This window comes from Pseudomonas sp. AP19 (assembly GCF_001728855.1).
In the GTDB taxonomy this organism is placed as follows: Bacteria; Pseudomonadota; Gammaproteobacteria; order Pseudomonadales; family Pseudomonadaceae; genus Aquipseudomonas; species Aquipseudomonas fluorescens.
In genome coordinates, this window is sequence record NZ_LXJP01000016.1 from 1 (window position 1) to 112,380 (window position 112,380).

112 protein-coding genes, 2 tRNA genes and 3 pseudogenes (1 of these 117 only partly in view) are annotated in these 112,380 nt (G+C 60.5%); 55 read left to right on the plus strand and 62 right to left on the minus strand.

What is annotated here, in order from left to right:
• The first annotated feature begins 180 nt into the window (after positions 1-180).
• The 3 genes from A7D21_RS13460 to A7D21_RS13470 are packed head-to-tail and all read left to right on the plus strand — an operon-like array spanning position 181 to position 3,746.
• Complete coding sequence (locus tag A7D21_RS13460; RefSeq protein WP_053254200.1) at positions 181-840, plus strand: paraquat-inducible protein A; 660 nt, start codon at positions 181-183, stop codon at positions 838-840.
• Entirely contained in the window at positions 827-1,450 is a 624-nt protein-coding gene (locus A7D21_RS13465) for a paraquat-inducible protein A (RefSeq protein ID WP_053254201.1), read from the plus strand. Before A7D21_RS13460 ends, A7D21_RS13465 begins: the two co-directional genes overlap by 14 nt.
• Positions 1,443-3,746, plus strand: a complete 2,304-nt coding sequence (locus tag A7D21_RS13470; protein WP_053254202.1) for a PqiB family protein — start codon at positions 1,443-1,445, stop codon at positions 3,744-3,746. Before A7D21_RS13465 ends, A7D21_RS13470 begins: the two co-directional genes overlap by 8 nt.
• Positions 3,747-3,920: 174 nt before the next feature.
• On the opposite strand, the gene mksF is transcribed toward A7D21_RS13470, so the two are convergent.
• The 3 genes from mksF to mksB are packed head-to-tail and all read right to left on the minus strand — an operon-like array spanning position 3,921 to position 8,747.
• Positions 3,921-6,761 carry an Mks condensin complex protein MksF gene (gene mksF / locus A7D21_RS13475; protein ID WP_069551921.1) on the minus strand — a complete coding sequence of 947 codons (2,841 nt, stop codon included), beginning with the start codon at positions 6,759-6,761 and terminating at the stop codon, positions 3,921-3,923.
• Positions 6,758-7,465, minus strand: coding sequence for an Mks condensin complex protein MksE (gene mksE / locus A7D21_RS13480; RefSeq protein WP_053254204.1), 708 nt, complete (start codon positions 7,463-7,465; stop codon positions 6,758-6,760). Before mksE ends, mksF begins: the two co-directional genes overlap by 4 nt.
• On the minus strand, positions 7,455-8,747 hold the full coding sequence (mksB, locus tag A7D21_RS13485; protein ID WP_053254205.1) for an Mks condensin complex protein MksB: 1,293 nt from the start codon (positions 8,745-8,747) through the stop codon (positions 7,455-7,457). Before mksB ends, mksE begins: the two co-directional genes overlap by 11 nt.
• A gap of 187 nt (positions 8,748-8,934) precedes the next feature.
• On the opposite strand from mksB, the gene A7D21_RS13490 reads away from it, so the two are divergent.
• Positions 8,935-9,678: an energy transducer TonB gene (locus A7D21_RS13490; RefSeq protein WP_069551922.1), complete on the plus strand. Its 744-nt coding sequence runs from the start codon at positions 8,935-8,937 to the stop codon at positions 9,676-9,678.
• Positions 9,671-10,123 (plus strand): ribosomal protein S18-alanine N-acetyltransferase, encoded by a 453-nt coding sequence (rimI, locus tag A7D21_RS13495; RefSeq protein ID WP_003188286.1) that lies wholly within the window; start codon positions 9,671-9,673, stop codon positions 10,121-10,123. Before A7D21_RS13490 ends, rimI begins: the two co-directional genes overlap by 8 nt.
• 117 nt (positions 10,124-10,240) lie before the next feature.
• Here rimI and A7D21_RS13500 read toward each other — a convergent pair whose 3' ends face one another.
• A complete protein-coding gene (locus A7D21_RS13500; RefSeq protein WP_069551923.1) occupies positions 10,241-10,645 on the minus strand; it encodes a serine kinase/phosphatase in 405 nt (134 codons plus the stop codon).
• A 153-nt stretch (positions 10,646-10,798) separates the two neighbouring features.
• Between A7D21_RS13500 and can the strand changes: the two genes are divergently transcribed.
• The gene (can, locus tag A7D21_RS13505; protein WP_053254208.1) at positions 10,799-11,443 is read left to right on the plus strand and encodes a carbonate dehydratase; all 645 of its coding nucleotides are present in this window, start codon (positions 10,799-10,801) and stop codon (positions 11,441-11,443) included.
• On the opposite strand, the gene A7D21_RS13510 is transcribed toward can, so the two are convergent.
• The 4 genes from A7D21_RS13510 to A7D21_RS13525 all read right to left on the minus strand — a co-directional run bounded on the left by A7D21_RS13510 (position 11,440) and on the right by A7D21_RS13525 (position 16,784).
• Positions 11,440-11,964, minus strand: coding sequence for a hypothetical protein (locus A7D21_RS13510; RefSeq protein ID WP_053254209.1), 525 nt, complete (start codon positions 11,962-11,964; stop codon positions 11,440-11,442). The genes can and A7D21_RS13510 overlap by 4 nt on opposite strands.
• A 146-nt stretch (positions 11,965-12,110) precedes the next feature.
• A complete protein-coding gene (locus A7D21_RS13515) occupies positions 12,111-13,280 on the minus strand; it encodes a hypothetical protein (protein WP_053254210.1) in 1,170 nt (389 codons plus the stop codon).
• A gap of 122 nt (positions 13,281-13,402) precedes the next feature.
• Complete coding sequence (gene acpA / locus A7D21_RS13520) at positions 13,403-15,103, minus strand: acid phosphatase (protein ID WP_053254211.1); 1,701 nt, start codon at positions 15,101-15,103, stop codon at positions 13,403-13,405.
• A 262-nt stretch (positions 15,104-15,365) separates the two neighbouring features.
• Positions 15,366-16,784: a short-chain fatty acid transporter gene (locus tag A7D21_RS13525; RefSeq protein WP_053254212.1), complete on the minus strand. Its 1,419-nt coding sequence runs from the start codon at positions 16,782-16,784 to the stop codon at positions 15,366-15,368.
• A gap of 186 nt (positions 16,785-16,970) precedes the next feature.
• Between A7D21_RS13525 and A7D21_RS13530 the strand changes: the two genes are divergently transcribed.
• Positions 16,971-18,260, plus strand: a complete 1,290-nt coding sequence (locus A7D21_RS13530) for an MFS transporter (RefSeq protein WP_069551924.1) — start codon at positions 16,971-16,973, stop codon at positions 18,258-18,260.
• 3 nt (positions 18,261-18,263) lie between these two features.
• Here the strand turns inward: A7D21_RS13530 and A7D21_RS13535 are convergent, their stop codons facing one another.
• Positions 18,264-19,634, minus strand: coding sequence for a gluconate:H+ symporter (locus A7D21_RS13535; protein ID WP_069551925.1), 1,371 nt, complete (start codon positions 19,632-19,634; stop codon positions 18,264-18,266).
• 216 nt (positions 19,635-19,850) lie between these two features.
• Here A7D21_RS13535 and A7D21_RS13540 point away from each other — a divergent pair, with 216 nt between their 5' ends.
• From A7D21_RS13540 to A7D21_RS13555, 4 genes are all read left to right on the plus strand, one after another.
• The gene (locus A7D21_RS13540; RefSeq protein WP_069551926.1) at positions 19,851-20,756 is read left to right on the plus strand and encodes a cation diffusion facilitator family transporter; all 906 of its coding nucleotides are present in this window, start codon (positions 19,851-19,853) and stop codon (positions 20,754-20,756) included.
• Between the two features lie 109 nt (positions 20,757-20,865).
• The gene (locus A7D21_RS13545) at positions 20,866-22,086 is read left to right on the plus strand and encodes a TolC family protein (protein WP_069551927.1); all 1,221 of its coding nucleotides are present in this window, start codon (positions 20,866-20,868) and stop codon (positions 22,084-22,086) included.
• 18 nt (positions 22,087-22,104) lie between these two features.
• Positions 22,105-23,211 (plus strand): efflux RND transporter periplasmic adaptor subunit, encoded by a 1,107-nt coding sequence (locus tag A7D21_RS13550; RefSeq protein ID WP_069551928.1) that lies wholly within the window; start codon positions 22,105-22,107, stop codon positions 23,209-23,211.
• 18 nt (positions 23,212-23,229) lie between these two features.
• Positions 23,230-26,385: a CusA/CzcA family heavy metal efflux RND transporter gene (locus A7D21_RS13555; RefSeq protein ID WP_069551929.1), complete on the plus strand. Its 3,156-nt coding sequence runs from the start codon at positions 23,230-23,232 to the stop codon at positions 26,383-26,385.
• Here A7D21_RS13555 and A7D21_RS34335 read toward each other — a convergent pair.
• From A7D21_RS34335 to A7D21_RS13575, 3 genes are all read right to left on the minus strand, one after another.
• The gene (locus A7D21_RS34335) at positions 26,300-27,736 is read right to left on the minus strand and encodes a heavy metal sensor histidine kinase (RefSeq protein WP_083272191.1); all 1,437 of its coding nucleotides are present in this window, start codon (positions 27,734-27,736) and stop codon (positions 26,300-26,302) included. The two genes, A7D21_RS13555 and A7D21_RS34335, sit on opposite strands and share 86 nt — an antisense overlap.
• Positions 27,733-28,407, minus strand: coding sequence for a response regulator transcription factor PcoR (locus A7D21_RS13570; RefSeq protein WP_053254221.1), 675 nt, complete (start codon positions 28,405-28,407; stop codon positions 27,733-27,735). The genes A7D21_RS34335 and A7D21_RS13570 overlap by 4 nt, the downstream gene beginning before the upstream one ends.
• Before the next feature lie 344 nt (positions 28,408-28,751).
• On the minus strand, positions 28,752-30,071 hold the full coding sequence (locus A7D21_RS13575; protein ID WP_069551931.1) for an OprD family porin: 1,320 nt from the start codon (positions 30,069-30,071) through the stop codon (positions 28,752-28,754).
• A 227-nt stretch (positions 30,072-30,298) separates the two neighbouring features.
• Between A7D21_RS13575 and A7D21_RS13580 the strand changes: the two genes are divergently transcribed.
• From A7D21_RS13580 to A7D21_RS13590, 4 genes and pseudogenes are all read left to right on the plus strand, one after another.
• The gene (locus A7D21_RS13580) at positions 30,299-30,631 is read left to right on the plus strand and encodes a DUF2790 domain-containing protein (RefSeq protein WP_053254223.1); all 333 of its coding nucleotides are present in this window, start codon (positions 30,299-30,301) and stop codon (positions 30,629-30,631) included.
• A 195-nt stretch (positions 30,632-30,826) separates the two neighbouring features.
• Positions 30,827-31,513: pseudogene (locus tag A7D21_RS36620) on the plus strand (PAS domain-containing protein); the annotation flags it as partial.
• A 108-nt stretch (positions 31,514-31,621) separates the two neighbouring features.
• A pseudogene (locus A7D21_RS36625) lies at positions 31,622-32,053 on the plus strand (methyl-accepting chemotaxis protein); the annotation flags it as partial.
• A gap of 59 nt (positions 32,054-32,112) precedes the next feature.
• On the plus strand, positions 32,113-32,688 hold the full coding sequence (locus A7D21_RS13590) for a flavin reductase family protein (RefSeq protein WP_053254225.1): 576 nt from the start codon (positions 32,113-32,115) through the stop codon (positions 32,686-32,688).
• A 50-nt stretch (positions 32,689-32,738) separates the two neighbouring features.
• Here the strand turns inward: A7D21_RS13590 and A7D21_RS13595 are convergent, their stop codons facing one another.
• Complete coding sequence (locus A7D21_RS13595) at positions 32,739-33,548, minus strand: AraC family transcriptional regulator (RefSeq protein ID WP_069551933.1); 810 nt, start codon at positions 33,546-33,548, stop codon at positions 32,739-32,741.
• Between the two features lie 205 nt (positions 33,549-33,753).
• On the opposite strand from A7D21_RS13595, the gene A7D21_RS13600 reads away from it, so the two are divergent.
• From A7D21_RS13600 to ddlA, 4 genes are read left to right on the plus strand one after another with little or no spacing between them, the layout of a single operon-like run.
• Complete coding sequence (locus A7D21_RS13600) at positions 33,754-34,317, plus strand: DUF2975 domain-containing protein (protein WP_053254227.1); 564 nt, start codon at positions 33,754-33,756, stop codon at positions 34,315-34,317.
• A 7-nt stretch (positions 34,318-34,324) separates the two neighbouring features.
• Entirely contained in the window at positions 34,325-34,549 is a 225-nt protein-coding gene (locus A7D21_RS13605; protein WP_053254228.1) for a helix-turn-helix transcriptional regulator, read from the plus strand.
• Between the two features lie 24 nt (positions 34,550-34,573).
• Complete coding sequence (locus tag A7D21_RS13610; protein ID WP_053254229.1) at positions 34,574-35,212, plus strand: LysE family transporter; 639 nt, start codon at positions 34,574-34,576, stop codon at positions 35,210-35,212.
• 44 nt (positions 35,213-35,256) lie between these two features.
• Positions 35,257-36,351 (plus strand): D-alanine--D-alanine ligase, encoded by a 1,095-nt coding sequence (gene ddlA / locus A7D21_RS13615; RefSeq protein ID WP_069551934.1) that lies wholly within the window; start codon positions 35,257-35,259, stop codon positions 36,349-36,351.
• Between the two features lie 22 nt (positions 36,352-36,373).
• Here ddlA and pgeF (A7D21_RS13620) read toward each other — a convergent pair whose 3' ends face one another.
• The 8 genes from pgeF (A7D21_RS13620) to A7D21_RS13655 all read right to left on the minus strand — a co-directional run bounded on the left by pgeF (A7D21_RS13620) (position 36,374) and on the right by A7D21_RS13655 (position 42,894).
• Entirely contained in the window at positions 36,374-37,096 is a 723-nt protein-coding gene (gene pgeF, locus A7D21_RS13620) for a peptidoglycan editing factor PgeF (protein WP_069551935.1), read from the minus strand.
• Between the two features lie 25 nt (positions 37,097-37,121).
• Entirely contained in the window at positions 37,122-38,951 is a 1,830-nt protein-coding gene (ggt, locus tag A7D21_RS13625) for a gamma-glutamyltransferase (RefSeq protein WP_069551936.1), read from the minus strand.
• A 37-nt stretch (positions 38,952-38,988) separates the two neighbouring features.
• Positions 38,989-39,768 (minus strand): PhzF family phenazine biosynthesis protein, encoded by a 780-nt coding sequence (locus A7D21_RS13630; RefSeq protein ID WP_053254233.1) that lies wholly within the window; start codon positions 39,766-39,768, stop codon positions 38,989-38,991.
• 120 nt (positions 39,769-39,888) lie between these two features.
• Positions 39,889-40,722 carry an EamA family transporter gene (locus A7D21_RS13635; protein ID WP_069551937.1) on the minus strand — a complete coding sequence of 278 codons (834 nt, stop codon included), beginning with the start codon at positions 40,720-40,722 and terminating at the stop codon, positions 39,889-39,891.
• Positions 40,719-41,285 (minus strand): GNAT family N-acetyltransferase, encoded by a 567-nt coding sequence (locus A7D21_RS13640; RefSeq protein WP_053254235.1) that lies wholly within the window; start codon positions 41,283-41,285, stop codon positions 40,719-40,721. The genes A7D21_RS13635 and A7D21_RS13640 overlap by 4 nt, the downstream gene beginning before the upstream one ends.
• A gap of 94 nt (positions 41,286-41,379) precedes the next feature.
• A tRNA-Met gene (locus A7D21_RS13645) sits at positions 41,380-41,456 on the minus strand.
• Positions 41,457-41,570: 114 nt separating this feature from the next.
• Complete coding sequence (locus tag A7D21_RS13650; protein WP_073637335.1) at positions 41,571-41,828, minus strand: hypothetical protein; 258 nt, start codon at positions 41,826-41,828, stop codon at positions 41,571-41,573.
• A gap of 514 nt (positions 41,829-42,342) precedes the next feature.
• On the minus strand, positions 42,343-42,894 hold the full coding sequence (locus A7D21_RS13655) for an RNA polymerase sigma factor (protein ID WP_069551938.1): 552 nt from the start codon (positions 42,892-42,894) through the stop codon (positions 42,343-42,345).
• Positions 42,895-43,156: 262 nt separating this feature from the next.
• Here A7D21_RS13655 and sctW point away from each other — a divergent pair, with 262 nt between their 5' ends.
• Genes sctW through sctU form a run of 11 tightly spaced genes read left to right on the plus strand, consistent with a single transcriptional unit; the run spans position 43,157 to position 53,321 of the window.
• Positions 43,157-44,230 carry a type III secretion system gatekeeper subunit SctW gene (gene sctW, locus A7D21_RS13660; RefSeq protein WP_069551939.1) on the plus strand — a complete coding sequence of 358 codons (1,074 nt, stop codon included), beginning with the start codon at positions 43,157-43,159 and terminating at the stop codon, positions 44,228-44,230.
• Positions 44,227-46,320: a type III secretion system export apparatus subunit SctV gene (sctV, locus tag A7D21_RS13665; protein ID WP_069551940.1), complete on the plus strand. Its 2,094-nt coding sequence runs from the start codon at positions 44,227-44,229 to the stop codon at positions 46,318-46,320. The genes sctW and sctV overlap by 4 nt, the downstream gene beginning before the upstream one ends.
• Positions 46,321-46,357: 37 nt before the next feature.
• The gene (locus A7D21_RS13670; RefSeq protein ID WP_069551958.1) at positions 46,358-47,257 is read left to right on the plus strand and encodes an FHA domain-containing protein; all 900 of its coding nucleotides are present in this window, start codon (positions 46,358-46,360) and stop codon (positions 47,255-47,257) included.
• Positions 47,254-48,612, plus strand: a complete 1,359-nt coding sequence (locus tag A7D21_RS13675; protein ID WP_053254239.1) for a FliI/YscN family ATPase — start codon at positions 47,254-47,256, stop codon at positions 48,610-48,612. The genes A7D21_RS13670 and A7D21_RS13675 overlap by 4 nt, the downstream gene beginning before the upstream one ends.
• On the plus strand, positions 48,599-49,042 hold the full coding sequence (locus tag A7D21_RS13680; RefSeq protein ID WP_053254240.1) for a YscO family type III secretion system apparatus protein: 444 nt from the start codon (positions 48,599-48,601) through the stop codon (positions 49,040-49,042). Before A7D21_RS13675 ends, A7D21_RS13680 begins: the two co-directional genes overlap by 14 nt.
• On the plus strand, positions 49,039-49,497 hold the full coding sequence (locus A7D21_RS13685; RefSeq protein WP_053254241.1) for a type III secretion system HrpP C-terminal domain-containing protein: 459 nt from the start codon (positions 49,039-49,041) through the stop codon (positions 49,495-49,497). Before A7D21_RS13680 ends, A7D21_RS13685 begins: the two co-directional genes overlap by 4 nt.
• Complete coding sequence (locus tag A7D21_RS13690; protein WP_069551941.1) at positions 49,494-50,507, plus strand: FliM/FliN family flagellar motor switch protein; 1,014 nt, start codon at positions 49,494-49,496, stop codon at positions 50,505-50,507. The genes A7D21_RS13685 and A7D21_RS13690 overlap by 4 nt, the downstream gene beginning before the upstream one ends.
• Positions 50,504-51,157, plus strand: a complete 654-nt coding sequence (gene sctR / locus A7D21_RS13695) for a type III secretion system export apparatus subunit SctR (protein WP_053254243.1) — start codon at positions 50,504-50,506, stop codon at positions 51,155-51,157. Before A7D21_RS13690 ends, sctR begins: the two co-directional genes overlap by 4 nt.
• A 7-nt stretch (positions 51,158-51,164) precedes the next feature.
• Positions 51,165-51,428, plus strand: coding sequence for a type III secretion system export apparatus subunit SctS (sctS, locus tag A7D21_RS13700; RefSeq protein ID WP_053254244.1), 264 nt, complete (start codon positions 51,165-51,167; stop codon positions 51,426-51,428).
• A 10-nt stretch (positions 51,429-51,438) separates the two neighbouring features.
• Positions 51,439-52,227, plus strand: a complete 789-nt coding sequence (sctT, locus tag A7D21_RS13705) for a type III secretion system export apparatus subunit SctT (protein ID WP_053254245.1) — start codon at positions 51,439-51,441, stop codon at positions 52,225-52,227.
• A complete protein-coding gene (sctU, locus tag A7D21_RS13710; protein ID WP_069551942.1) occupies positions 52,224-53,321 on the plus strand; it encodes a type III secretion system export apparatus subunit SctU in 1,098 nt (365 codons plus the stop codon). The genes sctT and sctU overlap by 4 nt, the downstream gene beginning before the upstream one ends.
• Here sctU and A7D21_RS13715 read toward each other — a convergent pair whose 3' ends face one another.
• The 19 genes from A7D21_RS13715 to A7D21_RS13805 form a co-directional block, all read right to left on the minus strand.
• The gene (locus tag A7D21_RS13715) at positions 53,322-53,693 is read right to left on the minus strand and encodes a hypothetical protein (RefSeq protein ID WP_053254247.1); all 372 of its coding nucleotides are present in this window, start codon (positions 53,691-53,693) and stop codon (positions 53,322-53,324) included.
• A complete protein-coding gene (gene hrpT, locus A7D21_RS13720) occupies positions 53,690-53,893 on the minus strand; it encodes an HrpT family type III secretion system protein (protein ID WP_053254248.1) in 204 nt (67 codons plus the stop codon). Before hrpT ends, A7D21_RS13715 begins: the two co-directional genes overlap by 4 nt.
• Complete coding sequence (sctC, locus tag A7D21_RS13725; RefSeq protein WP_069551943.1) at positions 53,890-56,031, minus strand: type III secretion system outer membrane ring subunit SctC; 2,142 nt, start codon at positions 56,029-56,031, stop codon at positions 53,890-53,892. The genes hrpT and sctC overlap by 4 nt, the downstream gene beginning before the upstream one ends.
• 14 nt (positions 56,032-56,045) lie before the next feature.
• Entirely contained in the window at positions 56,046-56,444 is a 399-nt protein-coding gene (locus A7D21_RS13730; RefSeq protein ID WP_053254250.1) for a hypothetical protein, read from the minus strand.
• Between the two features lies 1 nt (position 56,445).
• Positions 56,446-56,661 (minus strand): hypothetical protein, encoded by a 216-nt coding sequence (locus A7D21_RS13735; protein ID WP_053254251.1) that lies wholly within the window; start codon positions 56,659-56,661, stop codon positions 56,446-56,448.
• A gap of 96 nt (positions 56,662-56,757) precedes the next feature.
• A complete protein-coding gene (sctL, locus tag A7D21_RS13740; protein WP_069551944.1) occupies positions 56,758-57,357 on the minus strand; it encodes a type III secretion system stator protein SctL in 600 nt (199 codons plus the stop codon).
• Between the two features lie 16 nt (positions 57,358-57,373).
• Positions 57,374-57,931, minus strand: coding sequence for a type III secretion protein (locus A7D21_RS13745; protein ID WP_232005446.1), 558 nt, complete (start codon positions 57,929-57,931; stop codon positions 57,374-57,376).
• On the minus strand, positions 57,906-58,688 hold the full coding sequence (sctJ, locus tag A7D21_RS13750) for a type III secretion system inner membrane ring lipoprotein SctJ (protein ID WP_069551945.1): 783 nt from the start codon (positions 58,686-58,688) through the stop codon (positions 57,906-57,908). Before sctJ ends, A7D21_RS13745 begins: the two co-directional genes overlap by 26 nt.
• A 6-nt stretch (positions 58,689-58,694) precedes the next feature.
• Entirely contained in the window at positions 58,695-59,063 is a 369-nt protein-coding gene (locus tag A7D21_RS36210) for a hypothetical protein (protein WP_232005447.1), read from the minus strand.
• Between the two features lie 62 nt (positions 59,064-59,125).
• The gene (locus A7D21_RS13760; protein ID WP_053254254.1) at positions 59,126-59,311 is read right to left on the minus strand and encodes a hypothetical protein; all 186 of its coding nucleotides are present in this window, start codon (positions 59,309-59,311) and stop codon (positions 59,126-59,128) included.
• Between the two features lie 178 nt (positions 59,312-59,489).
• Positions 59,490-60,413, minus strand: a complete 924-nt coding sequence (locus tag A7D21_RS13765) for a sigma 54-interacting transcriptional regulator (protein WP_053254255.1) — start codon at positions 60,411-60,413, stop codon at positions 59,490-59,492.
• 338 nt (positions 60,414-60,751) lie between these two features.
• Entirely contained in the window at positions 60,752-61,852 is a 1,101-nt protein-coding gene (gene ychF, locus A7D21_RS13770) for a redox-regulated ATPase YchF (protein WP_053254256.1), read from the minus strand.
• Positions 61,853-61,873: 21 nt separating this feature from the next.
• Positions 61,874-62,458, minus strand: coding sequence for an aminoacyl-tRNA hydrolase (pth, locus tag A7D21_RS13775; RefSeq protein ID WP_053254257.1), 585 nt, complete (start codon positions 62,456-62,458; stop codon positions 61,874-61,876).
• A gap of 167 nt (positions 62,459-62,625) precedes the next feature.
• Positions 62,626-63,225, minus strand: a complete 600-nt coding sequence (locus A7D21_RS13780; RefSeq protein ID WP_053254258.1) for a 50S ribosomal protein L25/general stress protein Ctc — start codon at positions 63,223-63,225, stop codon at positions 62,626-62,628.
• 138 nt (positions 63,226-63,363) lie between these two features.
• On the minus strand, positions 63,364-64,305 hold the full coding sequence (locus A7D21_RS13785) for a ribose-phosphate pyrophosphokinase (protein WP_003208392.1): 942 nt from the start codon (positions 64,303-64,305) through the stop codon (positions 63,364-63,366).
• Between the two features lie 46 nt (positions 64,306-64,351).
• Positions 64,352-64,426: transfer RNA gene (locus tag A7D21_RS13790), tRNA-Gln, on the minus strand.
• 37 nt (positions 64,427-64,463) lie between these two features.
• A complete protein-coding gene (gene ispE / locus A7D21_RS13795; RefSeq protein WP_207201168.1) occupies positions 64,464-65,267 on the minus strand; it encodes a 4-(cytidine 5'-diphospho)-2-C-methyl-D-erythritol kinase in 804 nt (267 codons plus the stop codon).
• A gap of 49 nt (positions 65,268-65,316) precedes the next feature.
• On the minus strand, positions 65,317-65,934 hold the full coding sequence (gene lolB, locus A7D21_RS13800) for a lipoprotein insertase outer membrane protein LolB (RefSeq protein ID WP_053254260.1): 618 nt from the start codon (positions 65,932-65,934) through the stop codon (positions 65,317-65,319).
• A 4-nt stretch (positions 65,935-65,938) separates the two neighbouring features.
• Positions 65,939-67,663, minus strand: coding sequence for a tetratricopeptide repeat protein (locus A7D21_RS13805; RefSeq protein ID WP_069551946.1), 1,725 nt, complete (start codon positions 67,661-67,663; stop codon positions 65,939-65,941).
• 182 nt (positions 67,664-67,845) lie between these two features.
• On the opposite strand from A7D21_RS13805, the gene hemA reads away from it, so the two are divergent.
• From hemA to A7D21_RS13835, 6 genes are all read left to right on the plus strand, one after another.
• Positions 67,846-69,135, plus strand: a complete 1,290-nt coding sequence (gene hemA, locus A7D21_RS13810) for a glutamyl-tRNA reductase (RefSeq protein ID WP_053254262.1) — start codon at positions 67,846-67,848, stop codon at positions 69,133-69,135.
• On the plus strand, positions 69,132-70,214 hold the full coding sequence (gene prfA / locus A7D21_RS13815) for a peptide chain release factor 1 (RefSeq protein WP_053254263.1): 1,083 nt from the start codon (positions 69,132-69,134) through the stop codon (positions 70,212-70,214). Before hemA ends, prfA begins: the two co-directional genes overlap by 4 nt.
• Complete coding sequence (gene prmC / locus A7D21_RS13820; protein WP_069551947.1) at positions 70,215-71,045, plus strand: peptide chain release factor N(5)-glutamine methyltransferase; 831 nt, start codon at positions 70,215-70,217, stop codon at positions 71,043-71,045.
• On the plus strand, positions 71,039-71,794 hold the full coding sequence (locus A7D21_RS13825) for a molybdopterin-synthase adenylyltransferase MoeB (protein WP_053254265.1): 756 nt from the start codon (positions 71,039-71,041) through the stop codon (positions 71,792-71,794). Before prmC ends, A7D21_RS13825 begins: the two co-directional genes overlap by 7 nt.
• Positions 71,787-72,581 carry a glutamate racemase gene (gene murI / locus A7D21_RS13830; RefSeq protein ID WP_053254266.1) on the plus strand — a complete coding sequence of 265 codons (795 nt, stop codon included), beginning with the start codon at positions 71,787-71,789 and terminating at the stop codon, positions 72,579-72,581. The genes A7D21_RS13825 and murI overlap by 8 nt, the downstream gene beginning before the upstream one ends.
• 111 nt (positions 72,582-72,692) lie before the next feature.
• Positions 72,693-73,211, plus strand: coding sequence for an acyloxyacyl hydrolase (locus A7D21_RS13835; RefSeq protein ID WP_069551948.1), 519 nt, complete (start codon positions 72,693-72,695; stop codon positions 73,209-73,211).
• A 136-nt stretch (positions 73,212-73,347) separates the two neighbouring features.
• On the opposite strand, the gene A7D21_RS13840 is transcribed toward A7D21_RS13835, so the two are convergent.
• From A7D21_RS13840 to A7D21_RS13895, 12 genes and pseudogenes are all read right to left on the minus strand, one after another.
• On the minus strand, positions 73,348-73,653 hold the full coding sequence (locus A7D21_RS13840; protein WP_016977069.1) for a YkgJ family cysteine cluster protein: 306 nt from the start codon (positions 73,651-73,653) through the stop codon (positions 73,348-73,350).
• A gap of 54 nt (positions 73,654-73,707) precedes the next feature.
• Positions 73,708-74,199, minus strand: coding sequence for a DUF2878 domain-containing protein (locus A7D21_RS13845; RefSeq protein ID WP_053254268.1), 492 nt, complete (start codon positions 74,197-74,199; stop codon positions 73,708-73,710).
• Positions 74,192-75,463 carry a cyclopropane-fatty-acyl-phospholipid synthase family protein gene (locus A7D21_RS13850; protein WP_053254269.1) on the minus strand — a complete coding sequence of 424 codons (1,272 nt, stop codon included), beginning with the start codon at positions 75,461-75,463 and terminating at the stop codon, positions 74,192-74,194. The genes A7D21_RS13845 and A7D21_RS13850 overlap by 8 nt, the downstream gene beginning before the upstream one ends.
• Positions 75,450-76,259, minus strand: a complete 810-nt coding sequence (locus tag A7D21_RS13855; protein WP_053254270.1) for a DUF1365 domain-containing protein — start codon at positions 76,257-76,259, stop codon at positions 75,450-75,452. The genes A7D21_RS13850 and A7D21_RS13855 overlap by 14 nt, the downstream gene beginning before the upstream one ends.
• Positions 76,256-77,503 carry an NAD(P)/FAD-dependent oxidoreductase gene (locus A7D21_RS13860; RefSeq protein WP_069551949.1) on the minus strand — a complete coding sequence of 416 codons (1,248 nt, stop codon included), beginning with the start codon at positions 77,501-77,503 and terminating at the stop codon, positions 76,256-76,258. Before A7D21_RS13860 ends, A7D21_RS13855 begins: the two co-directional genes overlap by 4 nt.
• Positions 77,500-78,282 (minus strand): SDR family oxidoreductase, encoded by a 783-nt coding sequence (locus A7D21_RS13865; protein ID WP_053254272.1) that lies wholly within the window; start codon positions 78,280-78,282, stop codon positions 77,500-77,502. Before A7D21_RS13865 ends, A7D21_RS13860 begins: the two co-directional genes overlap by 4 nt.
• A complete protein-coding gene (locus A7D21_RS13870) occupies positions 78,279-78,701 on the minus strand; it encodes a nuclear transport factor 2 family protein (RefSeq protein ID WP_053254273.1) in 423 nt (140 codons plus the stop codon). Before A7D21_RS13870 ends, A7D21_RS13865 begins: the two co-directional genes overlap by 4 nt.
• On the minus strand, positions 78,694-80,139 hold the full coding sequence (gene phrB / locus A7D21_RS13875) for a deoxyribodipyrimidine photo-lyase (RefSeq protein WP_069551950.1): 1,446 nt from the start codon (positions 80,137-80,139) through the stop codon (positions 78,694-78,696). Before phrB ends, A7D21_RS13870 begins: the two co-directional genes overlap by 8 nt.
• Positions 80,140-81,069, minus strand: a complete 930-nt coding sequence (locus A7D21_RS13880; RefSeq protein WP_053254275.1) for a MerR family transcriptional regulator — start codon at positions 81,067-81,069, stop codon at positions 80,140-80,142.
• Between the two features lie 17 nt (positions 81,070-81,086).
• The gene (locus A7D21_RS13885) at positions 81,087-82,046 is read right to left on the minus strand and encodes a DUF523 and DUF1722 domain-containing protein (protein WP_053254276.1); all 960 of its coding nucleotides are present in this window, start codon (positions 82,044-82,046) and stop codon (positions 81,087-81,089) included.
• Between the two features lie 112 nt (positions 82,047-82,158).
• Positions 82,159-82,374 carry a TIGR02450 family Trp-rich protein gene (locus A7D21_RS13890; RefSeq protein ID WP_053254277.1) on the minus strand — a complete coding sequence of 72 codons (216 nt, stop codon included), beginning with the start codon at positions 82,372-82,374 and terminating at the stop codon, positions 82,159-82,161.
• Positions 82,371-83,358 (minus strand): annotated as a pseudogene (locus A7D21_RS13895) (NAD(P)/FAD-dependent oxidoreductase). Before A7D21_RS13895 ends, A7D21_RS13890 begins: the two are co-directional and overlap by 4 nt.
• A 210-nt stretch (positions 83,359-83,568) precedes the next feature.
• On the opposite strand from A7D21_RS13895, the gene A7D21_RS13900 reads away from it, so the two are divergent.
• Both A7D21_RS13900 and hemH read left to right on the plus strand, forming a co-directional pair.
• Positions 83,569-84,468 (plus strand): TIGR01777 family oxidoreductase, encoded by a 900-nt coding sequence (locus A7D21_RS13900; RefSeq protein ID WP_053254279.1) that lies wholly within the window; start codon positions 83,569-83,571, stop codon positions 84,466-84,468.
• A 14-nt stretch (positions 84,469-84,482) separates the two neighbouring features.
• Positions 84,483-85,508, plus strand: a complete 1,026-nt coding sequence (gene hemH, locus A7D21_RS13905; RefSeq protein WP_053254280.1) for a ferrochelatase — start codon at positions 84,483-84,485, stop codon at positions 85,506-85,508.
• Between the two features lie 72 nt (positions 85,509-85,580).
• On the opposite strand, the gene A7D21_RS13910 is transcribed toward hemH, so the two are convergent.
• The 3 genes from A7D21_RS13910 to algW form a co-directional block, all read right to left on the minus strand.
• Complete coding sequence (locus tag A7D21_RS13910) at positions 85,581-86,300, minus strand: DUF4198 domain-containing protein (RefSeq protein ID WP_069551951.1); 720 nt, start codon at positions 86,298-86,300, stop codon at positions 85,581-85,583.
• Positions 86,301-86,312: 12 nt separating this feature from the next.
• Complete coding sequence (locus A7D21_RS13915) at positions 86,313-88,409, minus strand: TonB-dependent siderophore receptor (RefSeq protein WP_069551952.1); 2,097 nt, start codon at positions 88,407-88,409, stop codon at positions 86,313-86,315.
• A gap of 108 nt (positions 88,410-88,517) precedes the next feature.
• Positions 88,518-89,672 carry a Do family serine endopeptidase AlgW gene (gene algW, locus A7D21_RS13920; RefSeq protein WP_053254283.1) on the minus strand — a complete coding sequence of 385 codons (1,155 nt, stop codon included), beginning with the start codon at positions 89,670-89,672 and terminating at the stop codon, positions 88,518-88,520.
• A 102-nt stretch (positions 89,673-89,774) separates the two neighbouring features.
• Here algW and A7D21_RS13925 point away from each other — a divergent pair, with 102 nt between their 5' ends.
• The 3 genes from A7D21_RS13925 to cysN all read left to right on the plus strand — a co-directional run bounded on the left by A7D21_RS13925 (position 89,775) and on the right by cysN (position 93,572).
• Positions 89,775-90,533, plus strand: a complete 759-nt coding sequence (locus A7D21_RS13925; RefSeq protein WP_053254284.1) for a Nif3-like dinuclear metal center hexameric protein — start codon at positions 89,775-89,777, stop codon at positions 90,531-90,533.
• A 209-nt stretch (positions 90,534-90,742) separates the two neighbouring features.
• Complete coding sequence (cysD, locus tag A7D21_RS13930) at positions 90,743-91,660, plus strand: sulfate adenylyltransferase subunit CysD (protein ID WP_012722132.1); 918 nt, start codon at positions 90,743-90,745, stop codon at positions 91,658-91,660.
• Positions 91,661-91,673: 13 nt separating this feature from the next.
• A complete protein-coding gene (gene cysN, locus A7D21_RS13935) occupies positions 91,674-93,572 on the plus strand; it encodes a sulfate adenylyltransferase subunit CysN (protein ID WP_069551953.1) in 1,899 nt (632 codons plus the stop codon).
• 176 nt (positions 93,573-93,748) lie between these two features.
• Here cysN and A7D21_RS13940 read toward each other — a convergent pair whose 3' ends face one another.
• From A7D21_RS13940 to A7D21_RS13950, 3 genes are all read right to left on the minus strand, one after another.
• On the minus strand, positions 93,749-94,648 hold the full coding sequence (locus tag A7D21_RS13940) for an acyltransferase (protein ID WP_053254286.1): 900 nt from the start codon (positions 94,646-94,648) through the stop codon (positions 93,749-93,751).
• On the minus strand, positions 94,649-96,748 hold the full coding sequence (pta, locus tag A7D21_RS13945) for a phosphate acetyltransferase (protein WP_053254287.1): 2,100 nt from the start codon (positions 96,746-96,748) through the stop codon (positions 94,649-94,651).
• A 79-nt stretch (positions 96,749-96,827) separates the two neighbouring features.
• A complete protein-coding gene (locus A7D21_RS13950) occupies positions 96,828-97,118 on the minus strand; it encodes a DUF3565 domain-containing protein (RefSeq protein ID WP_069551954.1) in 291 nt (96 codons plus the stop codon).
• Here A7D21_RS13950 and A7D21_RS13955 point away from each other — a divergent pair.
• Positions 97,117-97,602 carry a peptidylprolyl isomerase gene (locus A7D21_RS13955; protein WP_003188398.1) on the plus strand — a complete coding sequence of 162 codons (486 nt, stop codon included), beginning with the start codon at positions 97,117-97,119 and terminating at the stop codon, positions 97,600-97,602. The two genes, A7D21_RS13950 and A7D21_RS13955, sit on opposite strands and share 2 nt — an antisense overlap.
• A gap of 172 nt (positions 97,603-97,774) precedes the next feature.
• Here the strand turns inward: A7D21_RS13955 and rpsT are convergent, their stop codons facing one another.
• Entirely contained in the window at positions 97,775-98,053 is a 279-nt protein-coding gene (gene rpsT / locus A7D21_RS13960; RefSeq protein ID WP_003171647.1) for a 30S ribosomal protein S20, read from the minus strand.
• A gap of 253 nt (positions 98,054-98,306) precedes the next feature.
• Here rpsT and murJ point away from each other — a divergent pair, with 253 nt between their 5' ends.
• The 6 genes from murJ to ispH all read left to right on the plus strand — a co-directional run bounded on the left by murJ (position 98,307) and on the right by ispH (position 105,815).
• On the plus strand, positions 98,307-99,845 hold the full coding sequence (gene murJ, locus A7D21_RS13965; protein ID WP_069551955.1) for a murein biosynthesis integral membrane protein MurJ: 1,539 nt from the start codon (positions 98,307-98,309) through the stop codon (positions 99,843-99,845).
• Positions 99,846-99,964: 119 nt separating this feature from the next.
• Complete coding sequence (gene ribF / locus A7D21_RS13970; RefSeq protein WP_053254290.1) at positions 99,965-100,903, plus strand: bifunctional riboflavin kinase/FAD synthetase; 939 nt, start codon at positions 99,965-99,967, stop codon at positions 100,901-100,903.
• A gap of 14 nt (positions 100,904-100,917) precedes the next feature.
• Positions 100,918-103,749 carry an isoleucine--tRNA ligase gene (ileS, locus tag A7D21_RS13975; RefSeq protein ID WP_069551956.1) on the plus strand — a complete coding sequence of 944 codons (2,832 nt, stop codon included), beginning with the start codon at positions 100,918-100,920 and terminating at the stop codon, positions 103,747-103,749.
• On the plus strand, positions 103,742-104,254 hold the full coding sequence (lspA, locus tag A7D21_RS13980) for a signal peptidase II (protein WP_053254292.1): 513 nt from the start codon (positions 103,742-103,744) through the stop codon (positions 104,252-104,254). Before ileS ends, lspA begins: the two co-directional genes overlap by 8 nt.
• A gap of 7 nt (positions 104,255-104,261) precedes the next feature.
• Positions 104,262-104,699 (plus strand): FKBP-type peptidyl-prolyl cis-trans isomerase, encoded by a 438-nt coding sequence (fkpB, locus tag A7D21_RS13985; protein ID WP_169875912.1) that lies wholly within the window; start codon positions 104,262-104,264, stop codon positions 104,697-104,699.
• A 168-nt stretch (positions 104,700-104,867) separates the two neighbouring features.
• Complete coding sequence (gene ispH, locus A7D21_RS13990) at positions 104,868-105,815, plus strand: 4-hydroxy-3-methylbut-2-enyl diphosphate reductase (RefSeq protein ID WP_053254294.1); 948 nt, start codon at positions 104,868-104,870, stop codon at positions 105,813-105,815.
• Here the strand turns inward: ispH and A7D21_RS13995 are convergent.
• Positions 105,769-106,350, minus strand: a complete 582-nt coding sequence (locus tag A7D21_RS13995) for a GspH/FimT family protein (RefSeq protein ID WP_053254295.1) — start codon at positions 106,348-106,350, stop codon at positions 105,769-105,771. The genes ispH and A7D21_RS13995 overlap by 47 nt on opposite strands.
• Positions 106,351-106,555: 205 nt before the next feature.
• Between A7D21_RS13995 and pilV the strand changes: the two genes are divergently transcribed.
• The 5 genes from pilV (at position 106,556) to thiO (ending at position 109,868) form a co-directional block, all read left to right on the plus strand.
• A complete protein-coding gene (gene pilV, locus A7D21_RS14000; RefSeq protein WP_053254296.1) occupies positions 106,556-107,041 on the plus strand; it encodes a type IV pilus modification protein PilV in 486 nt (161 codons plus the stop codon).
• The gene (locus A7D21_RS14005) at positions 107,038-107,745 is read left to right on the plus strand and encodes a PilW family protein (protein WP_069551957.1); all 708 of its coding nucleotides are present in this window, start codon (positions 107,038-107,040) and stop codon (positions 107,743-107,745) included. The genes pilV and A7D21_RS14005 overlap by 4 nt, the downstream gene beginning before the upstream one ends.
• Before the next feature lie 7 nt (positions 107,746-107,752).
• On the plus strand, positions 107,753-108,283 hold the full coding sequence (locus A7D21_RS14010; RefSeq protein WP_053254298.1) for a PilX N-terminal domain-containing pilus assembly protein: 531 nt from the start codon (positions 107,753-107,755) through the stop codon (positions 108,281-108,283).
• A gap of 11 nt (positions 108,284-108,294) precedes the next feature.
• Entirely contained in the window at positions 108,295-108,696 is a 402-nt protein-coding gene (locus A7D21_RS14015; RefSeq protein WP_053254299.1) for a type IV pilin protein, read from the plus strand.
• Between the two features lie 62 nt (positions 108,697-108,758).
• Positions 108,759-109,868 carry a glycine oxidase ThiO gene (thiO, locus tag A7D21_RS14020; protein ID WP_053255337.1) on the plus strand — a complete coding sequence of 370 codons (1,110 nt, stop codon included), beginning with the start codon at positions 108,759-108,761 and terminating at the stop codon, positions 109,866-109,868.
• On the opposite strand, the gene A7D21_RS14025 is transcribed toward thiO, so the two are convergent.
• Together A7D21_RS14025 and A7D21_RS14030 are read right to left on the minus strand one after the other, a co-directional pair.
• A complete protein-coding gene (locus tag A7D21_RS14025) occupies positions 109,855-110,088 on the minus strand; it encodes a PP0621 family protein (protein ID WP_053254300.1) in 234 nt (77 codons plus the stop codon). The two genes, thiO and A7D21_RS14025, sit on opposite strands and share 14 nt — an antisense overlap.
• 125 nt (positions 110,089-110,213) lie before the next feature.
• Complete coding sequence (locus tag A7D21_RS14030; protein WP_053254301.1) at positions 110,214-111,239, minus strand: outer membrane protein assembly factor BamD; 1,026 nt, start codon at positions 111,237-111,239, stop codon at positions 110,214-110,216.
• Positions 111,240-111,388: 149 nt separating this feature from the next.
• Between A7D21_RS14030 and rluD the strand changes: the two genes are divergently transcribed.
• Together rluD and pgeF (A7D21_RS14040) are read left to right on the plus strand one after the other, a co-directional pair.
• Positions 111,389-112,351: a 23S rRNA pseudouridine(1911/1915/1917) synthase RluD gene (gene rluD, locus A7D21_RS14035; protein ID WP_053254302.1), complete on the plus strand. Its 963-nt coding sequence runs from the start codon at positions 111,389-111,391 to the stop codon at positions 112,349-112,351.
• A protein-coding gene (pgeF, locus tag A7D21_RS14040; RefSeq protein WP_053254303.1) for a peptidoglycan editing factor PgeF crosses the window boundary here: on the plus strand, positions 112,348-112,380 show its 5' portion. The gene runs 693 nt beyond the window's last position; only the first 33 of its 726 coding nucleotides appear in the window; it begins with the start codon at positions 112,348-112,350; the stop codon falls past the right edge of the window. Before rluD ends, pgeF (A7D21_RS14040) begins: the two co-directional genes overlap by 4 nt.

Genomic DNA, 112,380 nt, shown 5'->3' on the forward strand with positions numbered 1-112,380 from the left:
GTGCAAAGGGCTATAGGCATCCACAATGTGCTGACCTGTACGCACGCTGCCTCACCTGCACCATCGCCCCGCGTGTTTTTCGATAGGTCGCTCAATCCTGCCCGACAAATTTGCACAGTTATTTCTGAACCAGACCATTAGAATAGGCACCTAACCTTTTTTAGAATCCGAGCCCTATTTATGCCCGATCCGGTTGATACCCCCGAGGTGTCGGATTTACCACTGGATGATCTGGTGGCATGCCATGAGTGTGACTTGCTGATGCGCAAGCCAACGCTCGCCCTGGGCGAAAAGGCTCAATGCCCACGCTGCGGCTACGAGCTCTACGCTCATCGCCACAACGTCGTTGAACGAAGCCTCGCCTTGGTAATAGCCGCGTTGTTGCTGTACATCCCCGCGAACTTTTTACCGATCATGCAGCTCAATCTACTTGGGCAATCGTCAGAGGACACCGTGTGGAGTGGCGTCGTCGGCCTGTTCGATACCGGTATGCAAGGTGTGGCGGCTGTCGTGTTCCTGTGCAGCATGGGCATTCCCCTGCTCAAGTTGCTCTGCCAATTAGCGGTGCTACTTAGCATTCGCTGGAAGATTGGGCGCAGTTATGGGCTGTTGCTCTATCGCATTTACCATCACTTGAAGGATTGGGGAATGTTGGAGGTCTACTTGATGGGGGTACTTGTCGCGATCGTTAAGCTCGCCGACATGGCCTCTATCACGATTGGCCTGGGGCTGATCTGCTTCGTCAGTCTATTAATCGTTCAGGTTCTGCTTGAGGTGGTGATGTCGCCCCACCAGATCTGGCAGGCATTGGCAGGAGAGGATGATCATGCGGGCGATTGATGCAGGCATTCTGATTTGTACCGAATGCCACGAGTTGAACAAGCAAGAGGCCGACACCGATGAGCAGCTCTGCACGCGTTGCGGTGCACTGATCCATGCCCGTCGCCCTAACAGCCTCATGCGTACCTGGGCGTTACTGATCACTGCGGCGATCTTGTATATTCCCGCTAATTTGTTGCCAATCATGACCGTCAACTCCCTTGGCCAGGGCGACCCCAGTACCATCATGGCGGGGGTGATTCAGTTGGTGCAGCACGGTATGTTTCCCATCGCTGCCGTGGTGTTTATCGCCAGCATCCTGGTACCGACATTCAAACTGGTAGGCATTGGCCTGTTGCTGTTCTCGGTGCAGCGCCACCAACCGCTGTCCGCGCAGCAACGCATCATTATGTACCGCTTTATCGAATTCATTGGCCGCTGGTCCATGCTGGATATCTTCGTGATCGCCATCCTGGTAGCGGTTGTTAACTTTGGGCGACTTGCCAGTGTCGAGGCCAATCTTGGCGCTGCAGCATTCGCCAGTGTGGTGATCTTGACGATGCTTGCCGCAGTAACTTTTGATCCCCGACTGATTTGGGACAACACGGAGTCGGACGACGACCATGAGTGATTTGCCAAAAGCTAAAACCCGCCCAGCTTCCAATTGGTCGGCCATCTGGGTGTTGCCATTGGTTGCGCTGATCATTGGCGGCTGGTTGGGGTGGCGCGCCTATTCCCAGCAAGGCATTGAGATCCAGGTCCGCTTTGAAAGCGGCGAGGGCATCCAGGTCAACAAGACCGAAGTGGTCTACAAAGGCATGACCGTGGGCAAGGTAAAGACGCTGGCTCTGGACGACGAGGGTAGCAATCGCGGTGTGATCGCCACCATTGAGATGAACAAGGATGTCGAGCAATACCTTAAGACCAACACCCGTTTCTGGCTGGTCAAACCCAGCGTCAGCCTCGCCGGCATCACGGGCCTGGAAACCCTGGTCTCGGGTAACTACATTGCCGCCAGCCCTGGCGACGGTGAGCCCACCCGCAAATTCAAGGCGCTCTCCGAAGAGCCGCCTTTGTCAGACGCCAAGCCCGGCCTCCACCTGACCATCAAGGCCGATCGCCTGGGTTCGCTCAACCGTGGCAGTCCGGTGTTCTACAAGCAGATCCAGGTCGGTCAGGTCAAAAGCTACCTGCTGTCCGAAGACCAGAGCACTGTCGAGATCAAGGTCTACATTGAGCCGACCTACGCCAATCTGGTGCGCAAACACACACGTTTCTGGAACGCCAGCGGCATCAGCATCGACGCGAACCTCTCCGGCGTTAAAGTGCGCAGCGAATCCCTCTCCAGCATCGTCGCCGGCGGTATCGCGTTCGCCACACCCGAGAATCGCAAGGACAGCCCACCCACCGACCCGAGCTTGCCCTTCCGCCTCTACGAAGACTTCGACGCTGCTGCAGCCGGCATCAAGGTCAAGGTTAAACTCACTGACTTCGAGGGCCTGCAAGCCGGGCGTACTCCGGTCATGTACAAAGGCATCCAGGTCGGTAGCCTGAAAACCCTGAAGATTGACCCGGACCTCTCCAGTGCCAACGCCGAGCTGACCCTCGATCCGCTCGCCGAAGATTATCTGGTACAGGACACCCAGTTCTGGGTGGTCAAGCCGTCCATCTCCCTGGCGGGTATCACGGGCCTGGAAGCCTTGGTCAAAGGTAACTACATCGCCATTCGCCCCGGCGATAAAGGCAGCGCGCCACAACGCGAGTTCGTCGCGCGTGCCAAAGCGCCGCCGTTGGACCTGCGTTCCCCAGGCCTGCACATGGTGCTGTTCACGGACAACCTCGGCTCCCTGGATGTCGGCAGCCCGATCCTCTACAAGCAGGTCAAAGTGGGTTCGGTGCAGAGCTACCAGTTCTCGCGCAAGAACAAACAACTGGTGATCGGCGTCCACATCGAGAAGGAATACGAGAACCTGGTCAACGGCTCGACGCGTTTCTGGAATGCCAGCGGCGTCACGCTGACCGGCGGCCTCACCGGCGGCATCCAGGTTAAGAGTGAATCCCTCGCCAGCCTGATGGCCGGTGGTATCGCCTTCGAAACGCCGGAACCGAATGTGCCGCTGAAAAAACGCATCCCGCGTTTCCGTCTGTTTGCTGATCGTGAAGCGGCCAATCAACATGGCACCCTCGTGACCATCAAGGTCGATCGCGCCGACGGTTTGCGCCCGGGCACGCCCGTGCGTTTCAAAGGCCTGGATGTGGGCAAGATCGAGCACGTCGACCTAAGCGCCGACATGCAATCCGTGCTGCTCAGCGCGCGTATTACCCAAGTGGCCGATCGGATCGCGCGCGCAGGCAGCCAGTTCTGGGTGGTCAAGCCTGAACTGGGCCTGATGAAAACCTCGAACCTGGAAACCCTGGTGACCGGCCAATACATCGAAGTGCTGCCCGCCGCGAAAAACCTGGGGCCGCAAAAAAGCTTCGTCGCATTGGACAAGCCGCCGGAGGCTGTTCACCAAGAGGCAGGCCTGAGCCTGGTACTCAGCGCTGCACGCCGTGGCTCGTTGAAAGAGGGCGTCCCGGTCACTTACCGCGAAGTCACTGTCGGCAAAGTCACCGGCTATGAGCTGGGCCAGACCGCCGACCGGGTGCTGATTCACATCCTGATCGAGCCCAAATACGCGCCGCTGGTGCGTGGTGGCAGTCGCTTCTGGAACACCAGCGGTTTTGGACTCGACTTCGGCCTGTTCAAAGGGGCGACGGTTCGCACCGAATCCCTGGAAACCCTCGTCGCCGGCGGCATCGCCTTCGCAACGCCAGACGGCGAGCGCATGGGCAATGCCGCACGCCCACAGCAAACCTTTCCGTTGTTCGACAAGTTCGAAGATGAATGGCTGACTTGGGCGCCTAAAATTCCGCTCGGCAAATAAACCGAGGCGCGGCCTTCGCGAGCAACACCGCTCCCACATTCGACTGCGTTCCTACAGGATAAACGCGGTCAAAAGTGGGAGCGGGCTTGCTCGCGAAGAGGCCCTTAAAAAACACCGCAAAAAAAAGGCCGCGATCCATAAGATCGCGGCCTTTTTGCATTTCAGTGCCGTGGATTAAACCTCATCCAGCTCCGGCTCATCCGCCAGCACATTCACCGTTGCCTTGACCGCATCGTGACGACGGATGTACTTCCAGTCCGCCTCATCGATGTAGATGCCATTCGGTCCGCTGCCACCTTCCAGGTCGATCGCCACCTGGGCGGACACCTGCGGTTTCACACTGGCCAGGATTGGCACAAAGCCCAGCTGCAAACTGGTTTCGAGCAGCGCTGCCTGGTTCTTCTCATCGATGTCTGCCGCTTCATCGAGGTAGTACGGCAAGCGCACACGGCCGGCCTGGTCACGGTCCATCAAGTGCAGCAACAAATACATGTTGGTCAGGGCCTTGATGGTCATGGTCGTGCCGTTCGACGCCGCGCCATCGATATCGGTGTGAATCACTGGCTGGCCGTTCACCTTGGTGATCTCGAACGCCAGCTCGAACAGGTCCTTGAGGCCCAACTGGTTATGGTTGGCTGCCACCAGGCGCGCGAGGTATTCCTTGGCCTCTTCGTTCTTGTTGTCCTGCTCAGCGCTCTGGCTGAGGTCGAACACCGACAAGGTCTCGCCTTCTTCATATTGACCGGCACTGTGGATGATCTGGTCGATATGCTTGAGGGCTTCCTTGTTCGGCGCAAGCACGATGCGAAAGCTCTGCAGGTTGGAGACCTGGCGCTTGTTGATCTCGCGGTTGAACAACGCCAGTTGGTGCTCAAGGCTGTCGTAGTCGCTGCGGATATTGCGCAGGGTCCGCGCGATATCGGTGACCGCCGCACGGCGCGCCTTGCCCAGCGTCAGGGCTTCATCGGTACGGTGCGCATAGGCGTTGATCAGTAGCTGCAGGCGACGCTCCACGTCGTCTTCGCTGTCAAACTTGGCCACACCCTTGAGGCGCACCTGGGCGTAAAGCGCTTCGATCTGGCCGTCGGCGCGCAGCAAACCTTGCCAGCTGTCCTGATAGTCATTGAGCAACGGCAGCAAGTTATCCATGGAGTCGTCGACCGGGTCCATGAACGGCGTGCCGAACGGCAAGTCCGCCGGCAGTAACTGACGGCGGCGCAGCGCGTCATCCAGCGTGCGCTGTTTGGCTTCCATATCGCCGATCTGACGCCCGACCAATTGCAGCTTGGCCGACAGCTGCTGGACGCGCTCGGTAAACGCATCGCTGGAGCGCTTGAGCTCATCCTGCGCCGCTTCCATCTGCGCCAGGTGTTCCAGTTTCTCGCCTTCCTCGGCGCTCAGGGTTTGCGCGCGACGGAAATCTTCCAAGGCCTTCTGCGCATCCAGCACTTGCTGGTACAGCGCTTCGGTCTGCGTCTTGCTCGCCGCTCGGTCGGAGGCGACGGCCTGTTGCGTCTTGAGCTGCTTGAGTTCTTTTTCCAGGCGTTCTTTCTGGTCACGCAACGCCGCGCGATCCGCCAGCGCCTGCAATGCAGGTGGTTCGATGTGGGAAATGTCGATAGACAGCCCCGGCACTTCGAAACGCTCGCCTTTGAAGCCGTCGAGGATCTGCTCCAGGGATTTGACCCACTGGCCGTCCTCATCCAGCGTGATGCCGTGTTCGCCCAATGGCAGGCTGAACAACGAACTGTTGAACAGACGCATCAGACGCTCGACGTCCTGCTGTGAGAATTCTTCACGCAGTTTGGCGTAGCTGTTGTTGTCCGCGTGATCGAGTTGCTGCTTGACCGACTTCAGGCGTTTTTCCAGGTCGCGCAAACGCTCGTCCAGATCCTCGGCGCTGAACTGCCGCGACTGCGCCAGGGCGCCAGCGAGTTCATCGTGGGCATCTTTGGCCGCCAGCAATTGCTGCTCCAGCACCTTGACGTCATCCACCAGTGCAAAGCGATGCTTGAGTACCGACAGCTCGCCCAACCAACGCTGGATGCCGCTGATTTCCCGCTCCAGGCGCATCAGCTCCTGCGTGCCGCCACGCTGATCGTTTTGCAGCGCGTCCTGCTCGTTGCGGTAGTGCTCGGCCTGGATCGTCAGTTCTTCCTTGCGCGCACTGGCGTAGTCCGACCACGTGCCGAGCAGCGAGTCCAGCAGCGGCGACAGGCGATGCAATTTGCCGCGCAGAATGTCGCGCTGTTTGACGCCATTGGCGAGCGCTTCAACCAACGGCCCGGCGGCCACCAGCGAGTTGTAATCCTGCTCCATGCGTCGTACATCGCGGAAGGCTTCTTCGCACGCGGCGATGTAATCGACACTGCCGGAACGCAAGCTGTGTTCGAAAGCATCCAGGAACAGCTGCTTGAGCTTGGCCGCGGTGATTTCGCGCATGTGCAACAGGTTGATAAACAGCGCGCGGAAGGTCTTCAAGCTCTGCTCGCTGGTGGAGCGCAGCGGAATCAGGGTCAGGTCGAGCGGCACCGACGTGTGGCCACCCACCAATAAACGGCGCAGTTCATCCGGCTTGAGTTCGTAGGCTTTCAGGCCTTCGCGTTCAAGGTTGGTGAACAACTCTTTCTGGCGCAGGCACGTGTCGTTTTTCTGGTAGTGGGCCAGGTCAAGCTTGCCGGCGTAGGCAAAGAACTGGTGACCGAAACCACCGCCCGGGCCGCGCCCGACCACGCCGATCACGTGGGGGCCGTGGGGCAGCGAGACTTCCACGAGGATGTAGCTGGTGTCAGTGGCAAAGTAGAAGCGCCGCGATTGCTCCAGGGTGTACTTGCCAAAACTCATGTCCGACATGCGCGCCAGAATCGGAAACTGCAGGGCGTTGATCGAAGCGGATTTACCCAGGTTATTCGCGCCGTATACCGACAGCGGCTCTTCCAGCGGGAACAACCCCAAGCTGTAGCCGGCGGTGTTCAATAGGGCGAAGCGGCGGATGCCGTAGCGTTCCTTACTCATGCGTCGGTCTCCTGTTCTTCGGCAATGGCACGTGCCAGGGCGTCTTCTTCGCTTTCGTCCGAGAAGTCACTCAAGTCGAGGGGGTCATCGGTCTTCAACAGTTTTTCGTCGCTGTCTTCATCGATGATCACCGGCGCCGGCAATGGCAACACGCTGTGCACGCTGGCGGCGAGGTCGCGGTCCTGCTGCACCGACAGGCACACATCGAGGAAGCGGTGCATCGGCGGCAGGAAGCGATAGATACCGTTGTCCTCGCTGGCGAAACCCAGCTGGGTCATGCGGCGCATGATTTTTTCTTCGAGCTCTTCCTGGGTTTGCACTTCGGCCTGAATAAACAGGTCGCGGTACTTCTCCAGCAACGATGGCAACTCATCGCGGCCCAGGCTGCCGCCGTCGAGCACGGCGATCGGGTCGCGGCCCTGGTCGGCCAGGTGCTCGACGATGATGAAGGTAAACAACGCCAGGCGCTGGGCGGTCTTGTTCACCTGCGCGCTGGCAATGGCGGAGTCCGGCACGAAGTAGTAGAAACCGCGCGTATCGCAGACCAGTTCGAAGCCCAGTGCCTTGAACAGCGTGCGGTACTGGTCCTGGAAGTTCGACAGCTGTGCGTACAGCTCCGGGTCACGGCGGCTGACGTGGTAACCCTTGAACAGCTCGCGAAAGATCGGCGCCAGCTGGGACAGTTCGGAGAGATCAAGATGCATGCGAAGTCCTTACAGAAGCGGTGCTCGCAGAGGTGTCGGCGGCGTCAGGCGTGGCCGGGAGCAGGGCGAATGAGCGCAGGCTGACCTGGTGCTCGTGTGTGTGGTAATCGCGGCGTTCCAGGCGTTCGCGCTTGAAACGTTTCTCGCGTGAGAGTCGCGAGAACCAGTACAGCAATTCGTCGGTGGCCCCGTCCGGCTCCTGCTCCAGCAGCCAGGTCATCAGGTCCGGCATCGGCAGCGCGTCTTCGCAGCGTTCGAGCATTTCCTTGACCGTGCGCGGTGCACGCTGGGCTTCGCCCTTGTGGGATTTGTGCGCCTTGGGGAACCGCGCTGGTTTAGGCTCGAAATTCGCCAGGGCATACACATACGCTTCGACCTGACTGGCGCTGCCAAGGAAGGTGCTTTGCGGCCGAGTGAACATCGGCATCGCTGCCTGTGGCACCGCGTCCAGGCCTTTACGGCGGATGGCCGACAGCGCCAACGCCGCGCCACGGGTCACGGCGTTGTGCCGACGTGCTTCTTCACGCAGCGGCAGCAGCAGTTCGCGGGCATGACGCAAGGTCAGCTGGGCGCTGGTCTGCATTTCGAGGATGCGCGCGTGGGTGCGCAGCAGCATGTCATCGTCCACCAGGTGGCCAAGGCGCTGTTGCTCGGTCAGCATGCGCAACAGCACGTTTTCGACCTTGCGCACGCCTTGCTCGAAGGCGCCGTCGGCGTTCACCAGTTGGATCATTGGTTCGACATATTCGTCCCAGGTTGCCAAGACCTCGGCATAACGCTGGCGCAACGGGATCTGGCGGTCGCTGGTCTTGGCGCGGTCGGCCACGGCAGCGAGGGCCTGTTCGTCGTTGGCGAGTTTTTTCAGCACATCGCGTACGCGCATATCCAGCAGGCGCAGTTGACGGGCCAGGTCGTGGCCGTCGCGGATGTCGAAGGCGTCCTGGATGTAGCCGGCCAGGCGCTCAAGGTGGCGCAGGTAGGCTTCGATTTCCAGGCACAGGCCAAGCCGGTGCTCCTTGCGAAGATAAGCCAGGAAGTCGTGGATCTGTGCATTGAGCTCGAAACGGTTCGGGCTCTTGGCCACAGGCACCAGGATATCCAGGCGAATCCACACGTCCAGCAGGCTGGTGATGTCCTGGGGCGTGCTGTCCAGTTGTTGGGCGGCCAGTTGTGCGCGCAGCTCGCCAAGGCTCAAGGTGCCTTGGTCAAAGTGTTCGCACAGTGGCTCAAGTAAGGCCCAGTGTTCGGCGAGGGCGCGCAGGACGCGCTTGGGTTCGATCATGGGAATGGCCGGCTGGTTGGCGATTAAAAGTCGCGATTGTACTGCATCAGGCGCGGGATTTATCCACAGCCGGTCAGTGCGCAGTGGGCGATTGTTAGCGAACAGCGGTAGAATCCCCGCTCTTTACTTATCCACAAGTGGCCGAGCTGTGCTTATCGAGTCCCGACGTCGCGCTTACTTGACCGCCATGCAGGTGGTCAACTGGCTGCCCCGCACCGAACTGCCATTTGCCGCCCCATCGCGGCCCGAGCTGCTGCAGGCGCCTGAGCCCTATGAGGCGTTCGAGGTTTCAGGCGAGGAGGCGGCCGCGCCGGTGGCGGTGGTCAAGCCGGTACCCGAGGCGCGTCCTGTGGTCGAACGGGCGAAGGTCGAAGTACCGCGCCCGTCACCGGTCGCCAAACCCGTGGTGGCCGAAGAGGCCACGCCGGTGGTCAAGGCCCCGGTGGTGCCGCCGCCACGCTTTGCCCTGCAATTGCTGCGGGCGGGGCGTTGCCTGCTGTTGGTGGAATTGCCCACCGGCGAACGCTTCCAGACCCGCGACCCGGCCTACATGCTGCTAAAAGACATGCTGCGCGCCGCCGGCCTGCCCGACAGCCCACAAATCGTCGGCGACCCGGTGCGCTGGCCATTGTTGGTGCGCGGCACCATGGACCAGGGCCCGGAAGCCGCGCGGGATTTTGTGCAAGGTTTTGTGTCGGCGCGCCTGGAAGACGAACCCTGCGTGTGCCTGTGGTTGATCGGCCTGCCCGCTGTGCGTTTTGCCGGCGAAGCGAATGCCGAAGCCTGGTACCGCGAACTGCAGGTCGAAGGTCTGGGCTCGGTATGGGCCCTGCCGGGCCTGGAATTATTAATGGAAGAGCCACAGCGTAAGGCTGATGTCTGGCAAGCCATGCGCCGGCTGATGGCGCGCTGGAAAACAACCGATGAGTGAGGCTTTATCCTTCCGCCCGATGACCGAGGCCGACCTCGACGCGGTGCTGAAAATCGAATACGCGGCGTTCAGCCATCCCTGGACTCGCGGGATTTTTCTCGACGGGCTGGGCAAATACCAGATCTGGCTGATGTTCGAGGGCGAGCAGCAAGTGGGCCACGGTGTGGTGCAAATCATCCTTGATGAAGCGCATTTGCTGAATATCACCGTCAAGCCGGAAAACCAGGGCCGTGGTTTGGGCCTGGCGCTGCTGGAACATTTGATGTCCCGCGCGTATGCCGCCAACGCCCGGGAATGCTTCCTGGAAGTACGTGACAGCAACACCGGCGCGTTCCGTCTGTATGAGCGCTACGGTTTCAACGAGATCGGCCGTCGACGCGATTACTACCCCGCCGTGGGCGGGCGCGAAGACGCAGTCGTGATGGCCTGCACCTTAGTCGATTGAACACCTAACCCATGTGAGAGCCGGGCTTGCCCGCGATAGCCGTGTTGGATTCACTGCCGCCATCGCAGGCAAGCCAGCACCCAAGGGGCCCCATTTCACAATGAGGCCTGTGGTGTGTCAGCGGTTGCCGTCTACCGGGTCGAGATCAGCCAACTCGGCTTCATCCAACCCATTGCCGCCGCCGATCTCGTCTTCATCGACGATGCTCAGATCGTAATCCGCCGGGCTGTCTTCACCTTCCTCCCGCGCATCCCGGGCGCCGTCCTCATGAATCAGCGTTTCCGGGCTCATGTCATCATCGGTGGGTTCGTGGTCCTCCGTCGAAGCGCCGGTCATTCCGGCTTCGCGAACCCGCTCGTCGGGCATCAGGTGCTCACGCTCACCCGCTGGGAGTTCGTCGCCGATTTCCGCCGTCGGCTCTTCCTCGTCAAAATTCAGCTCGCGTATCGAGCCCATGCGGTCTTCATTGTCATCAATCGGTTCCGGCTGTGTAGCGCCGTAGGGACGTCGTGAATCTGTCATGGCCAATCCTCATGCTGTGGGGCTTATAGTGTGTGGACAGGCACGGCTCCCCAAAGATTCAAGCTAATTAACACCGGTCTATTCTTGAACCGGGCGTGACCCGGACGGGCGGTCGTCTGTCAAAGCTGCGCATCATTCCTGAGGCTTTCCCTGATGAACGAACTACAAGACCTGCTTGATAACAACGAACGCTGGGCGGATGCGATCAAACAGGAAGATCCCGAATTCTTCGCCAAGCTCGCCCGCCAGCAAACCCCGGAATACCTGTGGATCGGCTGCTCCGACGCCCGCGTGCCGGCCAACGAAATCGTCGGCATGCTGCCCGGTGATCTGTTTGTGCACCGCAACGTGGCCAACGTGGTATTGCACACCGACCTCAATTGCCTGTCGGTGATCCAGTACGCGGTCGACGTGCTCAAGGTCAAACATATCCTCGTGACTGGCCACTACGGCTGCGGCGGCGTGCGTGCGTCCATGCAGGACCGCCAGTTCGGCCTGATCGACGGCTGGCTGCGCACCATTCGTGACCTCTACTACGAAAACCGCGAGCTGTTGGCACAGTTACCCACTGAAGAAGAGCGCGTCGACCGCCTTTGCGAGCTGAACGTGATTCAACAGGTGGCCAATGTGGGTCATACCAGCATTGTGCAAAACGCCTGGCACCGTGGGCAGAGCCTCTCGATCCATGGCTGTATCTATGGCATCAAGGACGGTCGTTGGAAGAGCCTGAACACCACGATCAGTGGTTTCGAGCAACTGCCACCGCAATATCGCTTGCGGCCAGTGGGCGAGGTCTAAGGCCGTTTGCGCTGCCGCCACTGGGTCATGAAGGCCTGACCGTCGGCGTTCAAGGGTTCTGCACTGCCGGTGATCCACCCCCGGCAGTTCAGCTCGCCGCATTGGCAAGCGAACTGCCGGAACAGCGTGTCCTCGGTATTGGCGTAGTCCGTCGTCAGCAGGTCGCCTGCAGCGATGGCTTGCACCGTCCAGACTTCCAGGTACGTGGCATCGAAAAACACATTCGGGTTGCACGAGTGCGAGAGCAGGCCGCTGAACCACGGGTCATACAAGTGAATGCGTGATGACAGTTGCAGGGTATGCAAGCGGCGTTCGCTCAGGGCGTAGCCGGAAACTCTGGCAATGCGCGTGCGGCTGTCAAAGGCAACGCACGCCTTGATGCTGGCACCCGGCCCAGTTGCGTCCTGTACCACCTGGAAGTGGGCGTTCGAGGGGTAACCGTGTTCAACGAGCACTGTCTTGAACGGGTAAAGGCCGTCACTCACAGCGGTTTTAGCCTGATCCATGGCTTGAGTCTTCATAACTCTCCTGGGTTGGGCTGCATCGACCTGCGAAGGGGGCTGACTACCAGTCTTGCAGCGGATGGGTGCGGCCCAAGATTCGCTGAAGTTGGATCCGATTTCTACTGTCAAATCTGACAGTAGAAATCGGTTATAGCGTGCTCGGCTTACAGCGCCGGGGCTAGGACAGCCGGGGTTGGAGTGGCGTCCTTCAGTTGTTTCAACTGAGCCTTGATGACGGGTGTGGCGCACTTGGCGTTGGCTTGCTCGGGGGGCAGATTGCGCACCGAGGTGTAGAACAACTCACAGGTCTGTTCCTTGCGCGTGACCTGCCAGGTATTCATGCACGCCTTGAGCAGTACATTCGCATCGCTGGCGGGTTTCTGCCCCATGCCGGCTTGCCAGCACGCGGCGCTCAGGTCCTGCCCCATCACCTTCAAGCCGGCCTCATCGGCTTTCTGTTCATTACCGTCGTAAGTTGCCGGATCTGCTGCGTACCAGATGTAACTCGGGTGGTTGGCGCCCAGTACCGACACGGTCTTGCCCGCTGTCGGGCTGATCTGCGCCAGGCCCAGCACACCCACAGTCTGGCCATATTGTTGCTTGATCCAATTACGCACCGGCGCGCCGAACGCCACCATTGGCAACGAGCCATTGGCGCGCAGGCTCAACTCCCTGACCATGCGTGTCTGGTAATCGGCGAAGTAGCCGTAAACGTTTTCGAGGTCCTTGCCCGCATTAGAGGGCGCGGCGATCGGCGCGATATCGATGATGGTCTGATAGGCCGGTGTTTCGGTGGCGGGGATGCCATTGTCGGTGAGCAACGTGGCCCAGCGGTCGGTGGTCGCCGATTCCAGGTAATCCTGGGCCTGGGTCAGCGAATAGTCCGGCGGGAAGTGCAGCAGTTCGATGCTCTTGCGATTTTCCAGGGCCATGCCCAGCGGCAGGAACAGGTACCAGTTGTAAGCCCACTTGCCGTCGCTGTTGAGCTTGCTGGCGCCTTGGTAGGCCAGGTCGGCGGTGTTGAGCAGCGTGGTCAGTGGCTGGCCATAGTGGTCGGGCACGCCGCTGAACGTGGCTGAGACCTGGCCGTCATGGGTTTTTACACTGACCTTGGCGCGGCTATAACCGTCGCGCAGCAGGCTTTGGTTCAGATAGTGCTCGGCGGTCTGCTCCAGCGTCCATGGCCGAAAGCAGATCACGTTGCAGTTATTGGGGAACGCAAACAACTGGGTGACCCGCTGCGTGCTGCCCAATGGTACTTCGATGTCGGCCTGTACGACCGCACTGGCGAGCAGTGCGGCCAGGGTGAAGGACAGCCTGGTCGGTTTAAACATAGTTGTTTCCTTGTCAGCGAAAGCCCGTCTGCGCGGGGTGAAAGCCCACTTGCACACAGTAGCGGTTGACCAGGAAAACCGCGTGCTAAATCGCTGGGCATGTCGCTATTGGATAAGAAAACCTACACCTTGAACTGCAAGGCGTTGCTCAGATCGCCCATGGGCTTCTGGCCGCGCGCAATCATGGCGTCGTCGCGCAGCTTGAGGCCGTCCAGTTTTTCCAGCTGGAACACGCGGGTGATCAAGCGCAGGATCGACGCGGTGTCGTACACCGTATGGTCGACTGTGCCTTTGCGCGCAAACGGCGAAATAACCAACGCCGGGATACGCGTGCCCGGGCCCCAGCGGTCGCCTTTGGGCGGTGCAACGTGGTCCCACCAGCCGCCGTTCTCATCGACGGTGATAATCACCACCATGTTTTTCCACTGCGGGCTCTCCTGCAACACTTTCAGGGCACGGGTGATATGGCGGTCGCCGGAGGCCACGTCGGCGTAACCGGCGTGCATGTTGAGGTTGCCCTGCGGTTTGTAGAAGCTCACCGCCGGCAGTGTCCCCGCCTGGGCATCCGCCAGGAAGTGATTGGTGCTCGGTTCATCGCCCAGGCCACCGTCGCGCAGGCGTTTCTTGCGCTCCAGCGGATTTTCCGGACCTTGCTGCTTGAAGTAGTTGAACGGCTGGTGGTGATACTGAAAGCTGGGGATCTTGGGAATCGCCGCCGAATCCTTGTGCTCGTCGATCGTCGCCTGCCAGGCACCGCCGTACCAGGCCCAATCGACGTTCTTCTTCGACAGCTTGTCGCCGATGTGTTCGTGAGACTGCGGCACCAGCACGCTGGGCAGGTCGGGTTTGGCGTAGTCCGGGCGCTCCGGGTCGCGGATCCAGGTGGGCCAGTACGGAGGCGCCATGGTGTTTACCGCATAGCCGTCCGGCGTCAGTGCGCTGGGCCCGAACTGCGGCGGGCCGGTCATGGCGCTGGCCGGTGACTTGTCCAACGGCTTGAGGCGCGTGTCGGTTGGGTCGTCGCTCTGCAGCGTGGCGATCTGCGATTTAGCCACCGAGTTGGCGGCATCCGGGTAAAACGGCACTTGAGCACTGATCAAGTATTGGTGGTTGAGGTACGAACCACCAAAGGCACCCTGGAAGAAGTTGTCGCACAACACGAACTCCCTGGCGACGTCCCACAAGCGCAGCGAGTAACGCGTTTGCGGGTAATAGCCAAACGTCAGCGCACCGGAGTCGGCCCAGGCGACAAACAGGTCGTTCTTGCCGCCATTGATCTGCATCTGGTTCTGATAGAACACATGCCACAGGTCGCGGGTGACCAAGCCCAACGGCAGGTCTTCGCCGTTCGGCCCCTTCAATGCGTAGGGCGCGTTGGGCAAGTGTTCCTGATATTGGGTGGCGTTGGGGTAAAGCACGCCGTCAATCGTCTGCGGCCCCAACTGAGTGACGCCGCCCCATACCTGCGGCAGCGTCTCCAGCAGGCTGCCGTCGCGGTCGCGCTGCTGATAGTCGGCGGGCTTGAGAGCGGACAGTGGGCTTTGCACACCGGGGAAGTCGGCAAACAGATTGTTGAAACTGCGGTTTTCGCCGTAGATGACCACCACATTCTTCACGTTATCGTGCAGGGCCTTGTCCAGCTCAGCTGGCGACAGTTCGCGGGTGACTACCGGCCCAGGCGGTTCAGCGGGCCCACCGCAGGCGCTCAGGGTCGCCCCGGCGCCCAGTACGGCAACCCCTCCTAAAAAGCGTCGACGGCTTGAATCGGGGAGCGTATCGGCGGCATTTTGGGTGGCTTTCGGGTCTTCGGTTTCTTCGGTCATCCGAGGCATCTCACGGCTGTTTTTGGTTTATTTGTTGCTGGATGTTTCGTTGAAAAGGCATCAAATATGGCAAAGCTTAAACGCTTCAGTCTATAAGGCGAGGCCTTAGGGCATAAGGGTTCTGATGATGACTATCGGGTTTCGTAACGTGGCCGCGCTGCAATGCACCCTGTGCCCCGTGATCGATTGACGGTCGATCAAGGGGCCAGAGGCGGTGCCGGGCCTGAGGGCGAAGCTTAAGCAGGCAATGTGACAGAAGCGTTTACGGCATCACGGGAGGCAGGTATTTGAGCGTGGTGCCCAGCGCCCAAAGCAGGAACAACACCAACGGCGTGTGCACCAGCAGTTGCACAAACGAGAAACCAATCAGGTCTCGTGCCTTCAGCCCCAACACGCCGAGCAACGGCAGCATGTAGAACGGGTTGATCAAGTTCGGCAGCGCCTCGGCAGCGTTGTAGATCTGTACCGCCCAGCCCAAGTGGTATTGCAGCTCATTGGCCACTTGCATCACGTAAGGCGCTTCGATGATCCACTTGCCGCCCCCCGATGGAATAAAGAAACCCAGCACCGCCGAGTACACGCCCATCAACAACGCATAGGTGTCGTGAGAGGCGATGGAGGTAAAGAAGGTCGAGATATGGTGCGCCAGGGTCTGGCCGTCGCCGCCCTTGACCACGGTCATCAATGCAGCGATCGAGCCATACAGCGGAAACTGGATCAGCACGCCGGTGGTGGTCGGCACGGCACGCGCCACTGCATCGAGGAAACTGCGCGGGCGCCAGTGCAGCAGTGCGCCAACCATGATGAACAGGAAGTTATAGGTGTTCAGCCCTGAAATGGCGCTGATCGCCGGCTTGGTCGAAAACTCATGGAATAACCAACCTGCCGCCAGCAATGCAAGCAGAATGGTCAGCAGCGGGCTGTGCTCCAACCATTCGCCCGGACGGCTTGGCGCTTGAATCTTGGGCAGGTTGAAGGCCGGGTCGACGCCGCAGGCTTTGGCATCACGGGCGCTGTTCGGCCCAGGCGCGGTGGCGTAGGCGATGATCAGCGAAACCACGATCAACGCCAGCAACATCACCCCGGATTGCCACAGAAAGATCGTCTCAGTGAACGGAATCACCCCGGTAATCGACAGAATCGACGGCGGCAAGCTGGCGGGGTTGGCCTGTAGTTGCGCGGCCGACGACGACAGCCCCAACGCCCACACCGCGCCCAGGCCCAGGTAGGCGGCGGCCCCGGCTGCGCGGTAATCCATGCGCAAATCCGTGCGGCGGGCGAGCGCGCGCACCAGCAAGCCGCCGAACACCAGGGACAAGCCCCAGTTGAGCAGGGAGGCGACCATCGAGATCAACGCCACCCACGCCACAGCCGAGCGGCCGTTTTTCGGGATGCGCGCCAGGCGGTCAATCAGCTTCACCGCCGGTGGCGAGCTGGCCACCACATAACCGCCGATCACCACAAACGCCATCTGCATGGTGAACGGGATCAGGCTCCAGAACCCATCACCGAAGGCTTTGGCGGCCTCGGTCGGCGCGGCGCCCATGCCCAGGGTCGCCACGGCGACGATAATCACGGCGAGGGCGGCAAACACCCAGGAGTCAGGAAACCAGCGTTCGGCGAAGTTGGAGCAACGCAGGGCAAATCGGGCATAGCGGCTTTCTTCGATAGCATCGGCCACGAGTCTTTCCTCTTGTATTTATTATGGGTTTTGGCAGTTTTACGGCATGTTCCTCTACGCCCATTGATTTGGGAATGTAGTTATCTTCATTGATCCATGAGTAAAACAAATATATCTGTCGCGATTGCCATCATTGGGCTCAGCTCATAACCTGCACGCCATTTTGTTTGTCTGCCGAGCCTCCACATGACTGCCACCTTTTCCCCACAGGCGCAGCGTTTTTCCCGCTCCGACTACAAAACCCTGGGCCTGGCCGCCCTCGGTGGCGCCCTGGAAATCTACGACTTCATTATTTTCGTGTTCTTTGCGCTGACCCTCAGCCAGCTGTTTTTCCCACCCGAAATGCCCGAGTGGCTGCGCCTGCTGCAAAGCTTCGGCATCTTTGTCACCGGCTACCTGGCGCGCCCGCTGGGCGGCATCCTGATGGCGCACTTTGCCGACCACCTGGGGCGCAAACGCGTGTTCAGCCTGAGCATCCTGATGATGGCGCTGCCCTGCCTGCTGATCGGGATCATGCCGACTTACGCACAAATCGGTTATTTCGCGCCGCTGATCCTGCTGGCGCTGCGCGTGCTGCAAGGCGCTGCGGTGGGCGGCGAAGTGCCCAGCGCCTGGACCTTCGTCGCCGAGCACGCGCCGCGCCAGCACCGTGGATATGCCTTGGGCTTCCTGCAAGCCGGCCTGACTTTCGGTTACTTGCTCGGCGCACTCACCGCGACCGTGCTGGCGCAACTCTTCACCGCCGCCGAAATCCTCGATTACGCCTGGCGCTTCCCGTTCCTGCTCGGCGGCGTGTTCGGTGTGATTGGTGTGTGGTTGCGCCGCTGGCTCAACGAAACCCCGGTGTTCCTCGAAATGCAGGCCCGCCGCCAGGCCGCCGCCGAACTGCCTCTGCGCACCGTGCTGCGCGACCATCGCGCGGTGTTGCTGCCGGCAATGCTCCTCACCTGCGTGCTCACCTCGGCCGTGGTGGTGCTGGTGGTCATCACCCCGACCATGATGCAAAAAACCTTCGGCATGAGCCCCAGCCACACCTTCGCCTTGAGCGCGCTGGGCATTGTTTTTCTGAATATCGGTTGTGTACTGGCCGGCCTGCTGGTGGACCGCATCGGCGCCTGGCGCACGGTGCTGGTCTATAGCCTGTTGCTGCCGGTGGGCATTGCGGTTCTGTATGCCAGCCTGATCAGCGGCGGCGTGTGGCTGGGGGCGGCGTACGCTGTGGCGGGCTTGAGTTGCGGGGTAGTGGGCGCAGTGCCGTCGGTGATGGTCGGCCTGTTTCCGGCGCCGGTGCGGGTGTCCGGGATTTCCTTTACCTACAACATTGCCTACGCGCTGTGGGCGAGTACCACACCGCTGTTGTTGATTGCATTGATGCCGACGAGCCCGTGGATTTGCGTGGGCTATTGCGTAGTGATGGGCGCGGTCGGGGTGGTGAGTGTGGCGCTGTTCGGCAAGCGCCACACCTTGGCGACCTGAGGGTCAGGTCAGGAAGTGCCAGAGCAATAGCGTACCGACCAGCCCGACCACCGAAACAATCGTCTGCAACACCGACCACACCCAGATCGTCTGTTTGAGTTGCAAGCCGAAGTACTCACGCACCATCCAGAACCCGGCGTCGTTGACGTGGCAGAAGAACACCGAGCCGGCGCCAATCGCCAATGCCACCAATGAACTCTGCGTCGCCGCCAGCCCGGCCATCATCGGCGCGAGGATGCCCGCGGTTGTGGTGGTGGCGACCGTTGCCGAACCGGTGGCCTGGCGCAGGGCCACGGCAATCAACCAGGCCAGCAGCAGATACGGCATGTGCGCGCCTTCGGCGACCTTGCTGATGGTCTGGCTGACGCCGGCATCCAGCAGGGTTTGCTTGAGGCCGCCGCCAGCGCCGATGGTCAGCAGCAACACGGCGATCGGCGCGAGGGCTTTGCGCAGGGTGTTGCCAACGTCGGCACGCGGCATACCGGCGGCCCAGCCGAGGCAGACCACCGCGGCGATCACCGCCAGGCCGAGCGCGATCAGCGGTTCACCGAGAAACTTCAAGGTCAGTGCCAGCGGGTTTTCCGGCGACATGGCGACCTTGGCCAAGGTGCTGCCGAGCATCAAAATCACCGGCAGCAAAATGATCAGCAGCGACACCCCGAAACTCGGCTGGCGCGGCGCCTTGGGCGGTGCGCTGAACAGCGCGCCGATGTCCGCCGGTTCATCCACGTGCATGCGCTTGGACAGCCAGTTGCCATAGAGCGGGCCGGCCAGGATCACCGCCGGTACTGCCAGGCAGAAGCCCAGCAACATGGTCAGGCCGAGGTCGGCGTGCAACGCGCTCACCGCAATCAGCGGTCCCGGATGCGGCGGCATCAGGGCGTGCAGGGTGGTCATGCCGGCCAGTGCAGGGATGGCGATTTTCAGCAGGGGCTGGTTCGAACGTTTGGCCATCACAAAGATGATCGGCACCATCATCACCAGGCCGACTTCGAAGAACAGCGGCAAGCCGATCACCATGGCCACCAGCGCCATTACCCAGGGCAATGATTTGCCTTTGCCCAGCCCGAGCAGGGTGGTGGCGATACGGTCGGCCGCGCCGGATTCCGCCATCAGCGCACCGAGCATCGAGCCCAGCGCGATGATGATCCCGGCTTCACCAAGAATCGCCCCGGCGCCTTTGCTGAACGCTTTGGCGACTTCCTCAGGCGGCAATCCGGCGCCGACGCCGGCGATGAATGTGCCGATCAAAATTGACAGGAACGGCGGCAGCTTGGTCGCGCTGATCAACACAATAATGCTGGCGATGGCCAGCAGGACACAGAACATGAGGCGGGTGTCGTGGACCATCCACGCGGCAGTCGATAACTCCAAAACGGGACTCCTTATCGAACAGGTTGGCTAATATGTTTCTTTTTGTTTCCTGCTCGAAAAGCATACCCGATAGAACTGTGCCAGAGCGTTCATGTGCGATTTTGGTGCGCGTCATCTAACGGCGGGCTGTCGCGCAGATGACATATTTGCAACCCATGCGCGAAGATTTGGCCTATAGCTCTATGATCAACGGACCCCACCCTTTGAGGACATTTCATGAGCGCAGGACATAACCACGGCCAGGTACGCGCCGGCCACGAGCGTCTTCTATGGATCGCCCTCGGGCTGACCGGCAGCTTCATGATTGCCGAGGTGATCGGCGCGTTTATCACCGGCAGCCTGGCGCTGTTGTCCGACGCCGCGCACATGATGACCGACGCCCTGGCCCTGGCGATTTCCCTGGTGGCCATCCAGGTTGCCAAACGCCCTGCCGACCGCAAGCGCACCTTTGGTTATGCGCGTTTCGAGATTCTGGCGGCGGCTTTCAATGCGCTGCTGCTGTTCGGCGTGGCGTTTTACATCCTGTATGAGGCCTATCAACGGCTACAGGCGCCGGCTGAAATCCAGTCCACCGGCATGCTGGTCATTGCGGTGCTGGGGCTGATCGTCAACCTGATTTCCATGCGCCTGCTCAGTGCCGCCAGCGGCGAAAGCCTCAATGTGAAGGGCGCTTACCTCGAAGTCTGGAGCGACATGCTCGGCTCTATCGGCGTGATCATCGCGGCCGTGGTGATCCTGTTCACCGGTTGGGGTTGGATCGACTCCGTGGTGGCGGCGGCGATTGGTTTCTGGGTGTTGCCGCGCACCTGGACGCTGCTCAAGGAAAGCATGAACGTGCTGCTGCAAGGTGTGCCGGACGGGGTTGATATCGATCAGGTCGAGCAGGCCATTCGCAAGGTGCCCGGGGTCAAGGACATACACGACCTGCATATCTGGGCCCTGACCAGCGGCAAGAATGTGCTGAGCACTCACTTGGTGGCGGACTCGACGCTCGGCACCGAGCAGCAGATCCTCACACTGGTGACTGAAGTGCTGCACGAACAATTCGATATTTCCCACGTCACCTTGCAGGTTGAAGGCGAAGGGTTTCATCACGACGACCATGACGACCTGCACGCCTGATCCTCGCTAACGGATTTGTAATGTTCTGCCCACCGCCCTGATAAGTACTGAAGGCTACATTGCCCCCGCTGGGAAACCTCAGCGACTTCATGGGCGTGGAACTTTCGTTATGGCAATTTCGGTTAAAACACTGTTGGGGGCGACTGCGTTGTGGCTGGCCGCCAGTGCGGTCCAGGCGCAAACCCTCACGCTTGATAGAGCCCTGCAAACCGCGTTTGCCAACAACCCTGACCTGGCCGCCGCGCAATGGGAAATCGACATCGCCCAGGGCGGTCGCCAACAGGCGGGCTTGATGCCCAACCCGGTGGCCTCCTGGGATGCTGAAGACACCCGCCGCAACACGCGCACCACCACGATCAAACTCAGCCAGACCCTGGAGCTGGGCGGCAAGCGCGGTGCGCGGATTGACCTGGCAACCCGCGCCCAGGACGCTGCCGCACTGACCCTGGAGCAGCGTCGCAACGACCTGCGCGCCGATGTGATCGACAGCTATTATGGCGCCCTACGGGCCCAGGAGCGCCTCGACCTGGCGCAACGCTCTGTGGCCCTGGCCGAGCGCGGCCTGGTGGTCGCCAACGGCCGTGTCAGGGCCGGCAAGTCGTCACCGGTCGAAGCGACCCGCGCGCAGGTGCAGGTCTCGCAGATTCGCCTGGAAATGGACCGTGCGCAGATCGGCCTGAGCGACGCCTATCGCCGCCTCGCAGCCATTACCGGCAGCGCCGCGCCGGACTTCCAGGCGGTTGCGACGCAAAGCCAATCTGCGCCGCCATTACCGGCCTTCACACCGTTGCTGGCGCGCCTTGAGCAAACCACGCAGCTGCGCCTGGCTGAGCTGCACATTCAGCAAAACGAAGCCAGCGTAGGCCTGGAAAAAGCCCAGCGGATTCCCGACCTCGACGTGTCGATCGGCAGCCAGTACGACGCCGGCGTGCGCGAGCGGGTCAACCTGGTGGGCGTGTCGATGCCGATCCCGCTGTTCAACCGCAACCAGGGCAACGTGCTCGCCGCCAGCCGCCGCGCCGACCAGGCCCGTGACTTGCGCAACGCCACTGAGTTGCGCCTGCGCACCGAAACCCGCCAGGCCCTGGACCTGTGGCAAACCGCGAATACCGAAGTGCGCGCCTTCAACCAACAGATCCTGCCCGCCGCCCAAAGCGCGGTGGACAGCGCCACCCGGGGTTTCGAGATGGGCAAGTTCAACTTCCTCGACGTGCTCGACGCTCAGCGCACCTTGATCGCCGCCCGCACCCAGTACCTCACGGCGACTGCCCAGGCCACCGACGCCTGGGTACGCATCGAACGGATTTACGGCGACCTCGCCCGGTTTTGATTTTTTCTGGAGTTTTTTATGAAGCATAAACACGGTGTGGCGCTGGCCGTCGCCTTGGGCCTGATGCTGTCTGGGTTTGCAAACGCCGAAGAAGAGGAGGGCACACTTGAACTCACTGAGCAGCAGATCCAGGCCGCCGGTATTCAACTCGCCCAGGCCCAGCCACGCGCTATCAGCAGCCTGCTGACGCTGCCGGGAGAAGTGCGTTTTGATGAGGATCGCACCTCGCACATTGTCCCGCGCGCGGCCGGTGTGGTGGAGGCGGTGCAGGTCAACCTCGGCCAGTCGGTTAAGAAGGGCGAGCTGTTGGCGGTGATCGCCAGCCAGCAAATTTCCGACCAGCGCAGTGAGCTGGCAGCCAGTGAGCGGCGGGTCGAACTGGCGCGCACCACCTTCCAGCGCGAGCGCCAATTGTGGCAGGACCAAATCTCCGCCGAGCAGGATTACCTGCTGGCGCGCCAGGCCTTGCAGGAAGCTGAGATCGCCCTGAACAACGCCCGCCAGAAAATGACCGCCCTCAGTGGCAGCGCCGTCCTGGTCGGCGGCAATCGCTATGAACTGCGTGCTCCCTTCGCCGGCATGGTGGTGGAAAAGCACCTGGGAGTCGGCGAGGTCGTCAGCGAAACCAGCAACGCATTTACCCTCTCGGACCTGTCGCAGGTATGGGTCACCTTCGGTGTCTTTCCCAAAGACTTGAACAAGGTGCGCGTGGGTAAACCGGTGAAGGTCAGCTCTACGGAAATGGGCACCGACGTGCTCGGCACCGTGGCCTACGTCGGCAACTTGCTCGGCGAGCAGACGCGTACCGCCACCGTGCGCGTGAACGTGCCCAACCCCGACGCCGCCTGGCGCCCCGGGCTGTTTGTCACCGTGCAATTGGCCACTGACACCTACCAGGCCAAGGTCACCGTGCCTCAAACCGCGATTCAGACCATCGAGGACAAACCCTCGGTGTTCGTGCGCACGCCGGACGGTTTCATCACCCGCCACCTTGAGCTGGGCGTGAGTGAAAACGGCTACGTCGAGGTGCGCCAGGGCCTCGACGCCGGGGCACAGGTGGCGACGGCCGGCAGCTTCATCCTCAAGTCCGAACTGGGTAAAGGCTCGGCCGAGCACGCCCATTGATCCTGCGAGTGATTCCCCATGTTTGAGCGCCTTATCCAATTTGCCATCGAGCAGCGCATCATCGTGCTGCTGGCCGTGCTGTTGATGGCCGGTGTCGGCATCGCCAGCTATCAGAAATTGCCCATCGACGCGGTACCCGACATCACCAATGTGCAGGTGCAGATCAACTCGGCGGCGGCCGGGTTTTCGCCGCTGGAAACCGAACAGCGCATTACCTTTCCCATCGAAACCGCCATGGCCGGGTTGCCGGGTCTGCAGCAGACGCGGTCGCTGTCGCGCTCCGGTTTGTCCCAGGTGACGGTGATTTTCAAAGACGGTACCGACCTGTTCTTCGCCCGCCAATTGGTCAATGAGCGCCTGCAGGTCGCCCGTGGACAATTGCCTACCGGCATCGACACCGCCATGGGGCCGATTTCCACCGGCCTCGGGGAAATTTTCCTGTGGACCGTCGAGGCCGAGGACGGCGCACTCAAAGAGGACGGCACGCCCTACACGCCGACCGACCTGCGCGTGATCCAGGACTGGATCATCAAGCCGCAACTGCGCAACGTGCCGGGTGTGGCCGAGATCAACACCATCGGCGGCTTTGCCAAGGAATATCAGATTGCCCCGGACCCCAAGCGCCTCGCGGCCTACAACCTGACGTTGAGTGATTTGGTCACGGCCCTTGAACGCAATAACGCCAACGTCGGCGCGGGTTACATCGAGCGCAGCGGCGAGCAACTGCTGATCCGCGCACCGGGGCAAGTGGCGTCGATTGATGACATCGCCAATATCGTGATCACCACTTCCGATGGCACGCCGATCCGCGTGCGCAATGTGGCGCAGGTCGACATCGGCCGTGAGCTGCGCACCGGCGCGGCCACCGAAAACGGCCGTGAAGTGGTGCTGGGCACGGTATTCATGTTGATCGGTGAAAACAGCCGTACCGTGTCCCAGGCGGTGGCGAAAAAACTCGCAGAGATCAACCGTTCGCTACCGGCAGGCGTGGTTGCCGTGACCGTGTACGACCGCACCAACCTGGTGGAAAAAGCCATCGCCACCGTGAAGAAAAACCTCTTCGAAGGTGCGCTGCTGGTGGTTGCGGTGTTGTTCCTGTTCCTGGGCAACATCCGCGCGGCGTTGATCACCGCAATGGTGATTCCCCTGGCGATGTTGTTCACCTTTACCGGGATGTTTACCAACAAAGTCAGCGCCAACCTGATGAGTCTTGGCGCACTGGACTTCGGCATTATCGTCGACGGCGCGGTGGTGATCGTCGAGAACGCCATCCGCCGCCTGGCACATGCGCAACAGCGCCACGGCCGTTTGTTGACCCGCAGCGAGCGGTTGCACGAAGTGTTCGCGGCGGCCAAAGAGGCGCGGCGGGCGCTGATCTTCGGGCAACTGATCATCATGGTGGTTTACCTGCCGATCTTCGCCCTCACGGGTGTGGCCGGGAAGATGTTCCACCCGATGGCCTTCACCGTGGTGATCGCGCTGCTGGGTGCGATGATTCTGTCGGTGACGTTCGTGCCGGCCGCGATTGCGCTGTTCGTCACCGGCAAGGTCAAGGAAGAAGAAAACCTGGTGATGCGCACGGCGCGGCGGGTCTATGCGCCGGTGCTGCACTGGGTAATGGCACGCCGTCCATGGGTGTTTGGCTTGGCGGTGTTGACCATCGTCGCCTCTGGGGCGCTGGCCAGCCGCATGGGCAGTGAATTCATTCCCAGCCTCAGCGAAGGCGACTTCGCCCAACAGGCCCTGCGCGTGCCGGGCACCAGCCTGACGCAATCGGTGCAGATGCAGCAGCAGCTTGAGAACACATTGCTGGCCCAGGTGCCGGAAATCGAGCGGGTTTTTGCGCGCACCGGCACCGCAGAAATCGCCTCAGACCCGATGCCGCCGAATATTTCCGACAGCTACGTAATGCTTAAACCGAAGGCACAGTGGCCCGATCCAAACAAATCCCGCGAGACGCTGATTGCCGACATCCAGCGCGCCAGTGCGATTGTGCCGGGCAGTGCGTATGAACTGTCGCAACCGATCCAGCTGCGCTTCAACGAGCTGATTTCCGGGGTGCGTAGTGATGTGGCAGTGAAGGTGTTTGGTGACGACATGGCGGTGCTCAACAAGACCGCCGCGGAAATCGCCGAGACCCTGCAAAAGCTCGAAGGCGCCTCGGAAGTCAAGGTCGAGCAGACCTCCGGCTTGCCGGTGCTGACCATCAATATCGACCGCGAGAAGGCCGCGCGTTTCGGCCTGAATGTGGGCGATGTGCAGGACACCATTGCGGTCGCCGTGGGCGGGCGTCAGGCCGGTACGTTGTACGAAGGTGATCGCCGCTTTGACATGGTCGTGCGTTTGTCCGACGCACTACGCACCGATATCGACGGGCTGTCACGGCTGCTGATTCCGGTGCCGGCGCTGGCCGGCAGTGCGGCTGGGCAGTTGGGCTTTATTGCCTTGTCCCAGGTCGCCAGCCTGGACCTGGTGCTCGGTCCCAACCAGGTCAGCCGCGAGAACGGCAAGCGCCTGGTGATCGTCAGCGCCAACGTGCGCGGGCGGGATATCGGTTCGTTTGTCGAAGAGGCCGAGGCAGCCATCAACACACAGGTGAAAGTCCCCGCCGGTTACTGGACCACCTGGGGCGGCCAGTTCGAACAGTTGAAGGAAGCGTCCGAGCGTTTGCGCATCGTGGTGCCAGTGGCGTTGCTGTTGGTGTTCGGGCTGTTGTTCATGATGTTCAACAACCTCAAGGACGGCCTGTTGGTGTTTACCGGGATTCCTTTCGCATTGACGGGTGGGATCATGGCGCTGTGGCTGCGCGATATTCCATTGTCGATTTCGGCGGGGGTGGGCTTTATCGCCTTGTCCGGTGTCGCGGTGCTCAACGGGCTGGTGATGATTGCCTTCATCCGCAACCTGCGTGAGGAAGGGCGCGCGTTATCGGTGGCGGTCAACGAGGGCGCGCTGACCCGATTGCGCCCGGTATTAATGACCGCGCTGGTGGCGTCCCTGGGGTTTATCCCGATGGCCCTGGCCACCGGCACCGGCGCCGAAGTGCAGCGCCCGTTGGCGACGGTGGTGATTGGCGGGATTATTTCTTCTACGTTGCTGACCTTGCTGGTGCTGCCGGCGCTTTATCAGTGGGCGCATCGCAAGGAAGAGGAAACACCAGGCGAAACACGGTGAAACCACCGGGCAGGCTGCGCACTTCAGCCTGCCCCTGGTGCAGGGTCATGATCGAGCGCACGATGGCCAGGCCCAGGCCGGTGCCACCCTCGGTGCGAGCGCGGCTGCTGTCGACACGGTAGAAGCGTTCGAACAGGTGCGGCAGGTGGCGCGCTTCGATGCCGGGGCCAGGGTTGCTGACCGACACCGACGCCGTGCTCCCGTAGGCTTCCACCAGCAGCGAAATATGCGAGCCCGCCGGGCTGTGGCGGATGGCATTGGACAGCAGGTTCGACAGGGCGCGCTGGATCATCAGGCGATCGCCGTGCACCTGAGCATCGCCGCTGAGGGTCAGGGTCAGTTGTTTGTCTTCGGCACTGAGGGCGAACAAGTCCATCACCCGCGCCGTTTCAGCCGCCAGCGACACCGCCGCGAACGAAGCGCGTGCCGCCGGGTGGCTGACCTGGGCCAGAAACAGCATGTCGGAGACGATACGCGCCAGGCGCTCCAGCTCTTCGGTGTTGGATTCGAGCACGGCTTTGTATTCGTCAGGCGGGCGCTGGCGCGACAGCGTCAACTGGGCTTTGCCCATCAGGTTGGTCAGGGGCGCGCGCAATTCGTGGGCAAGGTCATCGGAGAATTGCGACAGTTGCTGCACCCCAGCGTCCAGGCGATTGAGCATCACATTAAAGCCTTGCGCCAACTCGCCCAGCTCTTGGGGCAGGTTATCGACGGAAAGGCGATGGGTGAGGTCCTGAGTGGTGACTTTGGCCGCCACATGGCTGAACTGTTTCAACGGCGCCAGGCCGCGCTGCACCAGCCACCAGGCACCCATGCCGATCAGCAGCAGCAGCATGGGCAAGGCGATCACCGTGGCGCGCAGATAGGCACTGAGCAGCGCTTGATCGTCGGTGCGGTCCAGGGACAGCAGCACGCGTACACGTTCGCCGCTGGCCAGGCGCATCAGGCTGGAGGCACTGAGCACCTGGTTGCCATAACTGTCGGTCCAGTTGAGGTAACCGAGGGTTTCCCGTGGGGTGAAGTCAGTGAGCAAAGGCGTCTGAGGCTTGGCCCCGGTGCTCAGCAGCACGCTTTCGTCGGGGGCGGTGCCGACGATGGTCAGGTAGAAGTTGTCATGGCCGATCACCAGGTCCATCAGTGAATGCGGGCGGGCGCGAATGGTGTTCAGGTCCATGCCCTGGGCCACGCTGTGCTGGATCTGTTCCATCTTGCTTTCCAGGCCCTTGCGCGCCAGCTTTTCCAGTTCGTGGGTCAGGGCCAGGTACGCCAGGGTTGCCAGCAACAGCACCAGGCCCGCGCCCATTACACTGACCGTCAGCCCCAGGCGCATCGACAAACTGCCGGTTTTCATCCGCGCGCCTCCAGCACATAACCCACGCCGCGAATGGTGTGGATCAGCTTGACCTCGCTCTGGTCATCGACCTTGGCCCGCAGGCGGCTGATGGAGACTTCCACCACATTGGTGTCGCAGTCGAAATTCATGTCCCACACCAGCGAAATGATTTGCGTGCGGGTCAGCACTTCGCCGGTTTGGCGCATCAACACCTGCAGCAGGGCGAACTCTTTGGTGGTCAGGTCGATCCGTCGGGAGCCGCGATACGCGCGATGGCGGCGCGGGTCCAGCTCCAGGTCCTGCACGCTGAAGACTTCCGGTTGCGGGATATGCTCACTGCGGCGCAGCAGGGTGCGGACCCGCGCGAGCAATTCGGGAAACTCGAAAGGCTTGACCAGGTAATCATCGGCGCCCATGTCCAGGCCTTTGATCTTGTCGGCCAGCCGGCCACGCGCGGTCAGCATCATCACCCGTTGCGTGCCGTTGCGGCGCAATTGCTCGAGCACTTCCCAGCCATCCTTGCCCGGCAGGTTGACGTCAAGAATGACCAACTCATAGGCGTGCTGCCCGGCCAGGTGCAGGCCGTCGATGCCATTGGACGCGCAATCGACCACATAGCCACTTTCACTCAGGCCTTGCTGCAAATAGTCAGCGGTTTTTTGCTCGTCCTCAACCACAAGGATACGCATAGAAAATTTACCTTTTACTGAAGGAGAAGAGGTCCATTTCCCTATGGAGGCAGGTGTCTTGAGAGTAGGGAAATTCTGAAGTCTGAAGTAGCTTCAGGGTCAACTGCGACCATTGGTCGCGACTCAGCCAGCGGGCAAAAAAAACGCCCCAGCGGGGCGTTAAAAATTCATCTCTTTCCAAAGGAGCTACACAAAAGCTTCAGAGATGAATGTGCTCGGTGCAACGAAGTTGAAGCGAGTATAGGAAGTTCAACTTAACGAGAAGCTGAACGCAATGTTACAGTTTTGATAGTTATCTATTTGTGAGCAGATGTTAGTTAATGGCGAACGAATGTAAACGCAGGTCAAAGTGCTACTAGCGGGTATTCGGCAATCAAGCGCACTTCCTCCAGATCTGATTCGAAAGCGCTGGAGCGCACGGTGGCCTGGCGTAACCGCAATGACAAATCCTTCAGGCTGCCACTTTGCACCACGTACCTGGCCTCGACGTCCCGCTCCCAGCGACGCTGATCCGTCAGCGGATTGCCCGCCGCATCGCGGCGCATGTACACCGCGTTGGCATGGCTGTAATCGGCGCCGGTGCCTTTGCCGTAGCGGGTCATGAACGACAGGCCGGGAATGCCGAACGCCTGCATGTCGAGGTCGTAGCGCAGCATCCACGAGCGCTCCTTGGGCGAGTTGAAGTCGCTGTACTGGATCGAGTTGTTGAGGAAGATCGAGTCCGATTGGCGCAGGTAATCGAAGTCGTCGTCGCCGTTGTTGCGCTGGTGCGACACGGCCACGCTGTGGGCGCCGGCCCTCACCCCGAGCCTGGCGCTCCAGATGTTGTTATCGAATTCGCCCAGCAGCTTTTTACCCTCGTCGACGGCTTTGTAATAGTTGACGTCGCCGAACAAAGAGACGGTGTCGGTCAGCGGGTAAGTGGCGGCACTGCCCACGTAATACTGATCCCAGGCGTCTTTCAGGCGGCTGCTGTAGAGGCTGACACTGAGGTGTTTATTGACGGTGTAGTCGCCGCCGACGTAACCGATCCAGGGGGCATCGACCTTGCCCGCGTAGAACGTCGCAAAGCCTTTGTTCATGCCACTTTCACTTGGCTGGCTCATGCCGCTCAGGCGCCCGCCCTGCAGGTTCAGGCCTTCAAGGCTGGTGTTTTGCGCGGTGACACCGCGAAAGCTTTGCGGCAACAGGCGTGAGTCGCCGGCGGCCACCACCGGCGTGGCGGGGAACACGTCACCGGCCTTGAAGACCGTGTCGAGCACGCGCACTTTCGCGGCGCCGCCGAATTTGCTGTAGCCGCTTTCGGGGTGGTTATTGCTGTCCACCGGCAGCATGCCGAACGAACCCTTGCCGCCGCTGCGGCCGGTGCCGGAGTCGAGTTTCAGGCCGTACATGGCAAACGCATCCAGGCCAAACCCCACGGTGCCTTGGGTAAAGCCGGATTCGAACTTGCCGATCAAGCCCTGCGCCCAGGCTTCGGAATAACCGTTGCCGGTGGGGCTGGACTGGCCCTTGCGGTCGTCGCGGTTGAAGTAAAAATTGCGCGCCAGCACGTTCACGCTGCTGCCTTCGATAAAACCTTCAGGCTTGTCCTCCACCGCCACGGCTGCCAGGGGCAGTGCGGCCAGCAATGAAAAGGGAAGGGTGTAGTAAGCAATAGTCATGTTTCGCTCCTCGGTGTTGGCAGTGTTCAGCTTCTTATAGGCAGTGGGCGTTCTTATTGATCTGGCCCGGGCTGATAGTTGCAAACAGCGGATAACGACTTCATTGCGTGAACATTACAATCCTGGAAAGTCACGGCTACCTAACAAATAAGTAATGGTTTGGTGAACCTCGCGTCAGGGTTGCTTCATTACGCTTGTCACTGAACTTCTTAGACGAGGAACCCGTAATGAACTTTTATAAAATTGGCCTGGGTGTATTCACTGCAATCCTGTCGTTCAGTGCAGTGGCCGAAGGCGGTGGTGATCGCACCTTTGCCCTGATGATGGAACGCAATGAGAAAGCCATGGCGGCTTACGCCGCAAAAAAGGGGCTGCCGGCACCCGAGGTACAGGCCTACCGCTATGGTATGACGCTGGACATCGCCAACGTGGTCAACGTCACCCCACCGATCCGTTCGTGCAATCCGGTGCCGTCGCGCATGACCTATGAAGACTCCAGCGGCAAGCTCAATACCCTTGAATACCAAGTGATGGGCATCTGCCGGAATAATGGTGGTTAATCGCGCCAGAAAAACAGGTGGGCGAAGGGCTAAAAAGCACTTCAGAAAATCCCGGCAGCGCCGATGCAGGTCAGATTCATCTCCTCAAATGATCATCGGTGCCCCATGTTCAACACCCGTTTGAAGCAGGAGCTGTCAGCTCTTCGCGAAGAGTTGTCGAGCTTGCAACAGGTCAAGGAGAGCCTGGAAAGTGAAATGCTGTGCCTGACGCTGGATGCCGAAGGCCGGGTGGAGTGGGCAAATGCCAACTTCCTGCAGGAACTGGCGTACCAGGCCACCAACATCTTGGGGCGCCACATTGATGATCTGGTGCCGGCACACGTGCGCCAGGACGAATTCCAGCTGCGTTTCAAGCATGCCCTGCTGCGTGGCGAACACTTCGCTGGCACCGTGCGGCTGATGCGCGGCAATGGCAAGGAGGCGTGGTTGCGCTCGATCCTGCAACCCGTGCGCAGCTCGGATGGGCGTATCAAGCATTATTCGATTTACTCAAGCGACCTCACCCGCACCATCGAGGCCTCGCGCGAGCATGAAAACCTGATCACCGCGCTGGTGCGTTCCACCGCGGTCATCGAGTTCGACCTCGGTGGGCATGTGCTGACGGCCAATGACCGGTTCCTCGGCGGCATGGGTTACAGCCTGGCGCAGATTCAGGGCAAGCATCACCGGATGTTCTGCGAACCGGAGGAATACAACAGCGCCGAGTACCAGAACTTCTGGAAACGTTTGAATGCCGGTGAGTTTGTCGCGGCGCGTTTCAAGCGCGTCGACAGCCATGGGCGTGTGGTCTGGCTGGAAGCTACCTATAACCCGGTGTTGGATGCCAATGATCGCCTGTACAAAGTGGTCAAGTTCGCCACGGTGATTACCGACCAGGTCAACCAGGAACAGGCCGTGGCCGAGGCCGCCAATATTGCCTACAGCACCTCGCTGCAAACCGACAACAGTGCCCAGCGTGGCACCACGGTGGTGACGCAGGCGGTGGATGTGATGCGAGATTTGGCCAGGCACATGCAGCAGGCCGGTGATGGCATTGAGGCGCTCAACGCCCAGTCGCAAGTGATCGGCAGCATCGTCAAGACCATCAGCGGCATTGCCGAACAGACCAACCTGCTGGCGCTCAATGCGGCCATCGAAGCGGCACGCGCGGGTGAGCAGGGCCGTGGTTTTGCGGTGGTTGCCGATGAGGTTCGCCAATTGGCGTCGCGCACCAGCAAGGCCACCGAGGAAATTGTCGGTGTGGTGCGTCAGAACCAGGACATGGCTCGCGATGCGGTGTCGCTGATGACCGAGGGGCGTCTGCAGGCCGAGCAAGGTCTGGCGCTGGCGTCTGAGGCCGGCACCGTGATTGTGGAAATCCAGGATGGCGCGCAAAAGGTGGTGAGCGCGGTCGGGCAGTTCGCCAATCAGCTGTCGAGCTGACCGTCGGGCTTGTGCTTGAGGTATCGTAGGTTTTTTCTTGCTTGAAGAGCCGACCCTCCATGAGCCCTACTCACCGTCGTCCTGTTCCGCTGTCCAAGGCCTATCGCTTGCTCAACCACGGGCCGACCGTGTTGGTGAGCGCGGCCCACGACGGCCGACGCAATATCATGGCCGCTGCCTGGGCCATGCCCCTGGACTTTGAACCGCCGAAAGTCGCGGTGGTGCTCGACAAAGCCACCTGGACCCGGTCATTGCTGGAAGGCGCCGGCACCTTTGTACTTCAGGTGCCCTGCGTGGCGCAGGCCGATCTGGTGCAGACGGTCGGCAACACCACGGGCGCCGACACGGACAAATTCGCCGCCTACGGCCTGCAAACCTTCCACGGTGAACACACCGATGCGCCGCTGCTGGAGGGCTGCGTAGCGTGGTTGGAATGTCGCCTGTTGCCCGAGCCTCACACCCAGCAGACCTACGATTTATTCCTCGGCGAAGTGGTCGCGGCGTATGCCGACGAACGCGTGTTCAGCGAAGGGCACTGGCACTTCGAAGGGCATGACGCATTGCGCACCTTGCACCATATCGCGGGCGGCAATTTCCTGAGCATCGGCGAGCCGGTTGTCGGGCGCCAGCTGTAAGCCTTGCCTTCCTGCGCCCGCTGATTAACTGCGCACTTGCGCGCCGTTAATCAGCGCCCGAGCATCTTTACCCATCGCGACGGTGGCATGCCGTAGGTGCTGCGAAATTGCCGCGTCATGTGGCTCTGGTCGGTGAAACCGGCGGTCAGTGCTGCATCCACCAACGATTGGCCCTGAGCCAGCAGGCTGCGCACCAAGTCCAACCGTCGCATGGTCAGGTAGCGGTAGGGGCTGGTGCCGAACAGCACGCGAAAATCGCGCGACAATGCCCAGCGGTCACGGCCGCAGTGGTCGGCCATTTCATCCAGGGTGATGCTGCGGCCCAAGGCGCTGTGGATAAATTCCCGGGCACGCTCGGCGGCCACGTAATCGAAGGATTTACGACTGACGATCACGCCCGACGCAGCGCTCAGCGCCTGGGCCAGGTCGTACAGCGCGTCCTGTTCCTGCATCGGGTCAATCGGGCAGTCCAGGCTTTGCAGCAACACTTCGCTGGCGCGGAACAGCCTTGGGTCAGTTGACAGTCCGTTGTGGATAAACGGTAACGGCCGGCCGCCGAGGATCTGCTGGATCAGCGCCGGCTCCACATAAATCATGCGGTACTTGAAGCCTTCTACACTGCTGGCGCGGCCGTCATGGGTTTCGTCGGGGTGAATCACCATGGTCGTACCGGGCAGGCTGTGGGTCATGCAGCCGCGATAATGAAAACTTTGCACGCCAAACAACGTGCGCCCGATGGCGTAGGTGTCATGGCGATGCGGGTCGAACGCGAAGCCGGCAAAGTACGCCTCGATACGGTCCAGGCCGCTGGCGTGCGGGGCGCGGTGCAACCAGTCGAGTGCGGAGGTGGGGTGGCCCATGGTGGCTTGTCACAAATTGAGGTGGAAACACGGTAACCCAGTCTGGCGTGGGTTGTCTGGCGGGGTCTTGAACGATTGTGCGTGCTGGCGGTAGCGCTGGGGCAGTGTGTTTTTTAGCCAACACACTGCAATTCATTAAAAAATGATTGTTTTACGATAATTTATCTATTATTTTTGCGTCCTCTTTCACCCATTGAGGTTGCTTATGAATACCCAACGTCTGGCCCAGCTCAGTCAGCGCATGTCGCTGCTTACCCTTCTGCTGATTGTCGTCATGCTGGTGCTCAATACCTGTGTATGGCTGTTCCCGGTACTGAGTTCTTCTGCCGATGGCCTGGGGTTTGGCTTTGCCTTGAGTGACCGTCTGATCCAGGCGCGCGCCGTGCAAGTCGCGCTGCTGCCCTGGTGGCAAATTCTGGGCGCTATTGTGCTTTCCAGCATCCCGCTGCTGGCCCTTGGTGGGGGCTTGAACCATCTTCGTCTATTGTTCCAGAACTACGCCCGTGGCGAGTATTTCTCCCGTGCGGCGGCGCAGCACTTGGGCAAGGTGGGGCGGGCGGTAGCGGTGTGGGTGCTGCTGGACTTTTTATGCGAGCCGTTGCTCAGTGTCTGGGTCACGATGAATGAGCCGGTCGGTCAGCGGTTTATCACGCTGAGTGTCACCGCGCCGAGCTTCGTCGCCTTGTTTCTGGCTGCCTGTATTGCGGTAATCGCGCGTATCCTGTGGCAAGCCAGTGAAGTGGATTCTGAAAACCGCACTTTTGTTTGAGATCGACATGCCCATTGTGATTGAACTGGACGTTATGCTTGCCCGGCGCAAGGTCAAATCCAAAGACCTGGCCGCCGCTATCGGGATTACCGAACAGAACCTGTCGTTGCTCAAACAAGGCAAGGTCAAGGGGATACGGCTGGGTACGCTGGATGCGATCTGCACCTACCTGGACTGTCAGCCCGGCGACCTGTTGGTGCACACACCGGAGCCGGCGGCCGAGCCGGCTTAACTCCATGGGAAGAGGGATCGTCCAATGCAACTGCTCGACTTACCGTATGCCACGCCGTTACTGGCGCTGGGGCTGCTGTGGACGGTCGCGGTGGTGACGCCGGGGCCGAACTTTTTCAACACCGCCCAACTGGCGGCAAGTTGCTCGCGTCGGCATGGCGTGGTGGCCTCGGCCGGGGTGGCGACGGGCACGGTGATATGGGGGCTGGCGGGCGGCTTGGGCATCAAGTCGCTGTTCACCGCCGCGCCCATGCTCTATCTGGCGTTCAAGCTTATCGGCGGCTGTTACCTGATCTATCTGGGGCTGAAACTGTTCAAGCGTTCGGCGCCCTCGATGAGCCAGACGCTATTGCCTGCCGAACCCCGGCGCTCGCTGTTTTCCGCCTGGCGCTTCGGCTTGCTGGGCAACTTGTCCAACCCCAAGGCCGCGTTGTTTGTCACCACGGCCTTCGCCTCGACCATGCCTCCCTCACCATCGCCCACGTTGTTGGCCCTGGCGGTAATCACCATGGCCACGTTGTCATTCAGCTGGTACACCAGCGTGGCCCTGGTGTTTTCCAGTGAGCGAATGGCCAACGCCTATGGCCGTTCGCGCAAGTGGCTCGACCGGTTTGCCGGTGGTTGCTATGTGCTGTTTGGCGCACATCTGGTAGCGAATCGCTGACGGCTCATGGTAAGAAGCCTTACTTTCAACAGTGAGGCCGAGTCATGAGCAAGGTGCGGGTAGGTATTATTTTTGGTGGCCGTTCGGCCGAGCACGAGGTCTCGCTGCAATCGGCGCGCAATATTGTCGATGCACTGGACCGCTCGCGTTTCGAGCCCATCCTGATCGGCATCGACAAGGCCGGCCACTGGCACCTCAACGACACCTCAAACTTCCTGATCAACCAGGAAAACCCGGCCTTGATCGCCCTGAACCAATCCAATCGTGAACTGGCGGTGGTGCCCGGCAAGGCCAGTCAGCAAGTGGTGGAAACGTCCGGTCAGGGGTTGCTGGAACACATCGACGTGATCTTTCCGATCGTCCACGGCACCCTTGGCGAAGACGGCTGCCTGCAAGGCCTGTTGCGCATGGCCGACCTGCCGTTTGTGGGCTCCGACGTACTCGGCTCGGCGGTGTGCATGGACAAGGACATCAGCAAACGCCTGCTGCGTGATGCCGGCATTGCCGTCACCCCGTTCATTACCCTGACCCGTCGCAACGCGGCGCGCACGTCCTTTGATACGGCCGTGAGCACGCTCGGTTTGCCGATGTTCGTCAAACCCGCCAACCAGGGTTCTTCGGTCGGTGTGAGTAAAGTCGGCAACGAAGCGCAGTACCACGCCGCCGTCGAACTGGCCTTGGGTTTCGATGAAAAAGTGCTGGTGGAGTCCGCCGTCCAGGGCCGCGAAATCGAATGCGCCGTGCTGGGCAATGACAACCCGATCGCCAGCGGCTGCGGCGAGATCGTGGTGAGCAACGGGTTTTATTCCTACGACAGCAAATACATCGACGGCCAGGCCGCCCAAGTGGTGGTGCCGGCCGATATCAGCCCTGAAGCCAGCGAGCGCATTCGCCACCTGGCCATCGAAGCGTTTGAGGTATTGGGCTGCGCCGGGTTGGCGCGGGTCGACGTGTTTCTCACCGGCGCAGGTGAAGTGCTGATCAACGAAATCAACTCACTGCCCGGCTTCACCCGCATCAGCATGTACCCCAAGCTGTGGCAGGCGGCGGGGATGAGTTACAGCGACTTGGTGAGCCGGTTGATCGAGTTGGCGCTGGAACGGCACGCGGGGCGTAAGGGGTTGAAGATCAGCCGGTGAGTGTTCAAGGGCCGCGTGTGCTTCAGGGGCTACGAGCGATCCACGAATAGATCAACGTCTTTGCCTCTTGCGGGTGATGAGTTCGGCGGCGGTAGCTGGCGAAGGTGGGGGAGCTGCAATAAGTGCACACCTCACTGACGTCGATCTGCTCACGCTTAACCCCTGCCGCCTGCAACAGCATCACCCCATAGCCGCTCAAGTCAAACCAGGCACTGCCCGCCTGCCTCGCGTAGGGCGGCGCAATCTGCGGGGCCAGCAACGGCGCCGGTTGCTCGACGTGCCACGGTGCCTGAGCGGCATGCCACACGTGAGCCTGGTCCGCCTGAAACTGCGCAATAAACCCCGCGCTCACTTCATAACAGCAGGGCTTGATCGATGGCCCGATAGCCACCTGCAACTGCTCCACAGCAAAACCTTGCGCGGCAAACTGCTGGACGGCATTGGCGATAATCCCGCCTTGCAACCCCTTCCAGCCACCATGCACGGCCGCCACCATCGCGCCGTCTGTGGTCGTCATCAGAATGGGCAGGCAATCAGCGGTAATCACGGCGATCGGCTGCTGCTCGCGCGTGAACACGCCATCCGCCTCGACGGTATTGGCCACCTGACCCGCCTGCCATTCAATCACCGACGCACTGTGCACCTGCTTGCAGATGAACACGTCATCCGGGCGCAGGGGCTCATTGATCGAACAAAAACCGTGTTCGACGCCGGGGATGGCGTCGAGATTATCTGCCTGGTGCACCGCGTGCGCTCCTTTGAATAAAGACTCAGTCGCCGACCGCTTCGCCTTCACGCCGCGGGTCTGCGCCGCCGCTGAGCGACAGCTTGCCGTGGGCATCCCGCGTACGAACGATGGCCTGGATACCGCTGGTCATATCGATCTCGCTCAACGCATGGCCCTTGTCCTTGAGTGCCTGTTTCAATGCCGGGCTGAACAGACCTTGCTCCAGTTCTGTCGCACCGTTGCGGCTACCGAAGTTAGGCAGGCTGATGGCGGCTTGCGGGTCGAGGTTCCAATCGAGCATTGCCACCAGGGATTTGCTCACGTACTCGATGATCTGCGAGCCACCCGGTGAACCCACCGTGGCCAGCAACTCGCCGCTCTTGCGGTCGAACACCAAAGTGGGCGCCATGGCCGAGCGTGGGCGCTTGCCGGGCTCGACGCGGTTGGCCACCGGTTGGCCGTTTTCTTCGGGGATGAACGAGAAGTCGGTCATCTGGTTGTTCAGCAAGAAGCCCTGGACCATCACGTGGGCGCCGAACGCCGCTTCCACCGTGGTGGTCATCGACACGGCGCCGCCCTGGTCATCCACCGCGACCACTTGCGAAGTGGAGATGCGCAGCGGCGAGCGGTCCGGCGCGTAGGCCACCTGGATGCCCGCAGGCTGGCCCGGTTTAGCGATGCCCATGCTGCGTGCGCCGATCAGCGCGGCGCGTTTGGCCAGGTAGTCGGGAGCGACGAGGCCGGCGACCGGCACCGCTTCGAAGTCGCTGTCGGCCACGTACAGCCCGCGGTCGGCGAAGGCCAGGCGGCCCGCTTCGGCGATCAGATGCACGGCTTCTGGCGTGGGCTCAAGGCCGGCAGGCGAGGCACTCTTGACCGGTTTCATGGGGGCGATGGCCTGGCGTGGGTCGCGGGCTTCCACGGCCTGCAGCGTGCCGAGGATCTGCGCCACCGCAATCCCGCCTGACGACGGCGGTGGCATGCCGCACACCTGATATTGCTTGTAGTCGGTGCACAGCGGCGTGCGTTCCTTGGTGGTGTAAGCCTTGAGGTCCGCTTGCGACAGGCTGCCCGCATTGCGGTTGCCCTGAACCTTGCGCGCGATCTCGTCGGCAATCGGCCCGTGGTACAGCGCGTCCGGTCCTTCCTTGGCGATACGTTTGAACACGGCGGCCAGCGCTGGGTTCTTGAGCAGCGTGCCGGTGGCTTTAGGCGTGCCATCGGCATTCAGAAAATAGGCCGCCATGTCGGGTGATTGCGGGATGAAACGGTCGGCGGCGATCAACGCGTGCAAGCGTGGAGAAATCGCGAAGCCTTGCTCCGACAGACGAATAGCGGGTTCAAACAGCTTGGCCCATTGCAAGTGCCCGGTCTTCTTGTGCGCCATCTCCAGGGCGCGCAAGACTCCGGGTGTACCGACCGAGCGTCCGCCAATCTGCGCGTCGGTAAACGCCATCGGCGTGCCATCGGGCTTCAGGAACAAGCGCTCAGTTGCACCGGCCGGTGCCGTTTCGCGGCCGTCATACGCGTGCACGGTTTTTCCGTCCCAGAGCATGATGAACGCGCCGCCGCCGATGCCGGATGACTGCGGTTCCACCAGGGTCAACACGGCCTGCATCGCAATCGCCGCATCAATCGCCGACCCGCCCTGGCGCAACATCTCGCGCCCGGCTTCGGCCGCCAGTGGGTTGGCGGCTGCAGCCATATGGCGCTCGGCGTGGCGGGTGGTGAGGTCGGTGCGATAACCCGAACCCAACTCCGGTGCCGGCGGCTGTTCATTGACCGGGGTGTGACAGCCAGCCAGGGCGAGGGCTGCGGCAATCATCGACAGTTGACGGCGGGAAATCGAAAACACGCGTTGAACTCCGTTCATTTTGAGAATGATCTGTTGTCCTTGGGGGAAGTGCTTTTTACAGGTAAATCGTGCCTTGCAGGTAGAGCGCCGCGTGGCCGGAGATAATCACCCGGTCGCCTTTGAGCTCACAACGCAGCTGCCCACGGCGCTTGCCGCCCTGTTCGGCGGTCAATAGCGACTTACCCAAACGTTCGGCCCAGAACGGTGCCAGCGAGGTGTGGGCAGAGCCGGTGACCGGGTCTTCGTTGACGCCTACGTTGGGGCCAAACCAGCGGGAAATGAAATCAAAGCGCGTACTGCTGGCCGTCACTGCAATCCCGCGTTTGGGCAGGCCCTTGAGGCGTGCGAAGTCCGGCATCAGGGCGGCGACCTGGGCTTCGTCGTCGACTAGAACGATGTAGTCATCGGTGGCAAATACTTGCGCGTGCTCAAGCCCCAATGCGCTCAACAGGCCGGCGGGCGGTTCGCAGCGCTGGGGCTGTTTGGCCGGGAAATCCATTGCCAGCTCATCGCCATTGCGCGTCACGCGAAGCTCGCCGCTGCGGGTGGCAAAGCGCAACACTTCAGGCGCGCCCGGCAACTGGTGAATCAACACCCACGCGGCTGCCAGCGTGGCATGGCCGCACAGGTCGACTTCAACTTCCGGCGTAAACCAGCGCAACTCATACACCTCGCCACGCGGCACGAAAAACGCGGTTTCCGAGAGGTTGTTCTCGGCGGCGATGTTGTGCAATTGCTCGGTGGGCAGCCACTCGGTGAGCGGGCAGACGGCCGCCGGGTTGCCGCCAAAGGCCTGTTGGCTGAAAGCATCGACTTGGTAGATGTCCAATTTCATCGCAGGCGCTCCATGTGAGGGGAGGCTGGACACTAGCAGTGGGGTTACGGCAGCGTCAAAGTACAGATGGCGCCTTTTTTTCAGCGCATGAACCCTGCACGGTCCAGGGATCAACCGCGCTCAACCCAGGCGCAACAGCATCGCCCCGACGGCAATGACGCACGCGGCAACGATGCGAACGCGCGTGAGAGGCTCTTTGAGCACCCAGGCTGAAATCACCACGCCGAACAGGATCGACGTTTCTCGCAGTGCCGAAACCGTGGCGATCGGTGCCTGGGTCATTGCCCACAGGGCCAGGCCGTATGACGCCACGGTGCCCATACCGCCAACGACGCCCAGCCGCCAATAACGCGCGACGTAGCCACAAAACACGGCACGCCGTGTCACTAACGCCCACGCGGCAAGCGGGATGCCGGTGAGCAGGAAAATCCACAGGGTGTAAGCCGCCGGCGCGCCGGATTTGCGCACGCCAAAACCATCAATCAGGGTGTAACCGGCAATCACACCGGCGTTGATCAGCGCCAGAACCAAGCCCTTTCTTTGCCCTGCCGAAGGCGCGGCCGCCATGCTCAAAATGCCGAGTGAGATTATGGCGATCCCCAACCATGCGCACGCCGACAGCGGTTCAGACAGCACAAACATACTCACCGTTGCCACCAGTAGCGGCGCGGTGCCGCGCATGATCGGATAAGTCTGGCTCATATCGGCAATGCGGTACGTTGAGGCGACCAGCACGAAATACAGCACCTGGAACAGCACCGATGCGCCGATAAACGGCCAGCTCTCAGGTGCCGGCAGCACCAGGAACGGAACCGCCGCCAACGCGATCAACGAGGCGACGGAGGCGATCATGCAGGTGGTCAACAGCGTGTCGACGCCGCCTTTGACCACAGCGTTCCAGCTGGCATGCAGTGCGGCACCCAGCATGATAATCGCGAAGACGGTGAGGCTCATGCGTCGCCGTGTGCGCTGTTGATCAGCGACGTCAACACGTGGTCGGCCCACTCGCCGTTAATCTTGAGATAGGCCCGCGCTGCGCCCTCTCGCTCGAACCCGAGCCGTTTGAGCACGAGCGCACTGCGTTCATTCTCGGGCCGGTAGTTGGCCATGATGCGATGAAGCTTCATCTCGTCGAACACATAGGCAATCGCCGCGCTCAGTGCTTCGTGCATCAACCCCTGGCCCTGAGCCGACTCGTCGAGTGCATAACCCAGATGGCACGCTTGGAATGCGCCACGCACGATGGTGGTGAAGTTACAGCTGCCGATGATCTGCCCGTCGCGCAGCATCAGCAGATGCAACGCTTCGCCGCAGGCGGTTTTCTCGGCCATGGTTGCCAGGCGTTGGCTGATCGCACCCAGTTCGAAATATTCATCGTCGCGCGAGGGCTCCCAGGGTTGGAGGAACGCGCGGTTGGCCACGAGGTGCGCGTGCAGGGCGCTCGCGTGAGAGGGGTGAGCCGCTTGCAGCAATAGCCGCTCGGTGGTGATGCCGTGGGTGGGGAACTGAGGGTTCACGTATCGCCTCCTTGGGGTTGGGGCGAGTATGCCTCAGGGCTTTTCTGGAGGCATAAAAAAACGGCCTACCTTTCGGTAAGCCGTTTTTAGTACTTGGTGGCTACACAGGGACTTGAACCCCGGACCCCAGCATTATGAATGCTATGCTCTAACCAACTGAGCTATGTAGCCAAGTGGCGCGCATTATTCGCGTAGAACGGGAATGCGTCAAGCACTTTTATTGAAAATTTTTCTACGCTTTCAACTGTTTAACCAGAATTGTCGGTTCTGGCGACGAGTGGCTTGTCATTCGTGCGTCGGCTGGGCCGTGCGCGGGTGCAGGCTTTCAATCGAGCGGTCGATCACGGTCTTGGCCATTTCGAGCAAGTGCCATACGGCGTGGATCCTGGCGCGGTCGTGGGGTGGCAGGTGGTCACCGCAGTCGAGGACGGTGGCGCTGGCGCTGTGGATCAGGTGGGAAAGGTAGAGCTGGGCGTCTTCGAAGCTGAGGTTTTCGTTGACGACGAGGCAGTCTGCGGGTGGGTCGGGGAGTGCTTTGGTCATGGTGTAACTCCTATTGAACTGGGGGCTGCCACCAACGCTGCTAAACGATAGGTGGCGGCCGTGCGCGGGTTAGCAGACCGGTCAATAGGAAAACCAGCGCATCCGAAGATGCCCCACGCACAGCCACCATAAACGGAGACGTGAACCGTGCGTCTATTGAACCAGGCTGCTAAACCCGATCACTGTACTCAGTGACGGATTGAAGACTAGCCAGTGGTTTCAACAGGCACAAGGCGCCCGGGATTGTCTAGGAAACGTCCTGCAATTTAAAGAGACTTACCCTGCTGGCCCTTTACAAGCGATGTCGTTAACGCCCTCGTAGGGTAGATGCTCAGGAGCAGGCACCGGGCAATAGGGGGATGATTACCAGGGTGTGCTTCGGGCAGAGGCTTGATGTTGGCGGGATCATTGCGGTGCGGCGCGGGCCGCTGGTGGTCTGGTTGTTACGTACGCAAAAGGTCTGAATTCGGTTGGGCAGATATCCCTGCTGCCCAACGCTTGCCCCCAGGGCTGCTTACGGGTGCAGCGGGTTGTGCGTGACGCGTTTGAGGTGTTCACGCGCCCGTGACAGGCGTGAGCGAACGGTACCGATGGGGATGTCCAACACGTCGGCAGTGTCCTGATAGCTGCCGTCGGTTTCCAGCGAGGCGTACAACGTCCTGCGCATTTCTGCCGGCAGATGGTCGATGGCGCTCAGGGTTTTCTCCAGTCGGCGGTTGACCTCGAATTCCCAATCCAGGTTGTTGTTTTCCTCTTGTCCATGCCACAGCGACTCATCGAATTCGCAATGCACCGGTTTGGCATACATCCGCCGGAAATGGTTGCGGATCAGGTTCTGCGCAATGCCGCACATCCAGGTGCTGAGGGTGGCCTGACCACTGAAGCGCTCGCGGTTGCGCCAGGCTTCCAGGTACGTCAGTTGCAGGATGTCATCTGCATCTTCGGGGTTGAATACGCGTTTATGAATAAAACGCCGGAGTTTCTTCTGCTGGTCGTCCGTCAGTTGGAGCATGAATTGAGGCGAGCCGCCAACGAGCTGCGCTAAAGCTTCAATAGGGATATTCACGATTTTTTCCTCAGGGTAGACGCTATCGAAATAATTTCGACGGGAACCCCTTTAGCACTGGCTGTGCCAAGCGGAAAAATCATGCAACTTGCTGATTTATTTATATAAATATTTTGAAATGCAGCGGTTTTGCGCAGCTATTTGCAAAAGACCTGCTCACGTCGCGCGGGTTTTTTCAAAAAAACGCGACGGGGGATTTCGATGGAACCGTATGGCACGGGCTTGCCACATAGGGACACAAACTTCCTGTCCTGGCACGCCCATGAAAGTCGAATTCAACCATGATCTGCACAAAGTCCAGAGCCTGGACCTGCCTGCACCTGAGAAGGCCGCCCAAGCCCGAACGCACGTCGCCGCGCCCGGTGTCGATGAGCTCGCCAGCATTTTCAGCCAGGAAGTGGCGCTCACCAGTAAGGCACTGAACCAGCGCGCGATGGGCGTGCGTGTCACCCCTACCGAACAGCTTGCGCAACTCTATGATCAGTTGGGGCACCCGGCTCAGACGAGCCTGGCAGCCCTGACTCGCCAAGTCAGGCAGCACTTGCAGCAGTCGCCCAGTGTTGAAAAGTTGTTGGACCTCACGGGGGGCGACCCGGCGCGTACGTATGTGGTGCTGCGCCAGATTACGGCCCAGGCAGAAGCCGAGGTGCGCAAGACGGAAGCCGCGCTGGCACGTGATGCCCTGGCCAAACTGGAAATTCGCTACAAGCGGGAAATCCAGGCGGCCCTCAATATTGCGATGGCGTTGCAGGCCAACAGTGATGATCCGCAGGAGCGTCAGGCGGTACGTGCGCTGTATTACGCCAATGTGGTGGTGCGCCAGTCGCTGGCCAGCATGATGCAGGCGTTGTTGGGCCTGTACGGCGGTGAGCAGTTCTCTGGTGGGCTCAACATCATGCGCCGGGCCTTGGCTGACGATATTGCGGCCTGCGCCTCGTCGGTTCCGACGGCCAAGTTGCGCACGCTGCTGCTGGGCCTGCAAAGCTGCGGTCAATTGGGGGGCGTGCTGTCCAGTTGTCGCACGTTGATCCAGCGTCTGAAGGTTGAACACGACGCCGTCATCCTGTTGCAGCGCCTGTTGGGGTACGCCGGTAATGGCATCGCCCCGTCCGAGGTCCAGCGGCTGGCGGATGAGTTGGCGGGCAGCGAATCGGCCCACCAACTGGCCTCGCTCAATGCGGTCTACCCGGTGCTCAAAACGTTGCCCATGGCGTTGTGGCGCGATACGCGGGGGCGCCAGGAGGGCCTGCACAACTTTTTGCTGGTGATGGATGAGTTCACCCGCCTGGAGAACAGCCAGGCTCGGCTTGGCAGTGATCCGAGGGCATTGGCGTGACCGTCCTGGCGACGCTTAACCGCTGGATGCTCAAGGCCGCACAACGTGCCGAAGTCCTTGGCGCGGTGGTGGTGTTGGCCATCGTGTTCATTTTTATCGTGCCATTGCCCACCTGGCTGGTGGATATCCTCATTGCACTGAACATCTGCATTTCCTGCCTGTTGATTGTGCTGGCGCTCTACCTGCCGGGGCCGTTGGCGTTTTCTTCGTTTCCGTCGATCCTGCTGTTGACCACCATGTTTCGCCTGGCCCTGTCGATTGCGACCACGCGCCTGATCCTGCTGGAACAGGACGCTGGCGATATCGTCGAGGCATTCGGCAATTTTGTGGTGGGCGGCAATCTGGCGGTGGGGTTGGTGATCTTCATGATCCTCACCCTGGTCAACTTCCTGGTGATTACCAAGGGGTCGGAGCGGGTTGCCGAAGTGGCGGCGCGGTTCAGTCTGGACGCGATGCCCGGCAAACAGATGTCCATCGACAGCGATTTGCGTGCGGGGTTGATCGACGGCGTGCAGGCGCGCGACAAGCGTGACCAGTTGTCCCGCGAGAGCCAGCTGTTCGGGGCCATGGACGGGGCCATGAAGTTCGTCAAGGGCGATGCCATCGCCGGCTTGGTGATCGTGTTGATCAACCTGCTGGGCGGCTTCTCCACCGGCATGTTCCAGCACGGCATGAGCGCCGCCGACTCGATCGCCTTGTATTCGGTGCTGACCATCGGCGACGGTCTGATCGCGCAGATTCCCGCGCTGCTGATCTCCCTGACCGCCGGCATGATCATCACCCGCGTGGCCCCCGATGGACGCAAGGGCATCACCAACATGGGCGCTGAAATTGCCCGCCAGATGACCAGCGAACCCAAGAGCTGGATGATCGCTTCGGTCGGAATGCTCGCCTTTTCGGCGTTGCCCGGCATGCCCACGCTGGTGTTCATCCTGATTGCACTGATCACCGGCTGCCTGGGTTTTTACCTGATGCGCCAGCGTCAACACCAGGAGCAGGAAGCGGCCGGTGCCACCGTCGAGATGGCGCCGGAAGAGAACGGGCTTGTGGACTTGCGGGGGTTCGATCCCTCGCGGCCCTATCTCTTGCAGTTTCCGCCCGTGCTGCGTGGCACAGACGTGGTGGTAGAGCTCATGCACGAGATTCGCAAAGCGCGTAACGGCATCGTCGCCAGGATTGGCTTGACCCTGCCGCCGTTTGAGGTCGAGTTCGACGCCTCCCTGGCCGACGATGAAATGCGTTTTTGCGTGCATGAAGTGCCAATGGTCAAAGCCACCCAAGGCCAGCGAGTGGCGGTCGCGCGCTCGACATTCGAAGACGAACCGGGCAACGGCATCCCGGGGCTGCTCGAGCGTGAGGAGCAGGATTGGGTGTGGCTGGCCGCCGATCATCCGCTGCTTGAGGATCCGCAGCTTGAGCGTTTCAGCGCCTTGAGCTTGATCATTGAGCGCATGACTCAATCGATGATGCTCAGTGGGCCGCAGTTTCTCGGGATACAGGAGAGCAAGTCGATCCTCGGCTGGCTTGAAAGCAATCAGCCCGAGCTGGTTCAGGAGCTGCAGCGCATCATGCCGTTGTCGCGTTTTTCGGCGGTGCTGCAGCGCCTGGCCAGCGAAGGGGTGCCGCTGCGCGCGGTGCGGCTGATTGTCGAATCGTTGATCGAGTATGGCCAGCACGAGCGTGAGCCGGAGGCCTTGGCTGACTACGCGCGCATTGCGCTCAAATCGCAGATTTTTCACCAGTACAGTGAGACCGACGGTTTGCATGCCTGGCTGCTGGCGCCGCAGACCGAGAACATCTTGCGTGAGGCGTTGCGCCAGACGCAGACCGGGGTGTTTTTTGCGCTCGACAATGACAGCAGCGCGGCGCTGGTCAGCTTGCTCAACCAGGCCTTTACCCTGCGGCCCAAAACGAAAAGCGTGATGCTGGTGGCGCAGGATCTGCGTAGCCCTTTGCGCACGCTGTTGCTCGAAGAATTCAACCATGTGCCGGTGCTGTCGTTCGCCGAATTGGGCAGCACCTCCAAGGTAAAAGTGCTGGGGCGTTTCGATCTTGGCCAGGACGTGTTGATGCACGGGGCGTTGGCATGAATACGGGGTTGCTGTCATTACCGGGAAGGGCTCGATGATGTTCGAGCTGCGTGTGTTGGATGGTTTGCATCAGGGCGCCGCGCTGCCCTTGTTCGGTGAGCAATGGAGTATCGGTGCGCATGCCGACGCCGACCTTTTGCTCAACGATGCCGGGATTGCCGAGTATCACGCACGGTTGCGGCTGGTCGGTTCACGTTGGTCGGTGCAGGCAGAAGCGGGGCTGCTTCAAGGGCCCGATGGCCTGGTCCAGGCGCAGATCGCCAACCTTGCACTCGGCAGCGCTTTTTCAATGGGCACCATTCGTTTGTGTGTCACGCCGGCCGACCATCCCTGGCCCCAGGCGGCTGCCCCCCAGCCTGTACCCGTGGCGCCCGATCACGAGGCCGCGTTGACGCTGACGTTGTCTTCCCTCTCGCCGTCGCGGCAGAAGCACTTGATCAGCCTGGTGCTGGTGCTTGCCGTGATCTTCGTGGCGGTCGGTATCGCCTCCACGGGAGACCGCGATGCACAGGCGTCATTGATGCCGGCGCTGGAGCAAAAACGTGAGCTTGCCTCGCCTTTCGAGGTGCGTCAGCAACTGCTGAAAATGCTCAGCGAGCGTGAATTGGGCCCGAAGGTCAACTTGCTGGTGATCAATGGCCAGATTGTGCTGGACGGCGAAGTCGCCCAGGACGACGTGGAATTGGTGACCCGCATGCTCAGCCGGTTTGGCGAGCAGTTTGATACCGCCGTGCCGGTGTTGAGCCGTGTGCGGGTCAGCGACGGCACGCTGCCTTTCAAGATTTTGCAGATCGTTGGCGGGCCCAACGGCCATGTGGTCCTGGAGCAAGGCGAGCGCCTCTTTGTGGGTGACGAAGTGGACGGGTTGCGCTTGGTGCTGATTGATAACAACAAGGTGGTTTTCGATGGAGCACAACGTTATGAGGTGCGCTGGTGAACGATAGCCTGCAAGAGCGTCTGGACGCCTGGCAGCAGCGTCAGTCCCAGGCATTGACGCGCTTTGCGCCCGTCATCCAGCGCGGTCGCATCCAACGCGTCAACGGCATGCTGTTGCAGTGCCGGTTGCCCGAGGCGCGCATCGGCGATTTGTGCCGGGTCGAGAAGTCACTGGGTGACGACATGCTCGCCGAAATCATCGGTTTTGATCAGCAGGACGCGGTGCTCAGTGCCCTCGGTAATCTCGAAGGTGTACGGGTGGGCGCCGGCGTGGAGCGTCTGGGCGTGCCGCACCGGGTACGCGTCGGTGATGACTTGCTGGGCCAGGTGTTGGATGGTTTTGGTCGGCCGATTGCGGGCGAGGGGCCCAGTGCGTTTGTCGAAACCGCCAGCGGTGATGCGAGCCCGGTGTTGTGTGAGGCGCCGTTGCCCACGGAGCGCCCACGCATCAACCGGGCGTTGGCCACCGGCGTGCGCTCGATCGATGGGTTGCTGACCTTGGGCGAGGGCCAGCGCGTTGGTTTGTTTGCGGGTGCGGGGTGCGGCAAGACGACCTTGTTGGCCGAAATCGCGCGCAACGTGGATTGCGATGTGATTGTGTTCGGTTTGATCGGCGAACGGGGCCGCGAGCTGCGCGAGTTTCTCGATCATGAGTTGGACGACGCGTTGCGGGCCAAGGCGGTGCTGGTCTGCGCCACGTCCGACCGTTCCAGTATGGAGCGCGCCCGGGCCGCCTTTACGGCGACGGCGCTGGCCGAAGGGTTTCGGCGCAAGGGCAAGCGTGTGCTGCTGTTGATCGACTCCTTGACGCGTTTTGCCCGGGCCCAGCGCGAAATCGGTTTGGCCGCGGGTGAGCCGCTGGGCCGTGGTGGTTTGCCGCCTTCGGTCTACAGCCTGCTGCCACGTCTGGTCGAGCGCGCCGGGCTGACCCGCGACGGCGTGATCACGGCGATCTACACGGTGCTGATCGAGCAGGACTCCATGAGCGACCCGGTGGCGGACGAGGTTCGTTCGCTGCTGGACGGCCATATTGTGCTGTCACGCAAGCTGGCTGAGCGCGGCCATTATCCGGCAGTCGATGTGCTGGCCAGCCTTTCACGAATACTCAGCAACGTTGCTGAGCCTGGGCACATTCAAGCCGGTACGGCGTTGCGGCGTCTGTTGTCGGCGTATCAGCAGATCGAACTGATGCTCAAGTTGGGTGAGTACCAGCCAGGCAGCGATGCACTGACCGACATGGCGGTGGACAGCCGCCAGGCCGTCGATGGTTTTTTGCGTCAGGACTTGCGTGAGCCCACGCCTGTGGCGATGACCCTGGAGCAACTGACGGAGCTGACCGCGTATGTCCCATTCTGATTCGCACCCTGCTGACCCGATGCTCGGCGAAATCGAGACCCTGCGACGTTTGCGCAGGCACCGCGCAGACCGTGCCGAACGCGCGTTGCGTGAGGCGAAAAGAACCCAGCAGGCCTTGTTGGCAAACATCCGCCAGGCAAAGGACACCCTTGAACAAACCCGTCTGGATGAGGCTGCGCAAAGTGCGCAAATGCTTAGCGAGCACCAAGGGCAGGTGCTGACCTTTCAGGCACTGAAAGCCTGGAGCGCCCAGGAGCAGACATTGTCCGCCAGCACCCGGCGCGAGGAAGGCCAATTGCATGAACTGCAAGGCCAGCGGGAGCGGCAGGAAATTGAAATCGGCAGTGCCCAGAAGCAGGTGACCTTAAGCCTGCGCCAAGTCGAAAAACTTCAGGAATTGTCCATTTTGCTGGCTCAGGAGCCGACATGACCAAGGTGTCTACCAGCCCGCCCAAACGCCCACGCCCGCGCGCCCCCCGCAACGACCTCGCGCCGGGTAATGCCCTGGTGGTGCCGTGGGAACAGGTCCGCCTGTTTACCCAGCTGTTTGACCATGGCGGTGACGGGAGCGGTGGCGGCGCTTCGCTGGCGGGGCGCAAGGCTTGCACCCAGGTGGCGATGATCGAAGCGTTGACCGAACAATTGGCGCCGCGTGTTGTGGGCGCCTCGCAGTGGCCGCTGGTGGCGGTCCTGTACTTGCCGCGCCTGGGGCGGATCAACGCGAGTGTGCGCCGTGAGCCGGGCGCGTGGAGCATTGAACTGGCGGCGGAGGAAGCCTCCACCGCGCACTGGCTGGGCGGCGTACGGCAACGCTTTCAGGATGGCCTTGAGCAGAGCGTGGGCGTGCCGGTGAGCTTGAGCCTGGCCAGTGTGGGCCCGGCATGATGGCCGCGTTGCTGAACCTGCCCACGGTCATGGCTGACGCGGTGGCTGCACGGCGTCGGATGGGGCATGGCTTGCGTATGCCGTTTCAGGTTGCCGAGCAGAGCGGTGAGCTGCTGCTTGAGCCCGGGCCGGCGCCGGCGGGCATCCAGCCGTTGTGCTTCGAGACAGCCTGCGGGGTGCTGGCGTTCGGTGAGCCCGGGCCGTTGTTCAGCCTGATGGGCGAGTGCCCGGTGACGCTGGCGCAGTCGGGTAACGATCCGGATTCATGGTTTTGGGAGCTGTTCCAGCACCACCTCAGCACCCAGGTACGCGGGTTGTTGGGTTACCTGCGCTTGCGCGTGAGTGAGGCCCCTTCGGACTTTGGTTGCCGCCTCACGGTGACCTTGGGCGCGTCCAGGGTCGTGGGCTATCTGTGGCTGGCCCCGGAGAGTTTTCTCGCCGTGTGCGAAGCGGGGCCCTGGCAGCCTGTCGCCCAGCCGCTACCGGCGTCGTTTCAAGTGGCTGTCGCGGTGCTACTGGGGCGCCTGCAGTTGCCCATTACCCAAGTCAGCAGCCTGCGCGCGGGCGATGTGGTGTTGCTTGAGCAGGGTTTTTTTCAAGCCCAGGGCGACGGCTACGTGCAGGTCGGCAGGCAACGCCTGCATGGGCGTATTGATGATGAGTCCGGGCCCTTGTGCCTGACCCTAACTTCTATTGAGGACATGTTTGTGGACGAGGATTTTGCAGCGCAGCACTACCTTGGGCAGGAGGACGACACGCCGGTGGAGGATGTCTTCGGCAACGAGCCGTTCGATGAATTGAGCATGGCCCTGAACGTGCGCTGCGGGACGCTGAACCTGACCCTCGGCGAGTTGCGCAATCTGGCTCCCGGCGCGGTGTTGGGGCTCTGCGGGTATGCACCGGGCATGGCCGGGCTCTATTACGGCGACCGGCCTATCGGCCAGGGCCAGTTGGTCGAAGTGGACGGGCGGCTCGGTCTGCAACTAACGCGAGTGATGGTGTCCCGATGAGCTTTCAGGGGGTAGACCCTCTCGTACTCGCGCTGTTTCTTGCGGCATTGTCGTTGATGCCGATGTTGTTGATCGTGTGCACGGCGTTTTTGAAGATCGTGATCGTGCTGATGATCACGCGCAACGCCATCGGTGTGCAGCAAGTGCCGCCGAGCATGGCTATCAACGGCATCGCGTTGGCCGCAACGCTTTTTATCATGGCGCCGGTGGGGTATGAGATCGCCGAGGCCGTCAAGGTCACACCGTTGAACCTGAGCAACGTGCAGACGCTGCAGCAGACCGGGCTTGAAGCGGTTAAGCCGTTGCGGGCATTCATGCTGCGCAACGTTGACCCGGATGTGCTCACGCACTTGCTGGAAAACACCGCGCGCATGTGGCCGGCGCAGATGGCGCAGGACGTCCAGCGCGAGGACTTGATCCTGCTGGTGCCGGCATTTGTGCTGTCGCAGTTGCAGGCGGGGTTCGAGATCGGGTTTTTAATCTATATCCCGTTCATCGTGATCGACCTGATTGTCTCCAACCTGCTCCTGGCATTGGGCATGCAAATGGTCTCGCCCATGACCATTTCCCTGCCGCTCAAATTGCTGTTGTTTGTGCTCGTCTCCGGATGGTCGCGGTTGCTCGACAGCCTTTTCCTTTCTTACCTCTGAGCCCTCTATGGAACCGATCGTGCTGTTCAAGCAGGGCATGCTGCTGGTGGTCGTGTTGTCGGCCCCGCCGCTGATCGTGGCGGTGGTCGTTGGCGTACTGACTTCGCTGGTGCAGGCCCTGATGCAGATCCAGGATCAGACGTTGCCGTTTGGCATCAAGCTGGTGGCGGTGGGTATCACGCTGGCTGTGACGGGCCGTTGGATTGGCGTGGAATTGATCCAGTTGATCAACCTCACCTTCGACATGATCGCCCGCTCGGCGCTCAACTGAGGCATTGCCTGTGTTGCTATACCTTGAGTTCCTGCCCAGCCTGCTGATTGGCATGGCGCGCATTTACCCCTGCGCGTTCCTGGTGGCGGCGTTTTGTTTTCAGCACATCCGCGGTATGCCCCGGCACACGATCGTGATGGTCATGGCGCTGCTTCCCGCACCCGGTATCCACGCCGCGTTGACGGGTAGTGACTACTCGGCACTGCTGCTCGCCGGGCTGGTGCTCAAGGAGGCGATGCTGGGTTTTTTGCTGGGCGTGTTGCTGTCGATGCCGTTCTGGATGTTTGAGGCCGTAGGGGCGCTGTTGGATAACCAGCGGGGTGCCTTGGCCGGTGGCCAGTTGAACCCCTCGCTTGGCCCGGACGCTACGCCCGTCGGCCACCTGTTCAAGGAACTGGCAATTTTTCTATTGATGGCCACCCTGGGCCTCGGGGCGCTGACCCAAGTGATTTGGGACAGCTACGAAATCTGGCCGCCGACCGCCTGGTTCCCGGTGGTAGGGCCTAATGGGTTTGGTACTTTTATCGCGCTGCTGGGCGATACCTTCACGCACATGATGCTCTACGCGGCGCCCTTTATCGCGGTGTTGCTGTTGCTTGAGTTCGGCATCGCTTTGCTTGGGCTTTACAGCCCCCAATTGCAGGTGAGTACGCTGGCCCCACCGGTCAAATGCCTGGCGGGGATTGGTGTTTTGATCCTGTACTTTGCGTTGCTGCAGGACTTGATCGTCGGGCGCATGGTGTTACTGGGCGACCTCAAGCACTCCCTCGGTTTGATGTTCAAGGTCGCGACGCCATGAGTGATTCAGGCGAGAAAAAGCACCCCGCCAGTGCCAAAAAACTGCGCGACCAGCGCAAGAAAGGCCAGGTCGCCCAAAGTCAGGATGTCGGCAAATTGCTGGTGCTGACCGCCATCAGTGAAATTGCGTTATTCACCGCCGAAACCAGTCTGCAGCGCTTTCAGCAACTGATGGCGTTGCCCCTGTCGCGCATCGGCCAGCCTTTTGTTCACGCCCTTGAGGAAGTGCTGTTGGACGCCTTGCGGGTGTTTTTCTCCTTCGCCCTGTTGATGGTCGGCGTGGCGATTGCCGTGAAGTTGATCAGCAGTTGGATGCAGTTCGGGCTGCTGTTTGCACCGGAAACCTTGAAGCTGGATTTCAATCGCCTCAACCCGCTCAAACAAGCCAAGCAAATGTTCTCCAAACAATCGCTGATGAATGTGTTGATGGGCATCGTCAAGGCGGTGCTGCTGGGCCTGATTCTGTACGTGGTGATCGGCCCGTCATTGAGCGCATTGATCAACCTCGCCAACAGTGACCTGCAAAGTTACCTGCTGGCGCTTATCACCCTGTTTCGCCATTTGCTGCATGCGTGCCTGGGCTTGTTGCTGGTGCTGGCGCTGATTGACCTGACACTGCAAAAGTATTTCTTTGCCCAGCGCATGCGCATGACTCAGGTTGAGGTCGTCAAGGAGTACAAGGACATGGAGGGCGACCCCCACGTCAAGGGCCAGCGGCGCCAGCTTGCGCAGCAACTGGCTCAGGAGGAGCCGAAGGTCAAGCTGCCCAAGCTCGAAGAAGCCGACATGCTGGTGATCAACCCCACGCACTTTGCCGTTGCCTTGTACTACCGCCCCGGTACAACCCCACTGCCGTTGTTGGTGGACAAGGGCACCGATGCCGAGGCGCGACACTTGATCGCCCGCGCCAAGGCCGCTGATGTGCCGGTGATCCAATGTGTGTGGTTGGCGCGGACGCTGTATGAGAAAAAGCTGGGGGCGAGCATTCCTCGCGACACGTTGCAGGCGGTGGCCCTTATCTACCGGACCTTGCGCGAGCTGGATGATGACGCCAAGCGTGAAACCCTGGAGTTGCCGGAGCTTGAGCAACGCTGATCAGCGAGTCATGCGGCCGTCCAACGCTTCAAGGTTAGCCAGCGAGAGCATCCGGCTGAGCGTTGCCTCACGTTCAGTGCGTTGCGCAGGCAGCGCATGCCAGATCACCAGGGCGCGTTGGCCATCGAGGTAGGCAAAGCAGCCCTCGAACGCGACGGCCTGTTCGAAACGGCGTTGCAATACGCGTTGCAACTGCCCGGCCTGCAACGCCTCGCCGGCGATTTGCAGGCTCAGCCCCTGGCGTGCGCCGACCTGCACTGTGCACAGCTTGATTCCCGGGCTGAGCGCCTGGAGAGCGGCATCGTCGCTCTCCAGGCGGTCCAGGAACGTTTGGCGGTCCAAGTCATTGCCAGGTAGGCCCATCGCACTCATCGTTCCAAAGACACTGTCTGATAGTCCGGGCGCTCGCCGGATGGGCCAGGGGCCACGCGCATCTGCGGCGGCCACCAGACCACCAGCGTGTCAGCACTCGATTGCGGGCGTGTGCAGGAATCGCCTTTGCAGGTGGGCGTACAGCCGGCGACGAGCAGTGCCGCACCGATCAGGGTGGCGTACAAGAGTCCGTGGTTCATGGTGTGGTCTTCTGGGTTGGGGTGAGGAGGGAAGGGCGTGTCACGCCAATGTGTTCATCCTTCACGACGGGACGCATGGCGATGAACACTTCGGCTTCCTCACCCGGCTTGAGCCAGGCGCGTGGCCAGACACTGACCGCCAGGGTCTGCGAGTTGCTGCATTCATTTTCATCGATACGCACATTGCGTTTGATCTGGTTGCGCAGCACCACGACCGCCACGTTGAACTGTGGGCCGCTGTACCACTGGCTGCGTTCGGTGTTGAGTGCCAATACATCGCGAGTGGTGCACAACGTGTTCAACCCCAAAGGCATCGGCCCAGCCTTGAAGCCATCCGGCACTTGCCCGCTGACCAGACGCGCCAGGGTGCCGGTGATGTCGCTGCGCTTGATCTCCGGCTGGTGAGGAGAAAGGCGGCGGGCCAAAGGTTTGAGGGCGGCCTGCAATTCGGCCTGGTCTTCTTGGGGCAAGTAGCGTGAGGGGTCGTCCTGATCGCCGATGACCCGTGGGGTCAGGATGAACAGGCGTTCGCGGCGGTTATTCAGTCGCTCAGTCGAGGAGAACAACGCCTTGCCCAGCAACGGGATATCTCCCAGCAGTGGCACCTTGTTTCGCTTGTCTGTGTTGTTCGTAACGTGGAACCCACCGACCACCAACGAGCGTTTCTCTGCCATCACCGCTTGTGTGCTGACCTTGCCTCGGCGTACATCGAGGTCTTTGATCGAGGGGTTGGACTCATCGAAATTGCCGTCTTCAATATCCACCACCAAATGGATCTGATGGCTGCCGCGGCTGGTGATGACCCGCGGCACTACCTGAAAACTGGTGCCGACGGTGACCGGCAAAATGGTTGCGTTCTCTGTGCCCGCCTCCAGGAACCGCGTGCGGTTGAAGTCGATGACCGCCGGCTGGTTTTCCAGGGTGAGCACCGACGGGTTGGAGACCAGGGTCGCCAGGCCTCGGGCCTCCAGGGCGCGTACGGCAGCGATAAAACTGTCGCGGTTGGCAATGGCCAGCTGTGAGGTGGTGCCGGGCGCTACGCTGGCGCCGCCACGGAAACGGCTGTTTTGGAAGCCCCAGGTGACCCCGAATTCGTTCAGCTGCGTGCGCTCGATATCGAGGATGATTGCGTCGATCTCCACCAGTTTGCGCGCCACGTCGAGTTGGGTGATCAACTCGCGGTACATCGCCTGGCGCTCCGGCAGGTCGTAAATCAGTACCGCGTTGTTACGCACGTCGGCCTCGACACGGATACGACTGGTTGCACGTGAGGTGCGTGGGGTGAGCGATGCGCCGGTCGCCAACTCCCCGGTGTTGGCTGAAGTGCCGAGCATTTGCTCCAGTAGCGGGTTATTCAGCCGGGGCACGTTCGGCGTCACCAGAGCGTTTTGCGGCTGGGCGCCGGGAGGCTGGCTCGCGCTCGAGAGTGCGGAGGGCGTGCGCGGTTCCAGCAACCCGCGCAACATTGTGGCGATGCCCGGGATGGTCAGTTTTTCACCGCGATAATCCACGACGCGGTCGGTGGCGTTGGCAAACTTCAGTGGATAACTCAGTACGCTCTGTTTTTCATCCGGCACGCGGCGCTGGCTGCTGAATTGTTTGATCTGTTCGATATAGCGCCTGGGGCCGGAGACCAGCACCACGCCGTCTTCGGGCAGCTCGCCCCAGCCGAAGCGAGCATCGAGCAGGCCGATATCGGTCAGTGCTTGCTTGAGATCGGAGAGGGTCTCGGAGGAGACTTCCAGTCGCGCCGACTCTTGCTGGTCCAGCGTGCTGATGTACAGCGTGTTGTTGTACAGGTACCACTGAAAGCGGTGCTCAACGCTGAGCCTGTCGAGCAATGATTGAGGGGTGTTGGCGCGTATCTTGCCATTGACCAGGCCTTCCAGCAGGCCTTCGACCTGTAGCTGGATACCAAAGGTTTGCGCGAAATCTTCCAGCACTTCCCGCAGGGGCTTGTGCTGCGCCTCATAGGCGTAGGCGGTGTTTTTCCATTCGGGCGGAATGGCGGCCACGGCGCTTTCCAGAGGCGCCAGCAACCAGGGCAGCAGCAGCAGGCTGCGCCAGTGACTACTTTTGGTCGCGCACGCAGACGAGTCGGCGCACAAACTTAGGCGTTTGTGGGGCTTGTTGTACATGGAGAGTTCTCTGATTAATGCGCCAGCGAGCGTAGCGACAAAGAAGGGGGCGGCAGTGCCGGCCGAAGCTGGCGCGCGACCATCGCGCGCCAGGCGTCACGTTGGTTGAGCAGGTTTTCGACGCAGCTCAAGACGTGTCTTGCATCCAGATCATCCGGCAGCGGCAGGCACTGAACCAGCCACAGCGTGCCAGTGTCGGGCGCTTGCGCCAGGGCACCCTGGAAGTGGTTCAGGCTGGGTTCACCTGGCCGCATCCAGGTTTCCAGTTGCGCGTTATCGGGCCTGTGCAGCGTCAGTTGGACACTCAATCGCAGTGTGTCCGACAGGCGTTGCAGGGTCATTGCGTAGCCGTCTTCAAACAGGCTGAGTGAGTCTTCACGACCCTGCGCCCAGTGGATGATCAGGGCGCTCAACTTACTGCACGCCGTCGAGCGCTGTTTTGAGCAGCATGTGCCGGGCACGGATCTGTTCGTGAAAGGCCCACTTGGCATTACGTTGCTGCAGGCCCAGTTCGAAAAGGTCGACATCGGCGTCGTCTATGTCGGGATCCGCTATCGCCGTTTCCGCGCGATTTTTTTCAATGTCGCTTCGTCTCAACAATTGGCTCTTCAGGTTTGCGTAGAATTCCATAGACGTTTACTCGTGATGTGTATCAGCTATGTGGTGTGCAGATCGCCACCAGTTCCATGCGGATGAACGTTTTTGAGCCCACAGGATTGCCACGTTTCACCCAGGGAGGTCACTTGAAAATGCTTCTTCGGTGACGAGTAAAATTTTGCGCATCGAGGCCCAATCGATACGAAAGTCGCCCTCGTCTGTTTCCAGTACCAGTGTCTGCAGCCTAACCCTGTTATCCGCGCGAAGTGCCCAGTGGGTGATGTCCAGCATGGCCAGAGATTGCTTCAGACTCTCCACCTCCTGCGGGTGACACAGGAGTGTTGCGGTGACGCTGGGAAGCTGTGTGGCCATCAATCGTTTGATCAGGGCGGTGAGGCGTTGCGCGGGGGGAATGTCGTCCAGCAGGCAACACAGTGCCTGGTCGGCGATCGACGTGGCGTATCGCTCCAGGTGGTTGCACAGGGTTTGGCGTTGGTGTTCCCACTGTTCGAGCTGGGCGTTCGCCCGTTGCCAGAATGCCAGCTGGGCTTGCTCAAGCAGGGCGTCGCGCTGTTTTGCTGCCTGGCTCAGCACCTCATCGGCCTGGGCTTTGGCACGCGCCAGCATTTGGCTGGCGTGAGCACTCTCCCTGAGCATTTCCTGGGTAATCAACACAGGTGCCTGGCCGGGGGAGCTGTCGTATAAGTCAATTTTGCGTCGGCATAGCATCGAGGGGCAGCTCTGTTCAGTTTAGGAAGTCTTCGTCGCTCGTGGTCGTCACTCGCCAGACGATGGCTTGCCAGAGCGTGTCGAGCCGACTGTGTGCGTCTTCAAGTGAGTAAGATGTGGCTTCCATTTGCTGCACCCGTGGGCGTGAAAAACGCAAGCGAAGCCGTTGCCAGATGGCAGGGGAGACCCAGGCACGCAATAGCTGCAGTGGATCGTCGTCGGGCTGCAACAAGGCTTCAGGGCTTAGCGCTTTGGAGAGGCGCAGGCACCATTGGTGATGGATGTCGCTTACCGGTCCGTCGATAGGGCGATGACAGGTGTTGCCCAGCAGAGCCAGCATCTGGTTGAGTTGTTCGGTTGAGGCGAGGGCCAGCCGAAGTACGCTGGTGTGAGGGGGCGGCGGCAGGCAGGGCGCGATACCCAGCAGCTTGCTGATTCGCGCGTGCTGGGCACGACGGAGTGCGTCCACGCTGTCCTGGTCAAGTACACGCCAATCTGCATGTGAGGCTTCCCAGGGAAGGGCCCACCATTGGGCCCAGGCGCGATGTTCACTCATCGGGTAACGTTGCCCCATGGGGGGTCGCCTGCGCGCGCTTTCGGTTACGCCAGAACAGTCCGCCGGCCACTGCCAGCACGCTACCGACCACTAATAGCGCTACGCAGACGCGCCAGAACGCAACGTCGCCTTCCGGGAGCAGGAAAGGCCCGAAATAGCCCAGTCGCTGCTGTTCCGTATAGGCGGTGGACGGGACAAAAACCACGGTCAGTTTTTGTGAGTTATCCACTGCCGTCGACATGCCGGGGATACTGCTGGCGACCATACGGCGAACCCGGGCGCGAATATTATCGGGCTCAAGCCTGGGGTCATGTTTGATAAACACCGACGCGGAGGCGGGCTGCACCGGTTCCCCTGGCGCGACACGTTCGGGTAGCACGACGTGGACGCGTGCGACGATAACGCCGTCGATATTCGACAGGGTGGCTTCGAGCTCCTGGGACAAGGCATAGATATAACGAGCTCGTTCCTCCAGCGGGGTGGAAATGACGCCCTCCTTGCGAAAGGTTTGCCCCATCGTCACCCGTGCAACCTTGGGCAGCCCGGCGGCTTCCAGCGTACGAACCGCCCGGCTGATGTCCGAGGCGCTGACACGAACAGTCACGCCCTCTTTGGCCGGGACTTTTTGTGCGCGTATGTGTTTGTCCGCCAGTTCCGCGATGACCTCATTGGCTTCCTGTTCGGACAATTGGCGGTGTAATTCAACACTCTCACCGCAGCCGCTCAGCATGAGTAACAGCGATAACATGAAGCCCGGGGTCAGGAGACGGATCATTTTTACCTACTGCAGGTTGCTGATTTTTTCGAGGAATTGGGCGGTTTTACCGACGCTCTTGGTCAGCACCTGGGTGAGCAGCATGGTGTCTGAAAGGTTGCCGGCATAGTTGGCGCTGTCCTTTTCCTTGTTCCCGGTGCTGTAGGCACGCAGGCCCTTGGTCAAGCCGGTGGTCGACTTGATCAGTTGATTGGACGCATCGACCAGTAGGTTTGAGGATGGGGACGCTGATGAAGCAGTGACGCGGCGTGCCGAACCTTCCAGTTGTGAGCTGAAAAAACTCACATCTTCCCGTGGGAGCGTCGACTCTTGAGAATGGGTGGAAGGGGGCAGGGCGTTGTTGTTACCCGACATGAGGTTACGGTCTACACGCATAGAGGGCCTTCACGAGTGATGGAAGTAGCCTCTCCTGCCGTTGGGCAGGAGAGGTTGGCGAGTTATCGCACGGCTTCAGCGTTCTTTTTTGCTTCGTTCGTTTCGTAAACCTTGTTGCTTCGTACGAAGGATTTACGTTGCATTTGGTCGCGCTCCCGCTCCAGGTCCTCGTTGTTTCCGGTGGAACCAGAACCGAAGTTAGCGCCGAGGGCGGAGAGGAAGGATGAAATGCTATTGATGCCGCTCATGTTGAAGTCTCCACAGTTAGTGTAAGAAATATCAAGGGTAAGCCAAGTTGACTGTCGGTGTTTACGACGTCTTAGAAAGCGCCTGGCTTGTAACGTGTGTGGTCGCTCCCCACAAAAGCGTTCCAAATATTTCACCGTGGGTATTTCAAATTGTACGTTTGAGTTGCAGTCACTGACGTTAACTCAGTGCTATATCCAATTGCTTCATCCGGTAGTAAAGCGTGCGTTTGGCGATACGCAGTTCAACCGCCACGTCCTCTACGTTATGCGAATGACGGCGCAGCGACTCTTCAATCAGTATTTTCTCTATTTGTTGTAAGCGGTCTTTCAAGTTCAACGGTATTTGCTGGGCCGGCACCGACGTCACTGACAGCGGTGGCAGCCCCAGTACAAAGCGTTTGGCCGTAGAGCGCAGTTCGCGCACATTGCCCAGCCAGGCGTGACATAACAGTTGTTGCAGCAACTCGTTGGAGGCAAGAGGAGGGGCGTAGTTGAAGTTGTCGGCCTCCTGTCGAACCATGTCGAGGAACAAGGGCACAATCCGCTCGTGCCGCTCTCGCAGGGGCGAGAGCTTGATGTTGACGACATTCAGGCGGAAATACAGGTCACGCCGGAATGTGCCTTGTTCGACCATCTCATGCAGTGACTGCTGGGCGGAGGCGATGACGCGCATGTTCACAGGGATGAAGCGGGTTGACCCCAGGCGTTCGACACCGCGGGCTTCCAGCACACGCAGTAGTTTGGCTTGCAGCGACAGCGGCATGCTGTCGATCTCATCCAGGTACAACGTGCCCAGGTGCGCGGTCTCGATAAAGCCTGCCCTCGACTGCACTGCGCCGGTGTAGGCGCCACTGTTGACACCGAAGAGCTGGCTCTCCGCAAGGCTTTCCGGGATGGCGGCGCAGTTAACTGCAACGAAGTTGCCACGCCGGCCGGACAGGCGATGTATCCGTTGTGCCAAGGTATCTTTGCCAGTACCGGTTTCCCCTAATAGCAGGATGTCGACATTGAGTGCGGCTGTCGTATTGAGTGTATTTTCAATATCCACGTCCTCAATGAACGGGACGTCCAATTCATCTTCCTTTTGGTAGGCAGCCGACATTTTGCTATCACTTCACTGTTAGTCGCGGGGTATTCAATGGGGGCGCAGTAGACCGTAATTTATCCTGGGTGTCACTGTTCTTTAAGTAGGAAAATGTCTTGGTCTATATCAGGATTTTTAAGTGCGCGCTACGCTGAGTTTAGTTCAAGTGTTATTGTCGGAAAGTGCGGGTTTTATGTGTAGGATTAAACTTAAAGTCCAGTGGATTAAATGAGGCTTGTTTTATTGGGTTAAAGGGCTTAAGGCTTATATCAGGTTGCGACATGCCAAACAGCAGACACAAAAAAGCCGATGCAGTGCATCGGCTCTTTGTTTGCGACGTACGCCGCAGGTAACGCTTAAACGTTGAAGCGGAAGTGCATCACGTCGCCATCCTTGACGATGTATTCCTTGCCTTCCAGGCGCCATTTACCCGCTTCCTTGGTACCGGCTTCACCCTTGTACTGGATGAAGTCGTTATAGGCGATGACTTCGGCGCGGATAAAGCCTTTTTCGAAGTCGGTGTGGATCACGCCGGCGGCCTGTGGTGCAGTGGCACCGACTTTGACGGTCCATGCGCGTACTTCTTCGACACCGGCAGTGAAGTAAGTCTGCAGGTGGAGCATTTCGTAGCCCGCACGGATTACACGGTTCAAGCCAGGTTCTTCCAGGCCCAGAGCCTCGAGGAACATGTCTTTTTCTTCGCCGTCATCCAGTTCGGCAATTTCTGCTTCGATCTTGTTGCACACCGGAACAACGATGGCGCCTTCTTCGTCGGCAATAGCCTTGACCACATCGAGCAGCGGGTTGTTCTCGAAGCCGTCTTCAGCAACGTTGGCGATGTACATGACCGGCTTGGTGGTCAGCAGATGGAAGCCTTTGATCACCGCTTTTTCGTCGGCATTCATGCTCTTCATCAGGCTGCGCGCAGGTTTGCCCAAGGTGAAGTGAGCGATCAGTTGCTCCAGCAGGCCTTTCTGGACCACGGCATCTTTGTCGCCGCCCTTGGCGTTACGCGCGACTTTCTGCAGTTGCTTTTCGCAGCTGTCGAGGTCGGCGAAGATCAGTTCCAGATCGATGATCTCAATGTCGCGTTTCGGGTCGACGCTGTTGGAAACGTGAATCACGTTCTCGTCTTCAAAGCAGCGGACCACGTGGGCGATGGCATCGGTTTCACGGATGTTGGCCAGGAATTTGTTGCCCAGACCTTCACCTTTCGACGCGCCGGCCACCAGGCCCGCGATGTCGACGAATTCCATCGTAGTCGGCAGGATGCGCTTCGGATTGACGATAGCCGCCAGTTCCTGCAGGCGCGGGTCCGGCATGGCTACAATGCCGCTGTTGGGTTCGATGGTGCAGAAGGGGAAGTTCTCCGCCGCAATACCGGACTTGGTCAAGGCGTTGAACAGGGTGGATTTGCCGACGTTGGGCAGGCCGACGATGCCGCAATTGAATCCCATGGTGTTTCCCCTCGGTAAGAGTCAGGCCTTCTGGCTGTGCAGGTTTTTCATCGCACGGTTCCATTCACCGGCGAAGATATCCGGCAGCACGCCGAGGGCAAAGTCGATGCTGGCATCGAGTTTTTCCTGTTCGGCGCGTGGCGCACGACCCAGGACGAAATTTGAAACCATACTGGCGACGCCTGGGTGGCCAATGCCGAGCCGCAGGCGGTAAAAATTATTCTGATTGCCCAACTGCGCAATGATGTCGCGCAGGCCATTGTGGCCGCCATGCCCGCCGCCTAACTTGAGTTTGGCAACGCCGGGTGGCAGGTCCAGTTCGTCATGGGCCACCAGGATTTCTTCGGGTTTGATCCGGAAGAAGCCCGCAAGCGCCGCGACAGCCTGGCCGCTGCGGTTCATGTAGGTGGTGGGAATCAGCAGACGAACATCCTGACCCTGGTGCGAGAAGCGCCCGGTCAGGCCAAAATATTTGCGATCAGCCGTAAGGCTCACACCTTGGGCGTGGGCGATACGCTCAACAAAAAGGGCCCCCGCGTTATGCCGGGTCTGTTCGTATTCGGCGCCTGGATTTCCCAGGCCAACGATCAGTTTAATGGCAGTCACGACAGGGGCCCTTCCTTTGGAGTTGTGGGTAACATCGCCAGACCTCAGTGCGGCGAAAGTGGACGACAGGAGCTAACTTATCCAGAGATAAACTTCGCGTTGTCGCCCGCTTTCTCGCTACGTTCTGGTCCGCGATGTTTCCTCAAGCTCCGGCAATACAGAGTGAATTACTCTGCAGCGCCTTCTTCAGCTTCTGGTGCAACGCGTGGAGCGTGAACGTTTGCAACAGCTTTGTCATCACCGTGAGCCAGTGCAACAAACTCAACGCCTTTAGGGGCTTTGAGGTCGGACAGGTGAACGATGTCGCCGATTTCCAGAGCCGACAGGTCGACTTCGATGAACTCAGGCAGGTCTTTCGGCAGGCAGGTCACTTCGATCTCGGCAACAACGTGCGAAACTTCGCCGCCTTTCTTGACCGGAGCTTCTTCACCAACAAAGTGCACAGGCACGATAGCGGTCAGTTTCTGACCGGCTACTACGCGTACGAAGTCAGCGTGCAGCACGTGGCCTTTGGCTGGGTGACGTTGCAGGGCCTTGATGATGACGTTCTGCTTCTTGCCGCCAACGTTCAGCTCGATGATGTGGCTGTAGGCCGCATCGTTTTCGAGCAGTTTGGCAATTTCTTTGGCCAGCATGCTGATGGATTCAGGGGCTTTTTCGCCACCGTAAACTACAGCTGGAACCAGGCTTGCGAGACGACGCAGGCGGCGGCTCGCACCTTTCCCCAGGTCGGAACGCAGTTCAGCATTCAAAGTAAAATCGTTCATGTTGTATCTCCAAAATAACCACATTCGCCCCAGCGTTTGCGACCAGCGCTAAAGGCGATATGGGCAAAAAAGCCCCGCCCCAACAGAATGCTGGGGCGGGGCGCTTTTCGTCAGTGTGTGTTTCGTAAGGGCTGACCCTTAACGGAACATCGCGCTGATCGATTCTTCGTTGCTGATGCGGCGAACCGCTTCGGCAACTACCGGTGCGATATCCAATTGACGGATACGCGAACAGGCTTGAGCTGCTGCGGACAACGGGATGGTGTTAGTCACCACCAGTTCGTCCAGCATGGAGTTCTCGATGTTCTCGATCGCTCGGCCCGACAGCACAGGGTGTGTGCAGTAGGCGAAGACTTTTGCTGCACCGTGCTCTTTCAAGGCTTTGGCCGCGTGGCACAGGGTGCCGGCGGTGTCGACCATGTCATCAACCAGAATACAGGTACGCCCTTCGACATCACCGATGATATGCATCACTTCGGAGTGATTAGCTTTTTCACGGCGTTTGTCGATGATCCCGAGATCCACGCCCAGGGATTTGGCAACCGCCCGTGCACGCACGACGCCACCAATGTCCGGGGACACGATCATCAGGTTTTCAAAGCGCTGATCTTCGATGTCATCCACCAATACCGGGGAGCCGTAGATGTTATCTACCGGAATATCGAAGAACCCCTGGATTTGGTCAGCGTGCAGGTCAACCGTGAGAACACGGTCGATGCCTACCACGGTCAGCATGTCAGCGACGACTTTCGCGCTGATAGCCACACGTGCGGAACGCGGACGGCGATCCTGACGGGCATAACCAAAGTAAGGGATTACAGCTGTGATTCGAGTCGCTGAGGAGCGGCGGAAGGCATCAGCCATCACGACGAGTTCCATCAGGTTATCGTTGGTCGGAGCGCAAGTCGGCTGAATAATGAAGACGTCTTTACCGCGGACGTTTTCATTGATCTCGGCTGTAATTTCGCCGTCGGAGAATTTACCGACAGAGATGTCACCGAGAGGGATATGCAGCTGACGTACGACACGTCGAGCCAGATCGGGGTTGGCGTTCCCCGTAAAGACCATCATCTTGGACACGCGCAGTACCTAGAGGCTGAGGGTAACCTGGATGAGTATTAGAAAATGGCAGGGGCGGCTGGATTCGAACCAACGCATGGCAGGATCAAAACCTGCTGCCTTACCGCTTGGCGACGCCCCTGTATCTGTTGCAACGAGTACCCAGTACTCGGTTCCTTTTAGAGCAGACTTTGCAGCTTGCGATGCAACATCGAAACGTTGCTTCCCTTTGCTACAAACCCTGTAAGGGTCTCTGTAAGAAGGGCCGAGACTTTATCAGCTTCAGCTTTGCTTGGGAAGCCCCCAAACACACAACTTCCAGTTCCGGTTAATTTTGCTTCGGTAAATTTACCTAACAAATTCAAAGCGTTACGTACCTCTGGATAACGCCTTGCTACAACCGGTAAGCAGTCATTTCGACTGTTTCCCTTGGGAACGGGGCGCACTTTAATGGGAGGAGAGTTACGTGTCAACAGTGGATCTGAAAAAATTTCTGCTGTACTTACAGATACTTGCGGAACAAGCACGACATACCACGGCTCTTCGGGGTATTCCGGGGTGAGTTTTTCGCCCACGCCCTCGGCAAAAGCCGCGTGCCCACGCACGAAAACCGGGACGTCGGCGCCCAGTGTCAGGCCCAGCGTGGCCAGGCGATCGAGGTCCCAACCCAGTTGCCATAAGTGATTCAGGCCGAGCAGCGTGGTCGCGGCATTTGAACTGCCGCCACCGATACCGCCGCCCATAGGCAAAATTTTATCGATCCAGATGTCGATGCCGAGCGCGCAACCGGATTGCTCCTGAAGTTTTTTCGCGGCTCTCACAATCAGATTGCTGTCGTGGGGCACGCCGTCGAATTCGGTGTGCAATTTGATCGCGCCATCGTCGCGTATGGCGAAGGTCAACTCATCGCCGTAGTCGAGAAACTGAAACAGCGTCTGCAGCTCGTGGTAGCCGTCTTCACGGCGACCCAGAATGTGCAGCATCAAATTGAGTTTGGCCGGGGAGGGCAGGGTCAAGGTGGTGGCGGTCACGTTATTGCCCCAGCTTGCGCGGTTGCCATTCCTTGATCACCAGCGTGACGTCAAGGTCGGTGCCATGCAGTTTGATGCGCTCGGGCAGCCAGTAGGCGCCCTGTTGCACGTAGCTGAGGTATTCAACCTGCCAGCCATCCTGCTCCAGCGTGGCCAGGCGACTGTCGCCGTTGAGGCTCAGCCGGCTCTTGCTGTCCGGTGCGGGCAACCCGCGCACCCACCAGACCAGATGGGATACCGGCAATTTCCAGCCCATCTGTTCTTCCAGCAAGGCTTCCGGCGTGGTCGCTTCATAGCGCCCCTGGTTCGCGACTTCAAGGCTCACTTGCCCGGGTCGACCGGTCAGGCGCGCCGCGCCTCGGCCAAGCGGCCCTGACAGGCGAATGTCGTAATAGTCCTGGCGCTGCAGCCAGAACAATGTGCCGCTGCCGGAATCTTTCGGCGCGCGAACCCCGACCTTGCCATCGATCTGCCAGCCGTCGATGCTGCTGAGCTGCTCTTTGTGCTGTTTCCATTGCGCCGGGTTGCCCTGGCCTTCAACGGATTCACGGCTGCCTATGCCCGCGCAACCGGCGAGCAGGGCGATAAAACTGAAAACAATAACGTGGCGCAAAAACATAAGTTTAAAGGGTCTCGGATCCGGTCAGGCGCTTGATGGTGCCGCGCAGGATGGGGCTTTCGGGTTGTTCCTTGAGGAATTTTTCCCAGATTTGTCGTGCTTCGCGCTGTTTGCCATTGGCCCAGAGCACTTCGCCCAGGTGGGCGGCGACTTCCTGATCGGGGAAGCGCTCGAGTGCCTGGCGCAACAAGCGCTCGGCCTCGTCCAGGTTGCCCAGCCGGTAATTGACCCAGCCCAGGCTGTCGAGCACGGCAGGGTCTTCCGGGTTGAGCTTATGGGCTTGCTCGATCAGCACCTTGGCTTCGGCGTACCGCGTCGTACGGTCAGACAGGGTGTAACCCAGGGCGTTCAGCGCCATGGCGTTGTCCGGATCGCGCTTGATGATCAGGCGCAGGTCTTTCTCCATTTGCGCCAGGTCATTGCGTTTTTCCGCCTGCATGGCGCGGGTGTACAGCAGGTTCAAGTCGTCCGGGTATTGCAGCAACGCTTGTTGCAGCAACTTCCAGGCGCGTTCGCCCTGTTTGTTGGCTGACAAGGTTTCGGCCTGGATCAGGTACAACTGAATGGCGTAGTCAGGTTCGGCTTCGCGTGCTGCCGCCAGGCGTTTTTCCGCCTCGTCGGTGCGGCCGTTGCTCATCAGAATGTCGGCCTGGCGCAGTTGGGCCGGCAGATAGTCATTGCCGGGGCCGACCTGGGCGTATTCGAGCAGGGCTGCCTGCGGGTCGTTGCGCTCTTCAGCGATACGGCCGAGGTTGAGATGCGCGGAGTCGACATGGCTTTCGCGCTGGATCAGTTCCTCAAGGTAACCCTTGGCCTCGTCCCAGGCCTTGGCTTCCAGGCATACCAGTGCCAGCGAGTAGCGCAATTCATCGTCGTCCGGGTATTGCTGGACCAGGTTGGCGAACTGCACTTTGGCGTCCTCCATACGGTCCTGCTCAACCAGCATGCGCGCATACGTCAGGCGCAGGCGCTTGTCGTCCGGGTACTTTTTGATGCTTTTTTCCAGCAGCGGAATCGCTTCCTTGCCGCGATTGAGGTTCTGCAGCAGGCGTGCGCGCAGCAAAATCGGGGCGATCTCGCCGTCTTCCGGCGGGTTCTGCTCCAGCAGCTTCAGCGCGGCGTCGGCTTCGTCATCCTGTTGCAGCAGCAACGCCTTGCCGAAAATCAGCTGGCTGTTCTTCGGATGCTTTTGCAGCAGGCGGTCAAAACTCTTCATCAGGCCATTGCGGGTGTCCTGGTCGGTGTCGGCCGCCGACAGCGCGAGAAAGTCGAAATGCGTGTCGCCCTTGCCCTGCAGGACTTTCTCCATATAGACCATGGAGTCGTCGTAACGCCCGGCGCGCGCCAGTTGCACAGCGGCTGCGCGTTGCGCTTCCAGATCCTGCGGTGCGTTTTTCGCCCAGATCAGCGACGTGTCCAGCGCGGCCTGGTCAGCACCCAGGTATTCGGCGATGCGAAATGCACGCTCCGAAATGCCGGGGTCCTGGGTATTGATGGCCTGGGTCACGTAGTTATCCAGGGCAATGTCGAAACGATTGCGCTGGCCGGCGAGTTCCGCCGTCAGCAAGCTGTAGATCGTTTCTTCACTGAACGAGGAATAAACCTTGGGCTTTTCAGGGGCGGGGGTGCTGTCTTCCACCGGCGGCGTACCGTCCGGCGACACGGGGGCCAAGGCCTGGCAGCCGCTGAGGAAGACAAAAGCAAGGAGCAACGCGGAAGATCTATTCATATAGGAAGAGGACGACTAACCTGCGGTCGGATCATCATGACACAAGCCTTCGGCCAAACATAACCGAGTCTCAGTGGGTGCCTTTATAGACACAAGGCATTAGGACAATAGCCTACGGTGGTTGTTCTGAATCATTCGAAGTAGGACAATTGTCGGCTTCCCGACATCATCAGCGATATTGAATGGCCTTCCTTGCACTCGGTATTAACCACAAGACTGCTTCTGTAGACGTGCGCGAGCGCGTGGCGTTTACGCCCGAGCAGTTGGTTGAGGCCTTGCAGCAGCTCTGCCGGCTCACCGACAGCCGCGAAGCTGCGATCCTTTCGACCTGCAATCGCAGTGAGCTTTATATAGAGCAGGAACATCTTTCAGCGGATGTGGTGCTGCGCTGGCTGGCTGATTATCACCATTTGGACCTCGACGACCTGCGCGCCAGCGCGTATGTGCACGAAGAGGATGCGGCAGTTCGTCACATGATGCGCGTTGCCTCAGGGCTCGACTCGCTGGTGTTGGGCGAACCGCAGATCCTTGGCCAGATGAAATCTGCCTACGCCGTGGCCCGCGAGGCCGGAACCGTGGGCCCGCTGTTGGGCCGTCTGTTCCAGGCCACGTTCAATTCGGCCAAGCAAGTGCGCACCGACACCGCCATCGGTGAAAACCCGGTGTCCGTGGCGTTTGCCGCTGTCAGCCTGGCCAAACAGATTTTCAGCGACTTGCAGCGCAGCCAGGCGCTGCTGATCGGTGCCGGTGAAACCATTACTTTGGTCGCCCGCCACCTGCATGACCTCGGTGTGAAGCGTATTGTGGTGGCCAACCGCACCCTGGAGCGTGCCAGCATCCTCGCCGAACAGTTCGGTGCGCATGCCGTGCTGCTCTCGGACATCCCGGCCGAACTGGTGCGCAGCGATATCGTCATCAGCTCCACCGCCAGTCAGTTGCCGATCCTTGGCAAAGGCGCGGTCGAGAGTGCGTTGAAGTTGCGCAAGCACAAGCCGATTTTCATGGTGGATATTGCCGTTCCCCGCGATATCGAGCCAGAAGTCGGCGAGTTGGACGACGTTTACCTCTATAGCGTCGACGATTTGCACGAAGTGGTCGCCGAAAACCTCAAGAGTCGCCAGGGCGCTGCCCAGGCCGCCGAGGAAATGGTCAGCACCGGCGCCGAAGACTTCATGGTGCGCCTGCGTGAACTGGCGGCAGTGGACGTGCTCAAGGCTTATCGTCAGCAAGGTGAACGCCTGCGTGATGAGGAATTGGTCAAGGCCCAGCGTTTGCTGGCCAACGGCAGCAGCGCCGAAGAGGTGCTGATGCAATTGGCGCGTGGCTTGACCAACAAGTTGCTCCACGCCCCCAGCGTTCAGTTGAAAAAGCTTACTGCCGAAGGCCGCCTCGATGCGCTGGCCATGGCCCAGGAACTCTTTGCCCTCGGTGAGGGCGCGTCAGATAGCTCTTCGGATAAAAAACCGCAATGAAAGCGTCACTGCTCAATAAACTGGACGTGCTCCAGGACCGTTTCGAAGAACTGACCGCCTTGCTCGGCGATGGCGAGGTCATCTCCGATCAGACCAAGTTCCGCGCCTATTCTAAGGAATACGCCGAAGTTGAGCCGATTGTGGCCACCTACAAAAACCTCATGAAGGTGCAAGGCGACCTCGAAGGCGCCCAGGCGCTGCTCAAGGACAGCGACCCGGACATGCGCGAAATGGCCGTGGAAGAAGTCCGTGAAGCCAAGGACAAACTGGCCGAACTGGAAGGTGATCTGCAGCGCATGCTGTTGCCCAAGGACCCCAACGACGGGCGCAACGTGTTCCTCGAAATCCGCGCCGGCACCGGTGGCGACGAGGCGGCGATTTTCTCCGGCGACCTGTTCCGTATGTACTCGCGCTACGCCGAACGCCGTGGCTGGCGCGTCGAGATTCTGTCCGAGAACGAAGGCGAGCACGGCGGCTATAAAGAAGTGATCGCCCGAGTCGAAGGCGACAACGTCTACGGCAAATTGAAATTCGAATCCGGCGCGCACCGTGTGCAGCGGGTTCCGGCGACCGAATCCCAGGGCCGTATCCACACCTCGGCGTGCACCGTGGCCGTGTTGCCTGAGCCGGACGAGCAGGAAGCCATCGAGATCAACCCGGCGGACTTGCGCGTCGACACGTACCGCTCTTCGGGCGCCGGTGGTCAGCACGTCAACAAAACCGACTCGGCAATCCGTATCACTCACTTGCCGTCGGGCATCGTGGTGGAGTGCCAGGAAGAACGTTCCCAGCACAAGAACCGTGCGCGGGCCATGTCCTGGCTGTCGGCCAAGCTCAACGACCAGCAGACCAGCGCCGCTGCCAACGCAATTGCCAGCGAGCGTAAGTTGCTGGTGGGTTCGGGCGACCGCTCCGAGCGTATTCGGACCTACAACTTTGCCCAGGGCCGGGTCACCGACCACCGGGTCAACCTCACCCTTTATTCCCTCGACGAGATTCTCGCCGGTGGCGTTGATGCGGTGATCGAGCCCTTGCTCGCCGAATACCAGGCCGATCAATTGGCGGCGATAGGTGAATAAATGACCATCATTGCCAGCCTTCTGCGCGCCGCCGACCTGCCAGATTCGCCCACCGCGCGCCTGGATGTGGAGTTGTTGCTGGCCGCCGCCCTGGGCAAGTCGCGCAGCTACCTGCACACCTGGCCGGAAAAGATCGTCAGCAGCGAAGATGCGCTGACCTTTGCCGACTACCTGCAACGTCGCCGTAGCGGTGAGCCGGTGGCGTATATCCTCGGCCAGCAAGGCTTCTGGAAGCTGGACCTGGAGGTGGCGCCTCATACGCTGATCCCGCGTCCGGACACCGAGCTGCTGGTGGAAGCCGCGTTGGAACTGTTGCCTGCCAACCCCTCCAGGGTGCTCGACCTGGGCACCGGCAGCGGCGCCATCGCCCTGGCCCTGGCCAGCGAACGCCCGGCCTGGCAGGTCACGGCGGTAGACCGCGTGCTGGAAGCCGTGGCCCTGGCCGAGCGCAATCGCCAGCGCCTGCACCTGAAGAACACCACGGTGTTGAACAGTCATTGGTTCAGCGCTCTGCAAGGCCAAACCTTCGACCTGATCATCAGCAACCCGCCGTACATTGCCGATAACGATCCCCATCTGGTGGCCGGTGACGTGCGTTTTGAGCCCGCCAGTGCCCTGGTGGCCGGCCCTGATGGCCTGGACGATTTGCGCTTGATCATCGCCCAATCCCCGGTCCACCTGAACGCCAGTGGTTGGTTGTTGCTTGAGCATGGCTATGATCAAGCGCCTGCCGTGCGTGACTTGTTACTGGGTGAAGGCTTTGAAAACGTACACAGCCGTATCGACCTCGGCGGCCACGAACGCATCACACTGGGGCGTCGCCTGTGCTGAGCGATCAGGAGCTGTTGCGCTATAGCCGACAGATTCTGTTGCAACATGTCGACATCGAAGGCCAGTTGCGCCTGAAAAATGCCCGCGCGCTGATCGTCGGCCTTGGTGGGTTGGGCGCGCCAGTCGCGCTGTATCTGGCCGCCGCCGGCGTGGGCGAGTTGCACCTGGCGGACTTCGACACCGTCGACCTGACCAACCTGCAACGCCAGATCATTCACGACACGGACAGCGTTGGGCAGACCAAGGTCGATTCGGCCATGCGTCGTCTCACGGCGCTCAACCCAGGCGTCAAACTGCTCGCCCATCGCACCGCGCTGGATGCCGATTCACTGGCGGCGGCGGTGGGCGCCGTTGATGTGGTACTCGACTGCAGCGACAACTTCTCGACCCGCGAAGCCGTCAACGCCGCCTGTGTCGCTGCCGGCAAGCCATTGATCAGCGGCGCGGCGATTCGCCTGGAGGGGCAATTGTCGGTGTTCGACCCGCGTCGCGCCGAAAGCCCCTGTTACCACTGTTTATACGGGCACGGCAGCGACACTGAACTGACCTGCAGCGAGGCCGGCGTCGTCGGCCCATTGGTGGGCCTGGTCGGCAGCCTGCAAGCACTGGAAGCCTTGAAGTTGCTGGCCGGCTTCGGCGAGCCGTTGGTGGGGCGGCTGTTGCTGATTGATGCCCTGACCACACGTTTTCGCGAGTTGCGCGTCAAGCGCGACCCGGGTTGCAGCGTGTGTGGGGCACACCATGGTTAAGGACGCGCCAATCGGTGTGTTCGATTCCGGCGTCGGCGGCCTGTCGGTGCTGGATGAAATCCAGCAGTTGCTGCCCCATGAGTCGCTGCTGTACGTGGCTGACGGCGGGAATATCCCGTATGGCGAAAAATCTCCGGCGTTCATTCTTGAGCGCTCCCGTATTGTCGCGAAGTTTTTCCGCGAGCAGGGCGCCAAAGCCTTTGTGATTGCCTGTAATACCGCCACTGTCGCCGCCGTGGCCGATTTGCGCCAGGACTATCCCGACTGGCCGCTGGTGGGTATGGAGCCTGCGGTCAAGCCGGCGGCTGCCGCCACTCGCAGTGGTGTGGTCGGTGTACTCGCCACCACCGGCACCCTGCAAAGCGCCAAATTCGCCGCCTTGCTCGACCGCTTTGCCACCGATGTGCGGGTCATCACCCAACCGTGCCCGGGCCTGGTGGAGTTGATCGAAACCGGTGACCTCAAGAGTGCCGCCCTGCGCCAGATGTTGCAGGGCTATGTCGAGCCGTTGCTCAGCGCCGGTTGCGACACCATCATTCTCGGCTGCACCCATTACCCCTTCCTCAAGCCACTCCTGGCGCAGATGCTTCCCCCGAGCATCATTCTGATCGACACCGGTGCCGCCGTGGCCCGGCAGCTCAAGCGGCTGCTGGGGGAGCGTGACCTCCTGGCGTGTGCAAACCCTGAACCTGCACAGTTCTGGACCAGCGGCGACGTTGATCACCTAAGAAATATCCTACCGACACTATGGAAATCTCCTGGAGTTGTGCGTAATTTTGGCTGGTGAAAAATTCGTGAAAAATCGGGGTTAGACGCTGAACTTCTGACACCACGCCAGCTTCTATAGCGAGTTAGCCTGTACAAAACCATACAACTTTGTTCTCAAGGACTGTTTCTTATGAAGCGCTTGTTCTGTTTGGCTGCGATTGCGGCCGTGGTGGTAGGACACTCGGTTTCGGCCCAGGCGGCTGGCCTGGAATTGGGTGTGGGGAGCACCAGTGATTCGACCATGACCTATCGGCTTGGGCTGACGTCGGAGTGGGATAAAAGCTGGTGGCAGAGCGATACTGGCCGCCTGACTGGCTATTGGAGCGGCGCCTACACGTATTGGGATGGCGACAAGCGCGCGAGTGTCAGCAGCCTGTCTTTCTCGCCGGTGTTTGTGTACGAGTTTGCCGGCCAGTCGGTCAAACCCTATATCGAGGCGGGGATCGGCGTAGCCGTGTTCTCACGTACGCGGGTCGAAGACAACAACATCGGCCAGGCCTTTCAGTTCGAAGACCGCCTGGGCTTTGGTGTGCGCTTTGCCGGTGGGCATGAGGTGGGCATCCGCGCCACGCACTATTCCAACGCGGGTATCAGCAGCAATAACGACGGGGTAGAGAGCTACTCGCTGCACTACACGTTGCCGTTGTAATCCTGAGAACACCGCTCAAACCAAATGTGGGAGCTGGCTTGCCTGCGATGCAGGCGCCTCGGTCTATGCGTTGCACCGAGGTGATGCGATCGCGGGCAGGCCCAGCTCCCAGAGTCGATTGGCGCCACATCCAGGTTCAGCGGTAAGCCGTCGCAATCCCTTCGCGCTCGGTCAAACACTCCGGCGCGCCCATCTCGAACTCCCGACAGATCAGCGGCCGTCGCTCGTAAATCGTGCACATCATCGTGTCCCGATCCAGCGCCGCGCACCAGCCGTCGTCCAGGCGCAGCATCACTTCGCCGCCCCAATCGTCGGTATCGATATAACGCTCCGGCACGCCCGTGTCGGTGATCAGCATGACTTCCAGCTGGCAGCAACAGGCCGCGCACGTCGAGCAGGTGACGGCGGGTTCGGTGATTTGAGTGTGCGGGATGTTAGTCATAGGCGCGCAGTGTAAGGCAAGCGCGTCAACGGCGTGTGATTGCTCAGACGGACGTCAGTGCCCAAGTTGCCGTGCGATCCAATGCATCACGGGGAACAGGATTGCCCAGAGCAGGCCCAGGCCGAGCATGGTCGGCACAGTGCCGTAGCCGAAACTCACCCCGGCCAATTGGCTGCCGGCGTAATAAGACAACGGCCCGCCCACCGCACCTAATAAGCTGGCGCGCCACCAGGGCTGCGCGCTCCAGGCCAGGCAATGGCGCAGTGTGGTCGCCAGTAAGGCCCACAGCAATACCAGCCAAAAAGGTATCAGCGGCCCCGGAAAGCTGAAATGGAAGACGCCAAAGTTGCGCAGCGACGTGTCGATGACAGTGCCCAGCAGGGTCACGGCGAGGATCATTTGCCCCTCCGCAGACCACGCGCTTATCCACAGCAGGTGGATGGCCAGCACTGCGCCCGCGACCAGCAACCAACGGCTGTCACCGCCCAGCACGCAGGCAAACCAGCCGCACTGGAACAGCACGGCATTCGCCAGCCGTTTAAGCATTGAAACGCCCGAGCAAAGGCGGGTTGATCGCCGCCGGCTTGGCCAGCAGCAACTGCGCGGTACCGATTGTTCGCTCCATGAATCCGCCTTCGCAGTAGCACAAATAGAATTCCCACAAGCGCAGGAAGTATTCATCGTAGCCCAACTCTGTGAGGCGGCCATGGGCGCGACGAAAGTTCTCATGCCACAGGCGTAAGGTTTTCGCGTAGTGCAGGCCGAAGTCCTCCATGTGCAGCAGGTTCATGTCGGTGTCGCGGCTGACGATGTGCAACATGTTCTGCACACAGGGCAGGGCGCCACCGGGGAAAATATAGCGCTGGATGAAGTCGACGCTGTTCTTGGCCTGCTCGAAGCGCTGTTCACGAATAGTGATGGCTTGCAGCAGCATCAATCCGTCGCGCTTGAGCAAGTGCGCGCACTGTTTGAAGTAGGTCGGCAGGAAGCGATGGCCCACTGCTTCGATCATCTCGATGGAGACCAGCTTGTCATACTGGCCGGTCAGGTCGCGGTAGTCCTGCAATAACAGGGTCACCTGGTCCTTGAGCCCCAAGGCCGCGATGCGTTTTTCGGTGTAGGCAAACTGTTCTTTGGACAAGGTTGTGGTGGTGACTTTGCAGCCATAGTGCTGCGCCGCGTACAACGCCATGCTGCCCCAACCGGTACCGATTTCCAGCAAATGGTCAGTGGGTTTGAGCGCAAGCTTCTGGCAGATGCGTTCCAGCTTGTTCAGTTGCGCCTGTTCCAGGCTGTCGTCGGGGCTTAGGAATTGCGCGGCCGAATACATCATGGTCGGGTCGAGGAATTCTTCGAACAGGTCGTTGCCCAGGTCGTAGTGGGCGGCGATGTTTTTCTGTGAGCCCTTGCGTGTATTGCGGTTGAGCCAGTGCAGGCCTTGGGTGAACGGCCGTGCCAGGCGCGCCAGCCCACCTTCCATGGCGTCGAGCACCTCCAGGTTGCTCACCATCACGCGCACCACCGAGGTCAGGTCCGGCGTGGTCCAGTAACCGTGGATAAACGCCTCGCCGGCGCCTATCGAACCGTTGGCCGCCACCAGCCCCCATACCGCTGAATCGACGATCTGGATTTCCCCCAGCAGGTGCGCTTCGCGTGCGCCGAACACTTGGCGTTCGCCGTCCTCGATCACCACCAACTGGCCGTGGCGCAGTTGGCTGAGTTGGCGCAGCACAGCCTTGCGCAGCAGTGCGCTGGTCATGCCGTTGACGTTCAGGCGGTTGGTTTTGACCGATAAGCTAGGGGATTTCATGGCGGCGATCCTTGGTATACCCGACTGCGGTGCGAGAGGCGCCATCGGCGGCCTGATGGGAAAAAATCGGTGTTCGTTTGAGCAACAAGCGCATGGCCTGCCAGTAAATGGCGAGGCAGGTTTTGGCGGTCATCCACGGGAAGCGCCGCAGGTAGCGATGCAGGCTGGCGCGGTTAAGTGCTTCTTTGTGCAGGCTCAACGTGGCGTCGAAGACCTTCAAATCGCCCTGCCAGTCGGCCATGTGCACGCCGAGTTTGGCGGCGGGTGGGCTGAAGCTCATGCGGTATTCCAGGTCGCGCGGCAAAAACGGCGAGACATGGAAGGCCTTGGCCACGGCGAAGTGCTGATGCTCATCCGCGCCGAGCGCCTGGGCCGGCAGCACGTAGTGATAGCGCTCGCGCCATGGGGTGTTGGTCACTTCACACAGGATCGCGGCCAGTCGGCCATCGGCCTCGAAACAGTAGAAGAAACTCACCGGGTTAAAAGCCAGGCCCCAACTGCGGGCCTGGGTCAGCAGGCAGATAACGCCCTGAGGTGTACGCCCCAGGGCCTTGCCGACTTCCTGGCGCACGGCATCGCTCAAGCTCATGCCGTGGCGGGTAAACTCACGCAGATAATCCTGCTGGCGAAAGCCGAAGGGCGCCAGCCAGCCGGTGCCGGCCAGCGGTGACAAACCGAGCACTTCGTCTTGTTCGCTTAAGTCCAGGTACAGCAGGCCGATGCGGTAGCGGAAGGCGTGGGCCTTGGGCGCAAACCGGCGATGGGCGATCCAGCCGCTGTACAGGGCGCTGTTCACAGGGTTTCTCCAAAGGCCTGGGCCACACGCAATGCGCTGACCACGCCGTCCTCGTGGAAACCATTGGCCCAGTAGGCACCGCAATAAAACGTATGGCGCGCGCCGTGCAATTCTTCCCAGCGCCCTTGGGCGTCCACAGCGGCGAGGCTGTATTGCGGGTGGGCGTAGGTGTAGCGCGCGAGGATTTTCAGCGGGTTGATCATCGGCGTCTGGTTCAGGCTGACGCAGAAGGTGGTGGCGCTGTCGATACCTTGCAGGATGTTCATGTCGTAGGTAACGGCGGCCTGTGTCTGCGCATCGCCGCTCAGCCGATAATTCCAGCTGGCCCAGGCCAGTTTGCGGTCCGGCAGCAGGCGTGTGTCGGTGTGCAGCACCACGTCATTGTCGGCATAGGGCAATGCGCCGAGGATCTCTTGTTCGGCCTGGCTCGGGTCGGCCAGCATGGCCAGGGCCTGATCGCTGTGACAGGCGAACACCACACGATCAAATGTTTCGCTGCCGGCAGGGCTGTGGATAACCACGCCGTCATCGGTGCGTTCTACTTTATGCACAGGACAATTGAGGCGGATCTGCTCGCGAAAACTGCGGGTCAGCGGCTCGATGTAGCTGCTGGAGCCGCCTTCGATCACGCACCACTGTGGGCGGTTGCTGATCGACAGCAAGCCGTGGTTCTTAAAGAACCGGACAAAGAATTGCAGCGGAAACCCCAGCATGTCAGCCAGGGACATCGACCAGATCGCCGCGCCCATCGGCACGATGTAATGCCGGATAAACCGTGGGCCGTAACCGCCGGCTTCAAGGTAGTCGCCGAGGGTCATCTGCGCGCTGATGCGTTGCTCTTGCAGGTCCAGCGGGGCCTGGCGGTTGAAGCGCAAAATGTCGCGCAACATGCCCCAGAACCCGGGCGACAGAATATTGCGCCGCTGGGCAAACAGGCTGTTGAGGTTGTTGCCGTTGTACTCGAACCCGGCATGCTGGTCACACACCGAAAAGCTCATCTCGGTGGGTTTGAACTTCACGCCGATCTGCCCAAGCAGGCGGATGAAGTTGGGGTAGGTCCAGTCGTTGAACACGATAAAGCCGGTGTCCACCGCATAGCGTTGGCCCTCGACGGTGACGTCGACCGTGTGGGTATGCCCGCCGATGCGCTCGCCCGCTTCGAACAGGGTGATGTCATGGCGACGGCTGAGCAGGTAGGCGCTGGTCAGCCCGGCGATACCGCTGCCGATAATGGCGATCTTCACAGTTTGTCCTTCTGCGGCGGAGGGCTGCGCAGCATGCGTTTGCCGATCATCAGCTGAACGCGGTTGGGCAGCTTCGACAGCGGCCACAGGGTGGCGATAAACAGGGCCGGAAAGGCGATTTCCAGCGGGCGTTTGCCCAGCTTGGCAACGATATGTTTCGCGGCCTTGTCGGCGGACCAGCTCAACGGCATCGGGAAATCGTTGCGTTCGGTCAATGGCGTGTCGACGAAGCCCGGGCTGATCACCGTGACGTCGATGTTCTCGGTCGACAGGCTGATGCGCAGCGATTCGAACAAGTAGCGCAGCCCGGCTTTGGACGCCCCATAGGCTTCGGCGCGTGGCATCGGCAGGTACGTCACAGCGCTGGCCACGCCCACCAGGTGCGGTGATTGCCCGACGCGTAACAGTGGCAGCGCGGCTTCGATGCAATAAGCGCTCGCCAGCAGGTTGGTGCGTACCACGTGCTCGACGATGGAGGCGTCAAACTGCCGGGCGTCCACGTATTCACAGGTGCCGGCATTGAGGATCACCGTGTCCACTGAGCCCCAGACCACGCTGATGTGCTCGCCGATCTCGCGCACGGTCTGGCTGTTGGTCAGGTCGCCGGCCACCACCAGCACTTGCCCCGGATAACGTTGGGCGAGTGCTTCCAGCGGGCCTTTTGTGCGCGAGCTGAGGGCTACGTGGGCGCCGCTGTTGAGCAACTCCACGGCCAGTGAGGCACCGATGCCACTGCTGGCGCCGGTCAGCCAATATCGGCGGGGCGGTGTCAGGCTCATCCCATTCTCCTTTTCAGCCAACGCACTGCGGGGCCGAGTATTGGCAGGTGTTCATAGAGCAAGGCACCGGCATCGAAATAGTCACGATGGCGGTAGACCTTGTCGCGCCACATCAGGTGCGAGCAGCCTTCCACGCGTATCACCTCTGCGCGCTTCAGCCGTGGGTGGCTAAAACTCATTTTCCAGCGCAAATAGCCTTCGCCTTCGGCCACCTGGTCGAAGCCGTGAAAGTCGAAACGCAGCTGGCTGACATTGCTGTACAGCTCGGCGAAGTAGCGGTGCAGCGCGGGCAAGCCCTGCACTTCATGCAACGGGTCGGTAAAGGTGATGTCTTTGGCGTACAGGCCGTCGAGCAGGTGCAGGTTGTGCTTGTCCAGCGTCGCGAAGGCCTGGGCGAAGCGCGGCAGGAAGTCACTCATGTAAACCTCCGACGGCTTCGCGCGACGGCAGGCTGCGGAATGCGGCCAAGGCCCGTTCACGGGATTTCTTCAGGTCGACAATCGCGCGCGGGTAGTGCGCCACACCGAACAGGCCGCCGACGGCCTCAGGGTTGTGCACGTCCTTTTTATTCAGCGCGGCCAGTTCGGGCAGCCAGTGCTTGATGAACACGCCTTCACTGTCGAATTTTTCGGACTGGCTCAGCGGGCTGAAAATTCGGAAATAGGGCGCCGAGTCGGTGCCGGTGGATGAGCTCCACTGCCAGCCGCCGTTGTTGGCCGCCAGGTCGCCGTCGATCAGGTGGCGCATGAAAAAACGCTCGCCCTCGCGCCAGTCGATCAGCAGGTTCTTGGTCAGGAACATCGCTACGACCATGCGCAGGCGGTTGTGCATCCAGCCGGTTTCCAGCAATTGGCGCATGGCCGCGTCGATGATTGGCAGGCCGGTGCGCGCTTCCTGCCAGGCGGCGAGGTCTTCGGGCGCGTTGCGCCAGGCCACCGCTTCGGTTTCGGGGCGGAAGGCGCGGTGGCGCGAGACCCGTGGGTAGCCGACCAGGATATGTTTGTAGAACTCGCGCCAGAGCAGCTCGTTGATCCAGGTGATCGTGCCAACATCGCCACTTTCGAACTCGCCCTGGTTGGTCTGCAAGGCGGCATGCAGGCACTGTCGCGGCGAAACCACACCGGCAGCGAGGTAGGCTGAGAGTTGGCTGGTGCCGGGTTTGGCCGGGAAGTCGCGTTCGTCCTTGTAGTAGCTGATCTGTTGATCGGCAAAAGCGTCGAGGCGGCGCTTGGCTTCGTCTTCACCGGCGGGCCAGAGCGCGCGCAAGGTTTCGCTCGGCGGCTGGAACCCTTCCACCTGTGTGGGCACGGGGTCGCTTGTCAGGTGTGTTTTTGCCTGGGCTTTAGGCGTTGCGACCACGGGCGGCAGGGCGCTGTGCAGGCGGCTGTAGCAGACTTTGCGGAACTGGCTGAAAACCTGGAAGTAGGTGCCGGTTTTGGTCAACACGCTGCCGGGTTGGAAAAACAACTGGTCCAGATAACGGTGGAACGTCACGCCGTCGGTTTCCAGGGCTTGGGCGACGGCGGCATCGCGGCGGCTCTCGTGGATGCCGTATTCCTCGTTGACGTGCACCGACTCAATCGACAGTTCCCGGCACAGCGTGCTCAGCACGGCGGGGGCCTGGTCCCAGGTCGCGGCAGTGCGGATCAGCAAGGGAATGTTCAATGCGCCGAGCGCCCGGCTCAGGTGCTGCAGGTTGCGCAGCCAGAAGTCGACTTTGCACGGCGCATCATCGTGGGCCAGCCATTGTTCGGGGCTGATCAGGTACACGGCAACGACCGGGCCTCGCTGGCTTGCGGCGGCCAGGGCAGTGTTGTCGTTCAGGCGCAGGTCGGTGCGCAGCCAGATCAAATGCATTTAAAGAAGTCCACGCTGGATCAGTATCTGATGGGCCGACAACGGGTCCTCGGCCACGAACAATTCAGGGGTGTCACGGGTTAATACGGCTAACTCGGCCTGGTGGATGCATACCGTTGGTCCGGCAACCAAGGTTGGGCAACTGACGCCGCCCAGTAGTTTCACGAGTGAAGGCAGGTGCAGGGCCTTGCTCGAATACAGCAGCACGGCACGCGGTTGCAGGTGTTCCACGGCCAGTGCCAATTCACCCACCGGCAAAGGCCAGTCGAACACTTCCACTGGGCAATCGGCGCTGCTGGCGAGCCACGCGCTGAGCCACAGGTGCGGCTCCAGGGGCAGGTCGGAATGGTTGACCAACAACAGTGGGGCGCCTTGCAGTTGGCGGTTGTTGTGGTAGATCCGCGCACCGAATTTGCTGCGTAGCCAAGACAGGAAAAACACCCGCTCCATCTGCGCGCCGAATTGGCCCTGCCAGCGTTGTTCGAGTTCCTGCAGCAGCGGCAGCATCAATTGCTCACACAAGGTGCGTGGCGGGTAGAGCGCCATGGCCTGGTTGACCGCGTCATCGACCCGGCGCTCGGCCAAATCGCTGATCGCGGCTACCAGGTTCTGGCGCAACGCCTGCCATTCGTTTTCGACGGTGTCCGGGATGACTTGGGCGGAGTCGATAAGGTTTTTAACCTGGCTGACCGGTACGCCGCGGTTGAGCCAAGTGAGGATGGTGTGGATGCGTTGCACGTGTTCGGCGCTGAACAGCCGATGACCTTTGGGTGTGCGCTGGGGCACGATCAACCCGTAGCGGCGTTCCCAGGCGCGCAGGGTCACGGCGTTGACGCCGGTCTGGCGCGCCACTTCACGAATCGGCAGCCAGCCGTTCTGGAGGGCCTGGGCGATGTCTTCGCCAGGTTCGTCTTGCAGGGCAGCTTTCATGAGGTGCCTTTCATGGGTTAGATCGCATTACGCAGGCTGAGGTTTTCCGGGTGCGGTTGCAGGTAGGCCTGCTGCGCGATGTAGCGATCCGGGTGTTGGCGAAAGTGGTGTTTGAGCAGGGTAAGGGGCACCACCAGCGGCACGATGCCGTGGCGGTATTGGCCGATGACGGTTTGCATTTCCTGCTTGTCGTCGGCGCTGATGGCCTGCTTGAGGTAGCCGCTGATGTGCTGCAACACGTTGGTGTGAGTGCCACGGGTGGCACATTTTTTCAGGCCTGTCATCAGTTCGCTGAAGTAACCGGCGGCCAACGCGTCAAGGTCGATGCCCTTGCCCATGCTGCCCAGCAGGTGGCCGAGGCTTTTGTAATGCGCCGGGCTGTGGGCCATCAACAGGTATTTGTAGCGCGAGTGAAAAGCGAGCAGGCGGTGACGGGTGAGGCCTTCGGCCAGCAACTGTTGCCAACTGGCATAGACGAACACGCGGGTCAGGAAGTTTTCCCGCAGCACCGGGTCATTCAGCCGACCGTCTTCTTCCACTGGCAGGTTGGGGTGGCGTGCACAAAATGCCTGGGCGTAAATGCCACGCCCGCCGCCCTCTGCCGGCGTGCCGTTGTCGCGGTAGACCTTGACCCGTTCCAGGCCGCACGAGGGCGATTTCTGCATGAAGATGTAGCCGCACAGGTCGGTATGTTCCGACGCCATTTGCTGGCCGTAATCGTCCAGTGGCTGCGTTACATTGAGCTCACGGTGCACGGTGCCGACGGCTTGCGGGTGGGCAGGGTCGCCCACCAGGCGGATCGGTTCGCGGGGGATACCCAGGCCGATCGCGACTTCGGGGCACAGCGGCACAAACTCGAAGTAGTCGGCCAGGGTTTGGCTGCACAGCAGGGATTGTTTGTGTCCGCCGTTGAAGCGCACGTTCTCGCCTAATAGGCAGGCGCTGATGGCGATCTTCGGTTTTCCAGTGCTGGACATGTTCAAACCTCTCCGAGATTCCTATACAGGCTGTTAAGCCTGTACAACTGAATCTCATCATAGGTTTGATGCTGTACAAGTCAAATATTTTGTACAAGTATTTGCGAGCAGGCTATTTCCAGCCGATTCGCCAATCTTCAGCATTTTGCAGGGTTTGCCAGGCCAGGCGTTGCGTACGCTGGGTCATGACCGCTTGCAGTTCGATGTCGAGCACGGTGCCTTCTTCGTCACGAAACAGCTCGGTGACCAAGAAGTGTTTCTCTTTGTTGCGTGGATGCGCTGCTGTCCACTTCGACAGCAGCAATTTGGCTGGGTTGATGCGGTTCATTGCGAATGCTCAATCAAACGTCGCGCAGCTTCCTGACCGCTCAGCCACGCCCCCTCGACCCGGCCGGACAGGCACCAGTCGCCGCACACATACAAGCCCAGGTCGGCATCGGCGAGTACCCCGAATTCGTGGCTGCTGGATGGGCGTGCGTAGAGCCAGCGATGGGCGAGGCTGAAGGACGGTGCGGGCATGGCGCTGTGCAGTAATTCGGCGAAGGCGCCGTGCAGGTGTTCGATCACCGCTTCCTTGGGCAGGTCCAGATGCGCCCTGCTCCAGGCGCTGGTGGCGTGCAGTACCCACGTGTCGAGGGTGGTGTCGCGCCCAGGTTTACTGCGGTTGCGCGCCAGCCAGTCGAGGGGGCTGTCTTGCACGAAGCAGCCTTCCATCGGTGTGTCCAACGGTTTGTCGAAGGCCAGGGCAATCGCCCAGGTCGGGTCCATCTTCACCCCGGCGGCAGCGCTCGCCAGCTTGGGTGCAGCGGCCAGCAGCGCTGTGGCTTGGGGGGGGCGGCGTGGCGATGACCACATGGCTGAACGGGCCGTGATTGCCGCCGTCGGCGTCCAGCAGGTTCCAATGGTGTTTGCCTTGGAACACTTCGGTGATGCGGCAACCGAATTCCACCGGCAAGTCGTCGAGCAGCGCACGGGTGATGGCGCTCATGCGCGGCGTGCCGACCCAGCGAATCTGTTCATCGGGGGAGGGCGTGAGTTGGCCGGATTTGAAGTTGTACAGCTGCGGTTTCCACTGCTCAGCCCAGCCGTTGCTTTGCCAGCGTTGCACCTCGTTGACGAAGCGCCGGTCGCGGGCGGTGAAATATTGTGCGCCCATGTCCAACGCGCCGGCATCGCTGCGTTTACTGGACATGCGGCCGCCACTGCCACGGCTTTTATCGAAGAGTTGTACAGCGTGCCCCGCGTCTCTTAACGCTCGGGCGGCGGAGAGACCGGCGATGCCGGTGCCGATGATCGCAATGGGAACAGTCATGGGAGGCCTCGTTTTACCGTTGGGTACAGACTACGCCGACACCAATAGCTGTACAATATTGTTTTTTGGTATAAGTTTTGGCGTACCTGTTTGTGTGGCGTGACCTATGGTTAAAGCTGAGGCTTAAACCGCGTAACGCCCATTTACATAAAATCCCTGCTTATAAAATAGACTAGCGATGGGCGGCAAACGTTACATGAGGAGGAACCCATGCATATTTTGCTGACCGGCGGTACTGGTTTGATTGGTCGTCAACTCTGCCAGCACTGGCTTGCCCAAGGGCATCGCCTGACTGTTTGGAGCCGTGAACCGGACACCGTCGCCAAGTGGTGCGGTGATGAGGTGTTGGGTGTCGGCCGCCTGGAAGACGTGATAGGTGCCGTGGATGCGGTGGTCAACCTGGCCGGCGCGCCCATTGCTGATCGTCCGTGGACCAAAAAGCGCAAGGCCCTGTTGTGGAGCAGTCGCATCAGTCTCACTGAAACGTTGCTGGCGTGGATGGAAGGCCTGGCGCAAAAGCCGGCGGTGCTGATTTCCGGTTCTGCCGTGGGGTGGTATGGCGACGGTGGCGAGCGCGAATTGACCGAAGCCAGCGGCCCGGTGCTGGACGACTTCCCCAGCCAGCTGTGCATCGCCTGGGAAGAAACCGCGTTGCGCGCCGAATCCTTGGGCGTGCGCGTGGTGCTGGTGCGCACCGGCCTGGTGTTGGCGGCGCAGGGCGGCTTTTTGTCACGGCTGCTGCTGCCGTTCAAGCTGGCGCTGGGCGGGCCGATCGGCGATGGTCGGCAGTGGATGCCGTGGGTTCATATCAAAGATCAAATCGCCCTGATTGATTTTCTTCTGCACAAGGGTGACGCCAGCGGTCCTTATAATGCCTGCGCGCCGCACCCGGTGCGTAATCGTGAGTTCGCCAAGGCCCTGGGCCAGGTGTTGCACCGCCCGGCGTTCATGCCGATGCCGGCGTTTGCATTGAAGCTCGGGCTGGGCGAGCTGTCCGGGTTATTGCTGGGCGGGCAGAAAGCCGTTCCCGAGCGGCTGCTGGCTGCCGGTTTCACTTTTCAGTTCACTGAGTTGCACGCGGCCCTGGAAGACTTGTCCAGCCGCCTCTAGAGATAGGATGTTGCATGACGGATCACGCGTTGTTACTGGTCAACCTGGGTTCACCGGCGTCCACTTCGGTGGCCGATGTGCGCAGCTACCTCAATCAATTCCTGATGGACCCTTATGTGATCGACCTGCCGTGGCCGGTACGGCGCTTGCTGGTGTCGCTGATCCTGATCAAGCGTCCCGAGCAGTCCGCGCACGCTTATGCCTCGATCTGGTGGGACGAGGGCTCGCCGCTGGTGGTATTGAGCCGTCGCCTGCAGCAGCAAATGACGGCGCAGTGGACCCACGGCCCGGTGGAACTGGCGATGCGTTACGGCGAGCCGTCCCTTGAAACAACGTTGACGCGCCTGGCCGCTCAGGGCATCGAGAAAGTCACCCTGGCGCCGCTGTACCCGCAGTTTGCCGACAGCACCGTAACCACGGTGATTGAAGAGGCCAAACGGGTCGTGCGCGACAAAAAGCTCAAGGTGCAGTTCTCGATCCTGCAACCGTTCTACGATCAGCCGGAATACCTCGACGCCTTGGTCGCGAGTGTCCGGCCGTATGTGGAGCAGGATTACGATCATTTACTGCTGAGTTTTCACGGCCTGCCCGAGCGTCACCTGACAAAGCTCGACCCGACCGGCGGGCATTGCTTCAAAGATGCCGATTGCTGCAAGAACGCCTCGCCCGAGGTGCTTGCGACCTGCTACCGCGCGCAATGCTTCAGCGTCGCGCGGGACTTTGCCGCGCGCATGGGGCTGCCGGAAGGCAAGTGGTCGGTGGCCTTCCAGTCGCGCCTTGGCCGGGCGAAGTGGATCGAACCCTACACCGAAGCCCGCCTGGAAGCACTGGCCCAGCAAGGCGTGAAAAAGTTGCTGGTGATGTGCCCGGCGTTTGTAGCGGACTGCATTGAGACGCTGGAAGAGATTGGTGATCGCGGCCTGGAGCAGTTCCGCGAAGCGGGAGGCGAGGAGTTGGTGTTGGTGCCATGCCTCAATGATGACCCGCAATGGGCCTCGGCGCTCAATACACTCTGTGAAAGAGCGCCGTTGGCACTGTAATCAGATTGTCGAAACGCTAGAAATCAAATGTGGGAGTCGGGCAAGCCCGGCTCCCACATGGGTGTGTAGTGTTTACTCGTGGTGGGGTTCGCCGAGGAAGGTCAGCGAGGTGAACAACCCGCGTGTCGCCACATCGGCATTGTCTTTGAGCGGCAGCTCCACCTGCGCGGCAATCACATTCAACCCTTCATTACGCACCAGCACTTGAGCCCGACCGTCTTTGTCGGTCTCGGTGCTCAGGGTGCTCGGCGCATTGCGATAGTCGCCTACCAGCTTGATCCCCGCCGCGGGCTTGCCATCCAGCAGCACCCGCACCGGCAATGACTTGCCCGGCCCTACCGTCAATGGATCAACTTCCGGCAGGATCAACAGCTTGATCTGATCCAGCTTCGGCAACTTCGCTCCCGGCTGGTAAATCGCCAGGCTGTACTTGAAGGTCTGGGTCGATGCAATTGCCCCCGGCACTTTGCTGCGGCCCTGGTTGATCCACCGCTTGTCAGCCGTCTGCGACCACATTCCGTTATCCAATGCGACGGCTAGAACGGCGGGCGATTTGAGCGGCTGCAGGCGCGCATGGTCGGCCAGGCGTTCGACGGTCACCGGGATCATCTTGCCGCTGACGTCGTAGGCCCAGGCACCGCTGATTTTCTGCGCCTTGAAGGCGTTGTCTTCGGCGCCATGGCCGTAGATGACTTCGATATTGCCGCGTCGTTGTTCGGTCCACAGGCCGTGGGCCGAGACCTGGCTGGCAAACAACAGGCCGAGTACGGCCAGGGATTTGAAGGCTTGCATGGAGACGTCCTTTTACAGGTTGAGGGTCAGGCTGACGGTGACGTTGCGCGGCTCGCCGGGGGTGACCCAGTAATTGCTGTAGGAGCGCTCGTAGTACTTTTCGTCGAATAGGTTATTGAGGTTCAGGCCCACGGTGACGTTGTCACTGGCCTTGTAATGGGCGAGCAGGTCGACGGTGTGGTAGGCGGGCAGTTTGAAATGACTCCCTGCCTCGCCGGAGCGGTCGCCGACATAGGTGAATGCCGCGCCCACGTCTGAGCCGCGCAATGCACCCTCCTGGAATTCATACACACCCAACAGACTGCCGCTGCGTTTGGCCACGCCGAGAATTCGGCTGCCAGTGGGGATGGCTTTGTCGCCCTTGGTCACTTCGGCGTCGATGTAGGCAAAGGCGCCGATGAGTCGGATGGCGTCAGTCACTTGCCCGGTCAGTTGCAGGTCGAAACCCTGGCTGCGGGCCTTGCCCATAGCGCGGTTAACGTCGGTGGTCGGGTCGAGTGCGAGGACGTTTTCCTTTTCGATATGGAACGCGGCGAGGGTAGCACTCAGGCGGTCATCGAACAGCTCGCTCTTGATGCCGACTTCATAACCCAGACCTTCTTCTGGCTTGAAGGATTGGCCGCCGGCATCCAGGCCATTGTTCGGTTTGAACGAGGTTGAGGCGTTGGCGAATACACCGATTTGCGGTGTCAGTTGGTACAGCAATCCGGCGCGCTGGGTCAGGGCATTGTGGGTTTGCCGGCTCTTGGCAGCGTGCCGGGTGAAGTCGTCGGTGCTTTGTTCGAAGTGCTCAAGGCGCACGCCAACCATGCCGCGCAGGCGGTCGGTGAACACGATCTGGTCTTGCAGGTTCAGCGCCTGGCTCTTCACCTGTTCGAAGAAGTCGGTGCCGGAGCGTGCGCCGTCGGGTTTGGGTTGGCCATAGATCGGCTTATAGATATCGATGGGGTAGAGGCTGCCGCCGATAGCCGTCACGCGTTCCTTCTTGCGGTAGTCCTCGTATTCGGTGCCGATCAGCAGTTCATGCTGCCAACTGCCGATGTCGAAAAGACCGCGCAGTTCCAGCTGGGTAATGCTGTCGTGCCACCCGGTGGAGCGTTCGCGGTAGCGGCGGTTGACGGTGTGCCCGTCAGCGTTCAGCGCGCGGCTTTCCGACGCATCACCCCACAGGCTGCCTTGTTTGTAGTGGCTGGCGAGGCGCAGTTTCCAGGCGTCGTTGAGGTGATGTTCCAGGGTGGCTTGCAGGCGGTTGTTGTGGTTGCGGATGTTGCCGTCGTTGGGTTCGCCGAGGAAGGTCGAGCGGGACATGCCGTGGTCGGCGACAATACCTCGGTCGAAGGTAGAGCTGTGGCGCACGAATTCGCTTTCCACCAGCAGGCTGGTATCCGGGTCCAACTGCCAACTGAAAGAGGGCGCGACGAACACGCGTCTGGCGTCGACGTGATCGCGGAAGCTGTGCTTGTCTTCCACGGCCAGGTTTACGCGCGACAGCACACGGCCTTCGCTGTCCAGCGGGGTGTTTACATCCACTGCCGTGCGATAACGGTTCCAACTGCCGGCGCTGGTTTGCAGCGTGGTGAAGGCTTGCGGCTGCGGTTTCTTGGTGACGATATTCACGGTGCCGCCGGGATCGCCGCGGCCATACAGGCTGGCGGCGGGGCCTTTGAGTACTTCAATGCGTTCGATATTGGCCGCATCCGGCGTGCTCGGGTAGCCGCGGTTGGCGCTGAAACCGTCCTGATAGAACTCTGACGTGGTGAAGCCGCGCACGCTGTATTCGTAGAGCGTCAGGCCGCCGAAGTTATTTTGCTTGGACACGCCACCGGCGAATTCCAGGGCACGTTCCACATGGGTGCTGCCCAGGTCTTTGAGCACCGTCGCGGGAATCACGCTGATCGATTGTGGGATGTCGCGAAGGGCCGTGTCAGTTTTGGTCGCGCTGGCGGAGCGAGTTGCACGATAGCCTGTGACGGGGCTGGTGGCGGATTCATAGTCGTCACTGGTGACGCTGATGGTGTCCAGTTCAATGGTGTTGTCTTCGGCATAAGCGGGGTCGAGCAACAAACCCACGGCCAGGCCCGCCATGGGGGCAAATCTTCGAGACGGCATGATAGAGCGTTCCAATGTCTATATTGAAACAATATAACATGACCAATGAGAACGTATTTCTTTTGAAATATTAAGTTACAGGAGCCCGCGAGCGGGCTCCCACCCCCGTTATTCCTCTTCTTTCACGGGCGCAGGCGGTGGGCGCAAGCCGATTTCCGCCAGCAGCTTGAGCTCTTTGCCGTTGCGCATCACCTGGATCGCCACCTTGTCGGTTGGCTTGATCCGCGCCACCTGATTCATCGACTTGCGGCCGTCACCGGCGGGTTCGCCGTCAATGCTCAGGATGACATCGCCCAATTGCAGGCCGGCTTTCTGCGCCGGACCGTCGCGGAAGATCCCGGCAACCACGATGCCCGGACGCCCGGTCAAACCAAACGACTCGGCCAACTCCTTGGTCAACGGCTGCACTTCGATCCCCAGCCAACCGCGAATCACCTGGCCGTGCTCGATGATCGACTTCATCACTTCCATTGCCAGCTTCACCGGGATCGCAAAACCGATGCCTTGGGAGCCACCCGATTTCGAGAAGATCGCGGTGTTGATGCCGGTCAGGTTGCCATTGGCATCCACCAGCGCGCCGCCGGAGTTGCCCGGATTGATGGCCGCGTCGGTCTGGATAAAGTCTTCGTAGCTGTTAAGCCCCAACTGGTTACGCCCGGTGGCGCTGATGATGCCCATGGTGACGGTCTGGCCGACACCAAACGGGTTGCCGATGGCCAGGGCCACATCGCCCACGCGCAGCCCTTCAGAGCGGCCGATAGTGATCGAAGGCAGGCTTTTGAGGTCGATCTTCAGCACCGCAAGGTCGGTTTCCGGGTCGCTGCCGACCACGCGGGCCAGGGTTTCGCGGCCGTCGCGCAGGGCCACGACAATCTGGTCGGCGCCGGTGGTCACGTGGTTGTTGGTGAGGATGTAGCCTTCCGGGCTCATGATCACGCCGGAGCCGAGGCTGGATTCCATACGGCGTTGCTTGGGCCCGTTGTCACCGAAGTAGCGACGAAATTGCGGGTCTTCAAACAACGGGTGCGGGGGCTTGTTGATGACCTTGGTGGTGTACAGGTTGACCACGGCGGGCGCGGCGATGACGACCGCGTCTGCGTAGGTCACCGGGCCTTGCACCACCGAATTGCTTTGCGGGGCCTGTTGCAGGTTCACATCAAGGCTGGGTAAGCCCACCCACTGGGGATAACGCTGAATAATCAGCATCGCGATCAGCACGCCAGCCAACAATGGCCATCCAAAAAAACGCAGTGCCTTGAGCATCAAGTAAGTCCTGACAGGTTGCAGGGGGCGGGAGAGCGCCCATAATGTCGCGCATTATACGAGGCTGTGAGCGCCTCGGAACGGGATATTTAGGAGTCTTTTATGGCCGTGCCCCTTAGCACCCTGGTCGAGGAAGCGGACCGCTATCTCGGCAGCGCAAAAATTGCCGATTATTGCCCCAATGGCCTGCAGGTCGAGGGTCGCCCGCAGGTGATGCGCATCGTCAGCGGCGTGACCGCAAGCCAAGCCCTGTTGGACGCCGCCGTCGAAGCCAAGGCCGACTTGGTACTGGTGCACCACGGTTATTTCTGGAAAGGCGAAAACCCGTGCATTACCGGCATGAAGCAGCGCCGCCTGAAAACCCTGCTCAAGCATGACATCAGCCTGTTGGCCTATCACCTGCCGCTGGATCTGCACGCGGACGTTGGTAATAACGTGCAACTGGCCCGCCACCTGGACATCACCGTCGAAGGCCCGCTGGACCCTGGCAACCCGAAAGTCGTCGGCCTGGTCGGCTCGCTGGCCGAACCCTTGTCACCCCGCGACTTCGCCCGTCGCGTGCAAGACGTGATGGGGCGCGAGCCGCTGCTGATCGAAGGCAGCGAAATGATCCGCCGTGTCGGCTGGTGCACCGGTGGTGGCCAGGGCTATATCGACCAGGCGATCGCCGCCGGTGTCGATCTGTACCTGAGCGGCGAAGCGTCCGAGCAAACGTTCCACAGTGCGCGGGAAAACGACATCAGCTTTATTGCTGCTGGCCATCACGCCACCGAACGCTATGGCGTACAGGCGTTGGGTGATTACCTGGCGCGACGGTTTGCGCTGGAACACCTGTTCATCGATTGCCCCAATCCGATCTAAGGAACTCCACAGAAGGAATGTGGTGCGGGCTTGTGTGGGAGCGAGCAAGCCGGCTCCCACATTCGACCGAGGCAGGCCTAACTCAGTGGCATATTCATATACCGTTTCGATCTAGTCGGCGCCCTGAATAGAAGAAGGTGCTGTGCTAGCATGCCCCGCTCGAACACGGCCCGCTGGCCGTCCATAAGATCGTTTTTCCGTGAGTAGCCATGGTCGACAAACTGACGCATCTGAAACAGCTGGAGGCGGAAAGCATCCACATCATCCGCGAGGTCGCCGCCGAGTTCGACAACCCGGTGATGCTCTACTCGATCGGTAAAGACTCCGCCGTGATGTTGCATCTGGCACGCAAAGCCTTCTTTCCGGGCAAACTGCCGTTCCCGGTGATGCACGTCGACACCCGCTGGAAATTCCAGGAGATGTACACGTTCCGCGACAAGATGGTCGAAGAGCTTGGCCTGGACCTGATCACCCACGTCAACCCGGATGGGGTGGCGCAGGGCATCAACCCATTCACCCACGGCAGCGCCAAGCACACCGACATCATGAAGACCGAAGGCCTCAAGCAGGCCTTGGACAAGCATGGTTTCGACGCAGCTTTCGGCGGTGCCCGTCGCGATGAAGAGAAATCCCGCGCCAAAGAGCGCGTGTACTCGTTCCGCGACAGCAAACACCGCTGGGACCCGAAAAACCAGCGCCCGGAGCTGTGGAACGTTTACAACGGCAACGTCAACAAGGGTGAGTCGATCCGTGTGTTCCCGCTGTCCAACTGGACCGAACTGGACATCTGGCAGTACATCTACCTGGAAGGCATCCCGATTGTGCCGCTGTACTTTGCCGCCGAGCGCGACGTGATCGAGAAGAACGGCACGTTGATCATGATCGACGACGACCGCATCCTCGAGCACCTGTCCGACGAAGACAAAGCCCGAATCGTCAAAAAGAAAGTACGTTTCCGTACCCTTGGCTGCTACCCGTTGACGGGCGCGGTGGAGTCCGAGGCTGAAACCCTCACGGACATCATTCAGGAAATGCTCCTGACGCGAACTTCCGAGCGCCAGGGCCGGGTCATCGACCACGATGGCGCAGGCTCGATGGAAGATAAAAAACGTCAGGGTTATTTCTAAGGGGCTGTCACCAATGTCGCATCAATCTGATTTGATCAGCGAGGACATCCTCGCCTACCTGGGCCAGCACGAGCGCAAGGAAATGTTGCGCTTCCTGACCTGCGGCAACGTCGACGACGGCAAGAGCACCCTGATCGGGCGCCTGCTGCACGACTCCAAGATGATCTACGAAGATCACCTGGAAGCTATCACCCGCGACTCGAAGAAGTCCGGCACCACCGGTGATGACATCGACCTGGCGTTGCTGGTCGATGGCCTGCAGGCCGAGCGTGAGCAGGGCATCACCATCGATGTTGCCTACCGCTACTTCTCCACCGCCAAGCGCAAATTCATCATCGCCGACACCCCCGGCCATGAGCAGTACACCCGCAACATGGCCACCGGTGCCTCCACCTGTGACCTGGCGATCATCCTGATCGACGCCCGCTACGGCGTGCAGACCCAGACCCGTCGCCACAGCTTTATCGCCTCGTTGCTGGGTATCAAACACATCGTGGTGGCCGTCAACAAGATGGACATCAATGGCTTTGACCAAAGCGTATTCGAGCAAATCAAGGCGGATTACTTGAAGTTCGCCGAAGGCATTGCGTTCAAGCCGAGCACCATGGCCTTCGTGCCGATGTCCGCGCTCAAAGGCGACAACGTGGTCAACAAGAGCGAGCGTTCGCCTTGGTACACGGGCCAGTCGCTGATGGAAATTCTCGAAACCGTCGAGATCGCCAACGACCGCAACTACACCGACCTGCGTTTCCCGGTGCAGTACGTCAACCGTCCGAACCTGAACTTCCGTGGTTTCGCCGGCACCCTGGCCAGCGGCGTCGTGCACAAGGGCGACGAAGTCGTGGTGCTGCCGTCGGGCAAGAGCAGCCGGGTCAAATCCATCGTCACCTTCGACGGTGAGTTGGAGCACGCCGGCCCAGGCCAGGCTGTAACCCTGACCATGGAAGATGAAATCGACATCTCCCGTGGCGACCTGTTGGTGCATGCCGACAACGTGCCGCAAGTGGCCGACGCCTTCGACGCCATGCTGGTGTGGATGGCCGAAGAGCCGATGCTGCCGGGCAAGAAGTACGACATCAAGCGCGCCACCAGCTACGTGCCGGGTTCCATCACCAGCATCGTGCATCGTGTGGACGTGAACACCCTGGCCGAAGGCCCGGCGAGTTCGCTGCAGTTGAACGAGATTGGTCGGGTCAAGGTCAGCCTCGACGCCGCCATCGCGCTGGACGGCTATGACAGCAACCGCACCACCGGTGCGTTTATTGTTATCGACCGCTTGACCAATGGCACGGTGGCCGCGGGCATGATCATCGCGCCGCCGGTCAACCATGGCTCCGCCACGCATCACGGCAAGTTGGCCCATGTGGCGACCGAAGAACGCGCCCAGCGCTTCGGCCAGCAACCGGCCACCGTGCTGTTCAGCGGCCTGTCGGGCGCGGGCAAGAGCACCTTGGCCTATGCGGTTGAGCGCAAGCTGTTCGACATGGGCCGTGCCGTGTTCGTGCTGGATGGCCAGAACCTGCGCCACGACCTGAACAAAGGCTTGCCGCAGGACCGCACCGGGCGCACCGAAAATTGGCGGCGTGCCGCCCACGTGGCGCGCCAGTTCAACGAAGCCGGCCTGCTGACCCTGGCAGCATTCGTTGCGCCGGATGCCGAAGGCCGCGAACAGGCCAAGGCGCTGATTGGTGCCGACCGCCTGCTGACGGTTTACGTGCAGGCCTCGCCGTTGGTGTGTGCCGAGCGTGATCCGCAAGGCTTGTACGCTGCCGGTGGGGATAACATCCCTGGCGAGTCCTTCCCGTATGACGTGCCGTTGAATGCCGACCTGGTAATCGACACCCAGGTACTGTCGCTGGAAGACAGCGTCAAGCAAGTGCTGGAGCTGTTGCGTCAGCGCGGCGCGATCTAAACCTCGCCGCCACAAAAAAGCCCGCCACCGAGCACTCGGTGGCGGGCTTTTCTGTGGGATCTTGAAAGTTATCCGGGCAAGTGTGGGAGCGGGCTTGCTCGCGAAAGCGGTTTATCAGCCACACATGTATTAGCTGACACTCCGCTTTCGCGAGCAAGCCCGTTGCCACATTTTGATCACCTGTTATTTGGATAATCTGTGTGAAGCTTGCCTAGAAGCGCATCCTTGTCTTCCCACAGCTGGTTGATCCAGCCCTGAAACGCCAAACGATACTCCCCATCCTGCTCATAGTTCTTGCCGATAAACCCGGCTGGAATCTGCACCTCTTCGAAGTGCACCACCACGTCCTTCACATTCCCGCACAACAAATCCCAATAACCTGGGCGTCCGGCTGGGTAGTGGATGGTCACGTTCACCAATGACTTGAGTTGCTCGCCCATGGCATCCAGCACAAACGCAATCCCGCCCGCCTTGGGTTTGAGCAGGTAGCGGAACGGCGATTTCTGCTGGGCATGTTTGCCCGGCGTAAACCGCGTGCCCTCGGCAAAGTTGAAAATGCCCACCGGGTTGTCGCGAAACTTTGCACAGGTCTTGCGCGTAGTTTCCAGGTCTTTGCCTTTCTTCTCCGGATGCTTTTCCAAATAGGCCTTGGTGTAGCGCTTCATGAACGGAAAGCCCAGTGCCCACCATGCCAGGCCAATTACCGGCACCCAGATCAGTTCCTGCTTGAGGAAGAACTTCAGCGGCCGAATCCGGCGATTGAGCACGTATTGCAGCACCATGATGTCGACCCAGCTCTGGTGGTTGCTGGTCACCAGGTATGAGTGCTGGTAGTCGAGGCCCTCCAGGCCGGTCAGGTGCCAGCGGGTGCGCCGCACGAGGTTCATCCAGCCCTTGTTGTTGGTCACCCAGGCTTCGTGGGTGTGGTTCATCAGCCATTCGCTGAAGCGTTTGGCAAACGGCAGAGCCTTGAACAGCGCGACAACAAACAGGAACGAGCACAGCAGGATGGTGTTCAGCGCCAACAGCAGCGAAGCAATTACCCCGCGCACGGCGGCAGGTAGAAAATCCAGCATTTAGATATCCATAGGTCGGTTGGCGGCTTGAATCGCAGTCAGCGCGATGGTGTACACGATGTCGTCGACCTGGGCACCGCGCGGCAGGTCGTTGACCGGCTTGCGCAGGCCTTGCAGCATGGGGCCCAGGCTCACGCAGTCGGCACTGCGTTGCACGGCTTTGTGCGTGGTATTGCCAGTGTTCAGGTCGGGGAACACAAACACCGTGGCTTTGCCGGCGACCTGGCTGTTGGGCGCCAACTGCCGGGCGACGGTTTCATTGGCGGCGGCGTCGTATTGCAACGGCCCATCGATCAGCAGTGAGCTTTGTTGCTCGTGGGCGAGCAGGGTGGCTTCGCGGACTTTCTCCACTTCTTCGCCACTGGCCGAATCGCCGCTGGAATAGCTGATCATCGCCACGCGCGGGGTGATGCCGAAAGCCGCAGCCGAGTCGGCGCTTTGCAGGGCGATTTCTGCCAATTCGGCGGCGCTCGGGTGTGGGTTCATCACACAGTCGCCATACACCAGCACCTGCTCGGGGAACAGCATGAAGAACACCGACGACACCAAGGTGCAGCCCGGCGCCGTTTTAATCAGCTGCAGGGCAGGGCGGATGGTGTTGGCGGTGGAGTGGATAACGCCGGAGACCAGGCCGTCCACTTCATCCAGTGCAAGCATCATCGTGGCGATCACCACCGTGTCTTCGAGTTGCTGCTCGGCCATCGGCGCATTGAGGCTCTTGCTCTTTCGCAGTGCGACCATGGGTTCGACATACCGCTGGCGAATCAGGTCCGGGTCGAGAATCTCCAGGCCTTCGGGCAACTCAATGCCGTGGGCGCGGGCCACCGCTTCCACATCGGCTGGCTTGGCCAGCAGCACGCAACGGGCAATGCCCCGGGCCTGGCAGATGGCGGCGGCTTGCACGGTCAAGGGCTCGCTGCCTTCGGGCAGCACGATACGTTTGTTGGCCGCCTGGGCGCGCTGGATCAACTGATAGCGGAACACCGCTGGCGACAGGCGCATCTCCCGAGGCGTACCGCAGCGTTGGTGCAGCCAGCGCGCATCCAGGTGGCTGGCGACGAAATCGGTGATGATCTCCGCACGTTCGCGGTCATCAATCGGGATTTCCTTGTTCAGGCTGTTGAGCTGGTTCGCCGTGTCGTAGGAGCCGGTGCTCACCGACAACACCGGCAGCCCGGCCTGGAAAGCACCGCGGCACAGATCCATGATGCGTGGGTCGGGCAGGGTGTCGCTGGTCAGCAGCAAGCCGGCCAGAGGCACGCCGTTGATCGCGGCCAGGCTGACGGCGAGGATGATGTCGTCGCGGTCGCCGGGGGTTACCACCAGGACGCCGGGTTTGAGCAGTTCAACGGTGTTACGCATAGTGCGCGCGCAGATGATGATCTTGGTCATGCGCCGGCTTTCATAGTCACCGGCGTTGAGAATCTGCGCGCCCATCAGGTCGGCGACGTCGCGGGTGCGCGGCGCGTTGAGTTCCGGCTGGTACGGGATGCAGCCCAACAGGCGGAACTCGCCGCTGCGCAACAACGGCGAATGCTCTTTGAGACGCGCCGAGAATGCTTCCATGCTTTCGTCGGTGCGCACTTTGTTGAGGATCACACCGAGCATTTTCGGGTCTTTCGGCCCGCCGAACAGTTGGGCCTGCAGTTCCACGCGGCCGGAGAGTTCGGTGAGCACTTCGTTTTCCGGCGCCGACACCAGGATCACTTCGGCGTCGAGGCTCTTGGCCAGGTGCAGGTTGACCCGCGCCGCATAGCTGGCGCTGCGGGTCGGCACCATGCCCTCGACGATCAGCACGTCCTTGCCCACGGCGGCTTGCTGATAAAGGGTGATGATTTCTTCGAGCAGTTCGTCGAGCTGGCCATCGCCGAGCATCCGCTCGACATGGGCCAGGCCCAGAGGCTGTGGCGGTTTCAGGCCATGGGTGCGCGCCACCAGCTCGGTGGAGCGTTCAGGGCCGGTGTCGCCCGGGTGTGGCTGGGCAATCGGTTTGAAAAAGCCGACTTTCAGCCCGGCCCGTTCAAGGGTACGCACCAGCCCAAGGCTGATGGAGGTCAGACCCACTCCAAAATCGGTGGGCGCGATAAAAAAAGTCTGCATGCGAATTCTCTGGAGGTGCATGGCTTCGGTGGCGCTCTATGGCTGAGCGCCTACCGGGAATCAGGTGCCAAGGTTATCGTTATTCACGCTTTTGCGCACACCAGCCGCACGCAAAGGGCCGGCCTATTTTTTCCAGGCGCTGCGCGGGGTCGAGCACCCAGGCGCGGGACTGCCATGGCGGCTGGTGGCGCAGGTGCTGTGTGTGACCGCAGGACAGGTCGGCGACCCAGTGCCCGTCGTCGTCCTGGTGGAAGCCGATGATGAAGGATGCCGTTGATCGGTCCCGTCTGTCCGGGTTCTGTTCGCTTTCGGGCAAATCCTTGTTTAGACTTGTCCGTTCTTCATTCTTATGCAAAAGGTCTCGCCCCATGACGATCGCCGCTAACAAGGCTGTCTCCATCGACTATACCCTGACCAACGACGCTGGTGAGGTCATCGACAGCTCCGCCGGCGGCGCGCCGCTGGTCTACCTGCAAGGCGCAGGTAACATCATCCCGGGCCTGGAGAAGGCTCTGGAAGGCAAGAACGTCGGTGACGAACTGACTGTCGCCGTAGAACCTGAAGATGCATACGGCGAATACTCCGCCGAACTGGTCAGCACCCTGAGCCGCAGCATGTTCGAAGGTGTTGATGAGCTGGAAGTGGGCATGCAGTTCCACGCTTCCGCACCGGACGGCCAAATGCAGATCGTCACCATCCGCGATCTGGACGGCGACGACGTGACTGTCGACGGTAACCACCCTCTGGCCGGTCAGCGCCTGAACTTCCAAGTGAAGATCGTTGCCATCCGCGACGCTTCCCAGGAAGAAGTGGCTCACGGCCACGTCCACGGTGAAGGTGGTCATCACCATTGATTGTGGTTTGATCAATCGGTAGCAAAAACGCCCCGACTGGTTCGGGGCGTTTTTTTGTCTGCAGAAAAGCTGACTTGGCTTTATCGGGCCCAAACAAAAATGCCCCGGACCTTTCGGTACGGGGCATTTTTTAACTGTTACGTAACCAGGGCTACGTGGCAGTTTTTACCACTTAGGCTGCTGCAGCGACGTTCAGAGCCTTGATGTGGCCATTCAGGCGGCTCTTATGACGAGCGGCCTTGTTCTTGTGGATGATGCCTTTATCGGCCATACGGTCGATAACTGGCACGGCCAGAACGTAAGCAGCTTGGGCTTTTTCAGCGTCTTTGGTGTCGATGGCTTTAACTACATTCTTGATGTAGGTACGAACCATGGAACGCAGGCTGGCGTTGTGGCTGCGACGCTTCTCAGCCTGTTTTGCACGTTTTTTGGCGGAAGGTGTGTTGGCCACCGTCGAGCTCCTCGAAAGACTTTTTAGGAAATAGCAAACAAAATAGGCCGCGAATCATGCCGATGACTTGATGTGTTGTCAAGGGCGGCTGATGCGAACTGCTGAGTGGTCGATCTGAAGAGGCGGGTGATTTATTTCCGGCGCTTGACCTGTAAACTCGCGAGCTTTGGCTCTGTGCTGTTGCAGGCGCGCAGTATCGCATAAGTGGGCGCTTTGTTCGCCTGCTCTTTATCTATAGGCGCAAACTCTTTCAATGAATCTGCTCAAATCGTTGGCTGCCGTCAGCTCTATCACCATGATTTCCCGGGTTTTGGGGTTCGTGCGTGACACCCTGCTGGCACGCATTTTTGGCGCCAGCATGGCCACGGATGCATTCTTTATTGCCTTTAAACTGCCCAATCTGCTGCGGCGGATCTTCGCGGAGGGCGCTTTTTCTCAAGCTTTCGTGCCGATCCTGGCCGAGTACAAGACCCAGCAGGGTGAAGAGGCAACCCGCACGTTTATTGCCTATGTCTCGGGCCTGCTGACGCTGGTACTGATGTTGGTGACCATCGTCGGTATGCTGGCTGCGCCCTGGGTGATCTGGGCCACGGCGCCGGGTTTTGCCAACACACCGGAAAAATTCGCGCTGACCACTGATCTGCTGCGGGTGACCTTCCCCTATATATTGCTGATTTCTCTGTCGTCCCTGGCCGGGGCGATCCTCAATACCTGGAACCGCTTCTCGGTGCCAGCCTTCGTGCCGACCCTGCTGAACGTCAGCATGATTATTTTCGCGCTGTTCCTCACGCCTTACTTCGACCCGCCGGTCATGGCTCTGGGCTGGGCGGTACTGGCGGGTGGCCTGGCGCAGTTGCTCTACCAACTGCCGCACCTGAAAAAGATCGGCATGCTCGTGCTGCCACGTCTTAACCTCAAGGACACCGGCGTATGGCGCGTAATGCGCAATATGCTGCCGGCGATCCTGGGGGTGTCGGTCAGTCAGATCTCGCTGATCATCAACACTGCGTTTGCCTCGCTGCTGGTCTCCGGTTCGGTGTCGTGGATGTACTACGCCGATCGCCTGATGGAACTGCCGTCCGGTGTGCTTGGCGTGGCCTTGGGCACGATTTTGCTGCCAACCTTGTCGCGCACCTATGCCAGTAAGGACCGCCACGAGTATTCACGCATCCTCGACTGGGGCCTGCGCCTGTGCTTCATGCTGGTGCTGCCCTGTTCCCTGGCGTTGGGCATCCTGGCTGAGCCGTTGACCGTATCGTTGTTCCAGTATGGTCAGTTCAGCGCATTTGACGCGTCGATGACCCAACGTGCATTGGTCGCTTACTCCGTCGGTTTGCTCGGCATTATTGTGATCAAGGTGCTGGCCCCAGGCTTCTACGCCCAGCAAAATATCCGCACGCCGGTCAAAATCGCGATCTTCACCCTGATCGTTACCCAGTTGCTCAACCTGGTATTTATCGGTCCGTTGGCGCATGCCGGCCTGGCCCTGGCTATCAGCATCGGTGCCTGCATCAATGCCGGTCTGCTGTTTTATCAGCTGCGCAAGCAGCAGATGTTCCAGCCGCAGCCGGGCTGGGGAATGTTTGCCCTCAAGCTGGTGGTCGCGGTAGCGGCAATGTCAGCGGTGTTGCTGGGCCTGATGCACTTTATGCCGGCCTGGGATCAAGGCCCTATGCTGGAGCGCTTCATGCGCCTTGGCGTGTTGGTGGTCGCTGGTGTGGTGGTGTACTTCGGGATGTTGCTGCTGCAAGGCTTCCGCCTGCGGGATTTCAATCGCAAGTCGCTGGGATAGAGAGTTTGCCGCGATAAAACGGTTGTTTTATCGATTCGATCCATTTGGCCTGTGCTGTTGCCTGTCGTCCGGGGCCGGGTGTGGTTATAATCGACCACTTTATGAGCAAGAAGCGCGTTATGCAGCTGGTTCGAGGTCTCCACAACCTGCGCCCCCAGCATCGGGGCTGCGTCGCCACTATTGGCAACTTTGACGGTGTTCACCGTGGCCACCAGGCTATCCTGGCCCGGCTGCGCGAGCGAGCGGTCGAGTTGGGCGTGCCCAGCTGCGTGGTGATTTTTGAACCACAGCCGCGGGAATTCTTTACCCCCGAAACGGCGCCGGCACGTTTGGCCCGTCTGCGCGACAAGCTGCAACTGCTGGCTGAAGAGGGCGTGGACCGGGTCCTTTGCCTGGCCTTCAACCAGCGCTTGCAAAGCCTCAGCGCTGCCGAGTTCGTTGACCGTATTCTGGTGGATGGCCTGGGCGTACAGCACCTGGAGGTCGGCGACGACTTCCGTTTCGGTTGCGACCGCGTCGGGGATTTCGACTTCCTGCAACACGCCGGCGTTAATCAAGGTTTTACCGTCGAAGCCGCGCAAACCGTCGAACTGGACGGCCTGCGCGTGAGCAGTACCCAGGTGCGTAACGCCTTGGCCGCTGCCGACTTCGCCTTGGCCGAGCGTTTGCTCGGTCGCCCGTTCCGCATTGCCGGGCGGGTACTGCACGGCCAGAAGCTGGCGCGCCAACTGGGCACGCCAACCGCCAACGTGCAACTCAAGCGCCGTCGTGTGCCACTCACCGGGGTTTACCTGGTGAGCGTCGACATCGATGGTCAATCGTGGCCGGGAGTCGCCAATATAGGCGTCAGGCCCACGGTTGCAGGTGATGGCAAGGCCCACCTGGAAGTTCACCTTTTGGATTTTGCCGGTGATTTGTATGACCGGCGTTTGACGGTGGTTTTCCACCAGAAGCTGCGTGAAGAGCAGCGTTTCGCCTCCCTTGAGGCGTTGAAAACGGCGATCAATGCGGATGTCGCCGCCGCCCGTGCACTAGCCGCACCTAGCGCCCATCGCTAACCGAAGAGCCTTAAATGACCGACTATAAAGCCACGCTAAACCTTCCGGACACCGCCTTCCCAATGAAGGCCGGCCTGCCACAGCGCGAACCGCAGATCCTGCAGCGCTGGGACAGTATTGGCCTGTACGGAAAGTTGCGCGAAATTGGCAAGGATCGTCCGAAGTTCGTCCTGCACGACGGCCCTCCTTATGCCAACGGCACGATTCACATCGGTCATGCGCTGAACAAAATTCTCAAGGACATGATCCTGCGCTCGAAAACCCTGTCGGGTTTTGACGCGCCGTATGTCCCGGGCTGGGACTGCCATGGCCTGCCGATCGAACACAAAGTCGAAGTGACCTACGGCAAAAACCTGGGCGCGGATAAAACCCGCGAACTGTGCCGTGCCTACGCCACTGAGCAGATCGAAGGGCAGAAGTCCGAATTCATCCGCCTGGGCGTGCTGGGCGAGTGGGACAACCCGTACAAGACCATGAACTTCAAGAACGAGGCCGGTGAAATCCGTGCCTTGGCTGAAATCGTCAAAGGCGGTTTTGTGTTCAAGGGCCTCAAGCCCGTGAACTGGTGCTTCGACTGCGGTTCGGCCCTGGCTGAGGCGGAAGTCGAATACGAAGACAAGAAGTCCTCGACCATCGACGTGGCCTTCCCGATCGCCGACGACGCCAAGTTGGCCCAGGCTTTCGGCCTGGCAAGCCTGAGCAAGCCGGCGGCCATCGTGATCTGGACCACCACCCCGTGGACCATCCCGGCCAACCAGGCGCTGAACGTGCACCCGGAATTCACCTACGCCCTGGTGGACGTCGGTGATCGCCTGCTGGTGCTGGCCGAGGAAATGGTCGAGGCCTGTCTGGCGCGCTACGAACTGCAAGGTTCGGTGATCGCCACCACCACCGGCTCCGCGCTGGAACTGATCAACTTCCGTCACCCGTTCTATGACCGCCTGTCGCCGGTTTACCTGGCTGACTACGTCGAACTGGGTTCGGGTACGGGTGTGGTTCACTCCGCACCGGCCTACGGCGTTGACGACTTCGTGACCTGCAAAGCCTACGGTATGGTCAACGATGACATCCTCAACCCGGTGCAGAGCAATGGTGTGTACGCGCCATCGCTGGAGTTCTTCGGCGGCCAGTTCATCTTCAAGGCTAACGAGCCGATCATCGACAAACTGCGTGAAGTCGGTGCGCTGCTGCACACCGAAACCATCAAGCACAGCTACATGCACTGCTGGCGCCACAAAACCCCGCTGATCTACCGCGCCACCGCGCAGTGGTTTATCGGCATGGACAAAGAGCCGACCAGCGGCGACACCCTGCGTGTGCGCTCGCTCAAAGCCATCGAAGACACCAAGTTCGTCCCGGCCTGGGGCCAGGCGCGCCTGCACTCGATGATCGCCAATCGTCCGGACTGGTGCATCTCCCGCCAGCGTAACTGGGGCGTACCGATCCCGTTCTTCCTGAACAAGGAAAGCGGCGAGCTGCACCCACGCACCGTCGAGCTGATGGAAGCCGTGGCCTTGCGCGTTGAACAGGAAGGCATCGAAGCCTGGTTCAAGCTGGACGCCGCCGAGCTGCTGGGCGACGAAGCGCCGCTGTACGACAAGATCAGCGACACCCTCGACGTGTGGTTCGACTCGGGCACCACCCACTGGCACGTGCTGCGTGGTTCGCACCCGATGGGCCATGAGACCGGCCCGCGCGCCGACCTCTACCTGGAAGGCTCGGACCAACACCGTGGCTGGTTCCACTCGTCGCTGCTGACCGGTTGCGCCATCGACAATCACGCGCCGTACCGCGAACTGCTGACCCACGGCTTCACCGTCGACGAAACGGGCCGCAAGATGTCCAAGTCGCTGAAGAACGTGATCGAGCCGAAGAAGATCAATGACACCCTGGGCGCCGACATCATGCGTCTGTGGGTGGCCTCGACCGATTACTCGGGCGAAATCGCCGTGTCGGACCAGATCCTGGCCCGTAGCGCCGATGCCTACCGCCGTATCCGTAATACCGCACGCTTCCTGCTGTCGAACCTGACCGGTTTCAACCCGGCCACCGACATCCTGCCGGCCGAGGACATGCTTGCCCTGGACCGTTGGGCTGTGGACCGTACCCTGTTGCTGCAACGCGAGTTGCAGGAGCACTACGGTGAATACCGTTTCTGGAACGTGTACTCCAAGATCCACAACTTCTGCGTGCAGGAGCTGGGTGGTTTCTACCTCGACATCATCAAGGACCGCCAATACACCACCGGCGCCAACAGCAAGGCGCGCCGATCGGCGCAGACCGCGCTGTATCACATCTCTGAAGCGCTGGTGCGCTGGATCGCACCGATCCTGGCCTTCACCGCCGACGAGCTGTGGGAATACCTGCCGGGCGAGCGTAACGAGTCGGTGATGCTCAACACCTGGTACGAAGGTTTGACCGAACTGCCGGCCGACTTCGAACTGGGCCGCGAGTACTGGGAAGGCGTGATGGCCGTCAAAGTTGCGGTGAACAAGGAGCTGGAAGTTCAGCGTGCGGCCAAGGCCGTCGGTGGCAACCTGCAAGCCGAAGTCACCCTGTTTGCCGAGGACGGCCTGACCGCCGACCTGGCCAAGCTGAGCAACGAACTGCGCTTCGTGCTGATCACCTCCACCGCCAGCCTGGCACCGTTTGCCCAGGCACCTGCGGACGCGGTGGCCACCGAAGTACCGGGCCTCAAGCTCAAAGTCGTCAAGTCGGCCTTCCCGAAGTGCGCCCGTTGCTGGCACTGCCGTGAAGACGTGGGCGTGAACCCTGAGCATCCGGAAATCTGCGGTCGCTGTGTCGATAACATTTCGGGTGATGGCGAGGTTCGCCACTATGCCTAACGCTTCCAGCCGTTTCGGACGTCTGGGCTGGCTCGTACTGAGCGTGCTGGTGCTGGTCATTGACCAGCTCAGCAAGGCTCACTTCGAAGGTGCCTTACAGATGTACCAGCAGATTGTGGTCATTCCTGACTACTTCAGCTGGACCCTGGCCTACAACACCGGCGCTGCCTTCAGCTTTCTTGCTGACAGCTCCGGCTGGCAGCGCTGGCTGTTCGCGCTGATCGCCGTGGTGGTCAGTGCGGTGCTGGTGGTCTGGCTCAAGCGTCTGGGCCGTGATGACACCTGGCTGGCGATTGCCCTGGCGTTGGTGCTGGGCGGCGCGCTGGGCAACCTGTACGACCGCATTGCCCTGGGCCATGTAATCGACTTTATCCTGGTGCATTGGCAGAACCGCTGGTATTTCCCGGCGTTCAACTTTGCCGACAGCGCCATCACCGTCGGTGCAATCATGCTGGCGTTGGACATGTTCAAAAGTAAGAAAACCGGAGAGACCGTCAATGACTGATCAGGTATTGGCTGAGCAACGCATCGGCCAGAACACGGAAGTCACTTTGCATTTCGCATTGCGCCTGGAGAATGGCGACACGGTCGACAGTACGTTCGACAAAGCCCCGGCGACCTTCAAGGTCGGTGATGGCAACCTGCTGCCGGGTTTTGAAGCCGCGCTGTTCGGTTTCAAGGCTGGCGACAAGCGCACCCTGCAGATCCTGCCGGAAAACGCCTTTGGCCAGCCCAACCCGCAAAACGTGCAGATCATCCCGCGTTCGCAGTTCCAGGACATGGACCTGTCGGAAGGTCTGCTGGTGATCTTCAACGACGCGGCGAATACCGAGCTGCCCGGCGTGGTGAAAACCTTCGATGACACGCAAGTGACCATCGACTTCAACCACCCGTTGGCCGGTAAAACCTTGACGTTTGACGTCGAAATCATCGACGTTAAAGCGCTCTGATCGACTAAACCGGTTCCTGTGGGCGCTGGCTTGCCTGCGATAGCACCACCTCGGAGTACCTGATACACCGAGTCGTCTGTATCGCGGGCTAACCCGGCTTCCACAGAGGCTTACTCTTACAGAGTTGCGTTGATCCAATTTCTTGCCCTGCAAGACACGAGGCACAGCATGCAAATCAAACTCGCCAATCCCCGTGGCTTCTGCGCGGGCGTGGACCGGGCGATCGAAATCGTTAATCGCGCCCTGGAAGTCTTCGGCCCGCCGATTTATGTGCGCCATGAAGTCGTCCACAACAAATTCGTGGTCGAAGACCTGCGAGCACGCGGCGCTATCTTTGTCGAAGAACTCGACCAAGTGCCGGACGACGTTATCGTCATCTTCAGCGCCCATGGTGTGTCCCAGGCGGTACGTACCGAAGCGGCCGGCCGTGGCCTGAAAGTATTCGACGCTACCTGCCCGCTGGTGACCAAGGTGCATATCGAAGTGGCGCGTTACAGCCGTGACGGTCGTGAATGCATCCTGATTGGCCACGCTGGCCACCCGGAAGTCGAAGGCACCATGGGCCAGTACGACTCCAGCACGGGCGGTGCCATCTACCTCGTGGAAGATGAAAAGGACGTCGCCAACTTGCAGGTGCAAAACCCCGAGCGGCTGGCCTTTGTGACGCAAACCACCTTGTCGATGGACGACACCAGCCGAGTGATCGATGCCCTGCGCACGCGATTCCCGGCCATCGGCGGCCCGCGTAAGGACGACATCTGCTACGCCACGCAAAACCGTCAAGACGCGGTCAAGCAACTGGCCGATGAGTGCGATGTAGTGCTGGTGGTCGGCAGCCCTAACAGCTCCAACTCCAACCGCTTGCGCGAACTGGCTGAGCGCATGGCGACACCGGCATACCTGATCGACGGTGCTGAAGACATGCAGCGCAGCTGGTTCGACGGTGTTGAGCGTATCGGCATCACGGCGGGCGCCTCGGCGCCTGAAGTCCTGGTGCGTGGCGTGATCCAGCAGTTGCAGGCCTGGGGTGCCACCGGCGCCGATGAGTTGGCCGGTCGTGAAGAGAACATCACGTTCTCCATGCCCAAAGAGCTGCGAGTCCGCTCGCTGCTTTGAATGCCAGGTCGCCCGAATGATTTCGGCACACTGCCTGCTCAGTGGGTTCACTGCGCAGGCTGATGCGCCCACTGGGGGCAAGTACCAACTGAAACAGGCTTTGCCCCTGGTCCGCGTCGCATACGTGCACCGTGCCAGCGCGAAAGCCGCCTGCTGAAAACACCGGTTCGCCCAGCCCGCTGAAGCGTACCTGGCTCTTGACCGGCCCATTGCCGACGATCGGTATTGTCCCGCTGTCCTGCCGTTCCAGCAGCACCGGGTTGGTGTCGTCCAGGATGCCGCGCCCGCTTGCGTCCAGAATCACTCGCCATCCCAGGCTCCAGTTCTCATCCTTGGCATGAATGACCACCGCACGATTGCGGGTAATGGCCTCGGTGCGTGCATAACGCAACCCGGCTGCCAGGGCGTTGACAGCCGTTTGTCGCTGCTGCGATGCAAGAAACCCCCTGAAGCCGGGTACGGCGAGGTTTGCCAGGATGCCGCTCAGCACCAGGCCGAGCAGCAGTTCGATCAGCGTGAAGCCGTGTTGTCTCATAGGTCGTCCCTCCGTGGACGTGTTCAGTCTTTCAGTCGGCAGGCATAGGTATAGCCCCCGGCTCTTCGCGCTGAATGATGGCATTCATGTCCAAAGTATTTCCCTTTGTTCCGAGAGCAGCGCCAGCCAAAAACCGGCGCTAGTCTTGGGCTGCACAGCAGGTTTTTACTGCTTTTTTCAGCCTTCGACAGGGAAGACGACGGTAATGCTTGTTCGCCCGAACACCCACGCTGCCCCCGTTTTGCCCAGGCACCAATCCGGTATCACGCTGATCGAGGTGCTGGTGGCAGTGCTGATTCTTGCGGTTGGCCTGCTCGGCGCCGCAGTGATCCAGCTCAATGCACTCAAGCACACTGACAGCTCCAGGATGATCAGCCAGGCCAGTTTCATTGCCTACGACATGCTGGACCGGGTCCGTGCCAATTCGGGTGCTGATTACTCATGGGGCCTGAGCGAAGGTGCACCGCCCAGTACAGTGACCTCCAGCGTGCGTGATCTGGACCTGCATGATTTCGAAGCCAATATCCTCGGGTTTGCTGGAGCGAGCGCAAAAGGGTCTGTTGTGGTCAGCGGCAGCAAGGTGACCGTCAGTATCAGTTGGGACGACGCCAGGGCGGCGAACAGTGGCGGCGCACGCGAAACGTTCATCCTCACCAGTCGCGCTGCCAGCGAGCCAGGGGTGGCGCAATGATTCGCCTTGCGCGGGGTTTCAGCTTGATTGAGCTGTTGCTGGCGCTGGCTATCGGGTTGGTGCTGGTATTTGGGGTCAGTCAAGTCGTCATCAGCGCGCGATCCACCCACACCAGCCAGCAGGCGGCCATGTTGCTGCAGGATGATGCGCGGTTTGTGCTGGGCAAGATGGTCCAGGATATTCGCCAGGCAGGCATGTTTGGCTGCCTGGCGACGGCCTATATCGATAATGCACCGCCAGCGTTCGATCGACCCGTTGGCTGGAGTGCTGCGAGCAGCTCAAGGTCACTGACGCTGGTCACCGCCGAAGTGGCAGGTGAGGGCGGCAAGCCTGACTGGACGGTACTTTCCGATTGCACCGGCACTGCCCAAGCCTACGCGGGCAGCGCACCACTGCCCGCGCCCGGTCAGATTCGGTTTGCGATACGCCAGCTCACCTACACCTTTGAGGCGGGGCAGTTGAAGGTCAGTACGCCTGCAGCGCCGGCCAGGATTGTGTTGGTGGATAATGTACAGGCGTTCGACATCAGTTTCGGTGTAGCGGCCCAACTCGGCTCCACTCAAGTCGTGCGCTATGACGCCAGCCCGGCTGATGAATCGCTGATACGCAGTGTGCGCATTCAGATGACGCTTCGCGACCCGACCGGGCGAGTGAAGGATCAGGCCTACAGCGTGGTGGCTGCGCTGCGTAATCGGGTGGGGTAGGGCGACCATGTCGAGTTATCGCGGCTTTTATCGGCAGCAGACGGGCATGGTTTTATTGATCAGCCTGGTATTTCTATTGGTCCTGTCACTGATCGGCCTGGCTTCAATGCAAGGCGCCATGTCTCAGCAAAAAATTGCCAGCGGCATCTGGCATCGCAATCAATCCTTTCAAAGCGCTGAAAGCGGCTTGCGGTTGGGTGAGTCGGACATCCGACGCTCAAGTCCGGTGCTGCCGTTGTGCCGCTCGATCAGTCGCTGTGTACCGCCGCAGGAGTCGTTTTCGGTGGTGGGTGCCGGGGAGAATCCTGTTTCAGCGGTGAGCTGGGTTGCCCTGAAGGGTGGGTTGTATGGGGTTCAAGCGTTGGGGCCTGGCGCAGGGCTTGTGGGTCTACCGCCTGAAACAGGCGCCGCGTTGTACCGTGTGACGGCGGTCGGGCTCAGCGGCCAGTCGCGTACGGTGCTGGAGACGGTGTATGCACAAGTAGACAAGGAGGGAGGCCCAGTATTTCGTCGGGTTTTATGGCGGCAACTTCAATAAGGAGCGTATCAATGGGCAAGGATTGCCAAGGTTTCACCCTGATCGAGTTACTGATCGCTGTAGCGATCATCGCGTTTCTGGCCGGGATCGCTTACCCCGGGTATACCGGCCATGTAAAAAAAGCCTATCGCGCAGAAATCGTTGCGTTGTTGTATGAGCAAGTCCACTACCTGGAGCGCTTCTACACGCGTAACGGTACTTTTCTTGATGCAGGCAACGTCAGTGGGGGCAATGATCGCTATAGAATCAGCGCTGCATTAAACCCTCAGGCATTCAGCCTGGTAGCCACGCCTGTCGCCGGCTCAGTGATGGCGGGAGACCCTTGCGGTGCATTCAGCCTGAGCAGCTCCGGTGTGCGCAGCAATCCGGGGGCGGCACCTGAAATGTCGCGCAAGGCGTGCTGGGGGCAATGATGAGAGTGCTGGATGATTGGGCGCCGGGCGCGCCTTTCCCTTTTTATCGGCTGGATCAAATGATGGCTAAGCAACAGAAAGTGGTGATTGTCGGTGGTGGAGTCATCGGGTTGTTGACGGCATTCAACCTGGCCACCCGAGGGCAGGCCGTCGTACTGCTGGATCGCTCCGGGCTTGGCCAGGAGTCTTCATGGGCGGGCGGCGGCATCGTTTCACCGCTTTACCCGTGGCGCTACAGCCCGGCAGTCACCGCGCTGGCCCACTGGTCCCAGGATTTTTATCCACAGCTGGCGCAGCGCTTGTTCGCCGCCACGGGCGTTGATCCAGAAGTTCATACCACGGGCTTGTACTGGCTGGACCTGGAGGATGAAGCTGAAGCACTGGCCTGGGCTGCCCGAGAAGGCCGGCCGCTGAGCAAAGTGGATGTGTCTGCCGCCCATGATGCTGTGCCGGTGCTCGGTGGTGGTTATTCCCAGGCGGTCTACATGGCGGATGTGGCCAATGTGCGCAATCCGCGGCTGGTCAAATCCCTCAAAGCGGCGTTATTGGCGCTACCCGGCGTGACCCTGCATGAGCAGTGCGAAGTCCATGGGTTTGTTCTTGAGGGTGGCGACATAGTGGGGGTGGACACGGCCGCCGGGCAGATTCTTGGCGATCAGGTGGTGCTGGCTGCCGGTGCCTGGAGCGGGGAGCTGCTGGGCAAGCTGAGCTTGTCGTTACCTGTGGAACCGGTCAAAGGCCAAATGATTTTGTACAAGTGTGCGTCGGATTTCTTGTCGAGCATGGTTCTGGCCAAAGGCCGCTACGCGATCCCGCGGCGTGACGGGCACATTCTGATCGGCAGTACGCTGGAACATGAAGGGTTCGACAAGACCCCGACCGAGCCTGCGCTGGAAAGCCTCAAGGCCTCGGCTGTGGAATTGATTCCCGCGTTGGCGGACGCCGAGGTTGTGGGCCATTGGGCCGGTTTGCGCCCCGGGTCGCCGGAAGGTATCCCTTACATCGGCGAGGTTCCGGGTTTCAAAGGGCTTTGGCTCAATTGCGGGCATTACCGCAACGGGCTGGTGCTCGCGCCTGCATCCTGCCAGCTATTCGCTGACCTGCTGCTGGGGGCCGCACCGATCATTGACCCGGCGCCTTACGCACCGGCAGGTCGGATCAACGCTGGATAGACTTTGGCCCTTGTTCCAGATGCGCTTGGGTGCAGTACCACGCTTGGCGTGAACTGAGTGCGCGATCCTGCGGCAGGTGCACGCCGCAGTGGGCACAGCGCACCATCAAGGCGGCGTCAGGCGCGGCGGGGCGTTGCTGTTTAGCCGCCGGGCTTTTGAATTTGCGCCAGAACCATACCGCGGCAGCAATGACGGCAATCCAGAACAGTAGACGAACCATGGTGTGCAGTTTCTCGACAGGGAATGCGCCAGTTTAGCCAAGCGCGTGAAAAGCGCACAGCGCAATAATGCTTGCCCACAAAAAAGGGAGCCCAGTGGGCTCCCTTTTTGTATCGCGTCGACCTGTCAGTCGAAGACACCGAAGGTCATGTAGCTGAACCACGAACGGTCCTGGTTGTTGCCAAGGGCCTGTGGTGCTTCTTCTTCGATCACATCACCGTTTGCGTCATGCGGCTTGAGGTCCGAAGGAATAGCGTCCTTGGCATCCTGGTACTGCTTCATCACTTCCTGGTTGGCGCGGGTTTCGCCCGGCGGCAACGGTGGACGGGACTCGATGAGGCCCAAGGTGTACTTGCTCAGCCACGAACGGTTGTCCACTTCGGCAACCTGAGGCACGAACTGGCCGTCCTTGAGGCTTGGGTGGTCGGGGTAGTTGAGCTTCAGGGTTTCCAGGCTGGTGGCCGCCAGGGCGTCCAGGTGCAGGCGCTGGTAAGCCTCGGTCATCACTGCCAGGCCGTCACCCACGGATGGGGTTTCCTGGAAGTTCTCCACCACATAGCGGCCACGGTTGGCGGCAGCGACATACGCCTGACGGGTCAGGTAGTAGTGGGCAACGTGAATCTCGTAGGAGGCCAGCAGGTTGCGCAGGTAGATCATGCGCTGCTTGGCGTCCGGCGCGTAGCGGCTGTTGGGGAAGCGGCTGGTCAGCTGGGCGAACTCGTTGTAGGAGTCGCGTGCAGCACCCGGGTCACGCTTGGTCATGTCCAGCGGCAGGAAGCGCGCCAGCAGGCCAACGTCCTGGTCGAACGAGGTCAGGCCCTTCATGTAGTAGGCGTAGTCCACGTTCGGGTGTTGCGGGTGCAGACGGATAAAACGCTCGGCAGCAGACTTGGCGGCCTCCGGCTCGGCGTTCTTGTAGTTGGCGTAGATCAGCTCAAGCTGGGCCTGGTCGGCATAGCGCCCGAACGGATAGCGCGACTCCAGTGCCTTCAGCTTGGCTGTGGCGCTGGTGTAGCTATTATTGTCCAAGTCTTTTTGAGCTAATTGATACAGCTCGACTTCGCTCAGGTTTTCGTCGACGACTTCCTTTGTTGACGAGCAAGCAGCAGTCATGGCGAGGATGGCGATCAGCAGCAGGTGTTTCACTTGCATGGCGGCTTGCGTCCCTATGACGGCCGCTGTCTTGGGCGGGGCCGTCCTGTTATGATGAGCGCCCCGTTGAAAGCATCGGGGCAAAAGACGCCGTATTTAACCACAAGCGCGCAGCCGAAACCAAAGGCTGTGCCACGCCTAGTCTGAGCATGTCCGATAAAATTGAACTTCGCGCAGAGGTGCCGTCCGAATTGGGCGGCCAACGCCTCGATCAAGTCGCCGCACAATTATTCGCTGAGCACTCGCGCTCGCGCCTTTCCGCCTGGATCAAAGACGGCCGCCTGACTGTGGATGGAGCGGTTATCCGCCCGCGAGACATAGTCCATGGCGGTGCGATTCTTGAGCTGACTGCCGAGCAGGAAGCCCAGGGAGAATGGGTCGCTCAGGACATCGAGCTGGATATCGTCTATGAAGATGACGACATCCTGGTCATCAACAAACCCGCAGGCCTGGTGGTTCACCCGGCAGCCGGGCACGCTGATGGCACCTTGCTCAATGCCTTGTTGCACCACGTGCCGGACATTATCAATGTCCCGCGCTGCGGCATCGTGCACCGCCTGGATAAGGACACCACCGGCTTGATGGTGGTGGCCAAGACGATCCAGGCCCAGACGCAGCTGGTCACACAATTGCAGAGTCGCAGCGTCAGCCGAATCTACGAGTGCATCGTGATCGGCGTGGTGGTGGCGGGTGGCAAGATCAACGCCCCTATTGGCCGTCACGGCCAGCAGCGCCAGCGTATGGCGGTAATGGAAGGTGGCAAGCAGGCCGTCAGCCACTACCGTGTGCTGGAGCGTTTCCGGTCCCACACTCACGTGCGGGTCAAGCTCGAAACCGGTCGCACGCACCAGATTCGCGTGCACATGGCGCACATTAATTTCCCGTTGGTCGGAGATCCTGCCTACGGTGGTCGCTTCCGTATTCCGCCGGCTGCCAGTGTGACCATGGTTGAATCGCTGAAATCCTTCCCGCGCCAGGCCTTGCACGCACGCTTCCTGGAACTGGATCATCCGACGAGCGGTAAGCGGATGAGCTGGGAATCGCCTCTGCCGGACGATCTGGTCTGGTTGCTGTCGCTGCTCAAGCAGGATCGTGAGGCGTTTATCGGATGAGTGACTGGCTGATTCCTGACTGGCCTGCG

Bases quoted from the DNA above. Each gene is read 5' to 3' on its own strand.
- acpA (WP_053254211.1), bottom strand. From the start codon at position 15,103: ATGACCGAAGAAACCGAAGACCCGAAAGCCACCCAAAATGCCGCCGAT.
- A7D21_RS13670 (WP_069551958.1), top strand. From the start codon at position 46,358: ATGTTCGAGCTGCGTGTGTTGGATGGTTTGCATCAGGGCGCCGCGCTG.
- A7D21_RS13570 (WP_053254221.1), bottom strand. From the start codon at position 28,407: ATGCGTATCCTTGTGGTTGAGGACGAGCAAAAAACCGCTGACTATTTG.
- A7D21_RS13630 (WP_053254233.1), bottom strand. From the start codon at position 39,768: ATGAAATTGGACATCTACCAAGTCGATGCTTTCAGCCAACAGGCCTTT.
- A7D21_RS13900 (WP_053254279.1), top strand. From the start codon at position 83,569: ATGCATATTTTGCTGACCGGCGGTACTGGTTTGATTGGTCGTCAACTC.
- A7D21_RS13760 (WP_053254254.1), bottom strand. From the start codon at position 59,311: ATGAGCGGCATCAATAGCATTTCATCCTTCCTCTCCGCCCTCGGCGCT.
- A7D21_RS13910 (WP_069551951.1), bottom strand. From the start codon at position 86,300: ATGCAAGCCTTCAAATCCCTGGCCGTACTCGGCCTGTTGTTTGCCAGC.
- A7D21_RS13550 (WP_069551928.1), top strand. From the start codon at position 22,105: ATGAAGCATAAACACGGTGTGGCGCTGGCCGTCGCCTTGGGCCTGATG.
- A7D21_RS13510 (WP_053254209.1), bottom strand. From the start codon at position 11,964: ATGAAGACTCAAGCCATGGATCAGGCTAAAACCGCTGTGAGTGACGGC.
- A7D21_RS14005 (WP_069551957.1), top strand. From the start codon at position 107,038: ATGATTCGCCTTGCGCGGGGTTTCAGCTTGATTGAGCTGTTGCTGGCG.
- A7D21_RS13870 (WP_053254273.1), bottom strand. From the start codon at position 78,701: ATGAGTGACTTCCTGCCGCGCTTCGCCCAGGCCTTCGCGACGCTGGAC.
- A7D21_RS13545 (WP_069551927.1), top strand. From the start codon at position 20,866: ATGGCAATTTCGGTTAAAACACTGTTGGGGGCGACTGCGTTGTGGCTG.
- ggt (WP_069551936.1), bottom strand. From the start codon at position 38,951: ATGAACGGAGTTCAACGCGTGTTTTCGATTTCCCGCCGTCAACTGTCG.
- A7D21_RS13885 (WP_053254276.1), bottom strand. From the start codon at position 82,046: ATGTCCAGCACTGGAAAACCGAAGATCGCCATCAGCGCCTGCCTATTA.
- A7D21_RS13530 (WP_069551924.1), top strand. From the start codon at position 16,971: ATGACTGCCACCTTTTCCCCACAGGCGCAGCGTTTTTCCCGCTCCGAC.
- A7D21_RS13940 (WP_053254286.1), bottom strand. From the start codon at position 94,648: ATGCTGGATTTTCTACCTGCCGCCGTGCGCGGGGTAATTGCTTCGCTG.
- lspA (WP_053254292.1), top strand. From the start codon at position 103,742: ATGCCTAACGCTTCCAGCCGTTTCGGACGTCTGGGCTGGCTCGTACTG.
- A7D21_RS13610 (WP_053254229.1), top strand. From the start codon at position 34,574: ATGCAACTGCTCGACTTACCGTATGCCACGCCGTTACTGGCGCTGGGG.
- A7D21_RS13745 (WP_232005446.1), bottom strand. From the start codon at position 57,931: ATGGGGCAACGTTACCCGATGAGTGAACATCGCGCCTGGGCCCAATGG.
- A7D21_RS13765 (WP_053254255.1), bottom strand. From the start codon at position 60,413: ATGTCGGCTGCCTACCAAAAGGAAGATGAATTGGACGTCCCGTTCATT.
- A7D21_RS13925 (WP_053254284.1), top strand. From the start codon at position 89,775: ATGGCCGTGCCCCTTAGCACCCTGGTCGAGGAAGCGGACCGCTATCTC.
- sctJ (WP_069551945.1), bottom strand. From the start codon at position 58,688: ATGATCCGTCTCCTGACCCCGGGCTTCATGTTATCGCTGTTACTCATG.
- A7D21_RS13915 (WP_069551952.1), bottom strand. From the start codon at position 88,409: ATGCCGTCTCGAAGATTTGCCCCCATGGCGGGCCTGGCCGTGGGTTTG.
- ispE (WP_207201168.1), bottom strand. From the start codon at position 65,267: ATGCTGCACATTCTGGGTCGCCGTGAAGACGGCTACCACGAGCTGCAG.
- A7D21_RS13575 (WP_069551931.1), bottom strand. From the start codon at position 30,071: ATGACTATTGCTTACTACACCCTTCCCTTTTCATTGCTGGCCGCACTG.
- cysN (WP_069551953.1), top strand. From the start codon at position 91,674: ATGTCGCATCAATCTGATTTGATCAGCGAGGACATCCTCGCCTACCTG.
- A7D21_RS13600 (WP_053254227.1), top strand. From the start codon at position 33,754: ATGAATACCCAACGTCTGGCCCAGCTCAGTCAGCGCATGTCGCTGCTT.
- A7D21_RS13995 (WP_053254295.1), bottom strand. From the start codon at position 106,350: ATGAGACAACACGGCTTCACGCTGATCGAACTGCTGCTCGGCCTGGTG.
- A7D21_RS13635 (WP_069551937.1), bottom strand. From the start codon at position 40,722: ATGAGCCTCACCGTCTTCGCGATTATCATGCTGGGTGCCGCACTGCAT.
- hrpT (WP_053254248.1), bottom strand. From the start codon at position 53,893: ATGAACCACGGACTCTTGTACGCCACCCTGATCGGTGCGGCACTGCTC.
- A7D21_RS34335 (WP_083272191.1), bottom strand. From the start codon at position 27,736: ATGAAAACCGGCAGTTTGTCGATGCGCCTGGGGCTGACGGTCAGTGTA.
- sctR (WP_053254243.1), top strand. From the start codon at position 50,504: ATGAGCTTTCAGGGGGTAGACCCTCTCGTACTCGCGCTGTTTCTTGCG.
- A7D21_RS14015 (WP_053254299.1), top strand. From the start codon at position 108,295: ATGGGCAAGGATTGCCAAGGTTTCACCCTGATCGAGTTACTGATCGCT.
- murJ (WP_069551955.1), top strand. From the start codon at position 98,307: ATGAATCTGCTCAAATCGTTGGCTGCCGTCAGCTCTATCACCATGATT.
- cysD (WP_012722132.1), top strand. From the start codon at position 90,743: ATGGTCGACAAACTGACGCATCTGAAACAGCTGGAGGCGGAAAGCATC.
- ileS (WP_069551956.1), top strand. From the start codon at position 100,918: ATGACCGACTATAAAGCCACGCTAAACCTTCCGGACACCGCCTTCCCA.
- A7D21_RS13500 (WP_069551923.1), bottom strand. From the start codon at position 10,645: ATGACAGATTCACGACGTCCCTACGGCGCTACACAGCCGGAACCGATT.
- A7D21_RS13555 (WP_069551929.1), top strand. From the start codon at position 23,230: ATGTTTGAGCGCCTTATCCAATTTGCCATCGAGCAGCGCATCATCGTG.
- A7D21_RS13955 (WP_003188398.1), top strand. From the start codon at position 97,117: ATGACGATCGCCGCTAACAAGGCTGTCTCCATCGACTATACCCTGACC.
- A7D21_RS13690 (WP_069551941.1), top strand. From the start codon at position 49,494: ATGATGGCCGCGTTGCTGAACCTGCCCACGGTCATGGCTGACGCGGTG.
- prfA (WP_053254263.1), top strand. From the start codon at position 69,132: ATGAAAGCGTCACTGCTCAATAAACTGGACGTGCTCCAGGACCGTTTC.
- A7D21_RS13515 (WP_053254210.1), bottom strand. From the start codon at position 13,280: ATGTTTAAACCGACCAGGCTGTCCTTCACCCTGGCCGCACTGCTCGCC.
- hemH (WP_053254280.1), top strand. From the start codon at position 84,483: ATGACGGATCACGCGTTGTTACTGGTCAACCTGGGTTCACCGGCGTCC.
- A7D21_RS13780 (WP_053254258.1), bottom strand. From the start codon at position 63,225: ATGAACGATTTTACTTTGAATGCTGAACTGCGTTCCGACCTGGGGAAA.
- ribF (WP_053254290.1), top strand. From the start codon at position 99,965: ATGCAGCTGGTTCGAGGTCTCCACAACCTGCGCCCCCAGCATCGGGGC.
- prmC (WP_069551947.1), top strand. From the start codon at position 70,215: ATGACCATCATTGCCAGCCTTCTGCGCGCCGCCGACCTGCCAGATTCG.
- ychF (WP_053254256.1), bottom strand. From the start codon at position 61,852: ATGGGATTCAATTGCGGCATCGTCGGCCTGCCCAACGTCGGCAAATCC.
- A7D21_RS14010 (WP_053254298.1), top strand. From the start codon at position 107,753: ATGTCGAGTTATCGCGGCTTTTATCGGCAGCAGACGGGCATGGTTTTA.
- A7D21_RS13580 (WP_053254223.1), top strand. From the start codon at position 30,299: ATGAACTTTTATAAAATTGGCCTGGGTGTATTCACTGCAATCCTGTCG.
- mksF (WP_069551921.1), bottom strand. From the start codon at position 6,761: ATGAGTAAGGAACGCTACGGCATCCGCCGCTTCGCCCTATTGAACACC.
- A7D21_RS13890 (WP_053254277.1), bottom strand. From the start codon at position 82,374: ATGAACCGCATCAACCCAGCCAAATTGCTGCTGTCGAAGTGGACAGCA.
- mksB (WP_053254205.1), bottom strand. From the start codon at position 8,747: ATGATCGAACCCAAGCGCGTCCTGCGCGCCCTCGCCGAACACTGGGCC.
- phrB (WP_069551950.1), bottom strand. From the start codon at position 80,139: ATGCATTTGATCTGGCTGCGCACCGACCTGCGCCTGAACGACAACACT.
- sctS (WP_053254244.1), top strand. From the start codon at position 51,165: ATGGAACCGATCGTGCTGTTCAAGCAGGGCATGCTGCTGGTGGTCGTG.
- A7D21_RS13680 (WP_053254240.1), top strand. From the start codon at position 48,599: ATGTCCCATTCTGATTCGCACCCTGCTGACCCGATGCTCGGCGAAATC.
- sctL (WP_069551944.1), bottom strand. From the start codon at position 57,357: ATGCTATGCCGACGCAAAATTGACTTATACGACAGCTCCCCCGGCCAG.
- pilV (WP_053254296.1), top strand. From the start codon at position 106,556: ATGCTTGTTCGCCCGAACACCCACGCTGCCCCCGTTTTGCCCAGGCAC.
- A7D21_RS13460 (WP_053254200.1), top strand. From the start codon at position 181: ATGCCCGATCCGGTTGATACCCCCGAGGTGTCGGATTTACCACTGGAT.
- thiO (WP_053255337.1), top strand. From the start codon at position 108,759: ATGGCTAAGCAACAGAAAGTGGTGATTGTCGGTGGTGGAGTCATCGGG.
- A7D21_RS13835 (WP_069551948.1), top strand. From the start codon at position 72,693: ATGAAGCGCTTGTTCTGTTTGGCTGCGATTGCGGCCGTGGTGGTAGGA.
- A7D21_RS14025 (WP_053254300.1), bottom strand. From the start codon at position 110,088: ATGGTTCGTCTACTGTTCTGGATTGCCGTCATTGCTGCCGCGGTATGG.
- A7D21_RS13685 (WP_053254241.1), top strand. From the start codon at position 49,039: ATGACCAAGGTGTCTACCAGCCCGCCCAAACGCCCACGCCCGCGCGCC.
- A7D21_RS13650 (WP_073637335.1), bottom strand. From the start codon at position 41,828: ATGACCAAAGCACTCCCCGACCCACCCGCAGACTGCCTCGTCGTCAAC.
- A7D21_RS13950 (WP_069551954.1), bottom strand. From the start codon at position 97,118: ATGGGGCGAGACCTTTTGCATAAGAATGAAGAACGGACAAGTCTAAAC.
- A7D21_RS13605 (WP_053254228.1), top strand. From the start codon at position 34,325: ATGCCCATTGTGATTGAACTGGACGTTATGCTTGCCCGGCGCAAGGTC.
- A7D21_RS13590 (WP_053254225.1), top strand. From the start codon at position 32,113: ATGAGCCCTACTCACCGTCGTCCTGTTCCGCTGTCCAAGGCCTATCGC.
- A7D21_RS13865 (WP_053254272.1), bottom strand. From the start codon at position 78,282: ATGAGCCTGACACCGCCCCGCCGATATTGGCTGACCGGCGCCAGCAGT.
- A7D21_RS13735 (WP_053254251.1), bottom strand. From the start codon at position 56,661: ATGGAATTCTACGCAAACCTGAAGAGCCAATTGTTGAGACGAAGCGAC.
- A7D21_RS14030 (WP_053254301.1), bottom strand. From the start codon at position 111,239: ATGCAAGTGAAACACCTGCTGCTGATCGCCATCCTCGCCATGACTGCT.
- A7D21_RS36210 (WP_232005447.1), bottom strand. From the start codon at position 59,063: ATGCGTGTAGACCGTAACCTCATGTCGGGTAACAACAACGCCCTGCCC.
- rimI (WP_003188286.1), top strand. From the start codon at position 9,671: ATGAGTGAGGCTTTATCCTTCCGCCCGATGACCGAGGCCGACCTCGAC.
- A7D21_RS13840 (WP_016977069.1), bottom strand. From the start codon at position 73,653: ATGACTAACATCCCGCACACTCAAATCACCGAACCCGCCGTCACCTGC.
- ddlA (WP_069551934.1), top strand. From the start codon at position 35,257: ATGAGCAAGGTGCGGGTAGGTATTATTTTTGGTGGCCGTTCGGCCGAG.
- A7D21_RS13595 (WP_069551933.1), bottom strand. From the start codon at position 33,548: ATGGGCCACCCCACCTCCGCACTCGACTGGTTGCACCGCGCCCCGCAC.
- murI (WP_053254266.1), top strand. From the start codon at position 71,787: ATGGTTAAGGACGCGCCAATCGGTGTGTTCGATTCCGGCGTCGGCGGC.
- sctU (WP_069551942.1), top strand. From the start codon at position 52,224: ATGAGTGATTCAGGCGAGAAAAAGCACCCCGCCAGTGCCAAAAAACTG.
- A7D21_RS13490 (WP_069551922.1), top strand. From the start codon at position 8,935: ATGCAGGTGGTCAACTGGCTGCCCCGCACCGAACTGCCATTTGCCGCC.
- A7D21_RS13845 (WP_053254268.1), bottom strand. From the start codon at position 74,199: ATGCTTAAACGGCTGGCGAATGCCGTGCTGTTCCAGTGCGGCTGGTTT.
- A7D21_RS13850 (WP_053254269.1), bottom strand. From the start codon at position 75,463: ATGAAATCCCCTAGCTTATCGGTCAAAACCAACCGCCTGAACGTCAAC.
- A7D21_RS13805 (WP_069551946.1), bottom strand. From the start codon at position 67,663: ATGAATAGATCTTCCGCGTTGCTCCTTGCTTTTGTCTTCCTCAGCGGC.
- A7D21_RS13880 (WP_053254275.1), bottom strand. From the start codon at position 81,069: ATGAAAGCTGCCCTGCAAGACGAACCTGGCGAAGACATCGCCCAGGCC.
- A7D21_RS13715 (WP_053254247.1), bottom strand. From the start codon at position 53,693: ATGAGTGCGATGGGCCTACCTGGCAATGACTTGGACCGCCAAACGTTC.
- A7D21_RS13465 (WP_053254201.1), top strand. From the start codon at position 827: ATGCGGGCGATTGATGCAGGCATTCTGATTTGTACCGAATGCCACGAG.
- rluD (WP_053254302.1), top strand. From the start codon at position 111,389: ATGTCCGATAAAATTGAACTTCGCGCAGAGGTGCCGTCCGAATTGGGC.
- can (WP_053254208.1), top strand. From the start codon at position 10,799: ATGAACGAACTACAAGACCTGCTTGATAACAACGAACGCTGGGCGGAT.
- ispH (WP_053254294.1), top strand. From the start codon at position 104,868: ATGCAAATCAAACTCGCCAATCCCCGTGGCTTCTGCGCGGGCGTGGAC.
- mksE (WP_053254204.1), bottom strand. From the start codon at position 7,465: ATGCATCTTGATCTCTCCGAACTGTCCCAGCTGGCGCCGATCTTTCGC.
- lolB (WP_053254260.1), bottom strand. From the start codon at position 65,934: ATGTTTTTGCGCCACGTTATTGTTTTCAGTTTTATCGCCCTGCTCGCC.
- hemA (WP_053254262.1), top strand. From the start codon at position 67,846: ATGGCCTTCCTTGCACTCGGTATTAACCACAAGACTGCTTCTGTAGAC.
- algW (WP_053254283.1), bottom strand. From the start codon at position 89,672: ATGCTCAAGGCACTGCGTTTTTTTGGATGGCCATTGTTGGCTGGCGTG.
- sctW (WP_069551939.1), top strand. From the start codon at position 43,157: ATGAAAGTCGAATTCAACCATGATCTGCACAAAGTCCAGAGCCTGGAC.
- A7D21_RS13540 (WP_069551926.1), top strand. From the start codon at position 19,851: ATGAGCGCAGGACATAACCACGGCCAGGTACGCGCCGGCCACGAGCGT.
- sctC (WP_069551943.1), bottom strand. From the start codon at position 56,031: ATGTACAACAAGCCCCACAAACGCCTAAGTTTGTGCGCCGACTCGTCT.
- pta (WP_053254287.1), bottom strand. From the start codon at position 96,748: ATGCAGACTTTTTTTATCGCGCCCACCGATTTTGGAGTGGGTCTGACC.
- A7D21_RS13470 (WP_053254202.1), top strand. From the start codon at position 1,443: ATGAGTGATTTGCCAAAAGCTAAAACCCGCCCAGCTTCCAATTGGTCG.